Origin of the sequence: Lysinibacillus sp. FSL K6-0075 (assembly GCF_038592945.1) — a bacterium.
GTDB lineage: Bacteria > Bacillota > Bacilli > Bacillales_A > Planococcaceae > Lysinibacillus > Lysinibacillus fusiformis_F.
In genome coordinates this window covers 3515275-3630617 of the sequence record NZ_CP151947.1, presented here as the reverse complement: position 1 = coordinate 3630617, position 115343 = coordinate 3515275, and the positions used below count along the sequence as shown (strand labels likewise).

At 38.5% G+C, this 115343-nt stretch carries 112 protein-coding genes, 2 riboswitches and 2 other annotated features (2 of these 116 only partly in view); of the genes, 95 read left to right on the top strand and 17 right to left on the bottom strand.

The genetic code is table 11. The annotated features are described in order from the left end of the window. A protein-coding gene (locus tag MHB65_RS17770; RefSeq protein WP_036118875.1) for an alpha/beta-type small acid-soluble spore protein crosses the window boundary here: on the top strand, nt 1–5 show its 3' portion. The gene continues 211 nt to the left of window position 1, outside the view; 5 of the gene's 216 nt are visible here — the last part of the coding sequence; the start codon falls outside the window, past its left edge; the stop codon is at nt 3–5. A gap of 70 nt (nt 6–75) precedes the next feature. Here MHB65_RS17770 and thiE read toward each other — a convergent pair whose 3' ends face one another. Genes thiE through thiM form a run of 3 tightly spaced genes read right to left on the bottom strand, consistent with a single transcriptional unit; the run spans nt 76 to nt 2289 of the window. After that, nucleotides 76–720, bottom strand: coding sequence for a thiamine phosphate synthase (thiE, locus tag MHB65_RS17765; protein WP_342441207.1), 645 nt, complete (start codon nt 718–720; stop codon nt 76–78). Continuing rightward, nucleotides 710–1534, bottom strand: a complete 825-nt coding sequence (gene thiD / locus MHB65_RS17760) for a bifunctional hydroxymethylpyrimidine kinase/phosphomethylpyrimidine kinase (RefSeq protein ID WP_342441206.1) — start codon at nt 1532–1534, stop codon at nt 710–712. The genes thiE and thiD overlap by 11 nt, the downstream gene beginning before the upstream one ends. Beyond that, entirely contained in the window at nt 1522–2289 is a 768-nt protein-coding gene (gene thiM, locus MHB65_RS17755) for a hydroxyethylthiazole kinase (RefSeq protein ID WP_342441205.1), read from the bottom strand. Before thiM ends, thiD begins: the two co-directional genes overlap by 13 nt. An 87-nt stretch (nt 2290–2376) precedes the next feature. Then, nucleotides 2377–2474: riboswitch (TPP riboswitch) on the bottom strand. 190 nt (nt 2475–2664) lie between these two features. Between thiM and MHB65_RS17750 the strand changes: the two genes are divergently transcribed. The 5 genes from MHB65_RS17750 (at nt 2665) to MHB65_RS17730 (ending at nt 7735) form a co-directional block, all read left to right on the top strand. After that, the gene (locus tag MHB65_RS17750; protein WP_342441204.1) at nt 2665–4248 is read left to right on the top strand and encodes an acyl--CoA ligase; all 1584 of its coding nucleotides are present in this window, start codon (nt 2665–2667) and stop codon (nt 4246–4248) included. Nucleotides 4249–4435: 187 nt separating this feature from the next. Then, nucleotides 4436–5449 (top strand): signal peptide peptidase SppA, encoded by a 1014-nt coding sequence (gene sppA, locus MHB65_RS17745; RefSeq protein WP_205444973.1) that lies wholly within the window; start codon nt 4436–4438, stop codon nt 5447–5449. 12 nt (nt 5450–5461) lie between these two features. Continuing rightward, on the top strand, nt 5462–6088 hold the full coding sequence (locus MHB65_RS17740) for an RDD family protein (RefSeq protein ID WP_342441203.1): 627 nt from the start codon (nt 5462–5464) through the stop codon (nt 6086–6088). 124 nt (nt 6089–6212) lie between these two features. Continuing rightward, a complete protein-coding gene (tpx, locus tag MHB65_RS17735) occupies nt 6213–6716 on the top strand; it encodes a thiol peroxidase (protein ID WP_004226187.1) in 504 nt (167 codons plus the stop codon). An 89-nt stretch (nt 6717–6805) separates the two neighbouring features. After that, on the top strand, nt 6806–7735 hold the full coding sequence (locus tag MHB65_RS17730) for a class I SAM-dependent methyltransferase (protein ID WP_205444970.1): 930 nt from the start codon (nt 6806–6808) through the stop codon (nt 7733–7735). 66 nt (nt 7736–7801) lie between these two features. On the opposite strand, the gene MHB65_RS17725 is transcribed toward MHB65_RS17730, so the two are convergent. Next, nucleotides 7802–8251, bottom strand: a complete 450-nt coding sequence (locus MHB65_RS17725; RefSeq protein WP_205444968.1) for a universal stress protein — start codon at nt 8249–8251, stop codon at nt 7802–7804. Between the two features lie 421 nt (nt 8252–8672). On the opposite strand from MHB65_RS17725, the gene ald reads away from it, so the two are divergent. Beyond that, on the top strand, nt 8673–9788 hold the full coding sequence (ald, locus tag MHB65_RS17720; protein ID WP_342441202.1) for an alanine dehydrogenase: 1116 nt from the start codon (nt 8673–8675) through the stop codon (nt 9786–9788). A gap of 51 nt (nt 9789–9839) precedes the next feature. On the opposite strand, the gene MHB65_RS17715 is transcribed toward ald, so the two are convergent. After that, complete coding sequence (locus MHB65_RS17715; RefSeq protein ID WP_342441201.1) at nt 9840–10928, bottom strand: Xaa-Pro peptidase family protein; 1089 nt, start codon at nt 10926–10928, stop codon at nt 9840–9842. A gap of 232 nt (nt 10929–11160) precedes the next feature. Between MHB65_RS17715 and MHB65_RS17710 the strand changes: the two genes are divergently transcribed. Together MHB65_RS17710 and MHB65_RS17705 are read left to right on the top strand one after the other, a co-directional pair. Beyond that, nucleotides 11161–11844 (top strand): metal-dependent hydrolase, encoded by a 684-nt coding sequence (locus tag MHB65_RS17710; protein WP_205444963.1) that lies wholly within the window; start codon nt 11161–11163, stop codon nt 11842–11844. A 152-nt stretch (nt 11845–11996) separates the two neighbouring features. Continuing rightward, nucleotides 11997–13304 (top strand): DRTGG domain-containing protein, encoded by a 1308-nt coding sequence (locus MHB65_RS17705; RefSeq protein ID WP_205444962.1) that lies wholly within the window; start codon nt 11997–11999, stop codon nt 13302–13304. Between the two features lie 55 nt (nt 13305–13359). Here the strand turns inward: MHB65_RS17705 and MHB65_RS17700 are convergent, their stop codons facing one another. Further along, nucleotides 13360–13665, bottom strand: coding sequence for a YtpI family protein (locus MHB65_RS17700; RefSeq protein ID WP_205444960.1), 306 nt, complete (start codon nt 13663–13665; stop codon nt 13360–13362). Nucleotides 13666–13755: 90 nt separating this feature from the next. Between MHB65_RS17700 and MHB65_RS17695 the strand changes: the two genes are divergently transcribed. From MHB65_RS17695 to MHB65_RS17660, 8 genes are all read left to right on the top strand, one after another. Next, on the top strand, nt 13756–14700 hold the full coding sequence (locus MHB65_RS17695; RefSeq protein WP_207794398.1) for a bifunctional oligoribonuclease/PAP phosphatase NrnA: 945 nt from the start codon (nt 13756–13758) through the stop codon (nt 14698–14700). Nucleotides 14701–14722: 22 nt separating this feature from the next. Continuing rightward, the gene (gene dnaE / locus MHB65_RS17690) at nt 14723–17806 is read left to right on the top strand and encodes a DNA polymerase III subunit alpha (protein WP_342441200.1); all 3084 of its coding nucleotides are present in this window, start codon (nt 14723–14725) and stop codon (nt 17804–17806) included. 132 nt (nt 17807–17938) lie between these two features. Beyond that, nucleotides 17939–18580 carry a GntR family transcriptional regulator gene (locus tag MHB65_RS17685; RefSeq protein WP_205444955.1) on the top strand — a complete coding sequence of 214 codons (642 nt, stop codon included), beginning with the start codon at nt 17939–17941 and terminating at the stop codon, nt 18578–18580. Between the two features lie 24 nt (nt 18581–18604). Continuing rightward, nucleotides 18605–19462 carry an acetyl-CoA carboxylase, carboxyltransferase subunit beta gene (accD, locus tag MHB65_RS17680; RefSeq protein WP_342441199.1) on the top strand — a complete coding sequence of 286 codons (858 nt, stop codon included), beginning with the start codon at nt 18605–18607 and terminating at the stop codon, nt 19460–19462. Then, entirely contained in the window at nt 19455–20411 is a 957-nt protein-coding gene (locus MHB65_RS17675; protein WP_205444952.1) for an acetyl-CoA carboxylase carboxyltransferase subunit alpha, read from the top strand. Before accD ends, MHB65_RS17675 begins: the two co-directional genes overlap by 8 nt. A gap of 324 nt (nt 20412–20735) precedes the next feature. Next, nucleotides 20736–21695 carry a 6-phosphofructokinase gene (gene pfkA, locus MHB65_RS17670; protein WP_205444950.1) on the top strand — a complete coding sequence of 320 codons (960 nt, stop codon included), beginning with the start codon at nt 20736–20738 and terminating at the stop codon, nt 21693–21695. 26 nt (nt 21696–21721) lie between these two features. Further along, nucleotides 21722–23482 (top strand): pyruvate kinase, encoded by a 1761-nt coding sequence (pyk, locus tag MHB65_RS17665; protein ID WP_205444948.1) that lies wholly within the window; start codon nt 21722–21724, stop codon nt 23480–23482. A gap of 202 nt (nt 23483–23684) precedes the next feature. Next, nucleotides 23685–24074, top strand: coding sequence for an FxsA family protein (locus MHB65_RS17660; protein WP_205444946.1), 390 nt, complete (start codon nt 23685–23687; stop codon nt 24072–24074). Here the strand turns inward: MHB65_RS17660 and MHB65_RS17655 are convergent. Further along, complete coding sequence (locus MHB65_RS17655) at nt 24058–25023, bottom strand: AI-2E family transporter (protein ID WP_205444945.1); 966 nt, start codon at nt 25021–25023, stop codon at nt 24058–24060. The two genes, MHB65_RS17660 and MHB65_RS17655, sit on opposite strands and share 17 nt — an antisense overlap. Before the next feature lie 250 nt (nt 25024–25273). Between MHB65_RS17655 and citZ the strand changes: the two genes are divergently transcribed. The 23 genes from citZ (at nt 25274) to rplT (ending at nt 49231) form a co-directional block, all read left to right on the top strand. After that, the gene (citZ, locus tag MHB65_RS17650) at nt 25274–26389 is read left to right on the top strand and encodes a citrate synthase (protein ID WP_004226238.1); all 1116 of its coding nucleotides are present in this window, start codon (nt 25274–25276) and stop codon (nt 26387–26389) included. A 79-nt stretch (nt 26390–26468) separates the two neighbouring features. Then, nucleotides 26469–27731 (top strand): NADP-dependent isocitrate dehydrogenase, encoded by a 1263-nt coding sequence (gene icd / locus MHB65_RS17645; RefSeq protein WP_205444944.1) that lies wholly within the window; start codon nt 26469–26471, stop codon nt 27729–27731. Nucleotides 27732–27910: 179 nt separating this feature from the next. Beyond that, nucleotides 27911–28849, top strand: coding sequence for a malate dehydrogenase (mdh, locus tag MHB65_RS17640; RefSeq protein ID WP_205444942.1), 939 nt, complete (start codon nt 27911–27913; stop codon nt 28847–28849). A 159-nt stretch (nt 28850–29008) separates the two neighbouring features. After that, nucleotides 29009–29449 (top strand): MaoC/PaaZ C-terminal domain-containing protein, encoded by a 441-nt coding sequence (locus MHB65_RS17635; protein WP_004226245.1) that lies wholly within the window; start codon nt 29009–29011, stop codon nt 29447–29449. Nucleotides 29450–29501: 52 nt separating this feature from the next. Continuing rightward, entirely contained in the window at nt 29502–30218 is a 717-nt protein-coding gene (locus MHB65_RS17630; protein WP_205444940.1) for a response regulator transcription factor, read from the top strand. After that, on the top strand, nt 30215–31750 hold the full coding sequence (locus tag MHB65_RS17625; protein ID WP_342441198.1) for an ATP-binding protein: 1536 nt from the start codon (nt 30215–30217) through the stop codon (nt 31748–31750). Before MHB65_RS17630 ends, MHB65_RS17625 begins: the two co-directional genes overlap by 4 nt. A gap of 358 nt (nt 31751–32108) precedes the next feature. Continuing rightward, nucleotides 32109–32477, top strand: a complete 369-nt coding sequence (locus MHB65_RS17620) for a CidA/LrgA family holin-like protein (protein ID WP_205444937.1) — start codon at nt 32109–32111, stop codon at nt 32475–32477. After that, complete coding sequence (locus MHB65_RS17615; protein WP_342441197.1) at nt 32474–33187, top strand: LrgB family protein; 714 nt, start codon at nt 32474–32476, stop codon at nt 33185–33187. Before MHB65_RS17620 ends, MHB65_RS17615 begins: the two co-directional genes overlap by 4 nt. Before the next feature lie 156 nt (nt 33188–33343). Continuing rightward, nucleotides 33344–34306: an FtsH protease activity modulator HflK gene (gene hflK / locus MHB65_RS17610; RefSeq protein WP_205444934.1), complete on the top strand. Its 963-nt coding sequence runs from the start codon at nt 33344–33346 to the stop codon at nt 34304–34306. After that, a complete protein-coding gene (locus MHB65_RS17605) occupies nt 34306–35316 on the top strand; it encodes a protease modulator HflC (RefSeq protein WP_205444932.1) in 1011 nt (336 codons plus the stop codon). The genes hflK and MHB65_RS17605 overlap by 1 nt, the downstream gene beginning before the upstream one ends. A 185-nt stretch (nt 35317–35501) precedes the next feature. Then, nucleotides 35502–35918: a DNA polymerase I gene (locus MHB65_RS17600; protein ID WP_205444930.1), complete on the top strand. Its 417-nt coding sequence runs from the start codon at nt 35502–35504 to the stop codon at nt 35916–35918. Nucleotides 35919–36114: 196 nt separating this feature from the next. Continuing rightward, nucleotides 36115–36588: a hypothetical protein gene (locus tag MHB65_RS17595; protein ID WP_205444929.1), complete on the top strand. Its 474-nt coding sequence runs from the start codon at nt 36115–36117 to the stop codon at nt 36586–36588. 234 nt (nt 36589–36822) lie between these two features. After that, nucleotides 36823–39450 (top strand): DNA polymerase I, encoded by a 2628-nt coding sequence (gene polA, locus MHB65_RS17590; protein ID WP_342441196.1) that lies wholly within the window; start codon nt 36823–36825, stop codon nt 39448–39450. Between the two features lie 12 nt (nt 39451–39462). Continuing rightward, nucleotides 39463–40335, top strand: a complete 873-nt coding sequence (gene mutM / locus MHB65_RS17585; RefSeq protein WP_342441195.1) for a bifunctional DNA-formamidopyrimidine glycosylase/DNA-(apurinic or apyrimidinic site) lyase — start codon at nt 39463–39465, stop codon at nt 40333–40335. A 13-nt stretch (nt 40336–40348) separates the two neighbouring features. After that, nucleotides 40349–40942, top strand: coding sequence for a dephospho-CoA kinase (gene coaE / locus MHB65_RS17580; RefSeq protein WP_205444923.1), 594 nt, complete (start codon nt 40349–40351; stop codon nt 40940–40942). A 206-nt stretch (nt 40943–41148) separates the two neighbouring features. Next, complete coding sequence (locus MHB65_RS17575) at nt 41149–42171, top strand: glyceraldehyde-3-phosphate dehydrogenase (protein WP_342441194.1); 1023 nt, start codon at nt 41149–41151, stop codon at nt 42169–42171. Between the two features lie 187 nt (nt 42172–42358). After that, nucleotides 42359–42829 carry a transcriptional regulator NrdR gene (gene nrdR, locus MHB65_RS17570; protein ID WP_205444920.1) on the top strand — a complete coding sequence of 157 codons (471 nt, stop codon included), beginning with the start codon at nt 42359–42361 and terminating at the stop codon, nt 42827–42829. A 16-nt stretch (nt 42830–42845) separates the two neighbouring features. Next, on the top strand, nt 42846–44210 hold the full coding sequence (locus MHB65_RS17565) for a DnaD domain protein (RefSeq protein ID WP_342441193.1): 1365 nt from the start codon (nt 42846–42848) through the stop codon (nt 44208–44210). 27 nt (nt 44211–44237) lie between these two features. Continuing rightward, nucleotides 44238–45167 carry a primosomal protein DnaI gene (gene dnaI / locus MHB65_RS17560; protein WP_342443763.1) on the top strand — a complete coding sequence of 310 codons (930 nt, stop codon included), beginning with the start codon at nt 44238–44240 and terminating at the stop codon, nt 45165–45167. Nucleotides 45168–45731: 564 nt separating this feature from the next. After that, entirely contained in the window at nt 45732–47663 is a 1932-nt protein-coding gene (gene thrS / locus MHB65_RS17555; RefSeq protein ID WP_205444916.1) for a threonine--tRNA ligase, read from the top strand. Between the two features lie 171 nt (nt 47664–47834). After that, nucleotides 47835–47983, top strand: a sequence feature (ribosomal protein L20 leader region). A 95-nt stretch (nt 47984–48078) separates the two neighbouring features. Further along, nucleotides 48079–48582 carry a translation initiation factor IF-3 gene (gene infC / locus MHB65_RS17550; protein WP_012295602.1) on the top strand — a complete coding sequence of 168 codons (504 nt, stop codon included), beginning with the start codon at nt 48079–48081 and terminating at the stop codon, nt 48580–48582. Nucleotides 48583–48613: 31 nt separating this feature from the next. Continuing rightward, nucleotides 48614–48814: a 50S ribosomal protein L35 gene (gene rpmI / locus MHB65_RS17545; protein WP_004226312.1), complete on the top strand. Its 201-nt coding sequence runs from the start codon at nt 48614–48616 to the stop codon at nt 48812–48814. A gap of 57 nt (nt 48815–48871) precedes the next feature. Next, nucleotides 48872–49231, top strand: a complete 360-nt coding sequence (gene rplT / locus MHB65_RS17540; protein WP_205444915.1) for a 50S ribosomal protein L20 — start codon at nt 48872–48874, stop codon at nt 49229–49231. 19 nt (nt 49232–49250) lie between these two features. On the opposite strand, the gene MHB65_RS17535 is transcribed toward rplT, so the two are convergent. After that, nucleotides 49251–49436 carry a hypothetical protein gene (locus tag MHB65_RS17535; RefSeq protein ID WP_342441192.1) on the bottom strand — a complete coding sequence of 62 codons (186 nt, stop codon included), beginning with the start codon at nt 49434–49436 and terminating at the stop codon, nt 49251–49253. Between the two features lie 384 nt (nt 49437–49820). On the opposite strand from MHB65_RS17535, the gene MHB65_RS17530 reads away from it, so the two are divergent. After that, complete coding sequence (locus tag MHB65_RS17530; RefSeq protein ID WP_016994854.1) at nt 49821–50084, top strand: DUF1294 domain-containing protein; 264 nt, start codon at nt 49821–49823, stop codon at nt 50082–50084. Between the two features lie 24 nt (nt 50085–50108). Here MHB65_RS17530 and MHB65_RS17525 read toward each other — a convergent pair whose 3' ends face one another. Then, entirely contained in the window at nt 50109–50504 is a 396-nt protein-coding gene (locus MHB65_RS17525; RefSeq protein WP_004226335.1) for a hypothetical protein, read from the bottom strand. Between the two features lie 105 nt (nt 50505–50609). Here MHB65_RS17525 and MHB65_RS17520 point away from each other — a divergent pair, with 105 nt between their 5' ends. The 16 genes from MHB65_RS17520 to MHB65_RS17445 all read left to right on the top strand — a co-directional run bounded on the left by MHB65_RS17520 (nt 50610) and on the right by MHB65_RS17445 (nt 67099). Beyond that, on the top strand, nt 50610–51095 hold the full coding sequence (locus tag MHB65_RS17520; RefSeq protein ID WP_205444910.1) for a dUTP diphosphatase: 486 nt from the start codon (nt 50610–50612) through the stop codon (nt 51093–51095). 94 nt (nt 51096–51189) lie between these two features. Beyond that, nucleotides 51190–52278 (top strand): M42 family metallopeptidase, encoded by a 1089-nt coding sequence (locus MHB65_RS17515; RefSeq protein ID WP_205444908.1) that lies wholly within the window; start codon nt 51190–51192, stop codon nt 52276–52278. A gap of 337 nt (nt 52279–52615) precedes the next feature. Further along, on the top strand, nt 52616–53581 hold the full coding sequence (argF, locus tag MHB65_RS17510) for an ornithine carbamoyltransferase (protein WP_205444906.1): 966 nt from the start codon (nt 52616–52618) through the stop codon (nt 53579–53581). A 293-nt stretch (nt 53582–53874) separates the two neighbouring features. Then, nucleotides 53875–54771, top strand: a complete 897-nt coding sequence (locus tag MHB65_RS17505) for a LysR family transcriptional regulator (RefSeq protein WP_342441191.1) — start codon at nt 53875–53877, stop codon at nt 54769–54771. Between the two features lie 142 nt (nt 54772–54913). Beyond that, nucleotides 54914–56242 (top strand): LLM class flavin-dependent oxidoreductase, encoded by a 1329-nt coding sequence (locus tag MHB65_RS17500; protein ID WP_342441190.1) that lies wholly within the window; start codon nt 54914–54916, stop codon nt 56240–56242. A gap of 45 nt (nt 56243–56287) precedes the next feature. After that, the gene (locus MHB65_RS17495) at nt 56288–57295 is read left to right on the top strand and encodes an LLM class flavin-dependent oxidoreductase (RefSeq protein ID WP_342441189.1); all 1008 of its coding nucleotides are present in this window, start codon (nt 56288–56290) and stop codon (nt 57293–57295) included. Nucleotides 57296–57308: 13 nt separating this feature from the next. Beyond that, on the top strand, nt 57309–57584 hold the full coding sequence (locus MHB65_RS17490; protein WP_342441188.1) for a glutaredoxin family protein: 276 nt from the start codon (nt 57309–57311) through the stop codon (nt 57582–57584). Nucleotides 57585–57611: 27 nt separating this feature from the next. Beyond that, nucleotides 57612–58550 carry an ABC transporter permease gene (locus MHB65_RS17485; protein WP_342441187.1) on the top strand — a complete coding sequence of 313 codons (939 nt, stop codon included), beginning with the start codon at nt 57612–57614 and terminating at the stop codon, nt 58548–58550. A gap of 2 nt (nt 58551–58552) precedes the next feature. Continuing rightward, on the top strand, nt 58553–59440 hold the full coding sequence (locus MHB65_RS17480) for an ABC transporter permease (RefSeq protein ID WP_342441186.1): 888 nt from the start codon (nt 58553–58555) through the stop codon (nt 59438–59440). Between the two features lie 13 nt (nt 59441–59453). Beyond that, nucleotides 59454–61451: a dipeptide ABC transporter ATP-binding protein gene (locus MHB65_RS17475; RefSeq protein ID WP_342441185.1), complete on the top strand. Its 1998-nt coding sequence runs from the start codon at nt 59454–59456 to the stop codon at nt 61449–61451. Between the two features lie 37 nt (nt 61452–61488). Beyond that, entirely contained in the window at nt 61489–63150 is a 1662-nt protein-coding gene (locus tag MHB65_RS17470; protein WP_342441184.1) for an ABC transporter substrate-binding protein, read from the top strand. A gap of 11 nt (nt 63151–63161) precedes the next feature. Continuing rightward, entirely contained in the window at nt 63162–64220 is a 1059-nt protein-coding gene (locus MHB65_RS17465) for an LLM class flavin-dependent oxidoreductase (protein WP_342441183.1), read from the top strand. 46 nt (nt 64221–64266) lie between these two features. Then, complete coding sequence (locus tag MHB65_RS17460) at nt 64267–65091, top strand: transporter substrate-binding domain-containing protein (protein WP_342441182.1); 825 nt, start codon at nt 64267–64269, stop codon at nt 65089–65091. A 24-nt stretch (nt 65092–65115) separates the two neighbouring features. Beyond that, nucleotides 65116–65820 carry an amino acid ABC transporter permease gene (locus tag MHB65_RS17455; protein WP_342441181.1) on the top strand — a complete coding sequence of 235 codons (705 nt, stop codon included), beginning with the start codon at nt 65116–65118 and terminating at the stop codon, nt 65818–65820. 12 nt (nt 65821–65832) lie between these two features. Beyond that, the gene (locus tag MHB65_RS17450; RefSeq protein WP_205444890.1) at nt 65833–66540 is read left to right on the top strand and encodes an amino acid ABC transporter permease; all 708 of its coding nucleotides are present in this window, start codon (nt 65833–65835) and stop codon (nt 66538–66540) included. A gap of 46 nt (nt 66541–66586) precedes the next feature. Continuing rightward, entirely contained in the window at nt 66587–67099 is a 513-nt protein-coding gene (locus MHB65_RS17445; protein WP_205444888.1) for a GNAT family N-acetyltransferase, read from the top strand. Between the two features lie 380 nt (nt 67100–67479). On the opposite strand, the gene MHB65_RS17440 is transcribed toward MHB65_RS17445, so the two are convergent. Continuing rightward, nucleotides 67480–68859, bottom strand: a complete 1380-nt coding sequence (locus MHB65_RS17440; RefSeq protein WP_342441180.1) for an FAD-linked oxidase C-terminal domain-containing protein — start codon at nt 68857–68859, stop codon at nt 67480–67482. A gap of 78 nt (nt 68860–68937) precedes the next feature. Further along, nucleotides 68938–69147 carry a small acid-soluble spore protein SspI gene (gene sspI / locus MHB65_RS17435; RefSeq protein WP_004226361.1) on the bottom strand — a complete coding sequence of 70 codons (210 nt, stop codon included), beginning with the start codon at nt 69145–69147 and terminating at the stop codon, nt 68938–68940. 236 nt (nt 69148–69383) lie between these two features. Between sspI and MHB65_RS17430 the strand changes: the two genes are divergently transcribed. Next, nucleotides 69384–69911, top strand: coding sequence for a sigma-70 family RNA polymerase sigma factor (locus MHB65_RS17430; protein WP_342441179.1), 528 nt, complete (start codon nt 69384–69386; stop codon nt 69909–69911). Between the two features lie 198 nt (nt 69912–70109). Further along, nucleotides 70110–72242, top strand: a complete 2133-nt coding sequence (locus tag MHB65_RS17425; protein ID WP_342441178.1) for an EAL domain-containing protein — start codon at nt 70110–70112, stop codon at nt 72240–72242. A gap of 44 nt (nt 72243–72286) precedes the next feature. On the opposite strand, the gene MHB65_RS17420 is transcribed toward MHB65_RS17425, so the two are convergent. The 3 genes from MHB65_RS17420 to MHB65_RS17410 form a co-directional block, all read right to left on the bottom strand. Next, nucleotides 72287–72478 (bottom strand): H-type small acid-soluble spore protein, encoded by a 192-nt coding sequence (locus MHB65_RS17420; protein ID WP_004226369.1) that lies wholly within the window; start codon nt 72476–72478, stop codon nt 72287–72289. Nucleotides 72479–72490: 12 nt separating this feature from the next. After that, nucleotides 72491–72655: a YfhD family protein gene (locus tag MHB65_RS17415; protein WP_004226371.1), complete on the bottom strand. Its 165-nt coding sequence runs from the start codon at nt 72653–72655 to the stop codon at nt 72491–72493. Nucleotides 72656–72785: 130 nt separating this feature from the next. Beyond that, entirely contained in the window at nt 72786–74195 is a 1410-nt protein-coding gene (locus MHB65_RS17410; RefSeq protein WP_342441177.1) for a LysM peptidoglycan-binding domain-containing protein, read from the bottom strand. Between the two features lie 152 nt (nt 74196–74347). On the opposite strand from MHB65_RS17410, the gene MHB65_RS17405 reads away from it, so the two are divergent. The 3 genes from MHB65_RS17405 (at nt 74348) to MHB65_RS17395 (ending at nt 77617) form a co-directional block, all read left to right on the top strand. Continuing rightward, complete coding sequence (locus MHB65_RS17405; RefSeq protein WP_342441176.1) at nt 74348–75697, top strand: FAD-binding oxidoreductase; 1350 nt, start codon at nt 74348–74350, stop codon at nt 75695–75697. 126 nt (nt 75698–75823) lie between these two features. Further along, a complete protein-coding gene (locus MHB65_RS17400) occupies nt 75824–76615 on the top strand; it encodes an alpha/beta hydrolase (RefSeq protein ID WP_342441175.1) in 792 nt (263 codons plus the stop codon). A gap of 24 nt (nt 76616–76639) precedes the next feature. Next, entirely contained in the window at nt 76640–77617 is a 978-nt protein-coding gene (locus MHB65_RS17395; RefSeq protein WP_342441174.1) for a sensor domain-containing diguanylate cyclase, read from the top strand. Nucleotides 77618–77624: 7 nt separating this feature from the next. On the opposite strand, the gene MHB65_RS17390 is transcribed toward MHB65_RS17395, so the two are convergent. Beyond that, nucleotides 77625–78020 (bottom strand): (deoxy)nucleoside triphosphate pyrophosphohydrolase, encoded by a 396-nt coding sequence (locus MHB65_RS17390; protein WP_342441173.1) that lies wholly within the window; start codon nt 78018–78020, stop codon nt 77625–77627. 172 nt (nt 78021–78192) lie between these two features. Between MHB65_RS17390 and MHB65_RS17385 the strand changes: the two genes are divergently transcribed. The 4 genes from MHB65_RS17385 (at nt 78193) to MHB65_RS17370 (ending at nt 84191) form a co-directional block, all read left to right on the top strand. After that, on the top strand, nt 78193–78957 hold the full coding sequence (locus MHB65_RS17385) for an RNA methyltransferase (protein WP_342441172.1): 765 nt from the start codon (nt 78193–78195) through the stop codon (nt 78955–78957). Nucleotides 78958–79349: 392 nt separating this feature from the next. Next, nucleotides 79350–80387, top strand: a complete 1038-nt coding sequence (gene pheS / locus MHB65_RS17380) for a phenylalanine--tRNA ligase subunit alpha (RefSeq protein ID WP_205444872.1) — start codon at nt 79350–79352, stop codon at nt 80385–80387. A 12-nt stretch (nt 80388–80399) separates the two neighbouring features. After that, nucleotides 80400–82817: a phenylalanine--tRNA ligase subunit beta gene (gene pheT, locus MHB65_RS17375; protein WP_342441171.1), complete on the top strand. Its 2418-nt coding sequence runs from the start codon at nt 80400–80402 to the stop codon at nt 82815–82817. A gap of 435 nt (nt 82818–83252) precedes the next feature. After that, nucleotides 83253–84191, top strand: coding sequence for a nuclease-related domain-containing protein (locus MHB65_RS17370; RefSeq protein ID WP_342441170.1), 939 nt, complete (start codon nt 83253–83255; stop codon nt 84189–84191). A 627-nt stretch (nt 84192–84818) separates the two neighbouring features. Here MHB65_RS17370 and rnhC read toward each other — a convergent pair. After that, entirely contained in the window at nt 84819–85745 is a 927-nt protein-coding gene (gene rnhC, locus MHB65_RS17365; RefSeq protein ID WP_342441169.1) for a ribonuclease HIII, read from the bottom strand. Between the two features lie 135 nt (nt 85746–85880). Between rnhC and zapA the strand changes: the two genes are divergently transcribed. The 14 genes from zapA to MHB65_RS17295 all read left to right on the top strand — a co-directional run bounded on the left by zapA (nt 85881) and on the right by MHB65_RS17295 (nt 102622). Next, complete coding sequence (gene zapA / locus MHB65_RS17360) at nt 85881–86141, top strand: cell division protein ZapA (protein WP_036128254.1); 261 nt, start codon at nt 85881–85883, stop codon at nt 86139–86141. A 5-nt stretch (nt 86142–86146) separates the two neighbouring features. Then, complete coding sequence (locus MHB65_RS17355; RefSeq protein ID WP_205444863.1) at nt 86147–86686, top strand: CvpA family protein; 540 nt, start codon at nt 86147–86149, stop codon at nt 86684–86686. 58 nt (nt 86687–86744) lie between these two features. Then, nucleotides 86745–88454 (top strand): DNA polymerase/3'-5' exonuclease PolX, encoded by a 1710-nt coding sequence (gene polX, locus MHB65_RS17350; protein ID WP_342441168.1) that lies wholly within the window; start codon nt 86745–86747, stop codon nt 88452–88454. 18 nt (nt 88455–88472) lie between these two features. Beyond that, entirely contained in the window at nt 88473–90839 is a 2367-nt protein-coding gene (locus MHB65_RS17345; protein WP_342441167.1) for an endonuclease MutS2, read from the top strand. A gap of 22 nt (nt 90840–90861) precedes the next feature. Beyond that, nucleotides 90862–91275 (top strand): DUF350 domain-containing protein, encoded by a 414-nt coding sequence (locus MHB65_RS17340; RefSeq protein ID WP_008179180.1) that lies wholly within the window; start codon nt 90862–90864, stop codon nt 91273–91275. A gap of 447 nt (nt 91276–91722) precedes the next feature. After that, nucleotides 91723–93417 (top strand): AMP-binding protein, encoded by a 1695-nt coding sequence (locus MHB65_RS17335; protein WP_342441166.1) that lies wholly within the window; start codon nt 91723–91725, stop codon nt 93415–93417. A gap of 147 nt (nt 93418–93564) precedes the next feature. After that, nucleotides 93565–94146 (top strand): TetR/AcrR family transcriptional regulator, encoded by a 582-nt coding sequence (locus MHB65_RS17330; RefSeq protein ID WP_342441165.1) that lies wholly within the window; start codon nt 93565–93567, stop codon nt 94144–94146. A 14-nt stretch (nt 94147–94160) separates the two neighbouring features. Continuing rightward, nucleotides 94161–94934, top strand: coding sequence for an enoyl-CoA hydratase (locus tag MHB65_RS17325; protein ID WP_342441164.1), 774 nt, complete (start codon nt 94161–94163; stop codon nt 94932–94934). Between the two features lie 114 nt (nt 94935–95048). Further along, nucleotides 95049–95822, top strand: coding sequence for an electron transfer flavoprotein subunit beta/FixA family protein (locus MHB65_RS17320; protein ID WP_131521384.1), 774 nt, complete (start codon nt 95049–95051; stop codon nt 95820–95822). 47 nt (nt 95823–95869) lie between these two features. After that, complete coding sequence (locus tag MHB65_RS17315) at nt 95870–96847, top strand: electron transfer flavoprotein subunit alpha/FixB family protein (RefSeq protein WP_342441163.1); 978 nt, start codon at nt 95870–95872, stop codon at nt 96845–96847. A gap of 138 nt (nt 96848–96985) precedes the next feature. Further along, nucleotides 96986–97218: a binding site (T-box leader), on the top strand. A gap of 58 nt (nt 97219–97276) precedes the next feature. After that, a complete protein-coding gene (locus tag MHB65_RS17310; protein WP_342441162.1) occupies nt 97277–98626 on the top strand; it encodes an amino acid permease in 1350 nt (449 codons plus the stop codon). 121 nt (nt 98627–98747) lie between these two features. Next, nucleotides 98748–99059 (top strand): thioredoxin, encoded by a 312-nt coding sequence (gene trxA, locus MHB65_RS17305; protein ID WP_004226420.1) that lies wholly within the window; start codon nt 98748–98750, stop codon nt 99057–99059. A gap of 124 nt (nt 99060–99183) precedes the next feature. Next, on the top strand, nt 99184–100974 hold the full coding sequence (gene uvrC, locus MHB65_RS17300) for an excinuclease ABC subunit UvrC (RefSeq protein WP_342441161.1): 1791 nt from the start codon (nt 99184–99186) through the stop codon (nt 100972–100974). A 108-nt stretch (nt 100975–101082) separates the two neighbouring features. Next, nucleotides 101083–101261: riboswitch (Lysine riboswitch) on the top strand. Between the two features lie 134 nt (nt 101262–101395). Next, nucleotides 101396–102622 (top strand): aspartate kinase, encoded by a 1227-nt coding sequence (locus MHB65_RS17295; protein ID WP_342441160.1) that lies wholly within the window; start codon nt 101396–101398, stop codon nt 102620–102622. Nucleotides 102623–102715: 93 nt separating this feature from the next. On the opposite strand, the gene MHB65_RS17290 is transcribed toward MHB65_RS17295, so the two are convergent. Continuing rightward, nucleotides 102716–103150 (bottom strand): YslB family protein, encoded by a 435-nt coding sequence (locus MHB65_RS17290; protein ID WP_205444847.1) that lies wholly within the window; start codon nt 103148–103150, stop codon nt 102716–102718. A gap of 272 nt (nt 103151–103422) precedes the next feature. Between MHB65_RS17290 and MHB65_RS17285 the strand changes: the two genes are divergently transcribed. The 15 genes from MHB65_RS17285 to MHB65_RS17215 all read left to right on the top strand — a co-directional run. After that, nucleotides 103423–104031 (top strand): succinate dehydrogenase cytochrome b558 subunit, encoded by a 609-nt coding sequence (locus MHB65_RS17285; protein ID WP_141904737.1) that lies wholly within the window; start codon nt 103423–103425, stop codon nt 104029–104031. 66 nt (nt 104032–104097) lie between these two features. Next, nucleotides 104098–105852, top strand: coding sequence for a succinate dehydrogenase flavoprotein subunit (gene sdhA / locus MHB65_RS17280; RefSeq protein ID WP_205444846.1), 1755 nt, complete (start codon nt 104098–104100; stop codon nt 105850–105852). A gap of 5 nt (nt 105853–105857) precedes the next feature. After that, on the top strand, nt 105858–106637 hold the full coding sequence (gene sdhB, locus MHB65_RS17275; protein ID WP_205444844.1) for a succinate dehydrogenase iron-sulfur subunit: 780 nt from the start codon (nt 105858–105860) through the stop codon (nt 106635–106637). 295 nt (nt 106638–106932) lie between these two features. Continuing rightward, nucleotides 106933–108270: an IS4 family transposase gene (locus MHB65_RS17270; protein ID WP_342440973.1), complete on the top strand. Its 1338-nt coding sequence runs from the start codon at nt 106933–106935 to the stop codon at nt 108268–108270. A 413-nt stretch (nt 108271–108683) separates the two neighbouring features. After that, nucleotides 108684–108935: a hypothetical protein gene (locus MHB65_RS17265; RefSeq protein WP_342441159.1), complete on the top strand. Its 252-nt coding sequence runs from the start codon at nt 108684–108686 to the stop codon at nt 108933–108935. A 60-nt stretch (nt 108936–108995) separates the two neighbouring features. Continuing rightward, nucleotides 108996–109457, top strand: a complete 462-nt coding sequence (locus tag MHB65_RS17260) for a thioesterase family protein (protein WP_342441158.1) — start codon at nt 108996–108998, stop codon at nt 109455–109457. A 187-nt stretch (nt 109458–109644) separates the two neighbouring features. Further along, nucleotides 109645–109866, top strand: coding sequence for a LuxR C-terminal-related transcriptional regulator (locus MHB65_RS17255; protein ID WP_004226437.1), 222 nt, complete (start codon nt 109645–109647; stop codon nt 109864–109866). A 74-nt stretch (nt 109867–109940) separates the two neighbouring features. Next, entirely contained in the window at nt 109941–110393 is a 453-nt protein-coding gene (locus MHB65_RS17250; protein ID WP_016991542.1) for a MarR family transcriptional regulator, read from the top strand. Nucleotides 110394–110403: 10 nt separating this feature from the next. Beyond that, complete coding sequence (racE, locus tag MHB65_RS17245) at nt 110404–111201, top strand: glutamate racemase (protein ID WP_205444840.1); 798 nt, start codon at nt 110404–110406, stop codon at nt 111199–111201. A gap of 135 nt (nt 111202–111336) precedes the next feature. Then, complete coding sequence (gene rph, locus MHB65_RS17240; RefSeq protein WP_342441157.1) at nt 111337–112086, top strand: ribonuclease PH; 750 nt, start codon at nt 111337–111339, stop codon at nt 112084–112086. Nucleotide 112087: 1 nt separating this feature from the next. Continuing rightward, nucleotides 112088–112681, top strand: coding sequence for an XTP/dITP diphosphatase (locus MHB65_RS17235; protein ID WP_342441156.1), 594 nt, complete (start codon nt 112088–112090; stop codon nt 112679–112681). Nucleotides 112682–112693: 12 nt separating this feature from the next. Then, complete coding sequence (locus MHB65_RS17230; protein WP_342441155.1) at nt 112694–113197, top strand: metallophosphoesterase; 504 nt, start codon at nt 112694–112696, stop codon at nt 113195–113197. Between the two features lie 130 nt (nt 113198–113327). Beyond that, complete coding sequence (locus tag MHB65_RS17225; RefSeq protein ID WP_342441154.1) at nt 113328–114788, top strand: YdiU family protein; 1461 nt, start codon at nt 113328–113330, stop codon at nt 114786–114788. Between the two features lie 108 nt (nt 114789–114896). Next, nucleotides 114897–115058: a DUF2639 domain-containing protein gene (locus MHB65_RS17220; RefSeq protein WP_004226448.1), complete on the top strand. Its 162-nt coding sequence runs from the start codon at nt 114897–114899 to the stop codon at nt 115056–115058. A gap of 59 nt (nt 115059–115117) precedes the next feature. Next, nucleotides 115118–115343 carry the beginning of a DUF2071 domain-containing protein gene (locus MHB65_RS17215; protein ID WP_342441153.1) on the top strand. Its footprint extends 473 nt past the window's final position, so the window shows 226 of its 699 coding nt (coding positions 1–226); it begins with the start codon at nt 115118–115120; the stop codon falls past the right edge of the window.

The following is a 115343-nucleotide window of genomic DNA, read 5'->3' as shown; positions in this document are numbered from 1 at the left end:
AATAAATGCTGATTAAGCATTTATAAACTTAAAACCAGTGACCGTAAAAGGCACTGGTTTTAGTTTGTTTATTGATCATTTATTTATACGACATAAAGACTTAAACGTAGATACTGTATGTTCAATATCTTCGCTTTGACAGATAGCTGAAATCACAGTAATACCATCAGCACCAGCTTGAAATACAGTATGTGCATTTTTACAATTAATTCCTCCGATTGCTACAATCGGTAATTCAGGATGAAGATAACGAGCCTGCTGTAAAAAAGATGTGCCACAAGGTGGTTGTGCATCACTTTTAGAAGATGTTGCAAAGATTGGACCAATCCCTACATAATCAGCTTGATGGTTAATAGCCGTTTGCAATTCGTCCTGTGAATGGACAGAAACACCAAGAATCATGTTCCCAATTCTTTTACGTGCTACTCCAACAGGTAAATCATCTTGTCCGATATGAACACCATCAGCACCGAGTCGCATCGCTAGCTCGACATCGTCATTAACGATAAAGGGTACACTATACTGATGACATCGTTTTTGACATTGGCGTGCAAACTGTTCATAGGCTAATCCAGTTAACGCATGAGGACCTTTTTCGCGAAATTGAAACATTGTAATGCCTGCTTGTAATGCCTTTTCTAGGATATAGATCGATTGTTCATGATGAGGAACATTGCTCGTACCCATAATAAAATAAAGCTGCAAATCCTCACGTTTCATGAATAATCACCTCACAGGCTTCCTTATGCTGTTGATAAGCAAAATGATTTGTGGGTCCATGACCATTTCCAATCGATAAATCATACATAATTGCTAATTGGATAAACTTTTTAGCTTCAATAATGGCTTCTTCCATAGCAAATCCTCGTCCAAGAAAAGCAGTAAGTGCTGCTGAAAATGTACAGCCAGTACCGTGCGTATTTTTTGTTTGGATTCGAGGAGATTGCATCGAAAAAGATCGTCCATTTTTGAAAAATACATAATCAATGGCATATAGTGGATCTGTTAAATGTCCACCTTTGATGATGACACATTGTACACCAAGTTGTAACAAGCTTTGAGCTACTTCTTTCATATCTTCAAAATGATGAATAGATCTCCCTGTAAGTGTCTCTGCTTCGGGTATATTGGGCGTAACAACCGTAGCAAGTGGTAGTAAAGTTGAGCATAGTGCATCGATAGCTTCTTGCTGCAATAGGCTTTCTCCACCTTTTGCAATCATCACAGGATCAACAATCAGTGGAATGTTTAGCTCACTGATCATACTTGCGATTGTTTTGATAATAGCTGAGGAATAAAGCATTCCTGTTTTAATCGCAGTTATTGAAAAATCTTCTACTAAGGCTTCGAATTGTTTTTTTATAAAGGAAACGTCAATTGGGTAAACACCTGTTACACTCAATGTATTTTGTGCAGTTAATGCTGTAATAACAGAAGTGCCAAACACTTTTAATTCCTGAAATGTTTTTAAATCAGCCTGTATACCAGCACCGCCTCCGCTATCTGAGCCAGCAATCGTCGTTACAATATGCATGAAGCTTCACCATCCTTTGACAAACGATGTATAGCATTAAGTAAGGCGATTTGAAAATCACCGATATCTGCAGTAAATGCTGATGCTAGTACACCTGCTTTTTTATAGTAAGTAAGTGTTTCTGTTAATTGCTGGTAAGGGTTAGGTCCAACACGATAGGCAGCACCGCAAATTGCGCTTAGTAAACAACCTGTACCCGTTACTTCCGTCATTTGTGGATGACCACCAGCAATCCATTGGCTATGCTTACCATCAGTTATAAAATCACGTTCCCCCGTTACAATAACTATGCATTGATAGCGTTGAGCCAATAATGTGGCTTCTGCTTCCATAGCGATGGAGCCATGACCACTATCGACCCCCTTTTGTTGCCAATCTACACCGGCTATTGCAGCAAGCTCGCCGAGATTACAGCGAATCACAGCAAATTGTATGTTCTCAAGTAAATGTTTGACGGTTTCCTTACGATAAGTTGTGGCTCCAACTCCAACAGGATCTAAAATAACAGGAATACCAAGTGCATTCGCTTTTTTACCTGCTAATAGCATGGCGCTTTTTGTACGATCATTAAGCGTTCCGATATTAATTAATAGTGCTTGAGCAATCGCTACCATTTCCTCTACCTCTTGGCTGTCATCAGCCATTACCGGTGAGGCACCTATTGCTAATAAACCATTTGCTTGAAAATTTGCCACTACATAATTGGTGATGCAATGGACGAGTGGTTGCTGTTGACGAATTGTTTGAAATATCATTGTAGTCCTCCTCTGTGGATGGACGTAAGCATGCAAAAAAGGCTCTTTTTGTGTAAAAATGCACGAAAAAGAGCCTTTCATCTGTAAAAAACGATGTCTATTGCTCCCTACGTCAGTATTAACTAACAGGTTCAAAGGGTCAGGTTTTACCTTCTCAACTCTTGCGAGTCCCCCTGCAATCTTGTATTTAGTTGACCAAAATGTACCACACTTTTCATATGTATTCAATAACTAGTTTTCCTATAAACAAAACGTGACTGATGCCATATAGCAAAGTATGATAGTTGTCATGACTTTAACGAAATTGAGTGTAAACCATTGAAAATAATGAAAAAGGAGTTTTATAATGTGTCATAGCAAAAGGGGGCATTTGCCATGAAAAGACAAGATTTAGTTGCACCAGAATGGTATAACATAGCAGAGGAAATTGAAAAATATGCGCAGGATGCAACAAAAAATGCTTTAATCATTTATGAAGAAAATCAAGACGTCCAATTTATTACATATGCACATTTATTGGAAAAAGCGAATCAAGCAGCACATGTTTTCACCAAGCAAGGCTTAAAGAAAGGTGATGTCATTTTAGTGATGGTACCACGTTCAGTGGAAGCATATATTGTGTATATTGCTGCATTGAAAGCGGGTTTAACCATTATTCCAAGCTCAGAAATGTTAAGAACAAAAGATATTGAATATCGTATTCACCATGCCAATGCTAAAGCGGTTATTGCATTTGAACCTTATATTGAACAATTTGATGAAGTGGGGAATTTACAAGGCATATTGCAATTTGTCATAGGGCATGCACACGAACCTTGGCAGAACATACTTGAAAAAATGCATAATCAACCTACAACCTACATAAACCCTATCCCGACTAAAAGCACTGACAATGCATTTTTAGCCTATACAAGCGGAACAACAGGAAATCCGAAAGCAGCGGTGCATACTCATAGTTGGGGCTATGCACATTTACGAACAACAGCACCACATTGGCTGGGTGTACATGAAAATGATATTGTTTGGGCAACTGCAGCACCAGGATGGCAAAAATGGATTTGGAGTCCGTTTCTTGCTACTTTGGGTAGTGGTGCTACCGCATTTGTCTACAAAGGTAAATTTGAAGCAGCTACTTATTTAGCATTGCTTGAAAAATTCAAAATCAATGTACTATGCTGTACACCAACAGAATATCGTTTTATGGCAGCGCTTGAAAATTTACATGAATATGATTTAAGTGCAATTCGCCAAGCTGTATCAGCTGGTGAGCCTTTAAATAGTGAGGTCATTAAAGTTTTCTTGGAAACATTCAAATTACAAGTACGAGATGGCTACGGGCAAACGGAAAATACATTATTGGTGGGAACAATGGTGGGGATGGAGGCGCGAGTTGGCTCTATGGGGAAACCTACTCCTGGCAACACCGTTGAGATTATTAATGATTTGGGCAAACCCGTTACTGTGGGAGAAGTTGGCGATATTGCTGTTCATCGTGAAACACCAGCCCTCTTTAAAAAATATTTAAATGATCCTGAACGTACAAATTTACAATTTCGTGGGGATTGGTATATTACAGGAGATCGTGCCTATAAAGATGAAGATGGCTATTTTTGGTTTGATGGCCGAGGCGACGATGTCATTATTTCCTCAGGCTATACGATTGGACCCTTTGAAGTAGAGGATGCCCTAATGAAGCATCCGACTGTGAAAGAGGCTGCAGTGGTTGCGAGTCCTGATAAAGTCCGTGGAAATATTGTCAAGGCATTTATTGTTCTGCGCAACGATGAAAAAGGTGATGAAGCACTTATTCAAACACTTCAAAGTCATGTGAAATCACTGACTGCTCCATACAAATATCCACGTGCTATTGAATTTGTAGAGGAGCTACCGAAAACATCTTCAGGGAAAATTAGACGTGTCGAATTACGACAACAAGAAATCAAACAACTCCAATCATGATCATTTCCTAGGAAATAATGTCGAAAATCAAAGTTCATGCAAAGGTATGGACTTTGATTTTTTTAATTTTTTTAGGTAAGGTAGGATAAGGAAATAAATAGCATAAAGCTTTTTGCATAGTATTATTGCAAAAAAATGAAACAAATGTGTAATTCATACGTATTACGTGTTAAGGAGGCGGAAAGACATGAATGTAAAAAGGTGGGTTGCTTTAGTAGTTGCAGGTGTTCTTTTACTATTTTCATTAGGAATTAACACCATTTTTGCGCTTTTTAAAGCAGATTTCCTAGGTAATTTTGATAGTTTAATGGCAGGTAATAATTTAGATGTATATGAAAATGTAATTGAAGGGGAAAATTTTGATAAGCGAATTGCTTATTTAAAGGTAGATGGAGCGATTCAAGATATTGGCTCAAGTACATTGTGGCAACCAGTTGCCTATGATCATCAATTTTTCTTAGAACAATTGGATAATATTTTATATGATGAGTCCATACAGGGTGTTGTTTTAAGCGTCAATTCACCAGGTGGTGGTGTGAAGGAATCAGCAGAAATCTATAAAAAGCTTCTGAAAATTAAAGAAGAACGACAAATTCCAATTTATGTATCAATGGATTCTATGGCCGCTTCAGGTGGTTATTATATTTCGGCACCTGCAGATAAAATATTTGCCCATCGTGATACAATAACAGGTTCTATTGGTGTCATCATGCAATCCATTAACTATCAAGAGCTGGCTGAAAAAGTTGGTGTTAAATTTGAGACGTTTAAATCAGGGGAGCATAAAGATATGCTAAGCCCAATGCGTGAAGTGACAGCAGAGGAACGTGCAATGATGCAAGATATGATTAATGAAACGTACGAAGAATTTGTAGATATTGTAGAACAGGGACGTAATATGTCTGAAGCAGAAGTGAAGAAGGTTGCAGATGGTCGTATTCTTGGTGGTACAAAAGCGCTTGAAGCAGGATTAATTGATGAAATTGGTGATGAAGAAGCGGCCATTGCAGCTCTTCGTGAAGATTATGGACTTGAAGATGCCGCTTTATTTGAGTATTCATATGATATGGGTGGCTGGCAATCATACGTTGGTATGAAAATTGGCTCCATGTTTGGTCCATCTGCAGAAGAGAAAATGCTAATGAAAATCATGACGGACTATAGCGCACCGAAAATGATGTATCTATACGGGGAATACTAGGGGGGGAGCACAATGACAAACAATGAAATTGTTATGCAAGGTTCACCCTCTATGGAAAATGGCTTTCTTATGAAGACATCAGGAGAATCAGCAAAGCATAAAAACTATGCATTAAAAACTGCTGGTTTTTGGGTACGATTTTGGGCATTTTTATTAGATGGATTCATTATTTCTGCTGTAGGTGGAATACTCGTTAATCCTATTTTTTATCTGATGGATTGGTCCTTATCTGATTCTGTTTGGTACGCGCCGATTTCTATTATTACAGCAATCTTCTACTATAGCTATTTTGTGTTGATGACAAAGTTCTTTGGGCAAACATTAGGGAAAATGGTATTTGGATTACGTGTGATTTCATTAAAGCATGATCAGCTAACTTGGTCAGATGTGTTATTCCGTGATTGGATTGGGCGTATCATCAATAATATTTTTATGCCACTGTATATTTTGGTAGTGATTTTACCAGAAAATCAAGGTTTACATGATTATTTTGCCGATACAACAGTGGTGCACGAAAAAATCTTTATTGAAAAGGATTCAACACCAACTACTTTACCAAAGCAAGAAGAGATTATAGAAACTACTGAACAAGAAGAAAAACTAGAACTAGCCAAGCTAGAGGAAAAAAATGAACAATAAACAAATGGCTGTCTCAAATTAGGAGACAGTCTTATCTATTTCTAAGTATGTAAGCTATCATAGTTGCAATTAATTCCCTTCATTTAGTAATATTATGTACATATGAAGATTAGGAGGCGTTTGTATGGCACAAGTAACATTTAAAAATGGTCCAGTGACACTAGTAGGAAATGAAGTAAAGGTGGGCGATCAAGCTCCAGATTTTACGGTATTAGCGAATGACCTATCACCTGTAACATTAAATGATTCAGAAGGAAAAATTCGTTTATTTAGTGTTGTCCCATCATTAGATACTGGTGTATGTGATGCGCAAACACGTCGATTCAATGAGGAAGCAGCTAATTTAGGTGACAATGTAGTTATTTATACAGTATCTGTGGATCTTCCATTCGCTCAAAAGCGCTGGTGTGGTGCAGCAGGTATTGATGCAGTTCAAACTGTATCAGATCACCGCGACCTTTCATTTGGTGAAGCATATGGTGTGTACATTCAAGAATTACGTCTTCTGACACGTGCAGTATTCGTTGTGGATGCAAACAATAAAGTAACATATGTTGAATATGTACCTGAAGCTACAGATCATCCAAACTATGAAGCGGCCATTGCAGCTGTCAAAGCACTAGCATAATAAGCTGCTTTTAGGCTAAGATAATACTAGACAAAGGGGCTGTGACAAGTGTTTGTCACGGCTCTTTTCTGCGTGAAAGGAAGTTAGATATGGAAAATATCGAGAAGTTATTTGGTTTGCTAAATGAGCATGCCGAAAAAATCGAAAAAGAACACAATATAACGTTACTAGAAGGATTATTAGATGGGTTAGAGGCATGGCTTGATGGCGAAGTTGATTTTTCTCAAAAAGGTGCAACAAAAGAGGATATTCGTAAAGCTATTCAAATTGCTATTTTAAAAGGGATGCGCAAAGGCTCACAGCCGAATCATCAAATGACTCCTGATACGTTAGGGTTGTTAGTGGGCTACTTTGTGGAGCAAATTTTTGCAGAGCGTCTTGAAAATGAAAAGATCTCGATCATGGACCCAGCAGTAGGCACGGGCAATTTATTATTAACGGTTATGAATTTATTAGATGGGAAAGTGGAAGCAACAGGTGTAGAGGTTGATGAGCTACTTATTCGCCTTGCTGCGGCTACTGCTGATTTAACAGAACAGCCTATTTCTTTATACCGTCAAGATGCCTTAGAAGATTTATTGGTCAATCCAGTTGATGCCGTTGTTTGTGATTTACCTGTAGGTTATTATCCAAATGAAGAAGTGGCGCTCGATTATGAATTATGTCCAGCAGAGGGGATGAGTTATGCCCACCATTTATTCATCGAGCAATCAATGAACTATACAAAGGATGGCGGCTATTTATTTTTCCTTGCACCATCTCATCTTTTTGAGTCAGAGCAGTCTAAGCAATTACACAAGTACGTTCAAAAGCATGCGTGGATTCAAGCGATTATTCAATTACCTGATGCCATGTTTGCCAATAAGACACTTGAGAAGAGCATTGTGATTTTACAAAAACAATCGAAGGAATTGAAAGCGCCTAAAGAAGTTCTATTAGCTAAAGTGCCAAATATGCAGAATAAGCAAGCTCTTGCGCTATTCTTTGAAAAAGTGAAGATGTGGAAAGAGGGCAAGTAATTGCTCATGAAGTCAATACAAGTAAAAAGGTATCCTATTCAAGGATACCTTTTTATGTATTACAAATTAGTTTTCTGGTGTACGGATAACTAGTACGTCACATTTAGCTGAACGTACAATAGCTTCAGATACAGAACCGATTAGGAAGCGTTCTACTGCATTTAGACCAGTTGCACCACAAATGATTAAATCTGCGTCTACGATGTTAGAAAGCTCTTTTGTTATGATATTTTTTGGAGAGCCATACTCGATGATAAGATTAACATTCGCTAAACCTTCATCTTCAGCTTGCTTTTTGTAACCATTTAATAGTTCTTCAGAAAATGCTTGAGCACGTTCTGCGATGGAACGGTCATATGCTTCGATAGCAGCAAATGAACGAGTATCGATTACATTTACTAGATTTAATACTGCACCTTCGTTTCGTTTTGCAACATCAATTGATTTACGGAACGCGTATTCAGCTTCTTTTGAACCGTCTACTGCAACAACAATGCTTTTATAATGATTAGCCATTTGAAAAACCTCCCTGATTTGTATATGTTGATTATACCAAATGATTTTCTAAAGGAAATACTTTCCGTAAGAAAAATTATGAAAATGTGAAGGCATTTCATAAAGAAATGCTAATTAAATATAATTACTTAATTCCCACTATTTGCAGTGTGCAAACGTTTTTCGTGTGTTTGCAACTGCTCATGAATGAGCTCCATTAACTTCTATTTAGTCTCCTTTTTAGTTTCTAAATATAATAATTTATCATGTTATACAACGTTTGAATATTTGCTATTTTGTAAATCTTATAAATTTTATCTGTATTTGCATTAGTTAAAGCTTTTTTTGCAATTGTTTGGTAATATGGAATGGCAAGGGGTGCATCAAGTTTAGTTACATAAATGATGCTTATTTCTTACGTTATGGAAGGGGATAGGAAACAATGAAGATTGGTATTCCAAAGGAAATTAAAAACAACGAAAATCGTGTAGCAATGACACCAGCAGGAGTTGTCACTTTAACACATGCAGGTCATGAAGTGTACATTGAAACAGGAGCGGGGCTAGGTTCAAGCTTTACGGATGCTGATTACATTGCAGCTGGTGCGCATATTGTTCAAACAGCTAAGGAAGCATGGTCACAAGAAATGATTATGAAGGTAAAAGAACCAGTTGCTTCTGAGTATGATTACTTCTATGAAGGCCAAATTTTATTCACGTATTTACACTTAGCGCCAGAGGTTGAATTAACTCAGGCACTTTTAAATAAAAAAGTTGTAGGAATTGCCTACGAAACAGTACAATTAGCAAATGGTTCACTACCTTTGTTAACACCAATGAGTGAGGTTGCTGGTAAAATGGCTACACAAATTGGTGCTCAGTTTTTAGAAAGAAACCATGCTGGTAAAGGTATTTTACTAGGTGGCGTATCGGGCGTACAACGTGGGAAAGTCACAGTAATCGGTGGTGGTATTGCAGGAACAAATGCTGCAAAAATCGCTGTTGGTATGGGTGCTGATGTGACAGTTATCGATTTAAGCCCAGAACGTTTACGTCAATTAGAAGATATGTTTGGGCGTGATGTTCAAACATTAATGTCTAATCCATATAATATTGCAGAATCAGTGAAACATTCAGATTTAGTCATTGGTGCTGTGTTAATCCCAGGCGCAAAAGCTCCAAAACTTGTATCAGAAGAAATGATTCAGTCCATGCAAGCTGGCTCTGTTGTAGTCGATATCGCCATTGACCAAGGTGGTATTTTTGCTTCTTCTGATCGTGTGACAACACATGACGATCCAACATATGTGAAGCATGGTGTAGTACACTACGCAGTTGCAAATATGCCTGGTGCGGTGCCACGTACTTCTACAATTGCTTTAACAAATAATACTATTCCATATGCACTTCAAATTGCAAACAAAGGCTACAAACAAGCTTGCCTTGATAATGCAGCACTGAAAAAAGGTGTGAATACATTAGATGGACAACTTGTTTATAAAGCAGTGGCAGATTCACAAGGTCTACCATTTGTCAATGTGGATGAGTTAATTCAATAAACCATGCAGGACATAGAAAAAGGAAGCACACTAGTTGCTTCCTTTTTTGCATTATAGAACGATTAAATCTTTTGGGAACTTTGTTAATACCTCAACGCCATCTTTTGTTACAACAACATCATCCTCAATACGTACGCCGGTTACATCTGATTTATAAATACCAGGCTCAATCGTAAAGACCATACCTTCTTCCATCGTCATCTCATTAGCACCTGTAATAGATGGGAATTCATGCACAGAAATACCAAGACCATGTCCAAGACGGTGCGTGAAATATTCACCATAACCAGCCTCTGTAATTGTATCACGTGCAATTTTGTCTAAATCCATCGCACGAATACCTGGTTTCACTGCTGCGACAGCATTTGTGTTGGCAGTTAAAACGGCATGATAAATTTCTTTTTGAGCTTCACTTGGCTCACCAAAAGCAACAGTACGTGTAATATCTGAGCAATAGCCATCGTAAATAACACCAAGATCAAATAGTACCATATCGCCTTTTTCAATTTTACGTGCACCTGGCTTCCCATGAGGAGAGGCAGTCTTTGGACCACTCAATACCATTGTTTCAAAGGACATTTTACAGCCTTTATCTTGAATGGCACTTTCGATCGCTGTTAGAATTTCCATTTCTGTTTTACCTTCAGCGATTTCCTTGCAACCGATTTCAATTGCATAATCAGCTAACTCTGCAGCTTTACGTAATTTTTCTAATTCACTTTCATCTTTGATTACGCGCATCGCATTAATCTTTTCATCAAGACGCACAAAGCTAGCTTGAGAGAAAGATTGCTGTAAAGCTTCCAAACGCTCAACGATGAGCTGTGCCTTTTCAATAGCAAATGTAGCTGGATTGATTTGACGTGCTACGATGGCCTGGGCAAGAACTTCCATCGAATTTTCTGTATCTTGATGGCCAATCACTTCATAAGACCAACCAGCAGCCTTCGCATCTGGAATCTCCATTTGTGGACAAATTAGAAAAGGCTCCGCATCTTTAAAAATCATGACTCCTAGTAATCTTTCATGTGGATTACTTTTAAAGCCTGAAACGTAAAAAACATTGTCAGGTGTTGTTACGAATGCTGCATCGATGTGATTTTGCTGCAAGTAACGTTGGATTTCTTCAACCTTTGACATCAATATGTCCTCCTTTTATTACATGGAAAATTTTACGTAAGAAAGCTTCAGCTGCTTAAAAAGTAGCGAGAATTCTTATCTAGTACTGAATAATTGTGCTCTAACAGGGTAAAAGGCTGTTAGAGAATACGACGATTATTCTCTGTACAAGCATATCAAAAAAAGGGAAAAAGCGCATGGGTAGCGAATTAAAATGTTGGACTGTACTTTGTTAATCGAGGAGGATTTTAAGATGGAAATAAGTTATCATGGGCATTCAGTTGTCAAAATTCAAACAAATGGAAAAACGATATTAATTGACCCTTTTATTAATGGCAATGGACAAACAGACTTAAAAGTAGCTAATGAAGCGCCAGATATTATTTTACTTACACATGGGCATAATGATCATGTTGGAGATACAGTAGAGTTGGCGAAGAAAAAAGATGCGTTAGTTATTGCGCCAAATGAGCTGGCTAATTGGATTTCTTGGCAAGGTGTAAAAACACATCCAATGCATATAGGTGGTGCGAAGGAATTTGACTTCGGTAAAGTAAAGTTTACACAAGCCTTTCATGGATCTTCCTATGTAACAGATAATAACGAAATAATTTATATGGGCATGCCAGCTGGAATTTTATTATTTGTTGAGGGATTAACGATTTATCATGCTGGTGATACAGCTCTATTTGGTGATATGAAACTAATTGGTGAACGACATCCGATTGATATTGCATTTTTACCTATTGGTGATAATTTTACAATGGGACCTGAGGATGCAGCTTGCGCAGTTTCGTTTTTAAAGCCGAAAATTGTCGTACCGATTCATTACAATACATTCCCACCAATCGAGCAAGATCCACAAATTTTTGCAGATCTAGTGCAAAATACAGAGGTTCAAATTTTGAAAGCTGGAGAAAAAGTAAACTGTTTCTAATCGATGGTAATGCTGTACTATATGAATTGACACCACGCTGGTAGTTGAAATGATGGGGAAAGTTAAACAATTTCATCACTTTATATTAAATATTTTCTTAAAAAATATGGTACACTAAGAGCAGAATTGAAGCTTAGGAAATAGGTGATATTTTGTCTACAAAACATGAGAAAATTTTACAATACATCGAATCACTACCCGTGGGCGATAAAATTTCAGTACGTCAAATTGCAAAGGAAATGCAAGTGAGTGAAGGGACGGCTTACCGTGCAATAAAGGAGGCCGAAAATCGTCGCTTAGTAAGTTCGATTGAACGTGTTGGAACAATTCGTATTGAGAAAAAAAAGAAAGAAAATATTGAGCGCTTAACTTTTGCAGAAATTGTCAATATTGTAGATGGCCAAGTTTTAGGTGGAAAATCAGGTCTACATAAAACATTAACAAAATTTGTTATCGGTGCTATGCAATTAGAGGACATGATGCGTTACACAGATGCAGGTAGCTTATTGATTGTTGGTAACCGTATTAAAGCACATGAAAATGCCCTTCGAGCGGGTGCAGCTGTTTTAATCACTGGCGGTTTTGATACAACGGAAGATAATAAGCTGCTTGCAGATTCATTAGATTTACCAATCATTTCAACAAGCTACGATACGTTTACGGTCGCAACAATGATTAACCGGGCAATTTATGACCAATTAATCAAAAAAGATATTTTATTTATTGAAGACATTTATGTCCCAATGACTGACACAGCAGCGTTAAAAAATGATGAAACGATCTATCATTTCCAGAAGCTGAATGAACGTACGACACATGGTGCATTTCCTGTGGTCACACACCAAAATAAACTCGTCGGTATGATTACCGTCAAAGACGTTATTGGGCGTGAAGAAAACGAGCTTATCGAAAAAGTGATGACGAAAAATCCGATTGCTGGCTCCATGAAAATGAGTGTCGCTTCTGCTGGACATCGAATGATTTGGGAAGGAATTGATCTTCTACCAATTGTTAATGATGACAATATTCTGCAAGGTGTCATTAGCCGTCAGGATGTGCTGAAGGCATTGCAATTAGCACAAAGGCAGCCGCAGCATGGTGAAACGATTGATGATTTAGTGAAAAATGAAATGAAGGTACTAGGTGATGAAGAACTCATTGTTGAGTTTAAAGTCACACCACAAATGACCAATCAATATGGGGCAATTTCATACGGTGCTTTTACAACTTTACTAGCTGAGGTCGGTTCATTTGCATTAAAACGTCGTAAACGTGGGGATGCAGTGGCAGAGAATATGACGATTTACTTTATAAAGCCTGTTCAAATGGAAAGTACGCTTACTGTTAAGCCTCGAATTTTAGACATGAGTCGTAAGTTTGTGAAAATGGATTTTGAAGTGTATAATCAACAAATACTTGTTGGTAAGGCAATGATGATGTTCCAACTATTAGAACGTTAAGTATTGAAAAGGGATGGCCTAGCGCAATTGCTTGGTCATCCCTTTGTTACATATATTATTGATTAATGCGGAATTCTTCCTCAACAAATTGTCCATAATGGCGTGCTTTTTTTATATTTTCTAAAAGAACTAAGATGCCGAGCGCGACAAGAATTGCTACAATAATAAATGTAAATAAGCCCGGGAATAAATAAGCTTGATTTAAAGCAAAGGACAAAATTAAGGAACCTAAGCCGATGTTCGCTTTACTTTTATACCAGTTTTTAGCAATAGGTAATGGAGAACGGAACTGTTTTGTTTTAAAATAAAAATAAAAAACAAAAGATATGATTATCGCAAACACAAATATTAAATTGAGCATAGTAAACCTCCTAGCATAACTAGACATTATTGTAACGATAATTATGTAAAAATGCTAACGGTTCTTACTATCATTTTGGGGGAAATTATTGTGAAAAGACAAATCATCGACACAATTGAGGCCAATGAAACGATCATTATTCACCGTCATGTACGTCCTGATCCTGATGCTTACGGCTCACAGCAAGGCTTAAAAGAGATTATTTTAGCCAATTATCCTGAGAAAAAGGTTTTCGCTGTAGGGGAACATGATACGTCCTTATCTTTTATGGCACAGCCGGATGAAATAGCGGATGAAGTGTATGACAATGCTTTAGTAATTGTCACAGACACGGCTAATACAGAACGTGTTGACGATCAACGTTATACAAAGGGCAAAATGGTGATAAAAATTGATCACCATCCAAATGATGATGCTTATGGTGATCTTTTATGGGTGGACACGACAGCAAGCTCTTGTAGTGAAATGATCTACGAATTATATGAAGAAGGCAAGGAAGTAGCAAACTGGAAACTCTCAGATGCTGCTGCGCGCTTATTATTTGCAGGAATAGTAGGCGATACAGGTAGATTCCAATTCCCAAGTACAACAACGAAAACATTTAAAGTTGCTGCTGACCTGATTACATATGATTTTGATCGAAATCAACTATTTGATGGCATGTACGAAATGGAGCAAAAGTTACTTAATTTACAAGGGTATATTTATCAAAACTTTACAATGAACGAGCATGGAGCTGCCTATGTGAAGCTGACAAAGGAATTACTGGCAGAGCATGATACTGTGCCATCTGAGGCTTCTTTATTAGTAGGTTGCCTTGGCAGCGTTAAAGGTATATGTTCATGGGTTGTGTTCATTGAAGAAGGGGATCAGATCCGTGTACGATTACGTTCAAAGGGTCCCGTTATCAATACATTAGCGAAGGAATTTAACGGAGGCGGACACCCGCTTGCTTCTGGAGCTACTGCTTATTCGTGGGAAGAAGCAGACCTCGTTATTTCAAGATTACAAGAGATTTGTAAAGCGTATCATTAACAGAGAAAAGGAAGGGATTCATTTGACACATGTATATACAAAGATGCATACGAGCGCGGATTTATTGAAAAGCACAATTCGGCTTGAGCAATTGATTCCTTTTTTACAAGAACAAAAGACACAAGCCTGTGCAATCGTTAATACGAAATTGTACGGGCTTTTGCCTTTTTGTAAAGCATTGCAGCAAGCAAATATTCATGCTGTTATTGGGCTTTCGGTTAACGTACAGTGGCATGAAACAACGCTTCCCCTCGTACTGTATGCGCAGACGCAGGAAGGCTATCAACATTTATTAAAGATAAGTAGTGCGATATCCATTAGACAAGACGAGGTGCTGCCATGGAAGTGGCTTGAGGGGTATTCAGCAGGCTGTGTAGCTCTACTTTCTGCTAATGATTTAACGGATTTAGATGACTGGCAGGCAATGGTTTCTGCATTGGTTCAGCTATTTGGTCATCAATTTTATATGGGAATTGCTAGACCAGGAGGGGAAAAGACTCAACATGAAGATGAATTCGTTTTCTGGTGTGAAGAACATGCCATTCCGCTTGTAGCGTCTCAAAGCTGTTATTTCTTGCGTCCAGAAGATCATTTTGCTTATGAGGTAGCAAGAGCAATTGATACAGGGGAAAAGCTTGGAAATACTATGCAAACGGCTGATGTGCAAGGCTATTTTGCCCCAACAGCATATGAATGGCAAAATTGGTTTGCTGATCGACCAGATTGGCTTGATTCCAGTATGAAAATGCTTGCTAGCTGTAAAGCTGATATACCTGAAATGCCTGTGCAAATGCCTAAATTTCCTGTACCTGAAGGTGAAACGGCTGAAAGCTTGCTTGTTAAAGAAGCATTTGCTGGATTAGAAGAGCGATTTAAGCAAATCGCAATACCCGTTGCCTACCGTGAACGCCTACAGTATGAGCTTGAAATCATTTGCTCTATGGGCTTTGCTGACTATTTTTTAGTTGTGGTGGATTTCATGCGTTATGCGAAAGAAAATCGAATTTTGACTGGACCTGGACGTGGTTCCTCAGCAGGTTCACTTGTGGCGTATAGTCTTTCCATTACACAAGTAGATCCACTTGCCTATGGTTTATTATTTGAACGCTTTTTAAATCCAGAAAGAATCACTTTACCTGATATTGATATCGATTTTGTTGATAGTAAAAGACATCAAGTAATTCAGTATGTTGCCCAAAAATATGGCAAGGCAAATGTAGCGCAAATTATTACATTTGGTACATTGTCTGCAAAAGCAGTTGCAAGGGATGTTGCGCGGGTTTTTGGCTTTGATGCGGAGATGTTAGAAAAAATTTCGAAGATGATTCCAAATAAGCCAGGAATGACATTGCAAAGAGCTGTGGCTGAGTCACAGGATTTTCAAGGTTGGCTAGCAGAAAATGATAACCATCTGCGTTGGTACGAGGTAGCGCTAAAATTAGAAGGTCTACCAAGAAATTCTTCTACACATGCAGCTGGTATTGTAATCGCTCCATCACCTTTAGTGAATACTGTACCGATTGAAGAAGGGCATGATGGTATTTATAGTACGCAATGGCCAATGGGAGATATTGAAGCGTGTGGTCTCGTTAAAATGGATTTCTTAGGCTTGCGCAACCTTACTATTTTAGAGCAAATACGTTGGTCTATTTATAAAGCGGGGGGTCCTTGGATAGAATTTGAACGAATTCCGATGCATGATGACAAGACGTTTCAGCTTTTACAAAGAGGGGACACGCTGGGGATCTTTCAATTAGAATCAGACGGTATGAAGCAAGCTTTACGTGATATCAGTCCTACAAGCTTTTTAGATATTGTAGCTGTAAACGCACTTTATCGTCCAGGACCAATGGATTTTATTCCTGTCTATGCAAAACGGAAAGCTGGCAGAGAAAAGGTGACGATGCCACATCCTGTGCTAGAGCCTATTTTACAAGAGACCTTTGGTGTGATTGTTTATCAAGAACAAATTATAAAAATTGCATCAGTACTGGCAGGCTTTACAATGGGACAGGCAGATTTACTTCGCCGTGCAGTGAGTAAAAAAAATCGTCAAGTTTTAGAGGAACAACGTACTGCCTTTGTTCATGGGGCGTTAAGCCAAGGCTTTGATCAGCGTGTAGCAGAAGAAGTCTATGAATTGATTGTACGCTTTGCGGATTATGGTTTCCCTAAAAGTCATGCTGTGGCCTATAGTGTTATTTCCTATCAAATGGCCTATTTAAAGGCACATTTCCCTCAAAGCTTTTATGCAGCTTTATTATCCAATGCAACGGGAAATGTAGAAAAGATTCAACAACTTGTCCATGAGGCAAAAGATAAGGGCATCCCATTTTATCCACCTTCTTTAAAAAACAGTACCAAGTATTTTACTATAGAAAATGAAGGCATTCGCTACAGCTTATCAGGAATCAAAGGTGTGCCCCATACTTTGATAGAAAAAATGCATGGGCTCCGTCAAACAAATCCAGAGGTATTAAATAACCTATTTGACCTGGCTGTTGCCTTAAGTGCGCAGCATTTTAAACCAAAAGTGATGGAATCATTAATTTATGCTGGGGCGCTTGATTATCTAGAAAAAGACAGAGCAGTCCTCATCATGACAGTAGACGCAGCTTTGAAACACGCAGAGCTTTTACGGCCAACTGAAGACATTGATTTGGCGTCGGCTATGGCATTTAGTTTTGGTAAGCCCAAATATATGCAGGCAGAAGAAATGTCCCAGAAGGAAAAATTGATGCATGAGAAAGAGAGTTTGGGCTTTTATATTTCTACACATCCAGTAGCACAAGAAAGACTATACTGGGGGGATGTCAATAGTACTTGCCGAGAGTTAAAGCAGAAGCGTGATGGTACCTCTATAAGAATGATTGGTATGATTGAAGAAGTGAAGAAAATTCGTACAAAAAAAGGTGAGCAAATGGCTTTTGTTCAGCTACAGGATGAGTTTGGAACGGTTTCAATTACATTTTTCCCACAAACTTTTCAATTGGTCCAAGACCTGCTGTTAGAGGAGGAAATGCTGTTGATTGATGGTGTCTTGGAGAGACGTTTTGGCAAGCCACAAATCAAAGTAAAACATGCGCAAACGACGAAAAAGATATAAAATGAAACAAGAATTGAGAAACTGCATTAAATTTTATGCAGTTTTTTCTTTACTTTTGAACAGTTATTTTGTAAGCTAGAGACAACGTTAAAAAGTGGTCAGACCACTTTTTTGATAAGGGGAGTTAGTCGTATGGATAAAAAAACCGAACAAAAGAAAGTGTTTTTAGAAATCGTCCAACAACTACGTCAACTCATTAAATTGGAAAAAATTCAAGCAGGTGAAAAACTGCCTTCAGAACGAGTTCTATCAGAGCGTCTAGGTGTCGGGCGATCCTCTGTGAGAGAGGCATTGCGAAGCTTAGAGTTGCTAGGGCTTATTGAAACGAGACATGGTGGTGGTACTTTTCTTGCGTCCACACATAAGCATCAGCTCGTAGAAATACTGTCGATGTTTATATTAGAAGATGAAAAATCGAAAAAAGATGTCGAATTAACGCGACAAATTCATGAAATGGAAGCAATCCGCGTAATAAGTTGTACAGAGATTCTTCGCACACTACCTGTGTGGGATAGTTTTTTTGTGAAACTAGAAATAGAAGGTACGGTTAATTGTCGAGATATTTTGCGAGAATTATTAATTACGACAGGTAATCGTCTTTCATTAAAAATCTGGTTTCAATTAGCAGCTTATGATGGCGACCGTTTAAATCGAAACTCAACAGAAGATGAAAAAATAATCATTCAAACAATGTTGAAATCGATGCAGCTTGGTTACGAAAAAGAAGCATTAAAAGCTTATGAGCAGTGGATGAGTACTGTACAGAGCATTTAGACAACAACAAAGGGGGAGTCGAACATGGCAATACGTAGCTTATTTAGTGGTAATCGAAAAAAGAAAGAGGATGGGCAAGAAAAGGCATTTCCGGAAGGGTTAATGACAAAATGTCCTGAATGTCGTCACATTCAACTGACAAAGGAATTAGAAAAAAACCATAAAGTATGTTCAAAATGTAGTCATCATTTCAAAATGACGGCACAAGAGCGTGTGGAATATTTCTTAGATGAAGGCTCATTCGAATCAATGGATGACCATTTACAAACTAGTAATCCCCTGAATTTCCCAGCATATGTTGAAAAAATTTCAGCAGACCAAGAGAAAACAGGCTTGAACGAGGCTGTTCTAACAGGTGTCGGTACATTAGATGGAGAAGAAATTGTCGTAGCGATTATGGATTCTCACTTCCGTATGGGTTCAATGGGCTCAGTTGTTGGAGAAAAAATTACACGAGCAGTGGAAAAGGCAACTGAACTAGGTGTACCATTTATTATCTTTACTGCCAGTGGTGGTGCCCGTATGCAAGAGGGCGTATTATCGTTAATGCAAATGGCGAAAACAAGTGTGGCTTTAAAACGTCACAGTGATCAAGGGTTATTGTTTATTTCTATTTTAACGCATCCAACAACAGGTGGGGTTTCCGCAAGCTTTGCTTCTGTTGGTGATATAAATATTGCAGAGCCACAGGCATTAATTGGCTTTGCAGGTCGTCGTGTAATTGAAGAAACTGTACGAGAAAAATTGCCAAGTGATTTCCAAACAGCAGAATTTTTATTAGAGCATGGTCAGCTTGATGCCATTTTCCATCGCAAGGATTTACGTAAACAAGTTTCATTACTTGTAAAAATGCATACGAAAGGCGGCGTGCAACATGTCTAAAAATTTAGCATTTGAAGAACCAGTCGTACAATTACGAGAGAAAATTGATGAATTAAAAACAATTGCTGCAGAAGCAGAAGTAGATATGTCAGGTGAAATTGAAAAGCTTGAAACACGTTTATCGCAATTAGAGCAATCGATTTATGCCAATATGAAGCCGTGGGATCGTGTACAAGTAGCAAGACATCCAGAAAGACCTACAACACTCCAATATATTGAAGCGATATGTGAAGATTTTATTGAATTACATGGTGATCGTACATTTGGTGATGATGCAGCCATTCTTGGTGGGATTGGCATTTTTGAAGGGCAACCAGTAACGATAATTGGACATCAACGTGGTAAGTCTACAAAGGAAAATATACGTCGTAATTTTGGTATGCCTCATCCAGAGGGCTATCGAAAAGCGCTACGCTTGATGAAGCAAGCTGAAAAATTTAAACGACCAATTATTTGTTTTATCGATACAAAAGGTGCATACCCAGGGAAAGCTGCTGAAGAACGTGGTCAAAGTGAAGCAATCGCTAGAAATCTTGTTGAAATGGCTGGTTTAACTGTGCCCGTAATTAGTATCGTTATTGGTGAAGGAGGAAGCGGTGGTGCACTAGCATTAGGTGTAGCAAACCGTGTCTTTATGCTAGAGAACTCAACATATTCTGTTATTTCTCCAGAAGGGGCAGCATCTATTTTATGGCGTGATGGTAGTCTTGCAAAGCAGGCAGCGGAAGCAATGCGTATTACAGCACCTGATTTAAAAGAGCTTGGTGTAATTGATGGCATTATTCCTGAAATTATTGGTGGAGCACATCGCAATGTAGCGAAGCAGGCTCTTTCTATTAAAGAATGCATTAGTGACACACTTCATGCATTAAATTCTCTAAATGGAGAACAATTAATTGAAGATCGTTATGAAAAATTTAAAAAAATTGGACAATATACAGAAGCGTAATTCTGTTTGTTCGTAACAGATGAATGTTCTTTACCTTAATAGTGTATAAAAATCTAAAGCTATAAATTTGCTCGTTAAGAGACAGAATTTGTATCTTAACATATTAAAAAGCTATAAAAATGAAAGAAGAAAATAGCGCGAAATAAACGCCAGACTTCTTGAAAAAATGTTAGATTTAGGATGTTTTAAGGTGGAAAGAGTGTGTGAAAGCGCATTCTTTTCATTTTTTATGTAAAAGTTATGTTTTTGTATCCTCAGAACCCTTACATAGTTTGTTTTTTCATGTTAATGTGAATAATAATAGTAACTGCAGGAGGTTCGACAATGAAAAAAATTGCTGTATTAACTAGTGGTGGAGATGCGCCTGGAATGAACGCAGCTATTCGAGCGGTAGTTCGTAAGGCAGCATTTCATGGAATCGATGTTGTCGGAATTAAGCATGGTTATGAAGGCTTAGTAAAAGGTAATATGGAAGAACTTGATTTAGGTGCAGTTGGTGGTATTATTCAACGCGGTGGTACGCATTTGAATTCAGCAAGATGTCCAGAATTTAAAGAAGATGCTGTCCAGCAACGAGGTATTGAAAATTTACGCGCTGCTGGAATTGAAGGACTTGTTGTCATTGGTGGTGACGGGTCTTATCGAGGTGCGATGGATTTAGTGAAAAAAGGCTTCCCTGTTGTAGGTGTTCCTGGAACAATCGACAATGATATTCCAGGAACAGAATATACAATCGGCTTTGATACGGCCCTTAATACAGTCGTAGAGTCCATTGATAAAATCCGAGATACTGCTACATCTCATGAGAATTCTTTCATTGTAGAGGTCATGGGACGGGATGCAGGAGATATCGCTTTATGGGCAGGTCTTGCTGCCGGTGCTGAAACAGTCTTAATTCCAGAAGAAGATTATAATTTAGACGATATTGTCGCACGCTTAGATCGTGGTGCGGCACGTGGTAAAAAGCATAGCATTATTATTGTTGCAGAGGGTGTTATGTCTGGAAATGAACTGGCAAAGCTGTTAAAAGAAAAAACAGGAAAAGAAACGCGTGTTTCAGTATTAGGTCATATTCAACGTGGTGGTTCACCAACAGCACGAGATCGTGTACTAGCAAGTCAGTTTGGCGCACATGCAGTTGAATTACTAATGGAAGGCAAAGCTGGTAGAGCAGTAGGTATTCGCAATCATCAAGTCATTGATTACGATATGCCAGAGGCTTTTGAAAAGAATCACGAGGCAGATGTAAGCCTTTATACACTAATGAAAGAACTATCAATATAATTTGTTATAAAACGGAGTGGGCAAAAATGAGAAAAACTAAAATCGTATGTACAATTGGACCTGCAAGTGAGTCACCAGAAACTTTAGAAAAATTAATCGAAGCAGGTATGAATGTTGCCCGCTTGAATTTTTCACACGGATCTCATGAAGAACATGCAGGACGTATTCATTTAATTCGTGAAGTGGCACAAAAATTAAATAAACCAGTGGGAATTTTACTTGATACAAAGGGTCCGGAAATTCGTACACATAACATGAAAAATGGCGAGCTTCATTTGTCAGCAGGTCAAGTAATAGATATTTCAATGACTGAAGTAGAAGGTACTGAGACGAGCTTCTCTGTCACGTATGAGCGCTTAATTGAAGACGTTGAGCAAAATTCAATTATTTTACTTGATGATGGTCTTATTCAACTACGTGTATTAGCAACAGATATGGAAAAAGGATTAATTCATACAATTGTTGAAAATGCTGGCGTCCTAAAGAATAAAAAGGGAGTTAACGTCCCAGGTGTTTCTGTACAACTACCAGGTATCACAGAAAAAGACGCACAAGATATTTTATTTGGTATCGAACAAGGTGTTGATTTTATTGCCGCTTCATTTGTTCGTCGTGCAAAAGATGTTCTTGAAATTCGTGAATTGCTTGAACAAAATGGTGGTAGTCATATTCACATTATCCCAAAAATCGAAAACCAAGAGGGTGTCGATAACATCGATGAAATCATCCTAGTATCGGACGGTTTAATGGTTGCTCGTGGAGATCTTGGTGTTGAAATTCCAGCAGAAGAAGTACCACTTGTACAAAAGAAATTAATTCTAAAATGTAATCAAGTTGGTAAACCAGTAATTACGGCAACACAAATGTTAGACTCCATGCAGCGTAACCCACGACCAACACGTGCAGAAGCAAGTGATGTAGCCAACGCAATTATTGATGGAACAGATGCTATCATGTTATCTGGAGAAACTGCCGCAGGTCTTTATCCAGTAGAATCAGTACAAACGATGAATAAAATTGCACAACGCACTGAAAATTCATTAGATTATAGATCAATTGTTTCTGCACGTAGTCGTGAGAAAGAAGCAAATATGACAGAGGCCATTTCTCAAGCTGTAGCTTATACTTCTATCAATTTAGGGGTGAAAGCCGTATTAGCACCAACTGAAAGTGGCAATACAGCGAGAATGATTGCAAAATATCGACCAGGAGTGCCAATTGTAGCCGTAACAGGCTCTACAAATACAGCTCATACATTAACACTAGTATGGGGCGTATACCCAATTGTGTGTCAACGCGTGACAACAACAGATGAGATTTTAGAGCTAGCTGTAGATGAAAGCTTAAAGCATAGTTTTGTTACTCATGGCGACGCTGTTGTCATTACAGCAGGGGTGCCTGTTGGTGAAGCGGGTACAACAAACTTAATGAAAGTACACATTATTGGTGATTTACTTGCTCGTGGACAAGGAATTGGAAAAGCATCCGTTGTTGGTAAAACAGTGGTTGCTAAAAATGCAGCTGAGGCACTTGCCTACGATACAGATGGATGCATCATTGTCACAGTTGGTTCAGATCGTGATATGATGCCAGCTTTAGAAAATTGTATTGGTCTGATTACTGAAGAAGGTGGGCTAACTAGCCACGCGGCAGTTGTAGGGCTAAGCCTAGGTATTCCAGTAATCGTTGGCGTAAAAGAAGCAACTACATTAATTCGTCATGGTCAAGAAATTACAATGGACGCTGAAACAGGTGTTATTTACAAGGGGCATGCAAGTGTTCTTTAATCATTAACAAAAAGCTCTAGTGCGGTTTGTTGTACTAGAGCTTTTTCATAAAGGTTGTACACACTCTTTCTGGAAACTATTTAATTCTTCCTCTAACAGAAGTTGCTTTCTCTTTGAATAGGTGTATTCATTTTTTTATGAAACTAAACGGGCTATAATAACGTATAAAAGGTATAGCTTTTCAAGTAGAAAGGAGAAAAATATGCGAAAAATTTTTCTTGGTTTCATTGTCTACGCATTAGCCGAATTGGCGTTATTAATAGTCATTGGACAAAATATTGGCGTTTTAAGTACTTTATTGCTCATTATGGCTACGAGTATTATTGGGATTTATGTCATGAAGAATAAAGGTATGAATTCTGTTCAAAATGTAAAAAATACATTGGCACGTGGAGAAGCGCCAGGAGCTGCATTAGTGGATACTTTCTTAACTTTTGGTGGTGGTTTGCTTTTAGCGTTACCTGGATTTTTAACAGATGTCCTAGGTTTATTCCTACTCATGCCATTTTCTCGAAAAATGTTCCAACCCATTGTCTATTACTGGATGCGTAAAAAAATGAAAAAAGGTCAATTCATTATCGTTCAAAGATAGAGTTTTCCTTGAGTTTTACGGCTAGAAATAAAAAGATAGGGCTCAGCAAGATACCATAAAAGCCAAATAATAGAATAGAGGCAGCACTGATAAAGAATGTATGGAACGTGCGTAGCTGAAGCGTATTGGACCAAAGCATCGAATCAGCTAGCTGCCTTGTTAATTGTACAAATAAATATAGTAGTAAAATGGCTACACATAAAAAGGTATTGCCATTGAAATAAAAATAAATGCTCATTGGCACAAGAAAAACGCCGATTCCGAAAAACGGTAGTACATCTGCAAATGCTACAATAAATGCTTTAATGATGGCTTGTTCAAATTGAAGAATCATAAACCCTGCACAAAGAATGAGTAGGGTAATCGTAAATAATTGAAACTCCACAAATAAGAAGTAATGAAAGAGCTGCATGATTTTTGCAAAATGAGATTGCCACTCTTGTCGATATTTTTTAGGCACATATTGAAAGAACCAATAGCGTGATTTACGAGTTTCTAGAAGCGCAAAGTAATAAGCGACTAAAAAGATGAATACCTCAATGACATGCTTCATTAATAATTGGAAAAGATCTGCTGTGTAGATGATGATAGAATCGAAAATGGACAGTGACTTTTCTTTTAATACTTGTACAAACATGGATTCATATTCACTGAAAAGCGGGAAATTTTGTAGTGTCTCTCGAATTTCTGGAAAGATAACGATAATACTGTTTATCGTTATGACAACTAACAGAAAAATACATGTTAATATCAATACTTCCACAACAATTGCTGCGATCCAATACGCAATCCTACAATATTTATGTAAAAAATTTATGATAGGATACGTTGAAAATGACAAAAAAATTGCAAGTGAAACAGGTAATACAAACCAAAGTATGACTAAATAAAAGATAAAAAACAAAACACTTGTAGTTCTTTCGTATGAAAAATACTTTAAATTCCTCATTTTTACAAATTCACCCCAAACCAATTAATAAATTAATGTCAAAATATACAAAAAAATCTCTTTGGGACAGTTATATAGTCGTTCGGACGTCTTTTTCTTTATTTGGAGGATTTTCATTCACAAAGCTGTCAAAAATGATTATAATAGCAATGTAAGCGATTTACTTAATGGTTCATATGAGCAAAATTCGTAAATGCAACATAAAAAATGCATTTGCAACAAAAAAATAAGTATGAGGGAGCGATAATTTATGTCAGCAACTAAAGGTTTAGAAGGTATCGTAGCAGCGGAATCTAAAATCAGTTCAATTATCGATGACACACTTACATATGTTGGTTACAACATTGATGATTTAGCAGAAAATGCGTCATTCGAAGAGGTAATTTACTTGTTATGGCATACTCGTTTACCAAAAGAGGACGAGCTAGCTGAATTAAAACAACAATTGGCAGACAACATGTCAATTCCGCAAGCGATTGTCGACCAATTCAAAACATACCCACTTTCAACTGTACATCCAATGGCTGCATTGCGTACTGCAGTATCTTTACTTGGTGTATTCGATGAAGAAGCGGATGTTATGGATCCAGAAGCAAACTACCGTAAAGCAATTCGTCTACAAGCTAAAATTGCGACAGTAGTAACTGCATTTGCACGTGTTCGTAAAGGTTTAGAGCCAGTTGCGCCAAAACCAGAACTAGGATATGCTGCAAACTTCTTATACATGCTAAAAGGTGAAGAGCCAGAAGCTATTGAAATTGAAGCATTTGACAAAGCATTAGTATTACATGCTGACCATGAATTAAATGCATCTACATTTACAGCACGTGTATGTGTAGCTACATTATCAGATGTTTATTCAGGTGTAACTGCAGCAATCGGTGCATTAAAAGGACCACTTCACGGTGGAGCAAATGAGCAAGTTATGAAAATGTTAACTGAAATCGGCTCACTTGAAAATGTTGAATCTTACATTCAAAATAAATTAGACAACAAAGAAAAAATCATGGGCTTCGGTCACCGCGTATATCGTAAAGGCGACCCACGTGCTCCGCATTTACGTGTAATGTCTAAAAAATTAACTGAACTAACTGGTAAACCAGAGCTTTATGAAATGTCAGTTAAAATCCATGACATGATCGTAGAACAAAAGAAATTACCTGCAAACGTAGATTTCTTCTCTGCGTCAGTGTATGATTCTTTAGGTATTGATCATGACCTGTTCACACCAATTTTCGCAGTATCACGTACTTCAGGTTGGGTGGCACACATCCTTGAGCAATATGCTAACAACCGCCTAATCCGTCCACGTGCTGAGTATGTTGGACCAGGCATGCAAAAATATGTTCCAATCAGCGAGCGCTAATTTGGAAAATATGCTAGAATGTTTGGGACTGTGTTATCACTAACACAGTCCTATGATTATGAATTTAGGAGGCAACAGAATGTCAAACAAAATTGTAGTTGAAAATGGCGTACTTAATGTACCAAACAATCCAGTAATTCCTTTCATCGAAGGTGATGGAATTGGTCCAGATATCTGGGCTGCAGCATCACGTGTAATCGACGCAGCTGTAGAAAAAGCTTACAACGGTGAAAAGAAAATTGAATGGTTAGAAGTTTTAGCTGGTGAAAAAGCATTTAACCAAACTGGTGAATGGTTACCACAAGAAACTTTAGACAAAATTAACGAATACTTAATTGCAATCAAAGGTCCTCTTACTACTCCAATCGGTGGTGGTATCCGCTCTCTTAACGTAGCATTACGTCAACAACTTGACTTATATGTATGCTTACGCCCAGTACGTCACTTTGATGGAGTGCCTTCTCCAGTTAAACGCCCAGAAGACGTTGATATGGTTATCTTCCGTGAGAACACAGAAGACATCTACGCTGGTATTGAATTCGAATCTGGTTCAGAACAAGCTCAAAAAATCATCAACTTCCTACAATCTGAATTTGGTGTAAACCAAATCCGTTTCCCAGAAACTTCTGGTATCGGTGTAAAACCTGTATCTAAAGAAGGTACTGAGCGTTTAGTACGTTCTGCTATTGAATATGCAATTAAACATAAACGCCCATCTGTTACTTTAGTTCATAAAGGTAACATCATGAAATTCACTGAAGGTGGATTCAAAAAATGGGGTTATGAATTAGCAGAAAAAGAATTTGCTGATCAAACTTTCACTTGGAACCAATACGATGCAATCAAAGCTGAACAAGGTGAAGAAGCAGCAAACAAAGCACAAGCTGATGCTTTAGCAGCAGGTAAAATCTTAGTGAAAGATTCTATCGCTGATATCTTCTTACAACAAATCTTAACTCGTCCAACTGAGTTCGATGTAGTAGCTACAATGAACTTAAATGGTGACTATATTTCTGATGCACTTGCTGCACAAGTTGGTGGTATCGGTATCGCTCCAGGCGCGAACATTAACTATGTTACTGGACATGCGATCTTCGAAGCTACTCACGGTACAGCTCCAAAATATGCTGGTTTAGATAAAGTAAACCCATCTTCAGTATTACTTTCAGGTGTATTAATGCTTGAACACTTAGGATGGCAAGAAGCTGCTGACATGATCACTCAATCTGTTGAGAAAACAATTTCTTCTAAAGTTGTTACTTATGACTTCGCACGTTTAATGGACGGCGCTACAGAAGTGAAATGTTCAGAATTTGCTACTGAGTTAATCAAAAACCTATAATTTTCTATTCTACAATAGAATTTATCACTAAAGCGGATGCTTTTTTCTGCCGATATAATTAGGGTGACAGTAAATTTTAATTTAATATTTACGATAAACTTGTTTAAAATGAGGGAGTGAGATGGATGTCTCCTCCCTCTTTTAAAATATATAACCTAATTTTAAAGGAGCGTATTCAAATGTCTCTGAAACGTAAAAAAATCTCAGTAATCGGTGGCGGTTTTACAGGCGCTACGGCAGCATTTTTAGCAGCTCAGAAAGAACTTGGTGACGTCGTATTAGTGGATATTCCACAAGCGGAAAATCCAACAAAGGGTAAGGCGCTAGATATGTGGGAAGCAGCACCAATACAAGGGTTTGACTCTTATGTACAAGGTACTTCCAATTATGCAGATACGGCGAATTCTGACGTAGTGATCATTACCGCTGGTGTTGCACGTAAACCAGGGATGAGTCGTGATGATCTCGTTCAAATCAATCAGGGTGTCATGAAAACAGTTTCGAAAGAGATTGCTACACATTCACCAAATGCTACAATCCTTGTACTGACAAACCCAGTTGATGCTATGACTTACACAGTGTACAAAGAAACTGGCTTCCCTAAAAACCGTGTCATTGGTCAATCGGGTGTTCTTGATACGGCTCGTTTCTGCGCATTTGTGGCAGAAGAACTTAATATTTCAGTAAAAGATATCACTGGTTTTGTATTAGGTGGTCACGGTGACACAATGGTACCATTAACACGTTATTCATTCGCAGGTGGTATTCCATTAGAAACGTTAATTTCTGCTGAACGTTTAGAAGAAATTGTTGACCGTACACGTAATGGTGGAGCTGAAATCGTCAATTTACTTGGTAACGGCTCTGCTTATTATGCGCCAGCAGCGGCACTGATAGAGATGGCTGAAGCCATTATAAAAGATCAAAAACGTATTTTGCCATCTATCGCTTATTTAGAAGGCGAATATGGCTATCATGACTTATACTTAGGTGTTCCTACATTACTTGGCGAAAACGGTATTGAAAAAATCTTTGAGCTAGAATTAACGGACAAAGAAAAAGCAGCTTTAGATCAATCGGCAGAAGCAGTTCGTAATGTGATGAAAATTTTAGTGTAAAATTTCGTTCTGAATCTTAAAACGAGTAGGGATTGTTCCTGCTCGTTTTTTTTATGTTTCAAGTGTTGAGAAAGGTAAGGTTCTTCTGCTTTTCATTGTACTTTTAGCATAAAATTGATACTATGAATGTAGTATGATAGAAAAGGGGTTGGCGTATCTTTGCTTCAAAAAAATAGTAAACTTGGTCTCACAATCGATGAAATTACAGTTGGCGAGAAGATCCATATAACTGAAAAAATTGAAGATCGGGATCTATTGCTGTATTTAGGGCTTACAAACGATAGTAATCCGCTTTATATTCAACATGATTATGCGGCTATGACACCTTTTCAAAAACCAATTGTGCCGACAATTATGTTAAATGGTATTATTACTTCAGCTGTGTCAAAGTATATTCCAGGACCAGGTGCACGAATTATTGAGCAACATTTAAAATATTTAGGACCTCTCTATCATTATGAACTGTTCGATACGCTATTAGAGGTTACAGCAATCAATAAATATGACAATACCATTACTGTGTCTGTACACTCATATAATGAGCAGAAGCAGCTTGTAATTGAAGGTTTGTTGCTTGTGACGCCACCACTTGCGCTATAAACGTCTTGAGATTTGAAATGGGGGTTTCAAATCACTAACGGAGGCATTAGATATGACAAAAACGATTTTAGTAATTGAAGATGAATTTTCGATTGCAACATTATTGAAATATAATTTAGAACAGGCAGGCTATGTAGTTGAAACGGCTGCTGATGGTCAGGAAGGGCTTGAAAAAGCAATCGATTTACAGCCAAATTTAATTCTTTTAGATTTGATGCTTCCAAAACTCGATGGTATGGAGGTCTGTAAACAAATCCGACAGCAACGTATGAATACACCAATTATTATGTTAACTGCAAAAGATGACGAATTTGATAAAGTTCTTGGTCTTGAGCTGGGTGCAGATGATTATATGACTAAGCCTTTTAGTCCACGTGAAGTATTAGCGCGTGTCAAGGCTGTATTAAGACGTTTCACGCAAAACGTTGTGGCAGATGATAAGGATGAGCCGCAGGAGAAAATGTATGAGTTTGGACAATTGCGAGTGTTCCCAGAGCGATTTGAAGTATTTTTACAAGATGAGGCACTGGAATTTACACCAAAAGAGTTTGAGTTACTCATCTATTTACTTGAAAATAAAAATCGTGTATTAACACGTGATCAGCTATTAAGTGCTGTATGGAAATATGATTTTGCTGGCGATACTCGAATTGTGGATGTACACATTAGCCACCTTCGCGATAAAATTGAAGAAAATAGCCGTAAGCCGATGTTTATTAAAACAATTAGAGGCCTTGGTTATAAATTTGAGGAGCCGAAAACGACATGAAATCAATGAGCAATCGCTTATTCATGACATTCATGCTTTTACTTGGAACGATACTAGCTGTCCTAATGATTGTTATAGGTCAGCTTTTTCCTGTTTATATCGAGCAATACAATGAGCAAGCAACCACGCAAATACGAGCTTCAATGGACCAAGTAATCGATGAACGCAAAATGGATTTAACGCAGGAAGATCAGGAAGCTTTGTATGCAGCCCAGGCTATGGAACAAGACGAATCCTTATTGACCTACGTACGCGCTCGACTTTACGGAGTACTGGCTATTCTTTTCACAATCACTTTGATTTTAATAGCGATTATCAGTCGCTATATGATACGTAATTTTACGGCACCGATTGATAATGTGACAGAAACGGCTCTTGAGCTTGCAAAGGGTAACTATCGTGCGCGTGCCCAAGAAAATGAACATGAACGCATGATACCACTCAGTCATTCCATAAACATCTTGGCACGCAATTTGCAGGATATTACAACGATACGTGAAGTAGAGGAAGAAAGACTGAAAACCTTAATTGAAAATATGGGGAGCTCTCTTATGATGATTGGTCGCGAGGGGAATATTTCCATTGTGAATCGAGTATTTCTAGAGCGCTTTGGGATGCAGCTTGATGATGTGCAAGGAAAGGTATTTCGTACAATAGGCTTACCGAAATCATTAGAGCAATTTATCGATCATGTCTTTCTGACAGAAATGCCCTATCGACAACAAATTAAAATGGAAGTACAGCAGGAGCTTTATAATAAAGAAGTTTATGGGGCACCTGTCATCGGAGACCATGGACGATGGCTAGGCGTTGTTATCGTTATGCATGACATAACGGAACTAGTTCGATTAGAACAAATTCGGAAAGACTTTGTTGCGAATGTATCGCACGAGTTACGAACACCTATTACTTCTATTAAAGGCTTTTCTGAAACTTTATTGGATGGGGCCTATAAAGACGAAAAAATGTTGATCTCTTTCTTAGAGATTATTTATAAAGAAAGTAATCGACTACAAATGTTGATTCAAGATTTACTAGAGCTATCAAAGATAGAGCAGCATGGCTTTACTGTCAATATTATGCCGATGGGCTTACAGGATGTTTTAATTCGTGGAGCAGAATTGACAGCACCGCGATTGGATGAAAAAAATATGAGCTTCCAGGTGGATATCGAACGAGATGTCCAAGTCATGGGGGATGCCAATCGTATTATTCAAATCGTGACGAATTTAATTACCAATGCGATTACATATTCTCCTGAAAACACGACTGTTTCTATTCGATTAAAAGAAAATGAAACACACGGCATCATCGAAATAGAGGATCAAGGAATAGGTATTGAAAAACATGAAATCGCCCGCGTTTTTGAAAGATTTTATCGAGTGGATCGAGCAAGAAGCCGTAATTCTGGCGGAACAGGCTTAGGCTTAGCGATTGTGAAGCATTTAGTAGAGGCTCATCATGGCCGTATTCAAGTAGAAAGTGAAGTCGGCATAGGAACTAAAATGATTGTCACGATTCCGAAAAATTAACAAATCCTTTACATGAACAACATGTTACATTCATATTTGGGCACTATACTTATTACTAGAAACCCCCAATATGATTGTTAAGACGATACCATAAAAATCTAATATACTAGAGGATTTTTAACTGCTTTATATTCGCCACAGAAAGAATTTAGTGTTTTCTTTTAGACACTAGGTTCTTTTTCTGTTTTACAGGGAACGTAAATAGGTGTAAAGTATAGTAGCATAAAAGTTTAACAACCATCTTATAGCGATTGTCTGTTAGACGAACGCTTTTACAGTCAGTGAATCAACCTTCTTTTCATTTGAATCTTGTTTTTCTGACTGTTGAGGCAGAGAAAAAAATGAGAGAAGGATGACCATGAAAATCGTCAAAAGTATCGTGCAAATCGGCTATCTTTACATCCTATTATTTATCGGAAATACTATTGCACGCCTACTTCACTTGCCGATTCCAGGGAGCATAATAGGGCTCGTCCTATTATTTTTACTGTTACAGTTTCATATAATCAAGCTTGAATGGATTGAGTTAGGAGCAGCCGTACTATTAAGTGAACTCTTACTATTCTTTATTCCATCTGCCATCGGTGTTATTGATTATCATGCCTTATTCGGTGTGCAAGGAATGAAGGTTGTGCTGGTCATTGTTGTGAGTGCGATTGTCGTAATGTTTGTAACGGGCTACACGGCACAATGGCTAGAGCAGCGAAAGAAGGGTGATGCTGTATGACGTTATTCATCGCCATTGTCAGCTTACTTGGGACCATTGCTATTTTTTATATTTGTAAAATGTTTTATAAAAAATATAAAAAAGAATGGCTGACACCTATGCTGATTACACCTTTAGTGATTATAGGCATTTTACTGCTGACAGGTATACCTTATAAATCCTACAATTCAGGAGCCAATATCTTAACAAATTTACTAGGGCCAGCAACTGTTGCGTTTGCGGTTCCTATTTATAAAAATGTCAATCTATTAAAAAAACACGCATTCGAAATCTTCATCAGCATTGCTGTTGGTTCTGCAGTTGCTATTGTGTCATCCTTTATGATGGCTCTAGTGGTAGGCTTAAATGATGAGTTGGTGCATAGTTTAGTGCCACGTTCCGTAACAACACCTATTGCGATGGATATTTCAAATATGATTGGTGGTTCTCCTACGCTTACAGCTGTTTTTGTTATGACGACTGGTATTTTAGGGAGCTTGTTAGCACCCATCGTTATTAAAGTATGTCGTTTCCATAGACCTTCTTCTAGAGGCTTAATGCTTGGTATGGGTGCCCATGGAACAGGTACATCTAAAGCATTTGAAATTGGAGAGCTAGAAGGTACATTTGCTAGTCTAGCGATGATCGTTGCTGCATTAATTAGCATTGTATTATCCACTACCATTTTCCCTGTATTTGAACATCTAGTTATCAATATCCTGTTGCCATAAAAGGTAACAGGATTTTTTGTATTGCTTCAGAAAAGCTTTTGTGAAGCGGAAAATAAAGAAGATTCTCTCCTCTACAAGCATTATATAAAAATATTTTGAAACTTTTTATAAAGGTCTCCCGTAAACAATAGTACTAAGCAAAAGGGAGGAACAGACATGAGTGTGAAAAGGACACTAATGCTAGTTGGACTTGGAATATTTGGAATTATTGCACTTATTACAGTTTTTACTTCATGGTACACGGTAGATGAATCAGAACAAGCTGTTGTTGTTACATTTGGTCGTGCCGATGATATGGTGACAAATCCAGGTCTTCACTTTAAATTACCTTGGCCAGTGCAATCGGTCGAAATTTTGTCAAAAGAAACATTTAGTTTGCAGTTTGGCTATAAGCAAAATAAAGCAGGAGAGCTTGAAGCCTATGATGCTGAAACAAAGATGATAACAGGTGATGAGTATATTGTATTAACAGATCTTGTAGTACAGTGGAAAATTACTGATCCTCGTAAATTTTTATTTAACGCACAGAGCCCAGAGGAGATTTTACATAGCGCTACATCGAGCGCGATTCGTTCCATTATAGGTAGCTCAACAATTGATGCTGCATTAACGGACGGTAAAGCAGAAATTGAAGCAAAAACACGTGATCTACTTGTCTCATTAATAGAAAAATATGATATTGGGATTGGCGTGTTAGGTGTGAAGTTACAAGACGTTGAATTACCGAACAAAGAAGTTCGTGCCGCATTCACAGCTGTAACGGATGCACGCGAAACAAAGAATACTAAAACCAATGAGGCAGATAAGTATAAAAATCAGCGCATAAGTGAAGCTAACGGTGAAAAAGATGCCATTATTTCTAAGGCTCAAGGTGCAAAAACAGCCCGTATTGAGCAAGCTCAAGGTGATGTCGCTGTATTTAATAAAATGTATGAGCAATATAAAGGTAATCAACAAATTACACGTGAGCGTTTAATTTTAGAGACACTTGAAAATGTATTACCAAAAGCGCAAATATATATTATGAACGATGATGGCAGTACAATGAAGTACCTACCATTACAAGCATTACAGCCTCAGCAGGCACAAACAGAGAAAAAAGAAGGGAGCGGTAACTAATGGACAAAAAAAATAAGGATCTAGATAAATTCCTCAATTTTTTATCCGGTAAAGGTAAAAAAACTGCTCCTTCAGAAGGTAGTTCAGGGGAGAATGTAGTCGAAATGCCAAAAAAAGGACCCCTGAATCCTAAAAAATTTCTTTCTCTTGCTGTTACGCTAACAATAGTTTTTGCAGCGGCCATCATTATATTTGCCAATGTTTATATTGTGAAAGAATCTGAATACGCAGTTGTTCGACAGTTTGGGGAAGTTGTGAAATTTGAACGAGAGCCCGGTTTGAAAATGAAAATACCATTTATACAAAGTGTTACGAGACTACCTAAAAATCAAATGACCTACAATATCTCAGAGGAAGAAATTAATACAAAGGACAAAAAACGTATAATTATTGACAATTATGCTGTTTGGCGTATAACAGATCCGAAAGCGTTGATTTCTAATGCAGGAACACTGAGCAAAGCTGAGTCCCGAATGGAAGAATTCATCTACTCTGTTATCCGAACAGAGCTTGGACAATTAAGATATGATGAAATTATTAATGATGAGGACTCTTCACGAGGTAGCCTAAATGATCGTGTAACAGCGCGAGTAAATGAATTATTGCAAAACGATAAATATGGAGTAGAAGTAGTAGACGTACGTATTCGTCGTACAGACCTACCAGCAGAGAATGAACAATCCGTATTTACACGGATGATTTCAGAACGTGAATCAACTGCTCAGCTCTATCTGTCTGAAGGGGATGCTCAGAAACGTCGTATTGAAGCTCAAACTGACCAACAAGTACAAGAAATGCTAGCTACTGCTAATAAGGAAGCGGCTATTATTCAAGCTGAAGGAGAAGCAGAAGCTGCAAAGATTTATAATAAATCATTCTCTCAAGATCCTGAATTTTATTCCTTATACCGCACGCTAGAATCTTATAAGAAAACGGTTGGAGAAGATACGGTTATTATTTTGCCATCTACTTCACCATATGCCAATATCTTGTCTGGTTATATAAAATAAACGCAAATTAAAGTCGTCTCTGTAGTGAAAGAGACGACTTTTTTGTTGCTATATAATTATAACTATCCATTAAATCGGATTATTATAGTATGAAAATAATAGAAATTTATAAGTTTGTATTCCCCAATCAACGATAATTTGATAGAATGATAATGTTTAAAAAAGAATAGTTGGGGGTAAGGGCTTTGAAATTACAAATTAGCAAATGGCTCCAAAATTTAGGGATCGCTTGTAGTATAGCATCGTTATTGACGCTTTTCTTCCGTCTATCCGATTTTTCATGGATGACGAAGAGTGTTTATCATATACCAGTATTTTTTGTTAGTATCTTTTTAGTCAGTATCATTATTGCAGATGATGTAAGAAACCTTTTTAAGAAATTATTTTGGTATGAAAAACGAAAGGTCAAGCGTCCTATTTGGCAAGTTGGAATTGGCTTAATTTTCTTTTTAGCACAAATTAGTACAGTGATGGTATTTAATCAAGAGTTAACACACCCACAATTAGGTGGCATGCCTTTATTCCTCGTGTTTGCCTTTATGAATGCATTTATATTAACTGTGATATATGAAGAAATTTTTTATCGTGCATCAAATCAATAACGTCCATTATGGACTTTCATTCAAAAAGCTATTCTTTCTGAATGAAAGTCTTTTTTTATGATAAAACAGCGATAATCACACTAAGGACAAGTTGCTAGGCTTCACATAGCGGAGATAAATATTTATTATTTAACCTAATTTTAACCTTCATTATTTATGATAAATGAAATTGCACTTTACTATGAGGAGGAATAAGATGAAGAAAGTAGTATTTGGAAGCGCATTAGCAGTAGGTTTATTATTTAGTGGGGCAGGGCAATCCTCTGCCAATGGCCAAATTCAACCAATTGATATTCAAGGCATGGATCTAGAATCGGCATTACAGGCAGTTCAATCACAACGAGCACAGTTGTTAGAAAACCAACTTAAAGATCAACTAGAGGGTGTTCAACAACGAAATCAACAGCTAGCTGATTTGAATACACAGTTAGCAGGGTTACATCAGGAAAGAGCAGCTATACCTGTAGAAGATCAAGACACACATTCAGCGCTTGATCGAGAAATCCAAGATGTTAAAGGTCAAATAGATGGTTTAAGTAATTCACAGCAAATGGATATGCTACGTTTACAAGGTTTGAGTAATAAACGCAATGAAGCTTTTGATACAATGACGAACTTTATCAAAAAAATGCAAGATAGTCGTTCATCTATTATAGGTAATATGCGTTAATGATGTTAGAATATTTTTAAAAAAGTCAATCGCTATGTGCGATTGGCTTTTTTTGAATGGATAGGAATGCTAAAGTGGCGGATAGACCATTAAAAATGACGAATAGCACTTTAAAAGTGATGGATAGGATATGAAAAGTAACGGATAACCTTGCGAATGGACGCCTGCTTTTTTTACTTGAAATGTATTGTTATGATAAAGTAGAAGTAGAAGACAACGCAGGAGGAAAAAATCATGACCAAGGATAAATTACTATTATTGGACGGTAATAGTTTAGCGTATCGCGCGTTTTTTGCGTTGCCATTGTTAACGAATGATAGTGGCATTCATACTAATGCTGTATACGGCTTTACAACAATGCTACAAAGAATATTAGAGGAAGAACAACCAACGAAAATATTGGTTGCTTTTGATGCTGGGAAAACAACATTCCGCCATGAAACCTTTACAGAATATAAAGGTGGACGTCAAAAGACACCACCAGAATTATCAGAGCAATTTCCTTATTTACGAAAGCTCATTGATGCTTATGGTATCAAGCAATATGAACAAGAATTATATGAAGCGGATGATATTATCGGAACGCTTGCTAAAGAGGCTTCATCACAGGATATGGATGTCATCATCGTTTCTGGAGACCGTGATTTAACACAGCTGGCGACAGAGCAAGTAACCGTTTATATAACGAAAAAAGGTATTACGGAAATAGAGAAAAATACACCAGCCTTTATTGCAGAGAAATACGGGTTAACGCCGCTCCAAATTATTGATATGAAAGGCTTGATGGGGGATTCCTCCGATAATATTCCTGGTGTACCAGGCGTCGGTGAAAAAACGGCTGTAAAATTATTAAAAGAGCATGGCTCCGTTGAAGCACTTTATGAAGCAATGGATACATTGAAAGCTTCTAAAATGAAGGAAAAGCTGGTAGCTAATGAAGAGCAGGCCATCATGAGTAAGCAGTTGGCAACGATTTATACGGATGCCCCAATCACAATTTCACTCGCTGATCTTGCGTATAATGGGCCAAAAGAAGATGAATTAATCAGTGTGTGGCGTGAGCTTGGCTTTAAATCACTGCTTGATAAAAGTGACTTTACAGTGCACGAAGAAGAGCAAGCACCTTTCGACTATGACCTTGTTCAGGAAATTCAACCTGAGGACTTACAAGATGTGATGGCTGTGCATGTTGAACTGGAAAATGAGCATTATCACACTTGTCAGCAGCTAGGAATTGCGTTGTCAGATGGAACAAAGACGCAATATATTCCTTTTGAAAGTGCAGCAAAATCAGATACTCTCCGTCGTTGGTTAGAAGATGCCACAAAAATAAAATATATGTCCGATTCAAAGGCGGCTCAAGCATCATTGAAGCGAGCAGGGATTCAATTAGCTGGCGTTGACTTTGATTTGCTACTTGCCTCTTATATAAATAATCCAGCATTAAGTGGCGATGATATCGCCACACTTGCAAGGGAATTAGGCTATTATGATGTTCAATCAGATGAGGCGGTTTATGGAAAAGGTGTCAAGCGTGCAATACCTGACTTGGATCAGCTTGCACAGCATGTAAGTCGCAAAGCCTTTGCTGTGTGGTCATTACAGCCGAAGCTGGAAGCATTATTAAAGGAAAATGAACAATTCGATCTTTATAAAAACCTAGAGCTACCATTGGCAGGAATTTTAAGTGAAATGGAAAGTGAAGGGATTACAGTTAACCGTGCTACATTAGAGAAAATGGGGCAAGAGCTTAATGACAAGCTTGTGGTGATTGAGCAAGAAATTTATGCGGAGGCTGGAGAAACGTTTAATATTAATTCACCTAAACAATTAGGTGTGATTTTATTCGATAAGCTAGGGTTACCTGTAATTAAAAAGACTAAAACAGGCTATTCCACTGCTGCAGATGTACTGGAAAAATTACAGTCAGAGCATGCAATCATTGAACATATTCTGTTGTATCGTCAGCTTGGAAAATTACAATCCACGTATATTGAGGGCTTACTAAAGGAAATTCATGCATCAGATAGCAAGGTGCATACACGCTTCCAGCAAGCTTTAACTGCGACAGGACGTTTGAGCTCTACAGACCCGAATTTGCAAAACATCCCAATCCGTTTAGAGGAGGGTCGCAAAATTCGTCAAGCCTTTGTACCATCAAAAGAGGATTGGATACTATTTTCTGCTGACTATTCGCAAATTGAATTACGAGTACTTGCACATATGTCAGAAGATAAAAACCTTGTTGAGGCTTTCCGAGAAGGAATGGACGTTCATACACGTACAGCTATGGATGTATTCCATGTATCGGAAGATGAGGTGGATAGTAATATGCGTCGCGCAGCGAAAGCTGTTAACTTTGGAATTGTCTACGGTATTAGTGATTATGGCCTTTCACAAAACTTAGATATCACGCGTAAGGAAGCGGCCAATTTTATTGAAAAGTATTTCGCAAGTTTCCCTGGCGTAAAACAGTACATGGATGACATTGTTCAAAATGCGAAATTTAATGGTTATGTTACAACGATATTAAATAGACGCCGCTATTTACCAGACATTACAAGCTCCAACTTTAATTTAAGAAGTTTTGCAGAGCGTACAGCAATGAATACGCCAATTCAAGGAAGTGCTGCTGATATCATTAAAAAAGCAATGATTGATATGGATGCTCGATTGAAAAAAGAAAAGATGCAGGCCAAACTACTGCTTCAAGTGCATGATGAGTTAATCTTTGAAGCACCTAAGGAAGAGATTGCATTGCTGGAAAAAATTGTACCAGAGGTCATGGAAAATGCTATTGAGCTTTCAGTACCGCTAAAAGTAGATTTTAACCATGGTTCAACATGGTACGAGGCAAAATAAGGAGGGGTTCAAATGCCTGAATTACCAGAGGTAGAAGGTGTCGTCCAGGCATTGAAGCCAAAGGTTGAAGGACGTACCATTCAACAGGTTCAACTTTCTGAAAGAGTACATTTCTCTTTTAGTGAGGGTAAACAATGTATTGTCAAACAAGCTGAGCCTGATACTTTTGAAATAACGATGTCCCAGATGACAATTACCAAAATTGAACGACGAGCAAAATATATTTTCTTTCATTTGCTGAAGGATGATGTTCCATATGTCCTTGTCAGTCACTTAGGTATGACAGGTGCATGGTTTGTTGTGAATTCACCCGATGAAATTAATGAGGCGAAGTTTCAAAAGCATATCCATGCAACATTTGAAATGGCAGATGGAGGATATTTGATTTATTCAGATATTCGCCGTTTTGGTGAACTTCGTTTTCTGACAAAAATTGAAGATCATGCGCCATTAACAAAAATGGCACCAGAGCCATTTGATGAGCATGCTTGTGACTTTTTTATAACAAAATCTAAGCTACCAAAGTATGAAAATAAAGCAGTAAAAGAAGTGATTATGGATGGGCAAATCATTTCGGGCTGTGGCAATATTTATGCAACGGAGGCATTGTTTGCTCAGAATATTCACCCTGCACGCAAAATGAATCGCATTAGTGAAAAGCGAAAGCGTGCATTATTTGAGGAGATTGTTGCTGTCCTACGTCAAAGTATTGAAGCAGGTGGTTCAACTATTTCTGATTATCGAAACATTAATGGGGAAGCCGGAAGTATGCAGAATCGACTAAAAATGTATGGGAAAAAGATATGTCCAGCATGTGAAACGACAACAAGTCAAATGACAATTGGTGGGCGTACTTCGGTTTATTGCCCAAATTGTCAACATTAAAGGGGATTTAGCAATGATTATCGGACTTACAGGAAGTATTGCAAGTGGAAAAAGTACAGTAGCTAAAATGATGAGCGAACTGGGATTACCGATTGTTGATGCGGATATTGTAGCACGAGATGTCGTAGAACCTGGAACGGAGACATTAGCCCTCATAGCTGAAAGCTTCGGACAAGCTATCTTGCTTGAGGACGGCCATTTAAATCGAACAATGCTTGGAGATATCATTTTTCATGAGCCTGCCAAACGCAAAACGTTAAATGATATTATGCATCCAGCAATCAGAAAAGAAATGTTACGTCAGCGTGATGCCTATTTAGAGGCAGGACATGAGCATGTTGTGATGGACATTCCATTGTTATTTGAAAGTAAGCTGCAGCATTTTGTGGAACGTATCATTGTGGTATCGGTCAGTGAAGAAGTTCAGCTTCGACGCTTAATGGAGCGAAATAATTTAACAAAAGAGGATGCATTGGCACGTATGCACTCACAGCTGCCGATGTCTGTCAAAGAAAAGGGTGCACATGCGGTCATTTATAATAATGAAAATATAGAAAACACAGAAGAACAATTAAAAAAAATCCTGCGCTATTGGGGTGTTATTTAATTGGTTCTTTTACGATGCGTAGCAAGCCAACTTTGCTGCGCATTTTTTTATGGGGAAACGCCATAATAAAGAATAATTTTTCAGAAAATAAGAACTTTTATATTCTCAATATATAATGTTCATCTTTTTTAAAATTGTGTTATACTAATCACCATAAAGTATATAATTAATTAATCTGAGTATGTACTCACAGGAGGATATTTTAAATGACAGTATCAATTGCTATTAATGGTTTCGGACGTATCGGACGTATGGTTTTCCGCCAGGCTATCGTACAACAAGATTTAAACATCGTTGCAATTAACGCAAGCTATCCTGCAGAAACGTTAGCACATTTGATTAAGTATGACACAAATCACGGAACATTTGAAGGTACGGTAGAACCAGCAGGCGATGCTTTAGTTGTAAATGGTAAACGTGTTCAAATTATTAGTGAACGTGATCCATTAAAATTACCTTGGGCGACAATGGGTGTAGATATCGTTATTGAAGCTACTGGAAAATTTAATGAACGTGATAAAGCAGCCATGCATTTAGAAGCTGGCGCGAAAAAAGTAATCTTAACAGCACCTGGTAAAAACGAGGACGTAACAATTGTTTTAGGTGTTAATGATGATAAACTTGATATTGCTAAACATGATGTTATTTCAAATGCTTCTTGTACAACAAACTGCCTAGCGCCAGTAGCAAAAGTATTGAATGACACATTTGGCATTGAAAATGGCTTAATGACAACAGTTCATGCCTATACAAATGATCAAAAGAACTTAGACAATCCACATAAAGATTTACGTCGTGCACGTGGATGCGCACAATCTATTATTCCAACATCTACTGGTGCTGCAAAAGCATTGAAATTAGTTTTACCTGAATTAGAAGGTAAAATTCATGGTATGGCACTTCGCGTTCCAACACCAAACGTATCTTTAGTGGACCTTGTAGTAGATTTAAATACAGATGTAACAGTTGATGCTGTCAATGCAGCATTTGTAAAAGCGGCAACAGAAGGTCCAATGAAGGGTATTCTTAATTTCTCTGTTGAACCATTAGTATCTGCTGATTACAATACAACAACGTATTCTTCAACAGTTGATGGACTTTCTACAATGGTTTTAGGCAACCGCAAAGTAAAAGTACTTGCTTGGTATGATAACGAGTGGGGCTACTCTGCACGTGTTGTAGATCTTGTGAAAAAAGTGGCAAATGCTTTAGAAACGGTAAACGCGTAATAATCTTTATAGAGAGCACATTGAAATCGAAAAGGTTTCAATGTGCTCTTTTTTTGTAGAAACTTTCCTTGTACTTTAGGTGCTTTAGATTTATCATGAGCACACAAACGTGAATGCACTTTTCTTACATGTAGGAAATTTGTTATAATAGATATATTAAATTGTTGTAAACCAGGAGAGTAATTATATGAGATGTCCATCTTGCCAGTTTAACGGAACGCGTGTTGTGGATTCGAGGCCAGTAGATGATAATAAAGAAATTCGTAGACGTCGTGAATGTGAGTCATGTGGCTTCCGTTTTACAACGTTTGAAAAAATTGAAGAGACGCCATTAGTCGTTGTGAAAAAGGAAGGTTCACGAGAAGAGTTTAGCCGTGAGAAGGTACTTCGTGGGCTTATTCGTGCTTGTGAAAAACGTCCAGTGGCACTTGGTGTACTGGAGGAGCTTGTCCTGTCAATTGAAAAAGATCTTCGTCGTATTGGAAATTCGGAAGTACGCTCAGAAGATGTTGGTGAAATGGTCATGGACCGTTTAGCCAAAATCGATGAGGTCGCTTATGTGCGTTTTGCATCGGTCTACCGTCAGTTTAAAGATATCAATGTCTTTATTGAGGAAATCAAAGACATTATTCAACGTCAAACGGAGAAGAAATCATAGCAAACAGAGAGGATGAATGACGTTGATCCATTTATATAAGGAATTGCAGCCTGGCGATCCTTTCGACATTCGTCTACCTCATGCATTTTCTACACAGGAGCGTCAATTAGTTACATTATTGTATCAACCATTAACGGGATCAGAGCCAATTAGCCTTTATCTAACATTATGGGCAGAAGCAGAGCAAATGCCAAAGCAGCAAATGACACATTATTATTTAATGAATGTGCTAGGGTTGCCCATGGGTAAAGTGTTTGAGGCTCGTATTGCACTAGAAGCAATTGGTTTGCTGCGTACATGGAAAAAAGAAGATGCTGGTGAACGTAGTTTTTTATATGAGCTACAGCGCCCATTAGATGCAGATAGCTTTATGAAAGACCCGCTGCTGTCGATGTTTTTGTTTAGCAAAATTGGAGAGCAGGCTTATCGCAATTTACGTCAGCGCTTTATGTCACCTGTAAAGGACACGGCGTTTAAGGATGTATCTCGTGCTTTTATCGATGTCTTTAAGCCCGTACATGCTAATATTCCATCAGATTTACAAGTAGATACGAATCATAAGGATAAACAACAAAAAGTATATCCTTTTTATTTGGAGCAATTTGATTTTGATTTATTGCAAGCAGGTTTGTCCGAGCAATTGGTTCCTTCCAATTTATTGACATTCGAAGTGCGTGAAGCCATAGCCAAGCTGGCCTTTTTATATCATTTAACAGCCCTTGATATGCAAAAAGTAGTGATACTTGCTTTAGATGATGATTTAGGGATTTCCCAGGAACGTTTACGAAAGGCTGCTGCTGATTTTTATAAATTAACAGTGTCTAAGGAGCCGCCCAAACTTGCGCGCGTTACTGAACCATTACCAGCAGCAGAAGCTGGACTAAAAACCAAGGATCAGGAGCTCCAATACTATTTAGAAACAACGGCGCCTGTCCAGGTGTTACGTGATATAAATAATGGTAAAGAACCATTGCAAACATCTGTCCAGCTTGCGGAAAATTTAATCGTTCAGCATGGCATGCCAATTGGAGTGGTCAATGCGTTGTTAGAATATGTCATGCTAACGACAGATATGAAGCTACCTAAAAAATATGTGGAAACGATTGCTGATCACTGGGTACGAAAAAATGTCCAGACGGCTAAGGAAGCAATGGAACTTGCCCGCCAAGAGCATGATAAATATACAGCTTGGAAAAACAAGCCCCAAACTACCAATAAAACGAATCAACAGACAAAGGGACGTTCAAGATATCAACGTGAAGAAAAAGTGCCTGAATGGTTTTATAAACGGAATGAAAAACAAGAGGAATCTACCTCTAGTACTATAGATTTTGAAAAAGAGCGACAAAAAATATTAGAGATGCTAGGAAAAAGCGAATAGTAAAGAAGGTGAGCAATAATCGAACCTATAAATGGACCATTAAAACGAGCAATTAATGTACCCTCGTTCAAAGAGCGCTATGAAGCCATGCGACGTGAAATTTTAGAACATCCGCATGTGCAGGAATTTTTAGCACAGCATGCAGATGAATTAAACTATGACAATGTTGAGCGAAATTTACCTAAGCTTCATGAATTTATTAGTCAATCTACTGAGTGCTGTGGCTGTGATAATACAGAACATTGTACAAATTATTTAAAAGGGTTCCTACCGACATTAAGGGTAGTTCGGAATTCTATTGAAATGGACTATGTGCGCTGTGAGCAAAAGATACGGGAAGAAGAACGTCGAGATGTTGCGAATATGATTGCAAGTATGCATATGCCAAAAGATGTGCTACAAGCAACCATTCATGATTTAAGTATTGACGATGAATCCCGTGTGGCGATTGCACAAAAAGCAGCTCAATTTGTAAAATTGACAAAAGAAACTGGTCAATTACCTGGAAAAGGTTTTTATCTATATGGTAAATTTGGTGTAGGGAAGTCCTTTGTACTTGGTGCATTGGCCAATGAATTAGCGTCTATTAAAATTCGCTCTGTTGTAGTTTTCGTTCCAGAGTTTTTACGAGAAATGAAAAATGCCATTGGCGATAACACATTGAATGAGAAGATAGATTATATTAAAAAGGCTCCTGTTTTAATGCTAGATGATTTAGGAGCGGAAACCATGACTGCCTGGACACGTGATGAGATTTTGGGGACTATTTTCCATTATCGTATGGCAGAGCAATTGCCAACTTTTATTACGTCTAATTTTAATTATGATGAATTAGAGCATCATTTAGCGCAGTCACAAAAAGGTGATATTGAGGTAGTTAAAGCGGGACGAATTATGGAGCGAATTAAAGCCTTAACAGTGCCAATCGAAATGCAAGGCAAAAATCGTCGGATGTAACATTGATAGTTGCATTTTTCGACAATCGAGCGTATACTGACTCATATACTTAATATCAATATGCATTGATGAGGACATGAATTTTGTGTATCGGCTTATAGAGAGGGAAGTCATCGGCTGAAAACTTCCTAGTGTGAGCACATCATTTACTACCTACTGAGCAGCGAAAGGGATAATCTTTCGCCGGTCCCTAGCCCGTTAGCTAGCCTTGAGCTTCGTCTGACTTTATGTAAGTCGGAAGGAAGAAGGGTGGAACCACGAGCATACGCTTCGTCCCTTTTGTGAGGGACGGAGCTTTTTTTATTTTTCTCAGATTTTTTTGAAATTGTTGTGAGAAGTGGTGGCTCCGCTCATATAGGAGGGAAGTCGCTCACGAAGGTGGCTAACCCGCTCCAATCGAGTAAAGAATCGCTCAGAAAAATGAAGATTCCGCTCCAATCGAGTAAAGAATCGCTCAAAAAAGTAATGACTCCGCTCAAACTAAGCCATCGAGTCATGCAAACAATGGCTCCAGCCAATCATCAAGCATTATGTATTTAACAAAAACGAAGGAGTGCAAAGAATATGTCAGAAATGATTAAATTAACTTTCCCAGATGGCGCCGTAAAGGAATTTGCAAAAGGCACATCAACTGATGACGTAGCATTATCCATTAGCCCAGGCTTACGTAAAAAAGCTTATGCAGGTAAAATTAACGGTGTGTTAGTGGATTTAAAAACACCAATTGAAGAAGATGCAACAATTGCGATCATTACACAAGACGATGAGGAAGCACTTGAAATTTTACGTCACTCGACTGCCCATTTAACAGCACAAGCTATTAAACGTTTATTCCCAGATGTAAAGCTTGGTATTGGTCCAGTGATTGAAGGTGGTTTCTACTATGATATAGACTCACCAACACCAATCACTGCTGAAGATCTACCAGCAATTGAAAAAGAAATGAAAAAAATTATTGCTGAAAACCTAGAGGTGGAACGCAAAAATGTAAGTCGTGCAGAAGCACAAGCACTCTATGAAGAAATTGGCGATGAGTATAAATTAGAATTACTGGAAGCCATTCCTGCAGATGAGCAAGTATCTATTTATTATCAAGGCGAGTTTTTCGATCTTTGCCGTGGTATTCACGTACCATCTACAGGGAAACTTCGTGAATTCAAGCTTTTATCATTAGCAGGTGCCTACTGGAGAGGGAACTCTGATAACAAAATGCTACAACGTATTTATGGTACAGCGTTCTTCAAAAAAGAGGAATTAAAACACCACCTACAAATGCTAGAAGAAGCAAAAGAACGCGATCACCGTAAAATTGGGAAAGAATTAGACCTGTTCACAACTTCTCAAAAGGTAGGTCAAGGGTTACCGCTTTGGTTACCAAATGGTGCAACAATTCGTCGTGTCATTGAACGTTATATTGTCGATAAAGAATTATCACTTGGATATAAGCATGTTTATACACCAGTATTAGGTTCAAAAGAGCTTTATCAAACTTCTGGTCACTGGGATCACTATCAAGATTCCATTTTCCCACCAATGGAAATGGATAATGAGACATTAATTATGCGTCCAATGAACTGTCCTCACCATATGATGGTGTACAAAAACAGCATGCATTCATATCGTAACCTACCATTGCGTATTGCAGAGCTTGGTACAATGCACCGTTATGAAATGTCAGGCGCGGTTTCAGGTTTACAACGTGTACGTGGGATGACATTAAATGATGCGCATATTTTTGTTCGCCCAGACCAAATTAAAGCGGAATTCCAAAAAGTGGTACAGTTAATTTTAGAGGTTTATAAAGATTTCGATTTAAATGATTACTCATTCCGTTTATCTTATCGCGACCCTGCAGATACTGAAAAATACTTCGATGATGATGCTATGTGGGAAAAAGCACAAAGCATGCTAAAAGAAGCTATGGATGAGCTTGGCTTAGACTACTTTGAAGCGGAAGGTGAGGCTGCATTCTATGGTCCTAAACTTGACGTTCAAGTAAAAACAGCAATTGGTAAAGAAGAGACTTTATCTACAGTTCAATTAGACTTCCTATTACCAGAACGCTTTGACCTAACTTATGTTGGGGAAGATGGTAAACCTCATCGTCCAGTTGTTATTCACCGTGGTGTTGTATCGACAATGGAACGTTTTGTTGCCTTCTTAATTGAAGAATACAAAGGGGCATTCCCAACTTGGCTAGCACCGGTACAAGTAGAAGTTATTCCAGTATCAAATGAAGCTCACTTCGACTATGCAAAACAAATTGAAGAGCAACTTACAGCAGCTGGTTTACGTGTGGAAATGGATGATCGTGAAGAGAAATTAGGCTATAAAATCCGTGAAGCACAAATGAAAAAGATTCCTTATATGCTTGTCATCGGAGATAAAGAAGTAGAGGCAAATGGCGTAAATGTTCGACGTTATGGCTCAAAAGATTCCGAAACAATTAGCTTTGAGGATTTCCTAGCAGCTATTAAAGCAGAAATTACAAAATAAGCTTCAACTAGAAACTCTCGCTTGCCAAAGTGAGGGTTTCTGTATAAAATAAATCTTGCATTTGTATAGAATATTTTCATTTTGGTTATGTTAGCAGTGATAAGAAAATAAATATTTGACAGCTTATCATATACATGCTAATATAATTAAGGTTAATGAATACAAAGTTTGTGGTTGAAGTAGAGGCTGCCCGCTTCTCACCTGATACAACGCTTTAAAGGCTGTGAACAGGTATGACACGTTGAATTGTTTTGCGTAGACTTGCGCATGCACATATAGCGGGCGGACATCTTCAAAAATGTCCGTCCTTTTTTTATGGACATGACGAGAGGATGTACCGTTCAACCGGGCAAGGCTTTGCCCAAACCATGTATTCGCGACAACTACTTGGAGGTGGATTACTATTAGCAAAGACATGTATGTAAACGAAGGCATTCGCGCACGTGAACTTCGATTAATCGATCACAATGGTGACCAGCTTGGTGTAAAGACACGTAATGAAGCGCTAGAAATCGCCGCTCGTGTAAACTTGGATCTTGTCCTTGTGGCCCCTCAAGCCAAGCCGCCAGTCGCTCGTATCATGGACTATGGTAAATTTAAGTTTGAACAGCAAAAGAAAGACCGTGAAATTCGTAAAAATCAAAAGGTCATCGTAATGAAAGAGGTTCGTTTGAGCCCAACAATCGATGAGCATGATTTCCAAACGAAGTTACGTAATGCGATTAAATTCCTTGAAAAAGGCGATAAAGTAAAATGTAGCCTACGTTTCAAAGGTCGTGCGATTACACATAAAGACATTGGTCAACGTGTGTTAGATCGTTTTGCTGAAGCTTGTGCTGAAGTATCAACGGTAGAACAAAAACCGAAGATGGAAGGCCGAAGCATGTTCTTAGTTCTTCAACCAAAGAACGAGAAATAATATTAGACGAACAGTTTAGGAGGAATTCGACATGCCAAAAATGAAAACTCACCGTGGAGCTGCGAAACGTTTCAAAAAAACGGGTTCAGGTAAATTAAAATACGACCGTGCTTATGGAAGCCACTTATTCGCAAACAAATCTACGAAACAAAAACGTCACCTACGTAAAGCGAACATCGTTTCATCTGGTGACTTCAAACGCATCAAATCTTTACTTGTTTACATGAAATAATTGACTACAAAAAAATACTAACATTCATTTTTTAATGAAAAGCAGGAGGTAATTCATATGCCACGCGTAAAAGGCGGAACAGTGACGCGCAAACGTCGTAAAAAAGTATTGAAATTAGCTAAAGGTTACTATGGTTCAAAACATACATTATACAAAGTTGCTAACCAAGCAGTGATGAAGTCAGGTTCATATGCATACCGTGACCGTCGTCAGAAAAAACGTGATTTCCGTAAATTATGGATCACTCGTATCAACGCAGCTGCTCGTATGAACGGTCTTTCTTACAGCCGTTTAATGCACGGTTTAAAAGTTGCTGGTATCGAAGTTAACCGTAAAATGTTAGCTGACCTTGCTGTAACTGATGCTGCAGCATTCACTCAATTAGCAGACGCTGCTAAAAAAGCAGTAGCTAAATAATAGTTGACAACATTAACTATTATTTCTGCACTGAAAGCATAGCGACAAGTGCAAAAAAAGACTGATGGATTTTTCCATCAGTCTTTTCATGTTGTTGAAAAAAGATGATGTCAATGGCAGAAAAAGCAACTTTGCAAGGTGAGGGGTTGATTTCCGTTCCGCCAGCGTCCTTTCCAGGGGGCGTCCGAGGAGCCGCTTCACTCACTTACGTTCGCTCCAGGGTCGCTAAATCCCCTAGGAGTGACGCTGGCTCCACTCCAATCAACCATGCTGCAAAGTGTTTAGAGGGGATAAACTCTTATTTTCAATGTGGAGAAGTGATGCGTGACAACACCTCTTCCTAAAGAGTAGTGAACACCTTCACTTTATTTGAAAACCTTTGCTAAAAAGTCAGTGGGTTGAAGTGGAAGGCTACTTGACTCCCGTGGGATAGCGAGACAGGCGAAGCCCTGCACGGAGCGGTAGCGGAGGAAGCGATTCGGTGCTCGCCCACAGGAAAGCAAGTAGCCTGCAACGGAAATCCATTTCTATCTTTCAATTGACTGTTTTGTGTTAGATTAATAGTATCACGTTTTTAAAGGAGTAAGGAATGGGACAAGCATTATTAGCTTATATGGGCATTGTATCAATTGTATTGCTCATTTTAATGGGAATGGATAAATCGCGTGCAAAAAATCATGAATGGCGTATAGCAGAGCGCACGTTATTTACACTAGCCATAGCAGGAGGGGCAGCTGGCGGTGTATTGGGTATGTATTTATTTCGTCACAAAACACGCCACAATCGTTTTGCATTTGGTTTTCCACTACTCGCAGCCATTCAAATTTTTATCATTGTACAACTGTGGACATAAATAAAAATAATTAGAAACACATCCTCATGATGGGGATGTGTTTCGCATAAGCTGTTCAATGGGCTGCTTCCAATTGATTTTGGCGCTTGGGTAGTTCAATAGTATTTCTTGCTGCAAATATTCAAAGTCGCTTTTGCTGAAGCCTTGCAACGTTGCAGCATCTCGTGCACCGACGAAAATGGTAACAACCTCAAATGCATCCTCTGTTGTGCCTAGGTATTTTTCACCTTCAAAAAGCGCACCCTTATAGGAAATAAAGAAATTTTTTCGGACATTTTTAACGTCATCATAGAAATAATACTGGCCTTTTTCATAGGCTTCATCCAGTTTGCGTTTTGGATCGGTTATATAACGAATCGCTTTGTAAAATACATAGATAATAAGCGCTATTACAGCAAGTCGAATTAGTAACGGCAACATGTTTAAATTTCCCCCTTGAAGAAAGGTTATTCTTTCCTATACGATTAGGAAGGTCAAATAGTTTCACTTTATTTAAAATATTTTTTAGAAATTTAGGAGAAAAAAATGAATTTACAACAATTGTTTACCATGCAAAAAGAGCTTGATGATTTTATCGAGCAAACACAAAATGTTCAGCAAGATGTGTTTCAGGAAAAGGGCTTAGCCTTACTAGTGGAGCTAGCTGAGCTTGCCAATGAAACGCGTTGCTTTAAATTTTGGAGTACAAAGGGACCATCTGCACGTGAAGTCATTTTAGAGGAATATGTGGATTCCATTCATTTTATCTTATCGCTTGGCTTATTAAAGGACTATACATCAATTGCAATGTGGCCTGTAGTAGAAGAAAATAGAGATTTAACGACAACCTTTTTAGAAACACAAAGTGTTATTTTAGCATTTATCCATGAACCTACAGAGGAGCGCTATTTAGCTATTTGGCAATACTACGGAGTACTAGCGTATAATCTCGGTTTTACATTTGAGGATGTGGTTGGCGCTTATCTTGAAAAAAACCAAGAAAATTACAATCGTCAGCGCTCAGGTTATTAAATTAAGAAATACACCAATTTTCAGACGATTAAGCTAGGAATATTTCGGTAAACGAAGTATAATAAAATAGATATAAGAAGTAGGAGGCAAAAGGATGACACAACTAGATCCAACATTACAAATGTTTAAAGATTTAACAGACGCAAATGGTATCGCAGGTAATGAACGTGCACCACGTGAGGTCATGAAAAAATACATTGCACCATATGCCGATACTGTAGAAACAGATAACTTAGGTAGTGTCATTGCTAAAAAGGTTGGCGATGAAAACGGTCCTAAAATTGTTGTAGCAGGACATTTAGATGAAGTAGGTTTCATGGTTACACAAATCGATGACAAAGGCTTTATCAAATTCCAAACGGTAGGTGGCTGGTGGAGCCAAGTTATGCTTGCACAGCGTGTAACGATTACTACACGTAAGGGCGATGAAGTGATTGGGGTTATTGGTTCAAAGCCACCTCATATTTTACCTGCTGATGTACGTAATAAGGTAGTAGACATTAAAGATATGTTTATCGACATTGGTGCTGCTTCTAAAGATGAAGTACTTGAGTGGGGCGTACGTCCTGGCGATATGGTAACACCATACTTTGAGTTTAATGTTATGAAAAATGATAAGTATCTATTAGCGAAAGCTTGGGATAACCGTATTGGGTGTGCAATTGCGATTGATGTTATGAAAGCGTTACAAAATGAAAAGCACCCTAATATTCTTTATTCTGTAGGGAATGTACAAGAAGAAGTTGGACTTCGTGGTGCTAAAACTACAACACATAAAATCCAGCCGGATATTGGATTTGCAGTGGATGTTGGTGTAGCAGGAGATACTCCAGGAGTTACAGCAAAAGAATCAACGAGTAAGATGGGGGCTGGCCCTCAAATTGTTGTATATGATGCATCTATGGTTTCACACCGCGGCTTACGTGAATTCGTATTAGATGTAGCAGATGAGCACAATATCCCATATCAATTTGAAGCGATGGCTGGCGGCGGTACTGATGCTGGCTCCATCCACGTAACAGCAAATGGCGTACCAGCACTATCAATCGGTATTGCGACACGCTATATCCATTCACATGCAGGTATCCTACATCGTGATGATTATGATAACGCCGTTAAATTAATGGTTGAAGTCATTAAAAAATTAGACCGTGATGCAGTCAATAAAATTACATTTGAATAATTAGAAGAAATGGACTTGCCCTCTAACTAATTTTGTTAGGGGGCTTTTCATTGTTTTTAGTGTCAAAATTTTTTCCTCTGATACCAATAGTCACAAAGCCCACAATCTATTCTTTACACATTGTGCCATTCATACATTTTTAGTTCCTTCTTTACTATCGCTAAAAAATAGTCGTGATCTAAATTGAACATTTATGCATAAATATTCTGTATGACGAATTTTTGTCACATTTCATAACAAATGAATAATAATTAAAATTAATTATAAAAATTCAGTTGATTTTATATTTATGCATGATATACTAATTTCAACAGCAACGATATAAGGAGCGAAGGCTATGAAATTACTTGAAGAAGTACAGTTAAAGTTAGTGTCTAGTTTAAAAGGAAAAGATCTTCTAACTTTGCTAGACTATACAAGTCAAGAGGTTCAAGAACTTATTGAACTAGCAACACAGCTTAAAATGATTACAAAAGAGGGGAAATGTCCAAGATTACTAGAAGGAAAGACACTTGGCATGATTTTTGAAAAACATTCAACTCGTACACGTATTTCATTTGAAGTGGGCATGAATCAATTAGGTGGAAAAGGTATGTTTATGCATGCGCGTGATTTGCAAATTGGTCGTGGTGAGTCGATTTATGATACTGCACATGTATTATCTGGCTATTTAGATGGTATTATGATTCGTGCAAATTCTCATGCGATGGTCAAGGAGCTTGCAGAGCATGCAGTAATTCCTGTCATCAATGGATTAACGGATATTTATCATCCTTGCCAGGCATTAGCTGATTTAGAAACGATTGCAGAAAATAAAGGCATGTTAAAAGGACTTAAAATTGCCTATGTAGGAGATGGCAATAATGTAGCACACTCACTTGTAGTCGCTTCAGCACACGTTGGCATGAACGTTGCAGTGGCCACTCCTGAAGGTTATGAATGTGATGCAGAAGTGATTGCCAAGGCACAGGCGATTGCAGCAGCAAATGGCAGTACAATTATGATCACAAATGATCCTGTTGAAGCAGTGTTAAATGCAGATGTGGTCTATGCAGATGTTTGGACATCCATGGGACAAGAGGAAGAGGCGGCAAAACGTTTACAAGACTTTGCTGGCTATCAAATTAATGATGAGCTAGTTGCCTATGCAAAACCGAATTATATGTTCTTGCATTGCTTACCGGCACATCGTGAGGAAGAAGTGGCAACATCTGTTATTGATGGCCCTAATTCTTACATCTTTGAGCAAGCTGAGAACAGACTTCATGCACAGAAAGCGGTTCTTGCATCGATCCTAGCATAAAAGCTGACATATACTTCTCGGGTTGAGAAGTACGATAGATAGAGTTTACATGGGCAACAGAGGGTGCCCGTGTGAATAACATACAAGTGGTTGGCAGACAGAGGGATGTTCACCACGCGCGATGTTTGTTGTCAAGATGGATGGCTACATCGCTACATAGTAAAGTAACCTGGGAGACGCTAGGTTACTTTTTTTTGTCAAAAAATTAAAACATAGTTTTCCTATAAATTATAGAGAATATGAAGAATTATTTATATAATAGGATAAATAAGTAATGAAGGGGTGAACTCCTCGTGAATATAGATCATATCGAGGCATTTTTATATGTTGTCCATTACAAAAGTACCCATAAAGCAGCCAATGCTTTGTTTCTATCCCAACCGACTGTAACTGCACGTATCAAATCATTAGAACGAGAGCTAGGGGTTGAGTTATTTTACCGAGATGGACGAAGTGTGAGCGTATCAGAGAAAGGGAAAGATTTTTTACCATTTGCTACACAAATTGTGCAAACATTTCAGCAAGGAAAGAAGCAATTAGAAGAAACGCAGGAGACAGATGAGGTATGTATTGGGGCAAATGGGGTGACAGCCCAGTATTTCTTAGCCTATGCATTGCCTAAGTGGAAAGAGCAATTTCCTTATTTGCGTTTTCAACTAATCACAGGTTCCACAACAATGATTTTAGAAAAACTGCAAAGCCACCAAATTCATCTAGGTTTTATTCAATATGTGCATAGGGATGGCATTGAGAACGAACTTTTATTAAACAATGCCGTGAAACTTGTCAAACACCGTGATCACCCATTGCAACTACATGAACTTATCCAAGCAAAAGAATTAGCCCAACAGAAAATGGTGTTTTTTGAATGTGGGGCGTTTGATTGGAATTATGTGCATAAAATGTTCGAGGTAGAGGGTGTGGCAGCCAATATTGAAGTACGAGCAGATCATTTAGAAGTTGCTAAAGAATTCATTCGGACAAAAGACTATCTAAGCTTTTTACCACATCTTTGCGTCAAAAAGGAACTGGAAAGTGGTGAATTTGTGGAGATAGACGTCAAGCATTTGCTGGATATGAATCAACATATATTTTTAACCTATAAAGAGAAAGACACATTGCCGTCAGCTTTTTGGCAGACGATTTGTGAAACAGCTCGACACTTTGAAGGCATGCGGGAAATGCATTGATAAAATATTTTATCCGAACATAAAAATTTTTCTATTACTGTACCTATTGCATATCGTCTGAAGGAACGGTAATATCATTCTCAATCCAACAAAACATACTTAACCACTATGTTTAGTAAAATAAAATTGAGGAGGAATTGACATGGCTAGACAGGATAAAATTCGATTTGGAGCAATTATTCATGGGGTAGGGGGAAATATTTCAGGTTGGCGTCATCCAAAGGTGGCGAGCAATCAAAGTGTAAGCTTACCTTTCTATATTCAACAGGCTCAGAAGGCAGAGCAGGGAAAATTTGATGTAGCGTTTATTGCGGATGGTTTATTTATTAATGAAAAATCCATTCCTCATTTTTTAAATCGTTTTGAGCCTATTACGATTTTATCGGCTTTAGCTGTAGCGACGAAAAACATTGGGTTAGTTGGCACAGTTTCAACTTCCTATAGCGAACCATTTACAGTAGCACGACAATTTGCTTCATTAGATCATATTAGTGCTGGGCGTGCAGGATGGAATGTTGTAACCACACCATTAGAAAGTACTGCTTTGAACTACAATAAAACAATCGATCAGCATCCTAGCCATGCAGAGCGTTATCAAATTGCAGAAGAATATTTAGAGGTTGTCAAGGGCCTATGGGACTCGTGGGATGATGATGCGTTTATTGCAGATGTCGACAATGATCAATTTTTTGATCCAGAAAAATTACACACATTACATCATAAAGGGTTACATTTTTCAGTCCAGGGTCCACTCAATATTGGTCGAACAAAGCAAGGTCAGCCCGTTATATTCCAGGCTGGGTCGTCTGATGCAGGTATTCGATTGGCTGCCAAGGATGCAGATGCTATTTTTACACATGGTGCATCCATTGAAGAGGCACAAAAATTTTACACAAGAGTAAAGACAGAAGTGGCGGCATTTGGAAGAAACCCAGATGAAGTGAAGATATTCCCAGGAATTTCGCCGATTATTGGCGATACAGTGGAGGAAGCAGAGGCGAAATATCAAGAAATCGTTGAGTTAGTTTCCATAGACCGTGCTCTTGCTTATCTTGGGCGTTACTTCGACCATCATGATTTTACTCAGTATGATGTGGATGCACCGTTTCCTGAACTAGGTGATATTGGGGCCAACAGCTTTAGAAGTACAACAGATTATATTAAACGATATGCTAAGCAAGAGAGACTTACATTACGTCAAGTTGCTTTACGCGAAGCTACACCAAAAACAGCATTTTTTGGGACAGCTGAGCAAGTAGCGGATCTTGTACAGGAATGGTTTGAAAAGGAAGCAGCAGATGGTTTTATCATTGGTGTGACAGTACCTGGTGCTCTTGAAGATTTTGTTGATAAAGTAGTGCCAATTTTACAAGCAAGAGGGCTTTATCGTAAAGATTATGAGGCAGATACTTTGCGCGGGAATTTAGGTTTACCCTTCAAAGAAAGTCGCTATGTCAAACAATCTGTCTGAAAACCTAGTAAATTTATTTGAATAAAAGAAATTGGGAGGTATTGTATGAGTTATACATTAGGCATATTAGATCAAAGCCCTATCATTGAAGGAGCAACCAATGAACAAACATTACAAAAAACGGTGGCCTTAGCACAGCGAGCTGAGCAGTTAGGCTATTCACGATTTTGGGTATCGGAGCATCATAATACAGATTCATTAGCAGGCACATCTCCTGAGGTATTAGTGTCTTATTTACTAGCTAAAACAAAAACAATCAACATTGGATCAGGTGGGGTTATGCTTCAGCATTATAGCCCCTATAAAGTAGCGGAAAATTTCCATGTTCTAGCATCTTTGGAGCCAGGGCGAATAGATTTGGGGATTGGAAAAGCACCTGGAGGCTTACCCCTTTCTACAAAGGCTCTCCAATATGGCACGCTCAATAATGGAGAAGATTTTGAAGAAAGATTAACATTTTTACAGCAAATAATTGAGCAATCCATACCAAAAGAGCACGAATTATATGGCATACAAGCAACGCCGATTCCAAAGAAAAAGCCAACATTATTTTTACTTGGTGCTAGCCCAGAAAGTGCTGCTCTTGCAGGAAAACTCGGCATTGCATTTGTCTTTGCTCGATTCATTAATAGTGATAATAATGTTTTGGCACAAGCGGCTACAACCTATCGCAGTCACCAGCCAAATGGTCATTTTGCGATTTCCATTGCTGCACTTGCTGCTCCAAGCAAAGAGGAAGCGAAAGAGCTAATTGGAGATCAAAAAATTACAAAGGTGCATTTAGCAAGTGGCAGAAGCCTGACATTACAATCAGTAGAGCTAGCGGAGAAATTTGGTCAGGAATCTGGAGAGGAATATACGGTGGAGCAGTATGAGGCCGATATTTTATACGGTACATCAGAAGAAATTAAAGCCATTTTAGATGACTACCATGAGCAATACCAAGTAGACGAATTCATTTTGCATACGCCTATCTTAAAGGATTTTGAACGTGAGCGATCTTTTGAGTTATTGGGTCCAGTACATTTACAGCAAAAAGAAGCGGTAAGCTGAGGAGGAAAACGTAATGACACTAAATAAAGATGTAATCGTTTGGTCGAAACAAGGCTGTAGTTACTGTAATGAGGTAAAAACGTATTTACAAGAAGAGGGTATACCTTATAAAACAGTGGATGTAACGCATAATGATGCTTTCCGGGACATTCTAGATACAAAATATGGAATTCGTTATGTGCCTGTTGTAGAAATTGGTTCAAGCGAAGATGGTATCTATCAAGGGGTTACAGAACTTGGTATTGAGTATTTAAAGGCAGCACTAGCTGGAGAAAAAATACAGTTGTAAAACGCACTATAGAAATGGGGTGTATAAATGATAAAATTAATTGTTAATCGTGGCTTAGTAGCACTATTTGTACTACTGGGTGCCCTTTTTTCAGTTTTTTCAATCAATTATTTTTTACCCACTGATATCGTTGATACATTACTAGCTGAAAATGCTGCAAGCACTGAGGTAGCAGAAAATTTACGTAAAGAATTAGGTTTGGATTTACCATTTTCAAAACAATTCTCTAATTATTTAGTAGATTTAATGCATGGTGATTTTGGGCAATCAGCCATTGATGGTGAATTTGTGATAGAAAAAATATGGACACAATTACCTGCAACTGTTGTTCTAACAGTTGCAAGTCTACTTATTGCCGTCATTGTAGGTATTACACTTGGGGTGTTAGCCGCTGTTCATCGCAACACGGTAATTGATTATATTGCACGTTTAGTTGGACTCTTTGGGATTTCCATGCCTACATTTTGGTCGGGAATTTTACTAATTTTAATTTTCTCCATTTCGTTAGGCTGGTTTCCTGCGATGGGCTCAGATGGTTGGCGTTCTGTTATTTTGCCTGCTATTACATTAGGTCTTCTAGGTGCAGGGTTTATTGTTAGAGTAGTTCGGAATAGTATGCTAGAGGTTTTGAACGAACCTTATATCCTGACGCTTAGAGCAAAAGGACTGACAGAGCATATCGTTTTATACCGTCATGCCCTTAAAAATGCATTAATACCTGCAATGACAATGATTGGCGTGCTACTGGGTGATTTTTTAGGTGGGACGGTGGTCATCGAAACAGTATTTGCAAGACAGGGGCTTGGAAGAATGGTGGCAGATGCCATAACAGCTAAAGATCTACCAATCATACAAGGTGTTGTATTTTTTATTGCTATTGTGTATGTAATGATTAATCTATGTATTGATATTTCATATTCCATCATTGATCCTCGAATTCGAAGTAGGCAAGTAAAGGGAGGATAAGGATGCAAAAGTTAGAAACTATTAAAACGAAACCTGTTTCAAAACTTAAATTAAAGCGGCTTAGTAAAGGTATTTTTCACCTAGAAAAGATGATGTTAGCAGCTGCTATCCTCATTATTACCTTTTTTATTATTTGTGCCATAGTCCCACATTGGGTAGCAATGTATTCACCTACAAAGATGTTTCCTACTGCTATTTTACAGCCTCCATCATTCAAGCATCTATTTGGGACTGATTATTTTGGCAGGGATGTATTTAGTTTAGTTGTGTATGGAAGTAAAACTTCTCTTTTACTTGGCATAAGTGCTGTTGTTGTAGGTGGATTCATTGGTGCTCTTATTGGAACTTTAGCTGGCTATATCGAGGGCATTATTGACATTATATTAATGAGACTGATTGAAATCATACAAACAATACCAAGTGTTTTATTAGCGCTTGCTATTGCCGCTGTATTAGGTTCTAGCTTTACCAATCTTGTCATTGCCATCTCAGTATCAGCTATTCCGACGTATGCTCGAGTAATGAGAGGCCAAATATTAAGTATAAAAAATCGTCCTTACATTCTAGCGTCAAAATCGATAGGGATTAGTAATCCTGTAATTTTCTTAAAGCATGTCCTACCGAATGCTTATTCACCATTATTAGTTATGGCTTCAAACGGTTTAGGAATGGCCATTTTAACAGGTGCGGGTCTCAGCTTTTTAGGATTAGGTGTGGTGTCAGAAATTCCGGATTGGGGTTTTTTATTATCACAAGGCAGAAACTATATAGCAGCCGGTTGGTGGATTTCAACGTTTCCAGGATTAGCAATCGCACTCTTTGTGTTAGCCGTCAATATTTTGGGGGATAGTTTACGTGATAAATTAGATCCTAAAAAGCGTTTGTCTTAAGGAAGAGGTGTTTATGATGGATAATTTATTGACAGTGGAAGGGCTAACAGTAGATTTTAAGTCTAAATCTGCTGTTCTAAACGCTGTATCTACTATTTTTTTCACTATAAAACCTAGTGAATCAATTTGTTTAGTTGGCGAATCTGGGAGTGGGAAATCAGTCACCTCGAAAGCAATCATGCGTTTAATTGAATATGAAAATGGTGTGACTACGAATGGGAAAATTACATTAGGCAACAGAGATATTGTCAAGCTTTCAAATCGTGAGCTGTTAAATATACGAGGTAAGAAGATTGCCATGATCTTTCAGGAGCCCTCTATCGCCTTTGACCCAGTGTTTACTATTGGACAACAATTGGTGGAGATGATGCAAAGGCATTTAAAATTATCCAAAAAGCAAGCACATGAACGAGGGATTCAATTATTAACAAGAGTTGGATTATCAGATCCTATCGTACGTATGGGACAATATCCTCACGAATTGTCTGGAGGCATGTTGCAACGAGCCATGATCGCTATGGCTATAAGTTGTAATCCTGATTTAATTATTGCTGATGAACCCACTACCGCGCTTGATGTTACCGTTCAAGCACAAATTATTGCACTACTTAAGGAGCTGAAAGAGGAATATCACACGTCCATTTTACTAATTACACATGATTTAAGTGTAGCTTCGCAGTTAGCTGATCGAATTTTTGTTATGTACGCGGGAGAAATTGTGGAGCAAGCATCAATAGAGCAGTTATTTTCACTGCCTTATCATCCTTATACAAGGGGCTTATTACAATCCATTCCAAATGAACAACATATCAAACGAAAGAGACTGCCCTCTATAGAAGGTACAATTCCAAATCTTGCTGAGATGCCAGCTGGCTGTCGCTTTCATCCTCGCTGCGCATTCGCCACTGAAAAATGTAGAGAAGAGAGACCTCCTCTAAGAAATTTTCAAGGACGGGAAAGTGCTTGTTGGCATATAAAGGAGCTAATTCAGAAACCGGAATGGCTCGTCGAAAACGATTCTGTTATAGAAGATGAGGTAGACTACAGGGAAAATCAAGAGCGTGAAGTATTGCTAGAGATAAAGTCTTTACACAAATATTATCCAATTAAACAAGCAAACAAGAAAATAAAAGCAGTGAACAACGTTTCATTTCAAATTTTTAAAGGTGAGACAGTGGGATTAGTAGGTGAATCTGGCAGTGGAAAATCTACTCTAGGCAGAACGATATTACAGCTAGAAACACCTACTGCCGGAGATGTTCTATTTAATGGTCAATCCATCGTGCATTTAAGAAAGTCGGCTATGCGAGATAGAAGGAAACATATGCAAATGATTTTTCAAGATCCTTATGGTTCCATTGATCCTAAATGGACCATTAAGGAGATTATTGCAGAGCCGCTAAAAGTCCATCTTAAAGGAATTTCGGCTAATGAAATGGAAGATCGAATACAGCAATTATTACAAGTAGTGGGGTTAAATCCAGAGTGGAGCTCTCGTTATCCACATGAGTTTTCGGGAGGGCAACGCCAACGAATTGGTATTGCTAGAGCTATTGCGATCAATCCTAGTTTTATATTAGCAGATGAAGCAGTATCTGCATTAGATGTGTCCGTGCAAGCACAAATTATTAATTTATTGAAGGATTTACAGCAAAAGCTAGGTCTCACCTATTTATTTATTGGACACGATTTGAATATCGTTCGTCATGTTGCGGATCGGGTGGCGGTAATGTATTTAGGGAAAATCGTCGAAATGGCACCAAGTGAGCAGCTTTTCCAAGATCCAAAACATCCTTATACAAAAGCCCTTATTGCAGCTATGCCTAAAATAAATCGTTCCCATAGTACAGAGCCAATTTCACTAGACGGAGAAATTCCATCACCAGCTAATCCACCGTCTGGTTGTGCATTTCGAACACGTTGCCCTTTTGCGACAGAACATTGTAGTCGAGAGGAGCCAGCCTTTGTAGAAATAGCGCCAAACCATAGTGTTCAATGTCATTATGCTTAGAATTAAATCAATGACTTATAAAAAAAGGAAGATGTCTATGTTTAATAAGAAACCATATAGTCTGATTATTACTGTAATGGTTATTCTATTAGCGCTAACAGGTTGTTCATCAAGCACTTCTAAAACAGAAGTGAGTGTGAATAAAACTACTGATTCAGAAAACAAGGATAAAGAGCAGTCAGTGCAAGCGGGTGGCGATTTTACGTTCGCTTTATCAACAGCACCTGATACACTCGATCCTCATGCAAGTGGTATGGCAGTAGCAACACGGGTAATTAAAAGTATTTTTGAATCACTGGTCTATCAAGAGAAGGATAATACGATAAAACCATGGCTGGCTACGGAGTGGTCTGTATCAGATAACAAAAAAGAGTACACATTCTCATTACGTGAAGGGGTTAAATTCCATGATGGCACAGATTTTAATGCAGATGCCGTAAAGTATAATATTGAGCGAATTTTTGATGTCAAAACAAAGGCCTTCACAGCTGCTACCTATCTGTCAGATGTTGAGTCTGTTGAGGTTGTAGATACTCATAAGATTAAATTCATTTTAAAGCAACCCTCTGCAACATTTTTAACGATCTTAGCCCATTCTAATTTATCGATTGTGTCGAAGGAAGCGGCTGAAAAGGCTGGAGATAAATTTGGTTTACATCCTATTGGAACAGGTCCATTTAAATTTGTGGAGCAAGTTGAAAATGATCGGATTGTTTTAGCAAAGTTTGAAGAGTATAACGGCGCTTATCCATTTGCTAAACACGATGGTCCAGCCTATTTGGATAAACTAACGTTTAAAATTGTACCAGAGGAGGCTACTCGAGTAGGAAGTGTACAAAGCAATCAATTACAGGCGGCAGAAACGGTGCCACCACAGGATATTTTAGCGATTGAAAAGAGTGGTCAGTTAAAATTATGGGAGGTAGAGACAGGAGGCTTACCATATACACTCTTTGTTAATAATACAACGGCTCCTTGGAATGATGTAAAAGCACGCCAAGCACTAAAGGCTGGAATTGATGTTGAGAGTATTGTGAACACCCTGTACCTAGGTACATATAAAAGGGCCTGGTCTGCACTTACTTCTACAACTTTTGGCTATGATGACAGCTTAGAAGGTAAAGATGGGTTTGATGTGAAAAAATCTAATCAATTATTTGAAGAGCTAGGTTGGGAAAAAGGGAAGGATGGTATCCGAGAAAAGGATGGCCATAAATTGACATTGCGTATTTTAAATGATGCTGTTAATCGTGAAAAACGCCAAGATATTAGCATTATGGTAAAAGAGCAATTAAAGGCTGTCGGTATTGATGTCATCATAGAAACAACGAGTGAGGCAAGATCTGTCTTAGCGGATGCTGCAGCCTACGATTTACGTGGGAATAGCCGTGTAGCGATTGATCCTGATGATTTACGCTTGTTTTATCATTCCAAGCAAACTACTGATAAAGGTGGCATTAATTTAGCTTGGTATCAAAACGCGGAGGTGGATCAATGGTTAGAGGCGGCAACGACTGAGCAGGATGCTGCAACACGAGAAAATTTATATAAACAAATTCAAAATAAGCTTATTGAAGAAGTAGCTATTATTCCTATATATGTTTTTCCTTATACAGTAGCAACTTCACTTCAGGTGCAAGATTTAGCATTTGATTCTATTGGTTATCCATTATTTTATGATGTTCATCTTACACAATAAGGAGAGGGATTATGAAATTTATTGTTGGTAATTTGATTAATAATCTACCAAATATAAAAACTGGTCGTATATTAACAACACAGGAGGTTTTTACACATTTAATTGAGCAGGCTGTGCTAGCTGAAAATCTAGGGTTTGATGGATACGGCGTAGGAGAAAGACACGGTGCACCATTTTTATCATCATCTCCTACTGTGTTATTAAGTGCACTAGCGATGAAAACCTCAAAAATTCGACTATTAACAACCGTGACTGTGTTGAGCGTTCTTGATCCTATACGAGTTGCTGAGGATTATGCAACGCTGGATCATTTATCAAAAGGACGATTAGATGTCGTTATTGGCAAAGGGAATGACCCTAGACACTATCCTTTATTTGATGTCAAAGATGAGGATCAATGGGCAGCCTTAGCTGAAAAATATGAGCTTTTAAAACGCTTATGGAACGAAGAAAATATAAGCTGGCAAGGTAAGTTTCGTTCGAAAATTGATTCTGTAACGACTGAGCCTCGACCTTATCAGCAACAGATACGAATTTGGCATGGCAGTGCTTCAAGTGAACTATCAACAGAACTAGCAGCAAAAAACGGAGACCCTATTTTTTCCTCCAATACTTTTCATGAATTAGAAAAATATCAAGCCCTTATAGACCATTATCGTAGCTGTTTAGATCATTATGGTTTTGATCCACAGCAGGCTGTTGTAGGTGCGGGTGCGAGAGGTTTATACATTGCTAATACAAATGAGGAAGCGATTGAGAAGTATCGACCTTATTATGAAGGTTTTATGAGCACTGAAGCCTCCAAGGTGAATAATTCGCCATTCAAAAACCTAGAGGACCATATTGAGCGTGGCTCCGCTTTAGTTGGTAGTCCAGATGCAATTATTGAAAAAGTCATCAAGTATCATCAAGCTTTTAAGCATCAAGTCCAGATGCTTAGTGTGGAAGGGCTTGAATTGTCTGAGCAAAGTGAACAATTAGAGCGTTTTGCAACTGAAATCATGCCTGTACTCAAAAAAGAGCTACCAAGCACGATTTGGGACCAAAACAAAGCATTCACACTGCAATAAATACTACTTTTCAACTAAGTTTACAATGATAAAAGTGAGGGATAATATGAAAAAAATTATATTTTTAAGTTTGCTATTATTAACGTTGCTTCTAACGGCTTGTGCAGGCACTGAAAAGCTTGAAGGAGATACGAGTAAAAATGATACAGCACAGAGTGGAAAGGATGTTCAAAAAATTATTGTAGGTACAGGTACACAATTTCCGAATATCTGCTTCTTAGATGACAAGGGAAATTTAACTGGTTATGATGTGGAGCTTGTTCGCGCAATTGATGAGAAGCTACCAGAATATGAGTTTGAATTTAAGACAATGGAATTCTCAAATTTATTACTAAGTTTAGAAACAAGAAAAATTGATTTTATTGCCCATCAAATGGAAGTCAATAGTGAGCGCGAGGAGAAATTTCTATTTAATAAAGAGCCTTATAATGTATTTCCATTAAAAGTAACCGTTAATGCAAAAAATAATGATATTCAATCAATTGATGATTTAAAAGAAAAAAATGTGAGTGTTTCTCCAACAAGTAATTCAGCAGTCTTTATTGAGAAATACAATAAGGAACACGATCTAGGTGCTAATCTCGTCTATTCATCAGGGTCAGTGGATGTAAATAATCAACTTGCGACAGGTCGGGTGGATGCTATTATTACAACGCCTTTTGCTGTGAAGTATTATAACGAAAACAATGAAGCACAGCAAAAGGTAGTGGGAGACGCATTATTAAATTCAAAAGTGTATTTCTTATTAAATAAAGATGAGGTTACCCTACAACAACGCCTTGATGATGCTATTCGTGAATTGAAGGAGGATGGCGTTGTTAGTGAGCTAAGTAAAAAGTGGCTAGGTGATGATTATACGGTAGACTTTTAAAAAATCAGAGAGGATGAAGGAAGTATGGCAAATGACTTTGACATCGTGCTGATAGCAAAAGTACTTCCAATATTACTGCAATATTTACCAGTAACATTTGAAATTTTAGTGTTTTCTATTCTTTTTGGGATGCTGCTTGGTATAGCTATCGCTATACCGAAGCTGCTCCATATCAACGTTTTGAGGCAAATAATAACAGTCTATATTTCGTTTATTCGTGGCACACCGATATTGGTACAATTATTTCTAGTGTTTTATGGTATACCCGCATTATTAAAGATTGTGCATATTGATGTAACTAGAATGGATGCCATGTATTTTGTCATTATCACCTACACCTTAAGTAATGCTGCTGCATTTGCAGAAATTTTTAGAGCCTCCATTTTAACGGTGGACCGAGGGCAAATAGAGGCTGCATATTCAGTTGGCTTAAACGGTAAGCAGGCGTTTGTACGGATTATATTTCCTCAGGCTCTTCGTGTTGCCTTTCCAAATATAGCGAACACAATGATAAGCTCCTTAAAAGACACTTCGCTCGCATTTTCAATTGGGGTCATGGATATGGTCGGGAGAGGAGAGACGCTTATTGCCTCCACGACAAGAGCGCTAGAAATCTATTTAGCACTCTCTATTGTCTATTATGTCATTGTGCTGCTGTTAGAAAAGGTATTAAAGAGCAATGAGCGCTATCTTAATCGCTATATGCCGAAGGAAGCTGTATCTAGCTAGGAGGTAAGAGTTATGACCATAGATTTTGCATTTATTTTCGAAGCTTTTAAAGAAATTAGTAAGGTATTGCCGTTAACCTTATTTATGACAGCTACACCTGTCTTACTGGGTATTCTCATCGGTGTCATTGTTGCCTTTGTTCGAATTCAGCAAACTAAATTTTTTGCACCGTTATTAAATTTTTATGTGTCTTTTTTTAGAGGTACACCTATTATTATGCATATAATGCTCGTTTATTTCGGAGTACCTATTATAGTGGATGTCCTTGCGAAAGCATTAAAGCTAAATATTCAATCAAGCTCGATCCCCATATTATTTTTTGTTTTACTTGCTTTGACATTGAGCGCAGGTGCCTACGCCTCCGAAATCATTCGATCAGGAATTTTAAGTGTACCTAAGGGGCAGCTAGAGGCAGCTTATGCAGTTGGTTTAACATTTTCACAGGCAATGCGTCGGTATATATTACCTCAGGCATTTAGTAAATCTATTCCTAATTTCACCAATGTATTTATAGGCTTTTTACATGCTACATCGCTTGCTTTTTTTCTTTCAGTGAAAGAATTAACAGGTGTAGCAAATATTGTAGCCTCTATAAATTTGAAATTTTTGGAGGCATTTATCGCTGTCGGTCTTATTTATTGGGGTGTTTCAGCCATCGTTGAATGGCTCGCCCATCGCCTTGAAAAAAGAGTAACTTTCTATAATAAAGGAGGCATTTGACGAAATGCCTGTAAATTCGTTTGACAAAAAGAAAGGGGAATAAACAATGACAGTAGTGGAAATAGTGATTGAACAGTTGAAAGAGGAAGACCATGCACGTTATTTAGAGGTTCTTGTAGAGAGCTATTCACAGTATGAGAAAGAATACAATAACCCTGAAGATTGGGCTTCATATTTAAGTGCTATTCGTGCATCTGTAGGCAATCCTGATGCTGAAACAATTTTAGTGGCAAAGCGGGGAAATGAGATTTTAGGAGGGCTTCAGCTATTTACGGATTCTGAAAAGGCTTATGGTTTGCCAGAGCTTACTATACATTCTACCATTGTACGTTTACTTGGCGTACACCCTCAGGGAAGGGGATTAGGCATTGCGAAAAAATTATTACATGAAAGCTTTGCCTTCGCACGCGCTCGTCAAGATCAAGCTTTATATTTACATTCGGGCGATATCATGCAGGTTGCCATCAACCTTTATTTATCATTAGGCTTTGTACGTGATGAATCTAAGGATTTTCGTAAAGGAGATACGCTAGTAAAAGGCTTCCGTTATGATTTGTAATAAAGAGTTCAGTTTCGTACAAATACCTCATTTAAAAGATTATTGACTCGGTATTGCTAGACCGCTTTTTCAGAGCCTGAAGTTTTGATTTTAGATGAACCAGAACCCCATTTGGATTTTTAAAAACAAAAACGATGAGCTAGGGAGCGTGAGATTACTTGTATCCTTTTCCCTAACCATGTGTTTTATCTAGCGCATCAGATGTTAATGATGGCGAAAGATGACAAAGGGAAGGATTAAGGGATATTTTGTAGTATGATTAAAATATAAAAGTTGAAGAGGACGATGATACCACGTAACAGAGTGTGTCAATTGTTCTAGCAATCTTTAATAAAAAAACACGATTTCGTCTTCATGACGAGATCGTGTTTTTTGCAAGATTACATAGTGAAAATTTTCCCTGGGTTCATAATATTATGGGGATCGAGTGCTGCTTTTATACTCTTCATAACGGCTAAAGAGGTACCGTGCTCAGTGGCTTGGTATTTCATTTTGCCAATGCCAACACCATGCTCGCCCGTACAAGTGCCACCTCGAAGTAAAGCATATTGGACGATCTGCTCATTGAAGCGATCCGCTTTTGCCTGCTCCTCGGCATCATTTGGATTTAACATTAAAAGTGCATGGAAATTTCCGTCACCCACATGGCCAACAAGCCCGCCTGCTAGCCCAACATGATCAAGCTGTTCACGCGCATATAAAATGGTTTCAGCAAGCACAGAGATTGGTACACAGACATCCGTTGACATAAGCTTCTTACCAGGATAAGCATGAATATAGGCATAGGCCAAAGAATGACGTGCTTCCCAAAGCTTATTACGAGCAGCATTGTCTTGTTCAAATTCAACGGATAGACAGCTAAAATCCTCAAATATTTCTGTAGCAAATGCGATGTCTGCGTGCATACCCGCTTCATTTCCGTGGAATTCTAAAAATAATGTTGGTTTTTCGCTATAGGAAGTATCGTTATAGATATTGGCTTGTTTCATAGAGGCTTCATCGACCAATTCTACTCGACCAATTGAAATACCAGCCTGTAATAAGGCGGTAACGGCACTGACAGCATCGCCAACTTTGTCAAAAACAGCTCGCCCCGCCGTCACAAATTCAGGTATACCATAAACTTTTAACGTTAACTCCGTAAAGCAGCCGAGTGTTCCTTCTGAGCCGACAAATAGGCCATTTAAATGATAACCAGAAGAGGACTTCGCGGCTAAATTGCCCGTATGGATGACAGAGCCGTCTGCAAGGACAACCTCTAAATCACGAACTTGATCACGCATAACTCCGTAACGCACAGCAGTCGTACCACTAGCATTTGTCGCAGCCATGCCACCTAGTGTTGCATCTGCACCTGGATCTACTGTGAATTGTAAACCATGTTTTTTTAACTCCTTATTTAATTGAGAGCGTGTGACGCCAGGCTGAACTTTTACAAGAAGGTCGTCAGGTCGAACTTCTAAAATAGTATTCATCTCAGAGAAATCGATAGAAATACCATGTGCAATGGGAATCGCGTTTCCTTCTAGGCTGGAGCCAACACCGAATGGTACAACTGGTACACGTTGTGCATGCGCAATTTTTAAGATCGCACTGACATCGGCTGTGGAACGGGGAAAGACAACGATATCAGGTAAGCTCATCATATGATGAGATTCATCCTTCCCGTGTAGCTGTCGTACCGTTTCGTTTGTTGACACTTGTTCTTCTAATAAAACCTGTTTGAGTTGATTGACAAGTAATTCTACTGCAACAGTCATTCCAATCCCTCCAAATTTTCTGATAAATAAAACTTTAACACGCATTTATTGGAAATGGAATGCACTGTTCATTAAAAATCAGTTAGCAAATACTTTTTCTAGCTTTTGAACAAATTCATCCTGTTCAGATGGACTGGATTGCTTCCACCATTTTTCAAAAAACACCCCAAGCCCTGGCAGTAAATGCTCTTCTCCACGATTAATGGCATCTTCCACAATATCTTTAAATTCTGCGGCAGATTGACCATGTACATTCGCTGTAATTGCGTCTCTTATTTGGAAATTCAACTATATCGCCTCCTTAGTAGTAATTTGTCCAACTATCGTTTAAATATGTATGAAATACCAAAGAAAATAGATGATTTTTGCCATAACCTAAGGGAATTTTGACTAAATATGACAAGCATTTTATTCATTATGCACAATGTAATGATGAAAATGACTATTCGCTTCAAGTAACGTAACGATCTAAGATTATGTCACCTAGGAATATTGGACTGTGCATAGTCGATAGGAAGAGTAGAATGTCCATTCAAAACGATCAGAATCTCTCATCGACACAATCTTTTGAAGAAATTTTAGAGGCTGTGCAACCAATGATTACTACCATTCTTACACAGCTTCATATTTACAAGGATTTTGATTACTATCGTCATATTGCTTCCATTGCTGTATGGAGGGCATGGCTAAAAGCAGATCCAGCTAAAGGACAGTTTTCCGCTTATCTTTATTCTTGGATAAAAGGAGAGATTTTAAATGAATTATCAAAGGAAAAAAACTATACAGAAAGAATGACAGTTGTTGATGATGAAACACTCAATTATATTCTTAATGAGCTGGAGGAAAGGGATAATCAAAAAAATCCTAGCTCCCTTGAAATCATGTTGTCCCAGTTAAAGCAAATAGAAAGGAAAATATTACTCCTTTATTATGCAGAAGATTACAGTGATCCAGAAATAGCCAATGCGCTAGGTCTATCTGTTGCTGCTATTAAAAAAAGAAGGGTTAGGCTCGTCCAGAGGCTGAAACATCAACTTTTCAGAGTGGAATAAAGCACTAAAAATATCAAAAGTATGCTAATATTGAAATAAAATGAATATTAGCATACTTCACATGGATGCATACAAATTCCGATAAAAGTGTTATGATTTGTAAGAAGTCAAAGAAATATACAATTAAAAATTGATTATTCGATATAGATAGATAAAATTTCCTAGTGAATGTTTATATAGTAGTATGGAGGGTTTGGAGTGGAGAGATGGTTTAATCAGATAGAGAAAAAAGAGATTTGGTACATGGTATTACCATTATTACTTGTCATACCATTATTAAGCTTTAGCAATCAAATATATGGTGTTTTCCAGGGTGGCATGTATCAAGATTTAAAATTGGTGATACAAGTTTTAATCATTGTTTTTACAATGGCAATTGCGATCCAATCCTATTTAGTATTTTCACACTTATTATCCAATCAAACTTTATACATAGGAAACATGTTTTTCATTATTGCCTTACTAGAATTAGTCAGCTTGTTCTTTAGCCAATCTAGTGAATGGAGCTTTTTGGACGAGCCCTTACATATATTGATGCGTTTGTATCTATCCATTGGTTTTTTACTAATTATTTTATACCCTAAAAAGCGATTAACCATGAATCATCGGATATTGACATATGGTAGTTCTGTGCTTTTCGTACTAGGAACTGTTTTTCTAGCGTATATATTGCCAAAATATTGGTTCGATTATATTGATAATATGGTACACTTATTTGCTATTATTCTTCAAATTATAACCATTGTTATAGTTAGTAAATATGTGGAAAAATTACCGAAGCGTTCTATGTGGCTAATCAGTGCCGCTATTTCTCTTATTGTAAGTGATGTCTTCTTTATTGTTAGTCAAGATCAAAATGCAATATGGGATTTCTCGGCATTGATCTATCAGTTTTTAGCATTCTATTTTTTCTTAAAGGCGATTTATTACACATCTGTGGAAAAACCATTTCAGCAGCTGTTGAAAATTAAGAAGGATCTTGAACAATCTCAACAGGAACTTCGATTTCAAGCTTATCATGATGACATTACACTGCTGCCAAATGAACATTTATTACTTAAGACGTTAAAAGAAAATTTACATGATAATAAAGCACAAAAGGCTATCATTGCCATAGAAATTGATCGCTTTGCGGCGATTCGTTCTTCCATTGGGATAAGCAACTCTAATAAAATGATGAAGCTTGTAGCAGAGCGTATACAAGCGATCGTACCTCCTCATTATTTTGCCACTAAACTTCGTGAGGAACAATTTGTTATTTATATTAACCATGTAAAGACCATCGAAGAATTATTACAATTTTGCTTAAATCTCAAAAGTGCCATGACAGATCCTTTACAGGTACAATTATTTTCATTGAATGGCAATTTAAATATAGGGATTGCGCTCTATGAAGATAAAGGGACGGGTGAAGAGCTATTAATGCATGCTCAGTTAGCGATGCAAGAGGCTAGACAAATACCTCAAAGATTTCTTTTCTACAAGCCCTATATGTCTAAAGGCATTGCAGATCGAATTTTGTTAGAGCAAGACTTACATAATGCGTTAGCCAATAATGAATTTTATTTAGACTATCAACCACAGGTAAACTTAAAAACAGGCACAATTGAATCGGTCGAAGCATTGGTACGCTGGCGTCATCCAACGCGTGGCTTTGTTCCACCTGATGTTTTTATTCCTATTGCTGAAGAATGTGGCCTTATTATCCCGCTAGGTAAGTGGATATTAGAAACCGCATGCACACAAGCAAAAACATGGGAGAAACAAGGCTTACCTCCGATGAAAGTGGCAGTGAATTTATCACTTGGACAATTATTTCAGCAGGATTTAGTAGAAATGGTACAAGAGATTTTACAACGTACCAAATTGGATCCGAAATTTTTACAATTAGAAATTACGGAAAGTATGACGATGAATATTGATCAAATGACGCAGCTATTACATGAGTTAAAGGCATTAGGTATTCAAATTGCTGTAGATGATTTTGGAACAGGCTATTCCTCTCTATCTTATTTAAAGGAATTCCCAATTGATTGCTTAAAAATTGACCGAACTTTTGTGAGAAATGTGCCGCATAATCCAAATGATGAAGCACTTGTTTCCATGATTATTTCAATGGCTAAACATTTGCGTTTGAATGTTGTGGCAGAGGGCATTGAAGAAGTGGAACAGTTATCATTTCTAATAGATGGTGGCTGTGATTATATTCAAGGCTATCTATTCAGTAAGCCCATCTCTCCACAGCAAATAACGGAAACCTATAAAGATTTACACCATCGTGTGGATGAAGTGTTAACACAGCTTCAATATATTGACGATTATATTATTTAAAAAAGAACCTGCTTATTGATATTGAATAAGCAGGTTCTTGCTGTTTAGTGAACGAGATATTCTTCCTTTAACTCGGATATAGCTACTTCAGACCGCTCTTCTAAAGAACGGCGTAGGTGAACGGTCGCTGTTTTTTCATCATCATGAAGTTGATCAATCCAGATGGAAACGCCATTATAGCTCACTTCAAATTCTAACGGTGAGGCGACAATTTCTTGTGCTCGCTGAAAATCCAACTGAAGCCCCCCTTATTTTTTCTGCTTATTCTTATTTTGCGTGACTGTATTAATTAGCTCCATAAACTCTTGAGAAAATTCCTCACTCACCTTATTTGGTGCAATTTTTTGGTTTTTTGGTGTTTGAGGTAACGAGCCTTTATTATTGCTTTGACCTTGTTTATTGTCTCTTCCCATGTGAGTTGCTCCTTTCCTGTTGATATCATTTAATATGGCTTTGAAATGAATTTTTTATCCCGTCATCACAGATAGCACTTCACATGGAAAAGTCGCATAGCACTTTGTTTTTTGAGAACAATAATGAGCATTAAGATTTTTTAACAGAAAAATTATCGTTTAATAAAACCCAATTTTGAGGGAATGGGAATCCTAGTGCCCAATAACTAATGCCTCGCAGGTTATACTGTTTAGTCAGGTCAAATTTCGCTTGTGCACTTCTCGCGTCTTCAAACCATACCTCATGATTCCTTCCTTGCTCATCAACATATCGATAAAAAGGAGATTGTGCAGTTGGATCAAATTGGATTGTTGCCCCGTATTTGATGGCTCGATTGAGAGCTTCCTGAGGACTAAATGTTTCGGCTTCTTGGCCTTTGACATGAGGTAAGAGCCAATCACGCGCATACAACTCAAAACCCAATAAAATTTTATCGGCTGGTATTTCAGTTAAAGCATACTCCACAACTCTTCGCATTTCATTAATGGGGGAGATGGCTTGTGGGGGTCCAAGGCGATATCCCCATTCATAGGTCATTAATACCACAAAATCAGCTATTCTCCCATGTGCCTCGTAATCATGCGCTTCATATAATGTTCCAGTTTGTGAAGCACTTGTTTTAGGTGCAAGCGCTGTTGACACTAAATAGCCCTTTGGATGAAGTGTATCCACAGCTAATTGAATAAAGGCATTGTAATTTTCGCGATCAGCTGGCAAAACATTTTCAAAATCAATATTTAATACTTGGTACCCTTTATCTTGCATCACCTGTAACACACTATTCATGACCTTTTTCCGGAGCTCTGCATTGGACAAGACGACATGTGCTAAATTAGAGCCTTCTTCTGTAGAAGTAAAATTAGTGAGCGTTAACATAGGGATGATATGTTTAGCTTTTGCTGCCGCTATCATGTTTTCATCATTGATGGGCTGTAATGTACCATCTTCCTTCATCTTATAAGCAAATGGACTAAAATAAGTGAGTAGATGACCAACAGCATTAATGGAATCTACAGCTTCTTCAGAAGGCTGGTAGGAATAAGCATTGACCTCAATCATCGGTAATTCTCTTGGGATCATCAATTGAGCGCCCACATAAAGCATATTGGGGTTGTTTATTTGATTTTCTACAGCAATGGCTTGAATAGTCGTACCATATCGATGTGCTATTTGCCATAAAGTTTCTCCTGGCTGCACGATATGAACAATGGGTGGAATAATTAATTTCGTTCCTGGTGTTAATTGATCGGGATTAGTTAGATGATTCTCTAATATGATAGATTGCAAGGGAACGCTAAATTTCTGTGCGATGGACCATAACGTATCTCCCTTTTGAACCGTATACATTGTATAAGGAGAAGGGATAACCAGTGATTGTCCGATGGCTAGTTGATCGGGAGTAGCTAATGCATTTAATTGACTAATAGATTGAACAGGTACAGCATAACGATTGGCGATTTGCCACAGTGTTTCGCCAGCACTCACTACATGAATAAGCATAGAACACCTCCAACACAATATTATTAGTGCATCATATGTTTCAATTGTGAAAATGAGTATTTTAGTGTGTGTCCAATAAAATAGTTGAAACTTCAAATTCTTTTTAAATGAGTTGCATAGGATAAGTATCATTATGAGAAAGGGGCTTGATATTGAAAAAGGCAAAGCTCACGGGTAGAATCGTGACTCCTGAAGATTCGGATTATGAACAAGCGAGAACGAATAATAATTTAAATAACCCCAAATATCCGAGTGTCATTGTGTTTTGTCAAGAAACGAAAGATGTGGTTAATGCATTAAAATGGGCAAGAGAAAACAATGAGACTTTTAGAATTCGAAGTGGTCGTCATAGCTATGAAAATTTTTCTTTAGTAAATAAGGGTCTTGTCATTGATGTAAGTGATATGAATAAGGTTTCGATTAATCTTCCAGAAATGACAGCTAGGATTGATGCTGGAGCCAATATGGGAAAAGTCTATCGTACATTATGGGAACATGGTGTCACCATTCCTGCTGGCACAGAAAGTAGTGTTGGGGTGGTCGGATTGACCCTTGGTGGGGGTATTGGGATGTTATCACGTCCATTCGGTTTAACTTGTGACAATCTCATTGAAATCGAAACGGTGGTCGCTAGTGGACATGAAGGTGCTCAGGTAATCAGAGCAAATAAGCAACACAATAATGATCTTTTTTGGGCAAGTCGTGGTGGCGGTGGTGGCAATTTTGGTATAGTCACTTCATTGACATTCAAGTTACATGCGATTAATGAGGTATCACTCTTCTCCATTACATGGGGATGGAATGATTTTGAAGTGGCCTTTGATGCATGGCAAAAATGGGCTCCTTATACAGATAAGCGTCTGACTTCACAGATTGAGTTAAAAACAAAGGAAGTAGGTGAAATCGTTGCACAAGGTGAGTTCATAGGATCAGCAGCTGAATTAAAGAAGTTGCTTCGCCCTCTTAGAAAGGCAGGTTTGCCAACAAGTATTTGGATAAAGGAAGTGCCATATATCAAGGCAGTAGAATTTTTTGATTTACCTAGCGGCAACCAGCCCGCCCTTCGAAAAAGATCAGGGTCATTTTTGGAAAGACCGTTTCCATATAAGGCGATTAAGCGAATGAAAGAATTTTTAGCTCATGCACCTAATTCAAATACAACGATCTGGCAACAATCTTTAAGAGGAGCGGTCAGTGAAATTGTTCCAAATCATACAGCCTATTACTATCGCAATGCGTTAATAGCGCAAGAATATAATACTTCCTGGGAAAATTCGAATGAGGAAGAACAAAATATGAAGTGGGTAGAAAACTTACGACGCGCTTTATCACCTTATACGTCTGGTGATTATGTGAATTTTCCAGATCGATTTATTCAGGACTGGCATACAGCCTATTACGGTCGCAATTTTAGAAGGCTGCGAGAAGTGAAAACAAAATATGATCCGTATAATGTCTTTCAATTTCCACAGAGTATCCCATCTATTAGAAAGTGGCTGTAGACTGAGTATTGAGCAGAGTGCAGAGACATTACTGCTCCTTTTTGTTTTTCATGTTTTAGCTTGATAATTACTGTATAAGGGGTCACAATAAACCTATTACATATATTTCTAAAAGGAGTAATTAGAATGGAAAATATTGTTGTTCGTAATAATGTAAAAGTATTCGGACAAGGAGACCAACCGATTATTTTTGCACATGGATTTGGCTGTGATCAAAACATGTGGCGTTTCATTACGCCTGCATTTATGGACAAATATCAGATTATATTATTCGATTATGTCGGCTCAGGTAACTCAGATATAGGTGCCTATTCATCTGAAAAATATCAAACATTACAGGGCTATGTACAAGATTTATTGGACATTATTGAAACGCTATCATTACAAAATAGTATTTTTGTAGGGCATTCCATTAGTGCCATGATAGGACTGCTCGCATCTATCCAGCATCCTAATTATTTTAAAAAGTTGATTATGATTGGTCCTTCTCCATGTTATTTAAATGATGATGGTTATCAAGGGGGATTTGAGCGAAGTGATATTGCGGAGTTATTAGACATGATGGAAATGAACTTTGCAGGTTGGGCTAGCTATATGGCGCCTATTGCAATGAGTAATCCTGAACAACCAACATTAACACAGGAATTGAAGCAAACCTTTATAGCAGCAGACCCTATCATCGCAAAAGAATTTGCTGAGGTAACATTCTTATCTGATCATCGAAGTGATTTATCAAAGGGAACAGTTCCTTCGTTGATTATCCAATGCTCGGAAGATAGTATTGTGCCAATTGGTGTTGGAGATTATTTACATCAGCATCTCAAAAACAGCACGTTGCAATTAATGAAAGCGAAAGGACATTATCCGCATATTAGTCACCCGAATGAAACAATACAGTGTATTACAGATTTTTTGTAGGGAACAATGAAAGGATTGTCAACAATGGACAAACGACTCAATAACGCACCATGTGGTTTTCTTTCCATCACACATGAAGGGCTTATTTCAGAAATCAATCAAACCCTGCTAGATTGGCTCGGCTATGGACAAGAGGAATTATTACAAAAGCATCTAGAAATTCTTCTATCTACGCCCAATAAGATGATTTTTCACTCTTATTTTTATCCTACGATTAATTTAGAGGGACAAGTAGAGGAATTATTTATTCATCTCAAACAGAAGGACGGGATGTCAGTTCCATTTTTAATGAATGCTAGATTGTACACGGAGGATAGGGTAGAACGAATTGATTGTATTCTAGTAAAGATGAAAAAGCGCATAGATTATGAACAGGAATTACGATCAGCCAAAAAACTACTGGAGGCTGCCTACCAAGAAAAGGATCAAGCATTAGCTAATTTGGAGCAAATTTATGTAGAAATAGAACAACAGCAGGCGAAATTATTAGAGATGAATGCTGCTTTAGTAGAATTATCGATGACAGATAAACTGACTGGTTTGAAAAACAGAAGATTCTTCCAGGAAAAACTTGAACAACATTTCAATTATTTTCACGAGACGGCAGAGCCTTTTTCGTTATGTATTTTAGATATCGATCATTTTAAAAAGGTTAATGATACATACGGTCATCAAGTTGGAGACGATGTCCTTGTTCAATTGGCGCAGCTATTACAGCAACAAGTACGAACAGAAGACACCGTCGCTCGTTACGGGGGTGAGGAGTTTATCATCATCTTACCCACGACCGAGAAAACTGTGGCAAAAGAAATCGGCGAACAAATTAGACACACCGTGGAGCAGGATGATTGGCCAACAGGTTGTATTACGATCAGTATGGGGATTGCCACAGTAACGTCAGAAGATACAGACACGACATTCATAAAAAAAGCAGACGAAGCATTGTATGTATCGAAAGCGCATGGACGAAACCAAGTTACCCATTTTCATGAAATGAAGTGAATAACTTTTATATTTCGACTAACAATTTTTGAATGGAAGGCAGATCTGCTGGAGCAAATGGAAGGTCGAGCAATTGCTTGCGGGGAACCCATCTTGCTTCAGCATGTTCCAATATTTGGGGTGTACCTTTTATAATAGAAGCTTTGTATGTTTCTAAGTGAACGAAAAATTGCTCGTATTCATGGAGGGTTATTTCAACTAGCTCACCTACTTGAATCGTACAGTTAAATTCCTCAAGGATTTCACGATAAAGCGCCTGTTCTGGTGTTTCACCTTGCTCTATTTTACCGCCAGGGAATTCCCAATAATTTGCTAGTACCATTTGTGGATTTCTTAAAGCACAGAAAATTTCTTGTTGCTCATTTTCAATGATGGCTCCGACTACATGTATCGTTTTTTTCATCTATTTTCCTCTCTCCTTGTTTTAATTAGATGTGTATGATTATAGCATGTTTAATTGGTTCTTCACTTGCCACCAAAAGAAAATAACAGTTTTCTCACTTAGCTATGAAATTTGCCATTTCCTAAGGTATAATAGTGGTCAATATATAGGAAAAAGGCGGTAAGAGGTAGCGATGAAGAGAATCGAATCTACGCAAAATGCGTTAGTGAAATATTGGAAAAAATTAGCGACGACAAGAAAAGAGCGTGAACGTTCAGGTGAATTCCTTATAGAGGGCTTTCATCTTGTTGAAGAAGCATTAAAAAATAAAGAGCAAGTATTACAAATTATTGTACGTGAAGGTATAGATTTGCCAATGTTGTGGCCAATTGATGATGTAGCTATTGTAGAAGTATCGACAACGGTAGCGAAAGAATTCGCAGAAACAGAAACTTCTCAAGGTGTTTTTGCTGTATGCAAACAGCCAGTTTTAGAGGATAAGGTGATGACCACTTGGCGAAAAGTGTTATTAATTGATGCTGTCCAAGATCCTGGTAACATTGGAACAATGATTCGTACAGCAGATGCAGCAGGTTTAGATGCTGTAATTTTAGGAAAAGGCAGTGCCGATCTTTATAATCCTAAAACACTACGTGCTGCCCAAGGCTCGCATTTCCATATTCCAGTAGTCCGTGGGGATTTAGCTGAATGGGTAGATTTACTTCAGGATCAAGGTGTACCCGTATTTGGCACCGCTTTAGATGAGGAGGCAGTGCCGTATAGCGACATTCAACATACGGGTGCATTTGCGATTATTATGGGGAATGAAGGAAGTGGCATTCAGCCTCAAATATTAGCAATGACAGATCAAAATATGATTATTCCTCTTTTTGGACAGGCTGAATCATTAAACGTTGCAGTGGCAACAGGTATTGTTTTATATGGCTTTGCCAAGTAATTGACAGATCTTTGTGGGATTCAGGCAGTTGTCTCTTGATTTGCTACAGTTCATTATTGTATAATCTATTCTAAAATGTATGTTTAAATAGTAAATGCTTTGACCGGGAAGTAGTAAAGATTGTGAATGGACAACAGGGAGCGTAGGCCAGAGATTGAGAGCCAACGCCGTACCAATACAGTTTTGAATTCAACCTGCGAGCAGCTACCGGGACCAGCGTCATGCTGTAAAGGTGAGCCGGCTTTATCAAGTCGTTATGTCAATGAAGTGATTGTAAGGCGCTTGCCTTGCGATAACTAGGGTGGTACCGCGAATATGTCCTCGTCCCTTTTTTAGGGGCGAGTTTTTTTATGCCTAAAATGCAGGCATTTATTTTCTAAGGAGGTTTTAACATGGAAGAGCAATTAAAACAATTAGAGCAAGAAGCACTTGCTAAAATTGAAGCAGCTGCAAATTTAAAAGAATTGAATGAAGTACGTGTTGCATATTTAGGAAAAAAAGGACCTATCACGGATTTACTAAAAGGGATGGGAAAATTATCAGCTGAAGAACGTCCAAAAATGGGAGCTTTAGTGAATAATGTTCGTGAAAATGTAACAGCAGTATTAGAAACAAAGGTAACGGTTTTAGAAGAAGCGGCCATTGCTGAAAAATTAGCAAGTGAGTCGATTGATGTCACATTACCAGGTCGTGAAATTAAAGTAGGGAACCGTCATCCTTTGACGCGTGTCATTGAAGAAATAGAAGATTTATTTATCGGAATGGGCTATGAAATTGCTGAAGGCCCAGAGGTTGAGAAGGACTACTATAACTTCGAAGCACTAAATTTACCAAAAGGGCATCCAGCTCGTGATATGCAAGATTCATTCTATATTTCCGAGGAAATATTGCTCCGTACGCATACTTCACCAGTACAGGCCCGTACAATGGAAGCCAAAAAGGGTGAATCGATTCGTATTATTTGTCCTGGTAAAGTATTCCGCCGTGATAATGATGATGCAACACACTCACATCAATTTATGCAAATTGAAGGTTTAGTCATTGGCGAAAATATTCGTATGAGTGATTTAAAAGGGACATTAGATACTTTAGCGAAAAAAATGTTTGGCGCAGACCGCGAAATTCGACTTCGTCCGAGCTTCTTCCCATTCACTGAGCCATCTGTAGAAATGGATATTTCTTGTTTCAAATGTGGTGGTGCGGGCTGTAACGTATGTAAGAGCACAGGCTGGATTGAGATTTTAGGAGCAGGTATGGTGCATCCAAACGTATTAGAAATGGCTGGTTATGATCCGAAGAAAGTTTCTGGTTTCGCATTTGGTATTGGTGCAGAGCGTATTGCGATGTTGAAATATGGTGTTGACGATATTCGTCATTTCTATACAAGTGACACTCGCTTCTTATCACAATTCGAACGAACAGAAGCGTAAGGGGGATAAAACATGTTAGTATCATTAGAATGGTTAAAAGATTATATCAATACACAGGACTTAGCGCCTGAGCTATTAGCAGAAAAAATTACACGCTCTGGAATTGAAGTAGATGCAGTCATCGATCGGGCTAACGCTATGGATAAAGTTGTAGTTGGTTACGTTGTGTCTAAGGAAAAACATCCAGAGGCTGATAAATTAAATATTTGTCAAGTTGATGTTGGAGAAGCCGAGCCACAACAAATTATTTGTGGTGCACCAAATGTCGATGCTGGCCAAAAAGTCATTGTTGCTCGTCCAGGCGCCAATTTACCAGGTGGCATTAAAATTAAAAAAGCAAAACTTCGTGGCCATGAATCAAACGGGATGATTTGTTCCTTACAAGAGCTTGGAATCGAAGGAAAGCTTGTTCCTAAGGCATACTCAGAAGGCATCTTCGTCCTACCAGCAGATGCAGAGGTAGGCTCAGATGCACTGGCTATTTTAGGCTTACGTGATACAGTGTTGGAATTAGGACTAACACCAAACCGTTCAGATGCCCTTTCGATGCTTGGTGTAGCCTATGAAGTAGGTGCCATTCTTTCAGAGGAAATCAAATATCCAGAGATTGCCTATCAAACTGCTAGTGAAAAAGCACAGGATTACCTAAAGCTTCACGTAGAAGATCTACAAGCAAATCCAATGTATGTAGCAAAAGTGGTGAAAAACGTAAAAATTGGTGAGTCCCCAATGTGGCTCCAAAATCGTTTAATGGCAGCGGGTGTACGCCCACACAATAATGTGGTGGATGTAACCAACTATGTATTGATGGAATATGGTCAACCACTGCATGCTTTTGACTATGATAGCCTAGCAACAGGTGAAATCGTTGTTCGTAAAGCAACAGAAGGTGAAAAAATTACAACATTGGATGACCAAGAACGCACATTAAAAGCTTCAGATTTAGTGATTACGAATGGCAAAGAACCAGTAGCGATTGCCGGTGTAATGGGTGGTGCTAATTCTGAGGTAACAGATTCTACAACGACTGTTGTCATTGAATCAGCCTATTTTGATGGTTTAACAGTGCGTCAAACATCTCGTCATCTTGGCCTACGTTCAGATGCATCGGCACGTTTTGAAAAAGGGGTAGACCCGAACCGTGTCTTACCTGCAGCTGAACGTGCTGCCGCTTTACTTGCTGAATTAGCTGGCGGTGAAGTGTTAGAAGGTACATGTTTAGTAGATGAATTAGATAAAACCCCAGCGCGAGTAGTCGTTTCCCCAGATTTTATTAATGAGCGCTTAGGTATGAAGATTGCATTAGAAGATATGCTTTCTATTTTAGAGCGTCTAAAATTTGGTGTAGAGGCTGCAAACGGTTTATTAATTATTGATGCACCAACACGTCGCCAAGATATTAAAATTGAAGAGGATATCGTCGAGGAAATTGCTCGTCTTTATGGTTATGATGAAATCCCAATGACATTGCCAGAGGGTGCAACACAAGTAGGTAATTTATCACCTTACCAAGCAAATCGCCGTGTAGTTCGTCATTACATGGAAGGGGCTGGCTTATATCAAGCGGTGACATATTCATTAACATCCGATGCATTGTCACAACGTTTTGCCTTGAAAGCAGAGCCAGTAACTCGTTTACTCATGCCGATGAGTGAGGAGCGCTCTACCTTACGTCAAAGCCTTCTTCCACATTTAATCGAAGCAGCTGCGTATAATGTAGCACGTCAAGCTGAAGGCGTGGCTTTATATGAAATTGGTTCAGTGTTCCTTGGTCAATCAGACGAGGGGCAACCGTATGAGGAAGAGCATGTGGCAGCAGTACTAACTGGCAAATGGCTAGACCATGCTTGGCAAGGCGAGAAAAAAGCCGTAGATTTCTTTGTGCTAAAAGGTATTGTCGAAGGTGTCATTGGCAAACTTGGCTTAGAAAATCGCATGACATTTGTGAAATCACAAGTGGATGGCTTACATCCAGGACGTACGGCTAGCATTTTATTAGATGGCGAGCAAGTCGGCATTATCGGTGGACTTCACCCAGCAGAGCAAAAAGCATGGGGTGTAAAAGACACGTATGTAATGGAAATGAATTTAGTGGCTCTGTTAAATGCAACGGCACAAGAAGCACCACTTGCCTACACACCAGTGCCTCGTTTCCCAGCTATGTCTCGTGATATCGCCCTTATTATGGACCGTGCAACAACAGCGGGCGAAGTAATGGAAGCTATTGACGCAGCGGGTGTGAAATTATTAAAAGATATCCGCGTATTCGATGTTTACGAAGGAGAGAAAATGGAACTAGGTAAAAAATCGGTTGCCTTCTCTCTCACATACTTTGATCCAGAACGTACTTTAACGGACGAAGAAGTAGTGGCCGCACATAACAAAGTGTTAAAAGCCATTGCTACGATTGCAGGTACAGAAGTACGCTAATAGATGTGAAAAAAGACTGTCTAACGAGGCAGTCTTTTTTTGTTTGAGAATGTGAAGGTGAATGTGATTTGAGAGAGGGTGAGTCTGCTCAAAAGAGAGTGAGAGGTGATCCCGAAAGTGTGGAACCCGCTCAAAAGGAAGTGAGAGGTGATCCAAAAAGAGAGGAATCCGCTCAAAAGAGAGTGAGAGGTGATCTAAAAAGTGTGGAACCCGCTCAAAAGAGAGTAAGAGGTGATCCAAAAGGTGAAGAAGCCGCTCAAAAGATAGTGATTCTAAAAGAATCGAAGCTACTAAAAATATAGAATGAAAGATATCCACAAAAAATTATTAAAAAACTATATTTAGAGCAGCAAAGTTGATCAAATAAATAGTTTCACAAATAGTCTAGGAATGGTTAATTTTCCTTGCTATAGTCTTTTAAAAAGGAGTGTTGAGATGTTTATTAAACCGTATGAGGAAGCAAAAATGACATTAGGTTTGCGGGCTTTAGTTAGAAGACTCCCAGCAAAAAATCCTTTATATGATCAAATGGCAAGGGAGCTATTACAGGCTGAAGCAGGGGAATATGGTGAAAAATATATTTTGAAACAACTGGAGAAATTATCTTTTACGAAGAATTTTCAAGTTTTACATAATATCACTATTCAGCATCCATTCTCATTACAATTAGATGTTGTGGTGATAACGCAATATGAGGTAATAATTATTGAAAGTAAGAATATTCGAGGGGACGTGGAATTAAAAAACCGACCACGTCAAATGATTCGGACTCTTGATACGGGTGAACAGCGCGTATTTAATCATCCTGAAGTCCAACTTGAGGAATATGTATATAATTTAAAGGACTTTTTCAAGCAACACCAAATTGAAGTACCTATCAACGGTATCATTGTTTTTCCTTTTAATAATGCTCGAATCAATTATGAGGATGGATTATTTCCAGTGTTAATGGCAAGAGAGTTAACGAGCTTTTTGCAACAACGTCCAATGAAGTCAAAAACTATAGATTGTCAATATATTAGTGCATTACTTGTGCAACACAACAAACCGTATGAGGGCTTCCCGCTTTGTCGTTACTATGGGATAGAGGTTGATGCGATTCAAACCGGTGTGATCTGTCCAAAATGCGAATTTGGACAGATGCATTGGTTGAAGATGAAGTGGACCTGTTCTAGCTGTCTTTATTCTAGTAAAAATGCACATTTATCTGCTCTACAAGATTATGGAATGCTCATTAATAAAAATATTACGAACGCACAAGCACAGCGTTTTTTACAGTTAAACAATCGCCATACGATAAAAAGAATGCTAATGGCTAATTGTTCTCGGAAAACGGGAGTAAAAAGATCAAGAGATTACCAAATTTTTTTATGACGTTAATAAAAATGCTAGAAGCGGTTTATCTAATTGGAGGCCCGCTCTGAAAGGTGCCTGAAGCGCTCACCCCAAATAGGAAACCGCTCTAACTTAGTAACGAAGCGCTCAACCCGAGTAGAAAGGCGCTCTAACTTAGTAACGAAGCGCTCACTCCAAGTAGAAAGGCGCTCTAAAAAGGTAACGAAGCGCTCACCCCAAGTAGAAAGGCGCTCTAAAAAGGTAACGAAGCGCTCACCCCAAATAGGAAACCGCTCTAACTTAGTAACGAAGCGCTCAACCCAAGTAGGAAACCGCTCTAAAAAGGTAACAAAGCGCTCAACCCAAGTAGAGAGGCGCTCTAAAAAGGTAACGAAGCGCTCGCTCCATGCAGAAAAAAGCTCCAAAATGTATCTGAAGCACTCACGCTTCTCAGGAACCCTAAAAAACCCTCACCTTACTTAACTCTCACAAAAGTACCTCACCATTTTAAACAACCAATAATACTATTTATTTCATCTTCCATGCTTTATCGATATGGGCAAAAGGCCATTTTGTTATGGAGCGTAGAAATTCTTCGCCTTGATTACGCCAGATTTGAGCTGCTTGCATATCTACCGCACCATTTTAAGCCACCATTAATACTATTTATTTCATCTTCCGTGCTTTATCGGTGTTGGCGAAATGCCATTTTGTTATGGAGCGTAGAAATTCTTCACCTTGATTGCGCCAGATTCGAGCTGCTTGCATGTCTACCTTGTTAGAAGCGCCCTTCATTAATGTAAGCCCTGCGATGTCACTCAAACGGTCCATTTCCTTTAAAAAGGTAGCACGAGCTAAAATAGATGCTGTAGCCACAGCTACATGTAGTTGTTCTGCTTTGGTAGAAAAGTAGACGTTTTCTTGTACAAGCTCACGTTCATTTTTTAAGTAATTATAATAAACACCACGTTCGGCAAACTGGTCAATTAAAATAAATTCAGGTTTTACAGGTGCCATTTTTGATAGCGTGTTTTGTAGAGCCTTGTTATGCATCATAGCTTTCATCTTACCTTGGGAATAGCCTTTCGCTTGTAAGCTGTTATATTTCTCATTGCGTAAGACGAGGACACTATGGACACAGGCTGCACGTAAGTCAGGTGCAATTTTTCGCATATAATCATCTGTTAGCATTTTTGAGTCTTTTACGCCAAGCTCATTGATGAGTTCGATTTTGGAGGTAGGCACATATACTGCTGCTACTGTGATAGGACCAAAATAATCACCTGTACCTGTTTCATCTGAGCCTAAGACAGACATGGTTGCGAAATTGTTAGGCAGTACATCACCTTTTGCCCCGATAGCTGAGGAGGACGAGGTAGCTGTTTTTTCAATAGTTCCCCAACGCGCCGCCTCGCGTTCAGCACCGCCCCCTTGGAACATTAATTTTCCTGATTTATACATAGTTATGGCTGTATCTGGTAGTTTTGCAGCAAAAATGACACCAGGTGCCTTTCGCTCTATAAAATGTGTTGCATAGTAAGTCATCACCTCTTTTTGAATATTTGTTGAAATGGAAAGCACAATATTTGCCATTTAATCGTTCCTTTCTGTCCTCATTGTTCACAATTTTATACCTTTCATGGTATGATAATAAATAGCTTTTTTGTGTGATGGTGCTCACAGGCCTCTAAAATCGTGTGTGCATCGAATTTATAGGAGGGTGCGACTATGGAAAAACAAGAAAAGAATAAAATTTCTGTGGAAATATATGGTCATACATATAAAATGGTCGGCTCAGAATCCATTGGCCATATGCGACTTGTTGCTTCGATTGTTGATGACCGGATGCGCGAGATGAGCGTACATAATCCCTCACTTGATAGCACAAAACTTGCTGTTCTGACAGCAGTAAATACAGTACATGATTATTTACTGTTAAAAGAACGAATGGAGCAATTAGAAGAAGAATTGAAAAAATTAAAGGGTTGAAGAGAATGTTAGATTTAATCATATTAGTGGTACTGTTAGCTGGAATTGGCGTCGGTGCAAAACGAGGTTTCATTGTACAAATGATGCATATTGTCAGCTTTGTAGTAGCTCTAATTGTTGCGTATATTTATTATAAGCCATTAGCACAAAAATTTGTATTTTGGGTTCCGTATCCGGGTGTCACTGATACAGGCAGCCTTGGCGTTGTTATTGATAGTCTAGATTTAGACCGCACCTTTTATCGGGTGATTGCCTTTGCTGTTATTTTCTTTGCAGTAAAAATAACGTTGCAAATCGTGGCATCGATATTTGACTTTATTGCGTATTTACCTGTGCTAAATACAGTAAATCGTTGGCTTGGGGCGCTACTTGGCATGATTGAAAACTATTTAATTATGTTTATTTTGCTATACGTGTGCGCCTTATTACCAGTAGATGTCATTCAAAATTTAATGTCGAAGTCATTGTTAAGTGGTCTCATGTTGGAGCATACGCCGATTATTACAAAGATGTTCCAAAACTGGTGGTATATTTATATGCAATAGTAACTATGCACTTCTCTCTGTCTTGAGGGAAGTGTTTTTACGATAGGAGGAATTACCAATGAATAAAAAAACAATTATTCGCACGCTCGAAAAAATTGCTTTATATATGGAATTACAGGGAGAAAATCCATTCAAGGTATCGGCCTTTCGAAAAGCTGCGGCAGCACTTGAGGGGGACGAGCGTTCATTAAGCGAAATGGATGATGTAACAAAACTCAAAGGTATTGGCAAGGGTACTGCGGCTGTTATAGAGGACTTAATGGCAACAGGTGAATCGAGCTTGTTAAAGGAGTTAGAAGAAATTGTACCTAAAGGGTTACTGCCATTGTTAAAATTGCCTGGCTTGGGAGGAAAAAAAATTGCGAAACTTCACCAAGAGTTAGGCATTGACTCAGCAGAAAGCTTGAAGGCAGCATGTGAAGCAGGGAAAGTACGTGAATTAGCAGGATTTGCAGTAAAAACTGAGGAAAAAATTTTAAAGGAACTAGCCAATTTAGCAAATCGTTCAGAACGTCTACCAATTTGGCAGCTAGAGCCTGTGGTTTTACAAATTGAGGCGCTTCTAGGTAGTATGAAGGAAGTAGAACGTTTTTCAGTGGCTGGCAGCTTCCGTCGAGCGCTAGAAACAAGTAAAGATATTGATTTTATTGTCGTGACAGAAGAAGTTGAGCAAGTACGCGAAAAGTTGTTAAAGGGCTTGGCCATTCAAGAAGTAGTGGCAGCAGGAGATACTAAAATTTCAGTGATTTTAGAATTAGAGGAGCCAGTTAGCGTTGATTTCCGATTAATGAAGGACAATGAATATGCAACTGCCCTGCATCATTTTACAGGTTCCAAAGATCATAATGTCCGTATGCGACAACTTGCCAAAGCACGTGGTGAAAAAATAAGTGAATATGGTGTGGAACAGGAAGATGGTACTGTTTTGACGTTCCAAGAAGAGGCAGCATTTTTCGCTCACTTTGATCTACCTTGGATTCCACCAAGCTTACGGATAGGAACAGTGGAATTTGACAAAACAAACACGATTCAAAACTTAGTTCGACTAGAAGATATTAAGGCTGATTTGCATATGCATACGACATGGTCGGATGGTGCATACTCTGTTGCAGAAATGGGCGAGGCGTTACTAGCACGAGGCTACCAGTATAGTGTTATTACAGACCATTCACAATTCTTAAAAGTTGCAAATGGTTTAACGCCAGAGCGTTTAGAAAAGCAGCGTGTAGAAATTGAAGCGTTTAATGCGGCACATCCAGAATTTCATTTGTTTAAAGGGACAGAGATGGATATTTTACCAGACGGCTCCCTTGATTTCGAAGATCAGGTGCTAAAAGAGCTAGATTTTGTTATTGCTTCAATTCATTCTAGCTTTACACAATCACAGGATAAAATTATGGCACGTTTACTAACAGCTATGCAAAATCCCTATGTCCATATGATTGCCCATCCAACTGGTCGAATTATTGAAGACCGTGATGGCTATAATCCAGATATGAAACAGTTAATTGCCTGGGCGAAGGAATATGGTAAAATTTTAGAGTTAAATGCAAATCCGTATCGTCTCGATTTATGTGTAGAACATTTAGAAATGGCTTTTGCTGCAGGTGTGCCAGTAGCTATCAACACAGATGCTCATGATATTGCACATTTACGTTTTATGGATATTGGGGTTCGCTATGCAAATAGAGCATGGTTACCGAAAGATATGATTGTGAATACATGGACGCGTGAACAGTTTGAAGCGTTCATACGACGAAATAAATAGGTTGAGGAGGTGTTCTCAGTGATTGCAGAACGCGCATTGAAAACACTAGAATACGATAAAGTTAGGCAACAAGTGGCTTCCTATTGTACTTCTTCCATTGGTAAATCTGCCATTGAGGAGCTTGTGCCACAAACAGATTTTGATAAAGTAGTACAATTATTAGAGGAAATGGATGAGGGATTATCCATATTGCGTGTTAAGGGCAATGTGCCAATGGGAGGGATTTTTGATGTCCGCCCATCTGCCAGACGTGCTCAAATAGGAGGCATGCTAGCAGCAGTAGAACTAATGGAAATTTCGAGCACGATTCGAGCAAGCAGAATTCTACGCAATTTTATTGAAGATATAGAGGCCGATGAAGTAATTGAAATTCCCCATTTCATCTCCAAAAAGGAAGCGATGCCTGTCTTAACAGGATTACAACATGAAATCAATAACTGTATTGATGATAATGGAGCTGTCTTAGATTCTGCTAGTCAAACATTGCGCTCTATTCGCCAATCTTTGCGTGCTGAAGAGGGGAAAGTCCGTTCTAAGCTGGAAAGTCTAATTCGTGGAAGTAATGCTGCGAAAATGCTTTCTGATGCACTTGTGACAATTCGTAATGACCGCTTTGTCATTCCCGTAAAGCAAGAATATCGTCACCATTATGGTGGGATTGTCCATGATCAATCTTCTTCTGGTCAAACCTTATTTATCGAGCCAGATTCTGTCGTCCAAGCGAATAATGAAATTCATCGCTTGAAAATGAAAGAGCAGGCGGAGATTGAGCGTATTTTATTAGCTTTAAGTGCAATGGTGCAAGAAGTAGCATCAGATTTATTTAACTTAGTGAAGGTTTTAGGCGATATCGATGTCATTTTAGCAAAGGGCAAATATGGACAAGCGAATAAATGTACAATGCCTAAAATGAATCAGGATGGCTATATCCGACTAGTACGTGCACGTCATCCACTGCTACCAATGGATTCAGCTATTCCGAATGATATTGAATTTGGCAAAGAGATAACAGCCATTGTCATTACAGGTCCTAACACAGGTGGTAAAACCGTAACATTAAAAACGGTTGGCCTGTGTACATTAATGGCGCAAGCTGGATTACCAGTGCCGGCATTAGATGGCTCAGAGCTTGCAGTATTTGAGCAATTGTTTGCTGATATTGGTGATGAGCAATCAATTGAGCAGTCACTTTCTACGTTCTCATCTCATATGGTCAATATTGTAGACATCCTACAAAAATTTGATCATGAATCACTTGTTCTTTTTGATGAGTTGGGCGCAGGTACTGATCCACAGGAAGGGGCAGCCTTAGCTATCTCAATCTTAGATGAAGTACATGGACGAGGTGCTCGTGTAATGGCGACAACTCACTATCCTGAACTTAAAGCATATGGCTATAATCGTCCAGGTGTTGCTAATGCCAGTGTCGAGTTTGATATTGAAACTTTGAGCCCAACCTACCGTCTACTTATCGGAGTACCTGGGCGCTCTAATGCATTCGAAATCTCCAGTCGTCTTGGTTTACCTGAATCCATTATTGATCGTGCAAAAGGCTTTACTGGGACAGACCGACATGAGGTTGAATCCATGATAGCCTCATTGGAAGAAACACGTCGCCAATCCGAAGATGATGCAGAACGTTCGCATGCATTACTGTTAGAATCGGAGACATTACGTCAAGAGCTTCAAGATAAAGTGCAAGCCTACGAGGAGCGGAAAGAGGCGCTTGATAAGAAAGCGAAGGAAAAAGCACGTAAAATTGTTGATGAAGCGAAACGAGAAGCGGAAGCGATTATTGCAGAGCTTCGAGAAATGCGTAAAAATGCTAATCAAGTTGTCAAGGAGCATGAATTGATTGAAGCACGTAAACGCTTGGAAGAAGCAACACCACTTGAAGACAATAAAGTGCTGAAAAAAGCGGCACAAGTCAAAGCCCGCGCACAAAACTTAGTTGTCGGAGACGAGGTAAAGGTGTTAAGCTATGGTCAACGGGGTACTTTGTTAGAAAAGGTGTCGAATACAGAATGGGTTGTCCAAATGGGGATTTTAAAAATGAAAATCTCGGATAGTGATTTGGAGTATATTAAACCTGAAAAAGAGCCTATATTACGGACAGCTGGTGTGAAAAACCGAAATAGTCATGTGAAATTAGAATTAGATTTACGTGGTGAACGCTATGAGGATGCAATATTAAGAACAGAGAAATATATTGATGATGCGTTACTCTCTAATTATGGTCGTGTATCCATTATTCATGGCGTTGGTACAGGGGCGTTACGTCAAGGTATTCAAAGCTATTTGAAAAAGCATAAGCGCGTAAAATCCTTCCGTTTTGGTGAAGCCGGTGAAGGGGGCTTAGGCGTCACAGTTGTTGAATTGAAATAAGCTATAAAGGGGACGGAGAAAAATGCTGAATTCTGGCTTTTGGCGATATCCAATTATCGAAACGGCAGGATATTTTAGTGTTGTAGTATTATGTTTAGTCGTCTCGATGGCATTGTTCGAAGTCGTTACGAAATATAAAAATTGGGAAGAAATTAAAAAAGGTAATGTCGCTGTGGCTCTTGCAACAGGTGGGAAAATACTCGGAATTTGTAATATCTTTCGTTTTTCCATTGCTCGTCATAGCACATTAAGTGAAATGATCGGCTGGGGCCTTTTTGGCTTTACATTATTGATTGTAGCCTATTTTTTATTTGAATTTATGACACCTCGTTTTAACGTTGATCAAGAGATTGCCAATGATAATCGCTCAGTTGGTTTCATTTCCTTTACCATTTCAGTCGGTCTTTCGTTTGTAATTGGGGCAAGTATTGCATAGGAGTGTCATGACATGGAAAAATTAGCAAAAGTACTAATCGTTGTCTGTATTGCATTTTTGGCAGTAGGTGTCTATTATATGTTAACGGTTTAAACAAAAAACGTATTCTCTTTGTGAGGATGCGTTTTTTTGTTTACTTAAGCTGCGTGAATTTCTACTAAAACCTATTAATTTTCTCCCATATCATTCTACTGAAGGGTAGAAAAAATATTTTTATAATATAGAAATAAGCTAACATTTTTGTATGGAAGTTACTTAAGAATGAATGAGTATTCATAAGGTCTGCCCAAACAAATCCCGATAAATACCAATCATATTAATGTTGTGAATTGCATAATAATTAATCGAAAATGCATTTATTTTCTATTTTCTGTTTGAAACTGTATTTCTTTTTCATTATAATAAATATAAGAATTGACAAAGTTTGGGACAAAGGGGAGAGGACGTATGACAGCAAAACCATGGCTAGCAAATTATCCTGAAGAAGTACCATCGTCTTTAACGTTTGAGGAAATTCCAGTGCAAGAGTTTTTGACACGTGCTTATAAAAAGAATCCATCCAAAGTAGCGATTCATTTTATGGGAAAGGATTTGACGTACACCGAGCTATATGAGTCAGCTTTAAGGTTCGCAAACTATTTACAAACACTAGGTGTGGAAAAAGGAGATCGAGTAGCGATTATGCTGCCTAACACGCCACAAAGTGTAATCGCTTACTATGGTGCCATGTATGCAGGTGCTGTTGTAGTACAAACAAATCCACTTTATACTGAACGAGAGCTTCAATACCAAATGGCTGATTCAGGAGCAAAGGTTATTCTCGTAATGGATATTTTATATCCAAGAGTCATGAAAATTATGAAAGAGACGTCACTTGAAAATGTCATTGTAACAGCTATTAAGGACTATTTACCATTCCCGAAAAATTTAGTCTATCCATTTATTCAAAAGAAGCAGTATGGCTTTAGTGTCAAGGTTGAACATAGCGGTCAAAATCACCTATTTTCAGAAATAATGCGCTCTGCACCGATTAAGGTGATTGACAATATTCCATTTGATTTTGAAGAGGACCTAGCATTGCTTCAATATACGGGTGGAACAACAGGCTTCCCAAAAGGGGTTATGTTGACCCATAAAAATTTGATTGCCAATACGACAATGTGTGATGCATGGATGTATAGATGTGTGCATGGTGAAGAAACCATTATGGGCATTCTGCCATTCTTCCACGTCTATGGTATGACAACTGTTATGCTTTTATCTGTATTCACTCAAAATAGAATGGTGCTTTTACCGAAGTTTGATGCAGAAACGGCATTAAAAACGATTGATAAACAAAAACCAACACTGTTCCCCGGTGCACCAACCTTATACATCGGCCTTTTAAATCACCCAGACATTGCGAATTATGATTTATCATCCATTAAGGCATGCCTCAGTGGTTCTGCTTCATTGCCGATTGAAGTGCAAGAGAAGTTTGAAGCCGTTACTGGCGGGAAGCTAGTAGAAGGGTATGGGTTAACTGAAACCTCACCTGTAACACATGCTACGCCAATTTGGGGTAAGCGGGTGATTGGCTCGATTGGTTTACCTTGGCCAAATACAGAAGCAGTTATTTTACGTACAGGGGATACGGAAGTGCTACCCATTGGTGAGGTGGGTGAAATCGCTGTTAAAGGACCACAAGTGATGAAAGGCTACTGGAACCGTCCAGAGGATACAGCAACGACATTTGCCGACGGTTGGTTTTTAACAGGTGATCTTGGTTATATGGATGAGCAAGGCTTCTTCTATGTAGTAGATCGTAAAAAGGATTTAATCATAGCAGGCGGCTTTAATATTTATCCTCGTGAAGTGGAAGAAGTGTTGTATGAACGTGAAGAGATTCAGGAGTGCGTAGTGGCAGGCATACCTGATCCATATCGTGGTGAAACAGTAAAAGCTTATATTGTTTTAAAAGAAGGATATTCGATTACTGAGGACGAATTAAATAAATATTGCCGTCAGCATCTAGCGGCTTTTAAAGTTCCGCGTTATTATGAATTTAGAGAAGAGCTGCCAAAAACAGCTGTAGGGAAAATTTTGCGTCGTACTTTAGTTGAAGAAGAAAAAACAAAATTAGCGAATAAAGAAGCGAAATAAATACGTGTGAAAGTATTGACAAGCAATGCCGTAAAATATAATATGAAAATATGAATGAATGACCATTCATATTTTCATATTTTTTTAGGTTCACACGTCATATCAATCATATAGACGTGCGCATGTTTTTTAGGTGGTGATATATAAGTGAAACGAGATAAGCCAAAATATAAACAAATTATTGATGCAGCTGTCATCGTTATTGCGGAAAATGGGTATCACCAAGCGCAAGTATCGAAAATCGCCAAACAGGCAGGGGTGGCCGATGGAACAATCTATTTATATTTTAAAAATAAAGAAGATATATTAATTTCTGTCTTTAATGAAAAAATGGCTGTTTTTGTAGAGTCATTACAAGATATAATAGAAAATGGGAGTACGTCTAAAGACAAACTTTCACGAATGATTGAAAATCATTTTAATGTTCTAGCGACAGATCGATACCTAGCAACTGTCACACAATTAGAGCTTCGCCAGTCAAACAAAGACTTACGATTAAAAATTAATTCGGTATTGCGTGAGTATTTACAGCTACTCGATCAAATTTTAATCGAGGGTATGCTTACAGGTGAGTTCAATCAGACGATGGATGTACGCTTGGCACGACAAATGGTTTTTGGAACAATTGATGAAACTATTACGTCGTGGGTTATGAATGACTATCGATATGATTTGATGGGACAGGTTCCAAAGGTTCAGGCATTAATCCTGAACGGCATTAAAGCTTAAAAGGATGTGGAGAAATGGAATTTCTAAGTTGGAAAGTAGAAGATGGAGTAGCGATTATTACAATTGCACGTCCACCAGCAAATGCATTATCTCGCGGTATTATTGCAGAAGTTAACGCTGTGCTAGATGCTGTAGAACACGATGATGCTGTAAGAGTCCTTGTACTTCATGGTGAAGGCCGTTTCTTCTCTGCAGGGGCAGATATTAAAGAATTTATTGGGGTAGAATCTGGAGAGGAATTTACAAAGCTAGCTAGCAACGGGCAGCAGGTTTTTGAGCGTGTTGAATCATTTTCTAAGCCTGTAATTGCAGCCATCCATGGTGCGGCATTAGGCGGAGGGCTTGAGTTAGCAATGAGCTGTCATATGCGATTTGTCACTGAATCTGCGAAACTAGGTTTACCTGAATTACAATTAGGCCTTATTCCTGGTTTTGGCGGTACACAGCGCTTACCACGCTATGTTGGTGTAGCAAAGGCTGCTGAAATGATGTTTACAAGTGAACCGATCTCTGGTACCGAAGCTGTTCAGTGGGGCTTAGCGAACCGTTCATTCTCAGACGAAACACTGCTAGAAGAAACGTTAAAAATTGCAAAGAGCACTGCTAAGAAAAGCCCAATCGCTTTAAAAGCGGCTATTCAAACATTGCAATATGCAAAGCATGCATCATTCTATGAAGGCATTGAAGCAGAGGCGAAATCCTTTGGGACAGTATTTGTTACAGAAGATGCCAAAGAGGGAATTCAAGCATTCATTGAAAAGCGTGAGCCTGTGTTTACTGGCAAATAGTTTTCCAAATGTCGATAGCAACGTTAAGTATGTTATCGGCGTTATCGAAACTGAAAATATATAATATTTATAAGTTTACTTAGAATTATAAAACGTTCCAGGAGGTATGGATATATGAACATTTTTGCATTAATTAAACGTACGTTTGATACAGAAGAAAAAATCGTTGTGTCGGGTGGCAAAATCCAAGAGGACGGCGCAGAATTCATTATCAACCCTTACGATGAATATGCCATTGAAGAGGCAATCCAAGTTCGCGATGCTGCTGGTGGTAAAGTAACAGTAGTGACAATTGGTGGCGAGGATGCAGAGAAGCAATTACGTACAGCACTTGCTATGGGTGCTGACGAAGCAGTGCTTATTAACACAGAAGATGATTTAGATGAACTAGACCAAAATGCAGCAGCTTATCTATTAGCTGAATACTTAAAAGATAAAGATGCAGATTTAATTTTAACAGGAAATGTTGCGATTGATGGTGGTTCAGGGCAAGTTGGTCCACGTGTTGCTGATTTATTGGATATGAATTATGTAACAACGATTACGAAACTTGAAATTGACGGAACATCTGCGAAAATTGTTCGCGATATCGAAGGAGATTCAGAGGTAATTGAAACTTCTTTACCGTTATTAGTAACAGCTCAGCAAGGTTTAAATGAGCCACGTTACCCATCTCTACCAGGTATTATGAAAGCGAAAAAGAAACCGCTTGCAGAGCTTGAGTTAGATGATTTAGATATCGATGAAGATGATGTAGAAGTGAAGATCGAAACAGTAGACATCTTCTTACCAGCTCAAAAAGCAGCAGGCCGTATTTTAGAAGGCGACCTTTCTGCACAAGCAAAAGAACTGGTAAATCTACTTCACACAGAAGCAAAAGTAGTTTAATTATTTGATGTCAATCGAATCTTAAAGGGTAACGGAGGGAATATGCTATGTCAAAAAAAGTATTAGTATTAAGTGAAGTTCGTGAAGGAAGCTTACGTAATGTTTCTTTCGAAGCAATTGCAGCTGCAAAACAAATCGCTGATGGTGGCGAAGTTGTTGGGGTACTTTTAGGGGATGCTGTAGCAAGTTTAACAGGTCCATTATTTGAATATGGTGCTGATCGTGTAGTAACAGTGGAACACCCACATTTAAAACAATATACATCTGATGGCTATAGTCAAGCACTATTAGCTGTTATCGAGCAAGAACAACCAGCTGGTATTGTCTTCGGTCATACAGCAAATGGGAAAGATTTATCGCCAAAAATTGCAAGCAAATTGCAAGCAGGTCTAGTATCTGATGTCACTGCTATTGAAGGTGCAGGCGATGATGTAGTATTCATCCGACCAATTTACTCTGGTAAAGCTTTTGAAAAAGTGAAAGTGAAAGAAGGCGTTGTTTTAGCTTCTATTCGTCCAAATAACATTACACCTTTAGAAAAAGCAGAAGGTAAAACAGGTGATGTGTCTGCAATCACTGCAGAGATTACAAACCTTCGTACAATTATTAAAGAAGTTGTTCGTAAATCTTCAGAAGGTGTAGATCTTTCAGAGGCGAAAGTAGTTGTTGCTGGTGGTCGTGGCGTGAAGTCAGAAGAAGGCTTCGAGCCATTAAAAGAGCTAGCAGATTTACTAGGCGGTGCAGTTGGCGCATCACGTGGTGCATGTGACGCTGAATACTGTGATTATTCGCTTCAAATCGGACAAACAGGTAAGGTCGTAACACCAGATCTTTATATTGCAGCTGGTATTTCGGGCGCAATTCAACATTTAGCTGGAATGTCCAATTCAAAAGTCATTGTTGCCATTAATAAAGATCCAGAAGCAAATATTTTCAAAGTAGCGGATTACGGTATCGTTGGAGATTTGTTTGAAGTCATTCCGCTTCTAATTGAAGAATTTAAAGCATTAAAAGTGAACGCGTAAAGCAGATGCAGGAAGGGATAACTCTTCCTGCTTTTTTATATGGTTTTCTTTACAAGCAGCACTATTTGAAAATTATTGCAAAATAAAATATTGACATAATTAATGTTAGACATTATAGTGATGGATACAATAATGATTTGAAACGCAAAGATTAGGAGTAGTAAAAGTTCATTATTCGGTAAAGAGAGCTGCGGGTTGGTGCAACGCAGACCAATAAGACTTTGAACTTGCCTAGGAGTGGTAACACAAATAGAATTATCAGATTATTCTATTTGTTTGACGGTTAACCTTCGTTACAAGGTTTTTAAGCTGGGTTCTCAAGAACCAATTAGAGTGGTACCGCGGTTTGCTTATAGCATATCGTCTCTTCTTTCATTTGATGATGAAGGAATAGACGATATGCTTTTTTGATTTTTAGGAGGTAAGAAAGTGGAAAACAACAAGCAACAATTAACAAGAACAATGACCTCGCGTCATATCACGATGATGGCGTTAGGTGGTGCCATTGGTGCGGGATTATTTAAAGGAAGTAGTGCAGCCATTGATATGGCAGGGCCATCTGTGTTGATTGCCTATTTAATAGGTGGCATTATTTTATTATTTGTCATGCAAGGCTTAGCAGAAATGGCCGTTCGTAATAAAGAAGCAAGAACCTTTAGAGATTTAGTGCAATCAGTGTTAGGCAAATACCCTGCGTATTTCCTAGATTGGATCTACTGGAAAATGTGGGTTTTAAATATTGCAGCAGAGTCTGTCGTTGCTGCTATTTTTATTCAATATTGGTTACCAGAATATCCAATTTGGATACTCGCACTATCTGTTTCAGTGTTAGTAACAGCCATTAATTTATTATCCGTAAAAATCTTTGCAGAAACAGAATATTGGCTAGCATTAATCAAAATTACCGTTATTATTGTCTTTATCATTGCAGGACTTATTTTATTGCTTGTTACGTTTGGAAACCATAGTGCTGTTGGTTTTGCTAACTTAACGGAGCATGGTGGTTTTTTCCCTAATGGATCAACGGGATTAATTGCTGCTATGCTTGTAGTTATCTACTCTTATGGTGGTACAGAAATCATCGGGATTACATTAGCTGAAACGAAAAATCCTGAAAAAGTAGTACCGAAAGCTGTTCGCAGTACATTAGTACGTATTGTTACTTTTTATTTACTGCCTTTCTTTATTATCGTAAGCTTGATTCCTTGGAATGAAGTAAATGGGGTTCCTGAAAGCCCATTTGTCATGGTTTTTAAAATGGTTGGTATTCCAGGGGCAGACCATATTATGAACGCTGTTGTTTTACTGGCCATTATTTCATCGATGAATTCAGGACTTTATGGTTCATCACGTGTACTATATACACAGGCTGTAGACGGACGTGTGCCTAAAGTCTTTGCTCATTTATCGAAACGAAAAGTACCGGTATATTCCATTTTAATGTGTACATTAGCGATGTATTTAGGCGTCATTTTATCTTTATATGCTGGAAGCAAAACCTTTGATTTCTTAATGGGATCACTTGGTTATACTGTGCTATTTATTTGGTTAATTATTGCGATTGCTCATTTAAAATCACGTAAAAAACAAGCAGAGAATACAAGTGCCTATGAAGTAAAATGGTTCCCTTATACCACTTGGATAGCCATACTGGCGTTAAGTGCGATTCTCATTGGCATTATTTTTACCACATCTATTATCGTGACAAGTATTACGTTATCTATCTATCTTTTTATTACGTTAACCTATGTATTGAAAGGTCGTTATCAAGTCAATTAATGGCTGTCATTTAATTTTTCGACACAGTTTTGCATAAAAAATACATTGTAGGCAGATTGTTCGCTCAAGTGAATTTATCCATGCTATACTACAATCATAGTAAGTTTAAGGAGGATTTCAAATGGCAATTGTACATGCAACAGATGCTACGTTCCAGGACGATATTAAAGAAGGGTTAGTACTAGTAGACTTTTGGGCTGCTTGGTGCGGACCATGTAAAATGATTGGGCCAGTTCTTGAAGAAATGGACGCTGCAGGTAGTGCGGCTAAAATTGTAAAAGTTGACGTTGACAATAACCAAGGTACTGCAGCTCAGTATCAAATTATGTCAATCCCGTCTTTACTATTATTTAAAGATGGAGAATTAGTTGACAAAACTGTAGGCTTCCAACCGAAAGAAGCTTTAGAAGCATTTATCGCAAAACATGCGTAATGAATGAAGTTCACAAAGCCGAGCCATCAATAGATGTGTTCGGCTTTTTTTCGTTATATAATAAAGAAAAATAACTAATAGGATTCATTGAGGGGAATTTTTACTTAGGGGGGGCAGGTAGGTAATGAACGATTTAATAAAGCGAAAACTGGATATTTTACCGGATCAGCCTGGCTGCTATTTGATGAAGGATCGACAAGGGACAATCATTTATGTCGGTAAAGCAAAAGTTCTGAAAAACCGTGTACGCTCCTATTTTACTGGAACACATGAAGGAAAAACTCAAAGACTTGTAGGTGAAATAGAAGATTTTGAGTATATCGTGACATCATCTAATATTGAAGCACTTATTTTAGAGCTGAATCTCATCAAGTTACATGATCCAAAATATAATGTCATGTTAACGGATGATAAGACCTATCCATATTTAAAAATTACGAATGAAAAACATCCTCGTCTGATTACGACACGGAAGGTAAAAAAGGATAAGGCTAAATATTTTGGTCCTTATCCGAATGCCTATGCAGCGAGCGAAACGAAAAAACTATTGGATCGACTGTATCCGTTGCGCAAATGTGTACAATTACCCTCCAAGGTTTGCTTGTACTATCACATGGGGCAATGCTTAGCACCTTGTGTTAAGGAAATTGATGGTCAGGTTTATCAAGAGATGATTGAGGATATGACGAAGTTTCTCAATGGTGGTGTGGAGGCAGTCAAAAAAGAGCTTGAAGTTAAAATGCTTGCAGCCGCTGAAAACCTAGAATTTGAACGAGCGAAGGAATTTCGAGATCAAATTGCCCATATTGATACGGTCATGCAGAAACAAAAAATAGTATCAAGTGATACAACAAATCGCGATGTATTTGGCTATGCCGTTGAAAAAGGGTGGATGTGTGTTCAGGTTTTCTTTGTGCGCCAAGGTAAACTGATTGAGCGTGATGTCTCGATTTTCCCGATCTATCAGGATGCAGAGGAAGAATTTTTAACATTTGTTGGGCGCTTTTATGAAAAGCCAGAGCATATTAAGCCAAAAGAAATTTTTATTCCACAAGCCATTGATGCAGCCATCTTAACGGAATTATTAGAGATCAAAGTTCTTACACCAAAAAGAGGACAAAAGAAGGAACTGGTTGAATTAGCAACCAAAAATGCCGAAATTGCTGTGGCAGCTAAATTCCAGCTAATAGAACGTCAGGAAGAACGTACGATTGGTGCTTGTGAGGCACTAGGTGAAGCAATGGGTATTAGTGCACCTTTACGAATTGAGGCTTTTGATAATAGTCATATGCATGGAACGGATGCAGTATCTGCCATGGTTGTTTTCATTGATGGGAAGCCTGCGAAAAAGGAATACCGAAAATATAAAACGCGTTCAGCAGCCAAGCATGATGATTACGGTGCAATGCAGGAGGTTATACGTCGTCGATATATACGTGTTTTAAAGGAAGGTCTACCATTACCAGATTTAGTGTTAATTGATGGTGGTAAGGGGCAAATGGAAGTAGCCCGTGAAGTACTAGAAGATGAGCTTGGTCTTGTCATACCGATTGCTGGTTTAGCCAAGGATGACAAGCATAATACATCTCAGCTATTGTTTGGTGATCCGCCAGAGGTGATTGCCTTAAACCGTACAAGTGATGGCTTTTATTTATTACAACGAATTCAAGACGAAGTCCACCGCTTTGCTATTACCTTCTTGCGTCAACAGCATGAGAAGCATGCCATTCAATCTGTATTAGATCATATTGAAGGGGTAGGACCAAAACGTAAGCAACAGTTGCTTAAATATTTCGGTTCAGTCAAAAAAATTCGAGAGGCGAGCGAGCTAGCATTACAGGAGGCTGGGATGCCCGCTAATTTAGCAAGCCAAATTTTTAGCTATTTTCAGCAAGAATCATTGTCAAAGGAATAGGCATGTGCTATGGTTATAAATAACATTGTTTTCAATGTTATGGAGAGCTAACTGGCGTGACTAGCTTGTTTACGCTAAAGCTTAATGAATTGAATACATTCACTTTAAGGTGATGATAGAGGTGCAAGATTCAAGAGTAACACAATGGAGGATGGACAAGTCCAGAGATATTGTGTGAAAGGGGAGCTTGCCGAAGTACAGCGTTGTTGTTTCCATTGCTGTACTGGTTTTGCATTTAAGAAATGTAAGACTGTCGATTCTAAACGTTTCGGAGAGCTATCACACATGGGCAAGTTACGATTATTGTACATGTTATAGGCAGCTTTCACGTTATGTGGAGGCTGCCTTTTAGTTTTTCTAGAAACTGTTTTGTCTCCTGTAATTAGGTGAAATACATGGACTGGAAGGGAGAACGAAAGAAATGGCTAAAATCGTGATGAAGTTTGGAGGAGCTGCATTAGCTTCTACTGAACAAATCCAACAGGCAGCTCGGAAAGCGATTGCTGAAAAGGACAGAGGATTTGATGTAGTGGTAGTTGTTGCAGCAATGGGACATACTGCCAAAGAAATGAAAATGATGGTACATCAACTAACTGACGATGTTTCAAAACGAGAATTAGATGCAGTTTTGTCTACAGGCTCTCAATTATCTAGTGCTTTATTTGCCATTGCCTTACAGGACGCGGGCTATCAGGCTGTGTCTCTGACTGGATGGCAGGCAGGTATTCATACGGATGGTATGTATCGGCATGCGCGTATCGACTATATTGATGTTAGTCGAATCGAAGAACACTTTGCACAGGGGCAAATTGTAGTCATTGCTGGAGAACAAGGGGTTGACGAAGATCACAATATCACCATGCTTGGGAAAGGTGGAGCTGAAACGGCAGCTGTAGCGCTTGCCATCGCATTGGAAGCGGAGCGAGCTGATATGTATACAAATGTGGACGGTGTTTATACAGCAGATCCATGTTATGTGACACATGCCCAAAAGCTCCAGGAAATTTCCTATGATGAAATGTTGGAATTATCTCATTTAGGATCTCATGTCATACATCCACGTGCGGTGGAGTTAGCAAAGAAATTTCAAATGCCTGTTATCATACGCTCAAGTTTAGTAGAGTCAGTAGGCACTTTATTGAAGGAGGAAGTGGAAATGGAAAAAAACTTAGTTGTTCGTGGCGTGGCCTTTGAATCAGATATTATTCGTTTAACAGTAGGGTATGATGCTTTCTCTAATGCTTCATTAGCAGATATATTTACTATTCTTGCTGAGAACCGCATTAATGTAGATATTATTGTTCAAGCCATTATTGATGGGCTGAAACCAACTGTTTCGTTTTCTATTTTAAAAGAGGAATTTGCAGAAGCATTACGTGTTCTAGAAGATAGTAAATTATCACTCGGATTTAGTTTTGCAGACTTCGAAATAGGGTTGGCGAAAGTTTCCATTATTGGTTCAGGGATGGCCTCTAATCCAGGTGTTGCTGCTCGTATGTTTGATCGGTTACGTCGTGAAAATATCCCTGTAAAAATGGTAAGTACTTCTGAAATAAAAGTTTCTGTTGTTGTACCACAGGATGATATGATCCAAGCAGCTAATGCACTGCATGATGAGTTTAATTTAGAGCAAGCACTTTACATATAATAATAGAAGAAACAGCATTTTATGTAATTGTCCAAAATTAAAGGAAGAAAAAAGAAGGATTGTCATCCCGTTAGGGGGAGACAATCCTTTTTATTACTCTGAGGGAATGGTATTCATAATACGTTCTTTGACGTCCCATTTGACTGTAAACATGACGTATTGTTGCTTTTCTCGCTTTTCATTATAGCATTCTGTAAGATAGCCTTTAGCTAGTTGAATTTGCTCTGCTATAAATCCTGCTTCAAGTTTAAAGCTACGTTGTTTAATTTGCAGAATTTCAGGGTCGTTTGTCAACTGGAAAATGCGTCCATCCTTTGATTCCTTCATAAGCTCTAATGTACCCCAGCAGGCATCTGCGAAAAATGCGATAAGTTCATCTTGACTTTTACATGGGAACTTGCGAGCAAGCTCTTTACCTGCCCAATAAAGGACATCATCTTCATGTTTACCGAGTATAGAAGATAGAATATGATCACGAATGATCTCATAGCCAAATGATGAGATTGTAGGAGATGGAGTGTTTAACATTGTTATCCTTCTTTCTTAGAATTTTCTTAAAATTTAACGGTAATAAAGTAATGATAGATTTTTCGAGAAAAAACGACGCATCATGTACTAGATTAGTTCTTTAATAAGCTCTATGAAAAACTCCGAGTTGCCTTGACGCTCGTAGCTCTTGAGAGTACAATAAACATGTCATAATATTGTACCATGATGAAATACACAGTCAATGAAGTATCATTTACAAAATGATGACTTCTTTTGTTGTGCTATTTTAAGTACTAAGGGGGGTAACAGTCTTGTCGAAAGATCGAGAGTTTTTATGGCGTCGCTTACATTCTCTACTTGGGATCATTCCAGTAGGTCTGTTTTTAACGATGCACCTGTTCATTAACTTTACAGCAACAGGCGGGGCAGAAAGTTACAACGATGCTACCGCAGTAATGGAAAAGATTCCATTCCTTATCCTAGTTGAATGGATTGTCATCTATATTCCATTAATGTTCCACGCATTCTATGGTGTCTACATTGCATTCACTGCTACACCAAACACAGGACGTTTCAGCACGTACCGTAACTGGATGTTCTCTTTACAACGTTTTACTGGTGTATTCTTAGTGATATTCATCGCATGGCATATTTTCCAAACTCGTATTCAAAAAGCACTTGGCACACACGTTGATTACGACATGATGGCGAATATCGTTGCTAATCCATTCATGCTTGGATTCTACATTGTTGGTATTTTATCAGCAACTTTCCACTTATCTAACGGTTTATGGGCATTCCTAGTAAGCTGGGGTATTACACAATCTCCTCAGTCTCAAAAGATTGCTACTTACGTAACAAACATTATTTTCGTAATTCTAAGTGTAGTTGGTGTGGCAGCTATTTTAGCTTTCGTATAATTCAATAGAAGCTACGATAGAGCACATGCAATCATTGCAATTTTTTAAGAGGAGTGAGAAATAATCATGGCGAAAAGCAAAATAATTGTTGTCGGCGGTGGTCTTGCCGGTCTGATGGCAACGATTAAAGCAGCTGAAGTTGGTACTGAAGTTGATTTATTCTCATTAGTTCCTGTAAAACGCTCACACTCTGTTTGTGCGCAAGGCGGAATTAATGGTGCGGTAAATACAAAAGGTGAAGGGGATTCTCCATGGATTCACTTTGATGATACAGTATATGGTGGGGACTTCTTAGCGAACCAACCACCAGTAAAAGGAATGTGTGACGCAGCACCTGGCATTATCCACTTAATGGACCGTATGGGTGTTATGTTCAACCGTACACCAGAAGGACTTTTAGATTTCCGTCGTTTTGGTGGTACTTTAATGCACCGTACAGCTTTCTCTGGTGCAACAACTGGTCAACAATTACTATATGCGCTAGATGAGCAAGTTCGTTCTCATGAAGTAGCTGGTTTAGTAAATAAATATGAACACTGGGAATTCCTTGGTGTTATTATCGATGAAGACGGCGTTTGCCGTGGTATCGTAGCGCAAGATATGCGTACAGAAGAAATTAAATCATTCCGTGCAGACGCTGTTATTATGGCGACTGGTGGCCCTGGTATTATCTTCGGTAAAACAACAAACTCTGTTATTAACACAGGTTCTGCTGCTTCTATCGTTTATCAACAAGGTGCTTCATATGCGAATGGTGAATTCATTCAAATTCACCCAACAGCGATTCCTGGAGATGACAAAAACCGTCTAATGTCAGAATCAGCTCGTGGTGAAGGTGGTCGTATTTGGACTTATAAAGACGGTAAACCTTGGTACTTCTTAGAAGAGAAATACCCAGCTTATGGTAACTTAGTACCACGTGATATTGCAACACGTGAAATTTTCGACGTTTGTGTAAACCAAAAACTTGGTATCAATGGCGAAAACATGGTATACCTAGATCTTTCACATAAAGATCCACATGAATTGGACGTTAAACTTGGTGGTATCATCGAAATCTACGAAAAATTCGTAGGGGATGACCCACGTAAATTACCAATGAAAATTTTCCCAGCAGTTCACTATTCAATGGGTGGATTATGGGTTGACTACAATCAAATGACTGAAATTCCTGGTCTATTTGCAGCAGGTGAATGTGATTACTCTCAACATGGTGCAAACCGTCTTGGCGCAAACTCATTATTATCTGCTATTTACGGTGGTATGGTTGCAGGACCAAACGCAGTAGATTATGTAAAACATCTTAAAAAGCATGCTGAAGATCTTCCACAAGAGATTTATGATGCTCGTGTAACAGAGGAACAAGCGAAATGGGATGCTATCATGAAAATGGAAGGCACAGAAAACGCTTACTTACTGCATAAAGAGCTTGGTGAAATGATGACTGCTACAATGACTGTAGTACGTTACAATGATCAGCTTGAAGATACATTGAAAAAACTTGATGAGCTTACTGAGCGCTGGAACAACATCAACATCAATGATACGCAAAAATGGAGCAATCAAGGCGCGCACTTTACACGTCAGCTAAAAAATATGTTAGTGCTTGCAAAAGTAATGACAAAAGGTGCACTATTACGTAATGAATCTCGTGGTGCGCACTATAAACCTGATTTCCCTAATCGTGATGACGAGCAATTCTTGAAAACAACAATGGCGAAGTTTGACCCAACTACTGGTAATCCAATCATCACGTACCAAGAAGTCGACGTTTCTTTAATCCCACCACGTAAACGCGACTACTCTGCGAAAGGAGACTAAAAGTTATGCAAATCTCAGCTAATACTGGAAGAATGGTTAAAGTAGAAGTCTTACGTCAAGATACACAGGGCGGCGATAGCTACTGGCAAAAATTCCAAGTGCCTTACCGTCATGGTATGAACGTAATTTCTATTTTAATGGAAATTCAAAAAAATCCTGTTACTGAAAATGGTGAAAACACATCGCCAGTATCATGGGATATGAACTGTTTAGAAGAAGTTTGTGGTGCATGTTCAATGGTGATCAATGGCCGTCCACGTCAATCATGTTCAACACTTGTTGACCAATTGACTGAACCAATTAAATTGGAGCCAATGAAGACATTCCCTGTTATTCGTGACCTACAAGTTGACCGTGAACGTATGTTCAACGCGCTTAAAAAAGTTAAAGCATGGGTACCAATCGATGGTACGTATGATTTAGGTGAAGGTCCACGTATGCCAGAAGGTAAACGTCAATGGGCTTATGAATTATCTAAATGTATGACTTGTGGTGTATGTATGGAAGCATGTCCGAACGTATCTGAAAAAGCTTCATTCATCGGGCCAGCTCCATTATCTCAAGTACGTCTTTTCAACACTCACCCAACTGGTGCAATGATTAAAGACGAACGTTTAAATGCGATTATGGGCGATGGTGGCCTTGCGAACTGTGGTAACTCTCAAAACTGTGTTGCTGCATGTCCAAAAGGGATTCCTTTAACAACATCAATCGCTTCATTAAACCGTGCTACTTCAGTGCAAATGTTCCGTAACTTCTTCGGTTCTGACCACTACGTAGACTAATATATGGACAAGCTGAACTCCCTTACACCTTGTGTGAGGGAGTTTTTTAGTGTTGAAAAACAAAACTGTCAATTGAAAGGTAGAAATGGATTTCCGTTGCAGGCTACTTGCTTTCCTGTGGGCGAGCGCCGAATCGCTTCCTCCGCTACCGCTCCGTGCAGGGCTTCGCCTGTCTCGCGATCCCACGGGAGTCAAGTAGCCATAGCCGTGTCCTTAGTGATTTCCTTTATTCGTTGGTTCATATTTCTCTTATCAAGGTATAGATAAGTACACTTGATAAAGGAGGTCCAGCAAAATGAAACCAGAAAATATTCAATTACTTGCGCCACTTTTTCAGATACTTGGGAAAAATGAAGTAAAAGAGGTGGGTAGATTATCGGGTTTTATTCAACGCGAGCGTTCGTTTAGTGCGGCACAATTTTTACACTTTCTGTTTTTGAAAAAGAGTGAGATTATCAGTGATTCGCTTGAAACGCTTTGTACGGACTTGGCGGAGCAGGATATATTTATGACGAAATCGGCTCTTAATAAACGCTTTGATGAACGGGCTGTTACTTTTTTGGAAACCATTTTTGGACGATTATTCAAAACGCAGCTTCAACTCGCCTTCCCCAAGCTAACGGGATACACATTTACTCGAATACGTATTTTAGATAGCACAACGATCAAATTGCCAGATGCCTATCAGGGAAATTTTCAGGGTGTCCATTGTTCGTCTGTTAAAGTGCAAGTGGAGTTTGATTATTTAACCCAACAGCTACTTTATTTTGATTTAATGAACGGACGTGATGCCGATAATCCAGCAGGAATGACGCGATTACCTTTGATTCAGGAGAGAGAACTGGTTCTACAGGATTTAGGCTATTTTCAATTCGATTTTTTTAAAAAGGTGCACGCAAAAGGTGCTTTCTATATCACAAAAACGAAAAAAGATACGCAATTGTTTGTCGAAGTAAGTCATCCACCTCGTCATCCAAATGGGAAATTGATTGAAAGTCGCCGTTACAAACAAATTCATTTAGAAGAAATCGCATTAGAAATGGTACGTGGCGAATACAAAGAGTGGTCCCAATTATTTGTAGGACGACACGAAAAAATGCCTGCACGTTGTATTCTCTATCGCCTCTCAGAGGAACAGGAAAAAGAGCTACACAAGCGGGAAAAAAGAAGACGTCAAAAGAAACAAGGGCAAGTCCATAAAAATGAAGTAGAACAAATACCTGGAGTGGTCATCTATTTAACAAATGTACCAGAGGATATGCCAGCAAGTGAAATTCATGAACTTTACCGATTACGCTGGCAAATCGAGCTCTTATTTAAAACATGGAAATCAGATTTAGAAGTCGATAAGATGAAGAAGGTGAAGATTGAACGATGGTTATGTCATTTCTATCTTCAAAGTATTGTGCTTTTATTGACTGAAATGATCATGGGAATGATGAGAAATGATCTGTGGGTGACAAGAAAACGGAGGATTAGTGAAAGAAAGACGGTCCGGTTGATTGCGAAACAAATAAATCGACTTTTAAAAAGTATGTGGCATTCGAAAAAACAGCTATATGTCTATTTCGATACGCTCACCCGAAACGTTTCGTCATTTTGCCTAAAGTGTAAAAAACGCAAAACTTCTTAAAAGTCGATGTAAACCCAATATTTGGATGGATAATTTGTATAGTTTATTTAGTGAGGCCATTTTTCCCTCACTCCTTGTGTAATACCCATTTTAAACAGAAGATAAACACACGAAAATCTGGCATAGGATGTCTGATATTTTCTTAAGGACACGGCTATGGTCAAGTAGCCTTCCACTTCAACCCACTGACTTTTTAGCAAAGGTTTTCAAATAAAGTGAAGGTTGTCACGCATCACTTCGCCACATTGAAAATAAGAGCCTATCCCCTCTAAGAATACAGTTAATGGGCGATTTGATCGCTATGCTACTATGAAAAAAAGTAAAGACACTTTTGCAGAATGGTTGATTGGAGTGGAGCCAGCGTCACTCCTAGGGGATTTAGCGTCACAGAGGAGACCCTGGAGCGAACGGAAGTGAGTGAAGCGGCTCCTCGGACGCCCCCTGGAAAGGATGCTGGCGGAACGGAAATCAACCCCTCACCTTGCAAAGTTGCTTTTTCTGCCGTTGACATCATCTTTTTTCAACAACATGAAACTCCCTTACACTTCAGTGTGAGGGAGTTTTTTATAGTTATAGAAATGAATAGTCAACAAGATGATTATTCGTGTTTTTTCTATGATAATATAGCATTTTCTTTTATAATGAATATGTATTCATTTTGTTAACCGTCATCATAACTCGCTTGATGATCAGACGGTCAATTACATGACAGGGGATGGTATATCATGAAGGCAAATTATATCGATAATTTTCAAGAGTGGGAAAAGGGATTTTCATTTTATAGTGAGGTACGCGTGCGATTTTCAGAAACAGACATGTATGGTCATATGAACAATACGATTAGCTTTACATATTTTGAGCAAGCAAGAATTGATTATTTCCGACATTTAGGTATTTTAATGCCTTCTGCAGGGGATGGTATACAATCTATACCAATAGTAGCCGATTTACAATGTGATTATGTAAAGCAGGTTTTCTTTGATGATGTTCTACGCATTTATACAAAAATCGCGCAAGTTGGGAATTCGTCGATGGATATTCATTATCTAGCAAAAAATCAAAAGGACGAAATTTGTTTCACTGGTCGTGGAACGATTGTGCAAATGGACCCTCGCACAGGTAAAAGTGTGCCGATCTCAGAGGAAGAAAAAACGAAATTAATTCAGTTGGCTATTCTACCTCACTAGCTCAATATGTAACTATATGTAAATTTATTAAAATAGTAGGAATTGCATTTTACGTAAAATTTACGAATGTATCTATGTAATTTTCGAAATTTTTAAGGAAACATGGAATAATCATGCAAATAGCCGTCACCGCTTCCTGCCCCTTAACATAAGTTACAATACGTGCGGGGGAGGAGGGTGTAACTGAATGAATGGCTCTCATCATCGTTCTCTTTTAACAAACCGAGAACGTGAAATATTTGCGCTTTTATTAGCTGAAAAAACAACGAGAGATATTGCAGAGCAGCTTGGTATTAGTGAAAAAACAGTGCGAAATCACATTTCCAATACAATTCAAAAGCTAGGTGTAACGAATCGATCTCAGGCGTTAATTGAGCTGTTACGCTTGGAAGAATTTAAATTAGACTAATGGACACTTGCTATTTCGTGAAAAAAACGACAAAATAGAACTATTCAACGTATTTTTAGGAGTGAAATAGTTATATGTCGGATGAAGTAACAAAGCACTCACCTGAAACCGTTGCAACGGTTGAAAAGGAATTACGCTATATAGCGGCCATCGTGAAGCAAAAGGGAAGAGAAATTGTTTCCGATTATGCGATTACGCCGCCACAATTTGTTGCATTACAGTGGTTAGAAGAGCTTGGTGATATTACAATTGGCGAATTATCAAACCGTTTATATTTAGCTTTTAGCACGACAACAGATTTAGTGGACCGAATGGAGAAAAATGAATTAGTCAAGCGTGTGCGTGATGAAAATGATCGCCGTGTCGTTGTCGTTCATCTTCTCGAAAAAGGCGAACGTATTATTCAAGAAGTTATTGAAAAAAGACAGCAATACTTGCAAGAGATGCTTGTTGGTTTTAATGAACAAGAAGTCGCGCAATTATCAAGCTACTTAGAGAAACTACATGTACACATGAAACAGGATTGAGGCGGAAAGTATGAATGCCCCGATAGGCGTTATTGACTCAGGAGTAGGCGGTTTAACCGTAGCAAAAGAAATCATGAAGCGATTGCCAAACGAAACGATTTATTATATTGGCGATACAGCAAGGTGTCCGTATGGTCCAAGAAGTCGTCAGGAAGTACGGAATTTTACTTGGCAAATGGCAAAAGCACTCGAAAAAATGAATGTTAAGATGCTCGTTATAGCTTGTAATACAGCGACTGCAGTAGCACTCGAAAGTTTACAAAGAAATATGCCTTTTCCGGTACTAGGTGTTATCAATGCTGGCGCACGTGCAGCTGTAAAGAAAACGAAGCGACATGAAGTCGTTGTGCTTGCAACAGAAGGAACGATTAAAAGTGGGGCGTATGAAGAAGCCTTGTTGTCACTCAATACGTCAACACATATTATTCCACTAGCTTGTCCAACATTCGTGCCACTTGTAGAAAGTGGCGAATATAAAGGTGACTTTGCAAATAATTTAATAGCTGAAGGCTTAAAGCCGTTGAAAAATCGACAATTTGATACGGTTATTTTAGGGTGTACACATTATCCTATTCTACAAAAACAAATTGAAGCTGTTGTCGGAGAAGATGTGAATGTATTATCTTCTGCGGAGGAAACAGCAAAGGATGTTCAGGAAATGTTAGCGTATAACGGCACTTTAGCAAATGCAAATGCGGTGCCTGCTCATAAATTTTTTGCAACTGGTTCTGTTCCAATTTTCCGTTCGATTGCTGAGAATTGGTTAGAGCAAGGTACTCTCGACATAAAACGTATCACATTAAAATAAAAAATCAGCTTAGCAACAGGCTAGGCTGATTTTTGCCGTTTTCAGCATTGTACATAAGCCACCATTGAGTACTTTTTTGATGGCACAAATTATGATAAGATGAGGGCGCGAAAGTTTTTAGGAGGAACGAAAAATATGACAAGATTTGATGGTAGAAATGCAGATGGGCTAAGACCTGTGAAAATAGATAGTGAGTATCTATTACATCCAGAGGGCTCCGTATTAATTCAAGTAGGCAATACAAAAGTAATTTGCACAGCAACGATTGAAGACAAGGTACCTGGCTTTTTACGTGGGCAAGGGAAAGGATGGATCACAGCCGAATATTCCATGCTGCCTCGTGCAACCGCTCAACGTACACCACGTGAATCCTCTCGTGGGAAAGTCAATGGACGTACAATGGAGATTCAGCGCTTAATTGGGCGTGCATTACGTGCTGTAGTCGATTTAGAGGCACTAGGCGAACGTACTGTATGGATTGACTGTGATGTCATTCAAGCTGATGGTGGTACTCGTACAGCATCCATTACGGGAGCATTTGTTGCCATGACACAAGCCATTGCTAAATTTGCTGAAGAAAAGCCATTCGAAAAATTCCCAGTAACAGACTTTTTGGCAGCAACAAGTGTTGGGATTGTAGAAGAACAAGGTGCTATTCTCGATTTAAATTATGTAGAAGATGTGGCTGCAGCTGTTGATATGAACATTGTAATGACGGGCGCAGGACGATTTGTAGAATTACAAGGTACTGGAGAGGAAGCTACCTTTTCTCGACAAGAACTAAATGAATTGTTAGCACTAGGTGAAAAAGGCATACAACAATTAGTTGAACTTCAAAAAATAACGCTTGGTGAACTAGCAAACAAGGTTGGAGGGAATCAATAGTATGAAACAAGTAGTCATCGCCACAAAAAATAAAGGAAAAGCAAAAGATTTTGAAGCATTATTTGGCCCACTTGGTTATGAAGTCGTGACAATGTTTGAAGTGGCACCAGAAATGGAAATAGAAGAAACAGGAACAACATTCGAAGAAAATGCCATCTTAAAAGCAGAAGCATTAGCGAAGGAGCTTGGTACCATTGTTATTGCAGATGATAGTGGTTTAGCAGTAGATGCATTAAATGGTGACCCAGGCGTGTATTCTGCTCGCTATGCTGGTGACCATGATGATGAAGCAAACATGATCAAACTGTTAGAAAATTTACAAGGTGTCGAAGATGACAAACGGTCAGCACGTTTTTGCTGCTGTATTGCAATTGCAGGACCTGATTTTGCAACAACAACGGTATTTGGCACATGTGAAGGTGTCATTGCCCATGAAAAGCGTGGAACGAATGGCTTTGGCTATGATCCAATCTTTTTCGTGCCAAGCTTAAATCGTATGATGGCAGAGCTTTCACCAGAGGAAAAAGGCTCTATTTCTCACCGTGGCAATGCCATCCGCAAGTTAAAGGAGCAATTACCGAATCTTATCAACTAAGAGGTGATATCCATGAAAATACTTGTTATGAGCGATACACATGGTGATAGCCATGTCATCGAAAAGGTTAAAGGCTTTTATCCTGAAATAGCTGTTGTGATTCATTGTGGAGATAGTGAACTTCCCTACTCACATACGGCATTAGAAGGATTGAAAAAAGTACGTGGAAACTGTGATCGTGAGAAAGCTTTCCCCGAAGAAGAAATTTTCACTGTCCATGATGTAAAGATTTTTGTGACACACGGTCATTTATTCAATGTGAAAAATTCCATCTTATCCTTATCCTATCGTGCAAAAGAAGTAGGTGCACAAATCGTTTGTTTTGGTCATTCTCATATTCTCGGTGCCGAAATGATGGATGATATCTTATTTTTAAATCCGGGTAGCTTATTAAAACCACGTGGTCGTAAAGAGAAAAGCTTTGCTGTTGTGGAAATCAATGCAACATTTTTTAAAGTCGATTGCATGACAGATGACAATCAATGTATGGCTACATATACATTTGACCGACAATAATAGGAAAAATCCGCATGACTATCCAAAGTATGCGGATTTTTATTTGGGCTGCTGATAATGGTAAAATTGACTAGGAATGATTAATGCTGAAATAGCAAAAATAAATCGTAAAGGCAATAAAGGAGAAAACATGGAAAAAACAATTGGCTGGCATTTTGATAATAGTTACGTTCAACTACCAAGTATTTTTTATTCCGACATATCGTTAAATCCTGTTCGTTCACCAAAATTGATCTTGTTAAATGAAGCAGTTGCAGCATCACTCGGATTAGACATTCAGGCTTTAAAGAGTGAGGAAGCTTTAGCTGTTTTAGCTGGTAATACAATCCCAAAAGGTGGCGAACCGATTGCACAGGCCTACGCAGGGCATCAATTTGGTCATTTTAATATGCTAGGTGATGGTAGAGCTCTATTATATGGGGAACAAATCACACCTCAAAACGATCGATATGACATCGCTCTAAAAGGATCAGGTAGAACACCTTATTCTCGTGGAGGGGATGGACGAGCCGCATTAGGTCCAATGCTAAGGGAGTATATCATGAGTGAAGCGATGTTTGCATTAGGGGTTCCCACTTCACGCAGTCTAGCAGTAGTAACTACAGGTGAAATGATTATACGAGAAACGGAACTACCAGGCGCTATTGTCACACGAGTTGCAAGTAGTCATTTGCGGGTAGGGACCTTTCAATATGCCGCGCAATGGGGGACAGATGAGGAGCTACAGCTCTTAGCTGATTATGCATTAGAACGACATTACCCAGCTAATATTGGCGGTCAAAATCGTTATCTTTATTTGCTACAAGAAGTCATGAAGAAACAAGCGTCCCTTATAGCCAAGTGGCAGTTAGTGGGCTTTATTCATGGCGTCATGAACACAGATAATATGACCATTAGCGGTGAAACCATTGATTATGGTCCTTGTGCATTCATGGACATCTATGATCCCGCGACTGTGTTTAGCTCTATTGATCGCCAAGGACGCTATGCCTATGGAAATCAGCCCAACATTGGTGGCTGGAATTTAACTCGCTTAGCTGAGTCCTTACTACCTTTAATTGATGATGATCAAGAAAAAGCCATTCAACTGGCACAAGATACGCTACAACAGTATCCAAAATTATATGTAGAAAATTGGTTGGAAGGAATGCGTGCAAAGCTAGGCATTTTTAATGAGGAGCAAGAAGACATCAAGCTTGTTGAAGAGCTTCTTCAGCTTATGCAGCAATACCAAGCTGATTATACCAATACATTTATTGCCTTAACGTTTGAGCAATTGGAGGATTCCCCATTATTTAATGCCTTAGCTTTTAAAGACTGGCATCACAAATGGCAAGCTCGATTAGCGAGACAGCAGCAAACAAAAGACATGTCACAGCAATTAATGCGTCAACATAATCCAGCTGTTATTCCACGTAACCACAGGGTAGAAGAAGCTTTGGAAGCGGCTGTAGAACGAGGCGATTATAGTGTGATGAACAGCTTACTAAAAATCCTTGCTCAGCCCTACGCTCATACGAATGAACAACAAGAATACGCTTCATTACCTGAACCGACGAATCAACCATATCGTACGTTTTGTGGCACATAAGTAAAAACGAGAGCTATTTATTCTCTCGTTTTTTATTTGTATAAAGGCACTCTCCCGTACTCAAACGCATATTCTATGTATGAATAAAGATAAAGGAGAATAGGGTCGGTGCATAAGTATTCAAAGGGTTGGTTTGTCAAAGTATTACGTGCTCATGGAATAATGGTTCATCCTCAATTTAAAAGTCATTTAGGCTTATATAAAGAATCTGAATTACGAAATTTATATTATCGTTATGTCGAAATAGAGTCTGCTGAGCAGGATCAATAGACCGTTTGTTTGAATAACTCCTTTCTAGGAAAAACTAGTGATTAGAAAGGAGTTTTACTATGTGGATGATGACTCAAACATGGCAAGATGTTTTATTTTTACATTGGCCGATAGCCCCTCAAGAACTCGAAAAACATGTACCTCAAGAACTGAAGCTCGATCTATTTGAGCAAAATGCTTGGATCAGCGCTGTCCTTTTTAAAGTTTATCGACATCGGCTACGCTTTCTACCACCTCTTCCTGGAATGAATACTTATTTACAATTGAATGTCCGAACATATGTGG

Excerpts from the sequence above, each read along its gene's own strand:
- sppA (WP_205444973.1), top strand. The coding sequence starts at position 4,436 with ATGAATGTAAAAAGGTGGGTTGCTTTAGTAGTTGCAGGTGTTCTTTTA.
- MHB65_RS17575 (WP_342441194.1), top strand. The coding sequence starts at position 41,149 with ATGACAGTATCAATTGCTATTAATGGTTTCGGACGTATCGGACGTATG.
- MHB65_RS17460 (WP_342441182.1), top strand. The coding sequence starts at position 64,267 with ATGAAAAAAATTATATTTTTAAGTTTGCTATTATTAACGTTGCTTCTA.
- MHB65_RS17370 (WP_342441170.1), top strand. The coding sequence starts at position 83,253 with ATGTTTATTAAACCGTATGAGGAAGCAAAAATGACATTAGGTTTGCGG.
- MHB65_RS17725 (WP_205444968.1), bottom strand. The coding sequence starts at position 8,251 with ATGGCTAATCATTATAAAAGCATTGTTGTTGCAGTAGACGGTTCAAAA.
- polX (WP_342441168.1), top strand. The coding sequence starts at position 86,745 with ATGAATAAAAAAACAATTATTCGCACGCTCGAAAAAATTGCTTTATAT.
- thrS (WP_205444916.1), top strand. The coding sequence starts at position 45,732 with ATGTCAGAAATGATTAAATTAACTTTCCCAGATGGCGCCGTAAAGGAA.
- MHB65_RS17530 (WP_016994854.1), top strand. The coding sequence starts at position 49,821 with ATGGGACAAGCATTATTAGCTTATATGGGCATTGTATCAATTGTATTG.
- MHB65_RS17355 (WP_205444863.1), top strand. The coding sequence starts at position 86,147 with ATGTTAGATTTAATCATATTAGTGGTACTGTTAGCTGGAATTGGCGTC.
- MHB65_RS17440 (WP_342441180.1), bottom strand. The coding sequence starts at position 68,859 with ATGACTGTTGCAGTAGAATTACTTGTCAATCAACTCAAACAGGTTTTA.
- icd (WP_205444944.1), top strand. The coding sequence starts at position 26,469 with ATGTCAAACAAAATTGTAGTTGAAAATGGCGTACTTAATGTACCAAAC.
- rph (WP_342441157.1), top strand. The coding sequence starts at position 111,337 with ATGACAAGATTTGATGGTAGAAATGCAGATGGGCTAAGACCTGTGAAA.
- MHB65_RS17605 (WP_205444932.1), top strand. The coding sequence starts at position 34,306 with ATGGACAAAAAAAATAAGGATCTAGATAAATTCCTCAATTTTTTATCC.
- MHB65_RS17295 (WP_342441160.1), top strand. The coding sequence starts at position 101,396 with ATGGCTAAAATCGTGATGAAGTTTGGAGGAGCTGCATTAGCTTCTACT.
- MHB65_RS17475 (WP_342441185.1), top strand. The coding sequence starts at position 59,454 with ATGATGGATAATTTATTGACAGTGGAAGGGCTAACAGTAGATTTTAAG.
- MHB65_RS17255 (WP_004226437.1), top strand. The coding sequence starts at position 109,645 with ATGAATGGCTCTCATCATCGTTCTCTTTTAACAAACCGAGAACGTGAA.
- MHB65_RS17445 (WP_205444888.1), top strand. The coding sequence starts at position 66,587 with ATGACAGTAGTGGAAATAGTGATTGAACAGTTGAAAGAGGAAGACCAT.
- rnhC (WP_342441169.1), bottom strand. The coding sequence starts at position 85,745 with ATGGCAAATATTGTGCTTTCCATTTCAACAAATATTCAAAAAGAGGTG.
- thiM (WP_342441205.1), bottom strand. The coding sequence starts at position 2,289 with ATGATATTTCAAACAATTCGTCAACAGCAACCACTCGTCCATTGCATC.
- argF (WP_205444906.1), top strand. The coding sequence starts at position 52,616 with ATGAAATTACTTGAAGAAGTACAGTTAAAGTTAGTGTCTAGTTTAAAA.
- MHB65_RS17430 (WP_342441179.1), top strand. The coding sequence starts at position 69,384 with ATGTCCATTCAAAACGATCAGAATCTCTCATCGACACAATCTTTTGAA.
- pyk (WP_205444948.1), top strand. The coding sequence starts at position 21,722 with ATGAGAAAAACTAAAATCGTATGTACAATTGGACCTGCAAGTGAGTCA.
- MHB65_RS17335 (WP_342441166.1), top strand. The coding sequence starts at position 91,723 with ATGACAGCAAAACCATGGCTAGCAAATTATCCTGAAGAAGTACCATCG.
- thiE (WP_342441207.1), bottom strand. The coding sequence starts at position 720 with ATGAAACGTGAGGATTTGCAGCTTTATTTTATTATGGGTACGAGCAAT.
- MHB65_RS17515 (WP_205444908.1), top strand. The coding sequence starts at position 51,190 with ATGACACAACTAGATCCAACATTACAAATGTTTAAAGATTTAACAGAC.
- citZ (WP_004226238.1), top strand. The coding sequence starts at position 25,274 with ATGTCAGCAACTAAAGGTTTAGAAGGTATCGTAGCAGCGGAATCTAAA.
- pfkA (WP_205444950.1), top strand. The coding sequence starts at position 20,736 with ATGAAAAAAATTGCTGTATTAACTAGTGGTGGAGATGCGCCTGGAATG.
- MHB65_RS17565 (WP_342441193.1), top strand. The coding sequence starts at position 42,846 with ATGACGTTGATCCATTTATATAAGGAATTGCAGCCTGGCGATCCTTTC.
- MHB65_RS17230 (WP_342441155.1), top strand. The coding sequence starts at position 112,694 with ATGAAAATACTTGTTATGAGCGATACACATGGTGATAGCCATGTCATC.
- MHB65_RS17465 (WP_342441183.1), top strand. The coding sequence starts at position 63,162 with ATGAAATTTATTGTTGGTAATTTGATTAATAATCTACCAAATATAAAA.
- MHB65_RS17400 (WP_342441175.1), top strand. The coding sequence starts at position 75,824 with ATGGAAAATATTGTTGTTCGTAATAATGTAAAAGTATTCGGACAAGGA.
- MHB65_RS17615 (WP_342441197.1), top strand. The coding sequence starts at position 32,474 with ATGACGTTATTCATCGCCATTGTCAGCTTACTTGGGACCATTGCTATT.
- MHB65_RS17315 (WP_342441163.1), top strand. The coding sequence starts at position 95,870 with ATGTCAAAAAAAGTATTAGTATTAAGTGAAGTTCGTGAAGGAAGCTTA.
- MHB65_RS17655 (WP_205444945.1), bottom strand. The coding sequence starts at position 25,023 with ATGAGGAATTTAAAGTATTTTTCATACGAAAGAACTACAAGTGTTTTG.
- ald (WP_342441202.1), top strand. The coding sequence starts at position 8,673 with ATGAAGATTGGTATTCCAAAGGAAATTAAAAACAACGAAAATCGTGTA.
- accD (WP_342441199.1), top strand. The coding sequence starts at position 18,605 with ATGGCAATACGTAGCTTATTTAGTGGTAATCGAAAAAAGAAAGAGGAT.
- MHB65_RS17685 (WP_205444955.1), top strand. The coding sequence starts at position 17,939 with ATGGATAAAAAAACCGAACAAAAGAAAGTGTTTTTAGAAATCGTCCAA.
- MHB65_RS17495 (WP_342441189.1), top strand. The coding sequence starts at position 56,288 with ATGAGTTATACATTAGGCATATTAGATCAAAGCCCTATCATTGAAGGA.
- MHB65_RS17395 (WP_342441174.1), top strand. The coding sequence starts at position 76,640 with ATGGACAAACGACTCAATAACGCACCATGTGGTTTTCTTTCCATCACA.
- MHB65_RS17625 (WP_342441198.1), top strand. The coding sequence starts at position 30,215 with ATGAAATCAATGAGCAATCGCTTATTCATGACATTCATGCTTTTACTT.
- mutM (WP_342441195.1), top strand. The coding sequence starts at position 39,463 with ATGCCTGAATTACCAGAGGTAGAAGGTGTCGTCCAGGCATTGAAGCCA.
- nrdR (WP_205444920.1), top strand. The coding sequence starts at position 42,359 with ATGAGATGTCCATCTTGCCAGTTTAACGGAACGCGTGTTGTGGATTCG.
- MHB65_RS17490 (WP_342441188.1), top strand. The coding sequence starts at position 57,309 with ATGACACTAAATAAAGATGTAATCGTTTGGTCGAAACAAGGCTGTAGT.
- MHB65_RS17450 (WP_205444890.1), top strand. The coding sequence starts at position 65,833 with ATGACCATAGATTTTGCATTTATTTTCGAAGCTTTTAAAGAAATTAGT.
- MHB65_RS17750 (WP_342441204.1), top strand. The coding sequence starts at position 2,665 with ATGAAAAGACAAGATTTAGTTGCACCAGAATGGTATAACATAGCAGAG.
- racE (WP_205444840.1), top strand. The coding sequence starts at position 110,404 with ATGAATGCCCCGATAGGCGTTATTGACTCAGGAGTAGGCGGTTTAACC.
- polA (WP_342441196.1), top strand. The coding sequence starts at position 36,823 with ATGACCAAGGATAAATTACTATTATTGGACGGTAATAGTTTAGCGTAT.
- MHB65_RS17250 (WP_016991542.1), top strand. The coding sequence starts at position 109,941 with ATGTCGGATGAAGTAACAAAGCACTCACCTGAAACCGTTGCAACGGTT.
- sdhA (WP_205444846.1), top strand. The coding sequence starts at position 104,098 with ATGGCGAAAAGCAAAATAATTGTTGTCGGCGGTGGTCTTGCCGGTCTG.
- MHB65_RS17500 (WP_342441190.1), top strand. The coding sequence starts at position 54,914 with ATGGCTAGACAGGATAAAATTCGATTTGGAGCAATTATTCATGGGGTA.
- coaE (WP_205444923.1), top strand. The coding sequence starts at position 40,349 with ATGATTATCGGACTTACAGGAAGTATTGCAAGTGGAAAAAGTACAGTA.
- MHB65_RS17455 (WP_342441181.1), top strand. The coding sequence starts at position 65,116 with ATGGCAAATGACTTTGACATCGTGCTGATAGCAAAAGTACTTCCAATA.
- pheT (WP_342441171.1), top strand. The coding sequence starts at position 80,400 with ATGTTAGTATCATTAGAATGGTTAAAAGATTATATCAATACACAGGAC.
- infC (WP_012295602.1), top strand. The coding sequence starts at position 48,079 with ATGTATGTAAACGAAGGCATTCGCGCACGTGAACTTCGATTAATCGAT.
- MHB65_RS17630 (WP_205444940.1), top strand. The coding sequence starts at position 29,502 with ATGACAAAAACGATTTTAGTAATTGAAGATGAATTTTCGATTGCAACA.
- MHB65_RS17385 (WP_342441172.1), top strand. The coding sequence starts at position 78,193 with ATGAAGAGAATCGAATCTACGCAAAATGCGTTAGTGAAATATTGGAAA.
- tpx (WP_004226187.1), top strand. The coding sequence starts at position 6,213 with ATGGCACAAGTAACATTTAAAAATGGTCCAGTGACACTAGTAGGAAAT.
- MHB65_RS17325 (WP_342441164.1), top strand. The coding sequence starts at position 94,161 with ATGGAATTTCTAAGTTGGAAAGTAGAAGATGGAGTAGCGATTATTACA.
- MHB65_RS17740 (WP_342441203.1), top strand. The coding sequence starts at position 5,462 with ATGACAAACAATGAAATTGTTATGCAAGGTTCACCCTCTATGGAAAAT.
- uvrC (WP_342441161.1), top strand. The coding sequence starts at position 99,184 with ATGAACGATTTAATAAAGCGAAAACTGGATATTTTACCGGATCAGCCT.
- MHB65_RS17480 (WP_342441186.1), top strand. The coding sequence starts at position 58,553 with ATGCAAAAGTTAGAAACTATTAAAACGAAACCTGTTTCAAAACTTAAA.
- MHB65_RS17410 (WP_342441177.1), bottom strand. The coding sequence starts at position 74,195 with ATGCTTATTCATGTAGTGAGTGCTGGCGAAACACTGTGGCAAATCGCC.
- MHB65_RS17700 (WP_205444960.1), bottom strand. The coding sequence starts at position 13,665 with ATGCTCAATTTAATATTTGTGTTTGCGATAATCATATCTTTTGTTTTT.
- MHB65_RS17260 (WP_342441158.1), top strand. The coding sequence starts at position 108,996 with ATGAAGGCAAATTATATCGATAATTTTCAAGAGTGGGAAAAGGGATTT.
- sdhB (WP_205444844.1), top strand. The coding sequence starts at position 105,858 with ATGCAAATCTCAGCTAATACTGGAAGAATGGTTAAAGTAGAAGTCTTA.
- MHB65_RS17485 (WP_342441187.1), top strand. The coding sequence starts at position 57,612 with ATGATAAAATTAATTGTTAATCGTGGCTTAGTAGCACTATTTGTACTA.
- MHB65_RS17320 (WP_131521384.1), top strand. The coding sequence starts at position 95,049 with ATGAACATTTTTGCATTAATTAAACGTACGTTTGATACAGAAGAAAAA.
- zapA (WP_036128254.1), top strand. The coding sequence starts at position 85,881 with ATGGAAAAACAAGAAAAGAATAAAATTTCTGTGGAAATATATGGTCAT.
- trxA (WP_004226420.1), top strand. The coding sequence starts at position 98,748 with ATGGCAATTGTACATGCAACAGATGCTACGTTCCAGGACGATATTAAA.
- MHB65_RS17730 (WP_205444970.1), top strand. The coding sequence starts at position 6,806 with ATGGAAAATATCGAGAAGTTATTTGGTTTGCTAAATGAGCATGCCGAA.
- mdh (WP_205444942.1), top strand. The coding sequence starts at position 27,911 with ATGTCTCTGAAACGTAAAAAAATCTCAGTAATCGGTGGCGGTTTTACA.
- MHB65_RS17715 (WP_342441201.1), bottom strand. The coding sequence starts at position 10,928 with ATGTCAAAGGTTGAAGAAATCCAACGTTACTTGCAGCAAAATCACATC.
- pheS (WP_205444872.1), top strand. The coding sequence starts at position 79,350 with ATGGAAGAGCAATTAAAACAATTAGAGCAAGAAGCACTTGCTAAAATT.
- hflK (WP_205444934.1), top strand. The coding sequence starts at position 33,344 with ATGAGTGTGAAAAGGACACTAATGCTAGTTGGACTTGGAATATTTGGA.
- MHB65_RS17340 (WP_008179180.1), top strand. The coding sequence starts at position 90,862 with ATGCTGAATTCTGGCTTTTGGCGATATCCAATTATCGAAACGGCAGGA.
- MHB65_RS17470 (WP_342441184.1), top strand. The coding sequence starts at position 61,489 with ATGTTTAATAAGAAACCATATAGTCTGATTATTACTGTAATGGTTATT.
- MHB65_RS17660 (WP_205444946.1), top strand. The coding sequence starts at position 23,685 with ATGCGAAAAATTTTTCTTGGTTTCATTGTCTACGCATTAGCCGAATTG.
- MHB65_RS17620 (WP_205444937.1), top strand. The coding sequence starts at position 32,109 with ATGAAAATCGTCAAAAGTATCGTGCAAATCGGCTATCTTTACATCCTA.
- MHB65_RS17520 (WP_205444910.1), top strand. The coding sequence starts at position 50,610 with ATGAATTTACAACAATTGTTTACCATGCAAAAAGAGCTTGATGATTTT.
- MHB65_RS17710 (WP_205444963.1), top strand. The coding sequence starts at position 11,161 with ATGGAAATAAGTTATCATGGGCATTCAGTTGTCAAAATTCAAACAAAT.
- MHB65_RS17225 (WP_342441154.1), top strand. The coding sequence starts at position 113,328 with ATGGAAAAAACAATTGGCTGGCATTTTGATAATAGTTACGTTCAACTA.
- MHB65_RS17235 (WP_342441156.1), top strand. The coding sequence starts at position 112,088 with ATGAAACAAGTAGTCATCGCCACAAAAAATAAAGGAAAAGCAAAAGAT.
- rpmI (WP_004226312.1), top strand. The coding sequence starts at position 48,614 with ATGCCAAAAATGAAAACTCACCGTGGAGCTGCGAAACGTTTCAAAAAA.
- MHB65_RS17525 (WP_004226335.1), bottom strand. The coding sequence starts at position 50,504 with ATGTTGCCGTTACTAATTCGACTTGCTGTAATAGCGCTTATTATCTAT.
- MHB65_RS17415 (WP_004226371.1), bottom strand. The coding sequence starts at position 72,655 with ATGGGAAGAGACAATAAACAAGGTCAAAGCAATAATAAAGGCTCGTTA.
- rplT (WP_205444915.1), top strand. The coding sequence starts at position 48,872 with ATGCCACGCGTAAAAGGCGGAACAGTGACGCGCAAACGTCGTAAAAAA.
- MHB65_RS17270 (WP_342440973.1), top strand. The coding sequence starts at position 106,933 with ATGAAACCAGAAAATATTCAATTACTTGCGCCACTTTTTCAGATACTT.
- MHB65_RS17290 (WP_205444847.1), bottom strand. The coding sequence starts at position 103,150 with ATGTTAAACACTCCATCTCCTACAATCTCATCATTTGGCTATGAGATC.
- thiD (WP_342441206.1), bottom strand. The coding sequence starts at position 1,534 with ATGCATATTGTAACGACGATTGCTGGCTCAGATAGCGGAGGCGGTGCT.
- MHB65_RS17390 (WP_342441173.1), bottom strand. The coding sequence starts at position 78,020 with ATGAAAAAAACGATACATGTAGTCGGAGCCATCATTGAAAATGAGCAA.
- MHB65_RS17675 (WP_205444952.1), top strand. The coding sequence starts at position 19,455 with ATGTCTAAAAATTTAGCATTTGAAGAACCAGTCGTACAATTACGAGAG.
- MHB65_RS17595 (WP_205444929.1), top strand. The coding sequence starts at position 36,115 with ATGAAGAAAGTAGTATTTGGAAGCGCATTAGCAGTAGGTTTATTATTT.